General features: G+C 66.6%; 93 protein-coding genes, 1 tRNA gene, 4 pseudogenes and 1 riboswitch (2 of these 99 cut by a window edge). Of the genes and pseudogenes, 39 read left to right on the top strand and 59 right to left on the bottom strand.

The annotated features are described in order from the left end of the window. The 5 genes from coaE to ACX9NE_RS14340 form a co-directional block, all read right to left on the bottom strand. Window positions 1-524, bottom strand: the 5' end (the start) of a protein-coding gene (coaE, locus tag ACX9NE_RS14320; RefSeq protein WP_459363800.1) for a dephospho-CoA kinase. The gene continues 691 nt to the left of window position 1, outside the view; only the first 524 of its 1,215 coding nucleotides appear in the window; it begins with the start codon at window positions 522-524; its stop codon lies beyond the left edge, outside the window. A gap of 10 nt (window positions 525-534) precedes the next feature. Then, complete coding sequence (gene rpsA / locus ACX9NE_RS14325) at window positions 535-1,980, bottom strand: 30S ribosomal protein S1 (protein WP_459363801.1); 1,446 nt, start codon at window positions 1,978-1,980, stop codon at window positions 535-537. A 111-nt stretch (window positions 1,981-2,091) separates the two neighbouring features. Continuing rightward, the gene (locus ACX9NE_RS14330) at window positions 2,092-3,045 is read right to left on the bottom strand and encodes a lysophospholipid acyltransferase family protein (protein ID WP_459363802.1); all 954 of its coding nucleotides are present in this window, start codon (window positions 3,043-3,045) and stop codon (window positions 2,092-2,094) included. 28 nt (window positions 3,046-3,073) lie between these two features. Next, complete coding sequence (polA, locus tag ACX9NE_RS14335; protein ID WP_459363825.1) at window positions 3,074-5,740, bottom strand: DNA polymerase I; 2,667 nt, start codon at window positions 5,738-5,740, stop codon at window positions 3,074-3,076. A gap of 97 nt (window positions 5,741-5,837) precedes the next feature. After that, complete coding sequence (locus ACX9NE_RS14340) at window positions 5,838-6,200, bottom strand: putative quinol monooxygenase (RefSeq protein ID WP_459363803.1); 363 nt, start codon at window positions 6,198-6,200, stop codon at window positions 5,838-5,840. 76 nt (window positions 6,201-6,276) lie between these two features. Between ACX9NE_RS14340 and ACX9NE_RS14345 the strand changes: the two genes are divergently transcribed. Together ACX9NE_RS14345 and ACX9NE_RS14350 are read left to right on the top strand one after the other, a co-directional pair. Continuing rightward, the gene (locus ACX9NE_RS14345) at window positions 6,277-6,732 is read left to right on the top strand and encodes a Zn-ribbon domain-containing OB-fold protein (RefSeq protein WP_459363804.1); all 456 of its coding nucleotides are present in this window, start codon (window positions 6,277-6,279) and stop codon (window positions 6,730-6,732) included. Beyond that, on the top strand, window positions 6,729-7,931 hold the full coding sequence (locus ACX9NE_RS14350) for a lipid-transfer protein (protein ID WP_459363805.1): 1,203 nt from the start codon (window positions 6,729-6,731) through the stop codon (window positions 7,929-7,931). Before ACX9NE_RS14345 ends, ACX9NE_RS14350 begins: the two co-directional genes overlap by 4 nt. A gap of 9 nt (window positions 7,932-7,940) precedes the next feature. Here ACX9NE_RS14350 and ACX9NE_RS14355 read toward each other — a convergent pair whose 3' ends face one another. Both ACX9NE_RS14355 and ACX9NE_RS14360 read right to left on the bottom strand, forming a co-directional pair. Next, window positions 7,941-9,584 carry a serine/threonine-protein kinase PknH/PknJ gene (locus ACX9NE_RS14355; protein WP_459363806.1) on the bottom strand — a complete coding sequence of 548 codons (1,644 nt, stop codon included), beginning with the start codon at window positions 9,582-9,584 and terminating at the stop codon, window positions 7,941-7,943. 112 nt (window positions 9,585-9,696) lie between these two features. Beyond that, a complete protein-coding gene (locus tag ACX9NE_RS14360; RefSeq protein WP_459363807.1) occupies window positions 9,697-10,317 on the bottom strand; it encodes an ANTAR domain-containing response regulator in 621 nt (206 codons plus the stop codon). Window positions 10,318-10,386: 69 nt separating this feature from the next. On the opposite strand from ACX9NE_RS14360, the gene ACX9NE_RS14365 reads away from it, so the two are divergent. Then, window positions 10,387-10,463 (top strand) — tRNA-Leu (locus ACX9NE_RS14365). Window positions 10,464-10,518: 55 nt separating this feature from the next. On the opposite strand, the gene ACX9NE_RS14370 is transcribed toward ACX9NE_RS14365, so the two are convergent. The 3 genes from ACX9NE_RS14370 to ACX9NE_RS14380 form a co-directional block, all read right to left on the bottom strand. Beyond that, the gene (locus ACX9NE_RS14370; RefSeq protein ID WP_459363826.1) at window positions 10,519-10,725 is read right to left on the bottom strand and encodes a tyrosine-type recombinase/integrase; all 207 of its coding nucleotides are present in this window, start codon (window positions 10,723-10,725) and stop codon (window positions 10,519-10,521) included. A gap of 108 nt (window positions 10,726-10,833) precedes the next feature. Then, window positions 10,834-10,977 carry a hypothetical protein gene (locus ACX9NE_RS14375; protein ID WP_459363808.1) on the bottom strand — a complete coding sequence of 48 codons (144 nt, stop codon included), beginning with the start codon at window positions 10,975-10,977 and terminating at the stop codon, window positions 10,834-10,836. A gap of 86 nt (window positions 10,978-11,063) precedes the next feature. Beyond that, a complete protein-coding gene (locus ACX9NE_RS14380) occupies window positions 11,064-11,660 on the bottom strand; it encodes a hypothetical protein (protein WP_459363809.1) in 597 nt (198 codons plus the stop codon). Window positions 11,661-11,759: 99 nt separating this feature from the next. On the opposite strand from ACX9NE_RS14380, the gene ACX9NE_RS14385 reads away from it, so the two are divergent. The 8 genes and pseudogenes from ACX9NE_RS14385 to cydC form a co-directional block, all read left to right on the top strand. After that, window positions 11,760-12,317, top strand: coding sequence for a hypothetical protein (locus ACX9NE_RS14385; RefSeq protein ID WP_459363810.1), 558 nt, complete (start codon window positions 11,760-11,762; stop codon window positions 12,315-12,317). Next, window positions 12,314-12,631 carry a hypothetical protein gene (locus tag ACX9NE_RS14390; RefSeq protein WP_459363811.1) on the top strand — a complete coding sequence of 106 codons (318 nt, stop codon included), beginning with the start codon at window positions 12,314-12,316 and terminating at the stop codon, window positions 12,629-12,631. Before ACX9NE_RS14385 ends, ACX9NE_RS14390 begins: the two co-directional genes overlap by 4 nt. Window positions 12,632-13,066: 435 nt before the next feature. Further along, a complete protein-coding gene (locus ACX9NE_RS14395; protein ID WP_459363812.1) occupies window positions 13,067-14,398 on the top strand; it encodes an adenylate/guanylate cyclase domain-containing protein in 1,332 nt (443 codons plus the stop codon). Between the two features lie 30 nt (window positions 14,399-14,428). After that, on the top strand, window positions 14,429-15,016 hold the full coding sequence (locus ACX9NE_RS14400) for an HdeD family acid-resistance protein (RefSeq protein ID WP_459363813.1): 588 nt from the start codon (window positions 14,429-14,431) through the stop codon (window positions 15,014-15,016). Window positions 15,017-15,111: 95 nt separating this feature from the next. After that, complete coding sequence (locus ACX9NE_RS14405; RefSeq protein ID WP_459363814.1) at window positions 15,112-16,581, top strand: cytochrome ubiquinol oxidase subunit I; 1,470 nt, start codon at window positions 15,112-15,114, stop codon at window positions 16,579-16,581. Between the two features lie 24 nt (window positions 16,582-16,605). Further along, window positions 16,606-17,646 carry a cytochrome d ubiquinol oxidase subunit II gene (gene cydB, locus ACX9NE_RS14410; RefSeq protein WP_459363815.1) on the top strand — a complete coding sequence of 347 codons (1,041 nt, stop codon included), beginning with the start codon at window positions 16,606-16,608 and terminating at the stop codon, window positions 17,644-17,646. 56 nt (window positions 17,647-17,702) lie between these two features. After that, window positions 17,703-19,316 carry a thiol reductant ABC exporter subunit CydD gene (cydD, locus tag ACX9NE_RS14415; RefSeq protein ID WP_459363827.1) on the top strand — a complete coding sequence of 538 codons (1,614 nt, stop codon included), beginning with the start codon at window positions 17,703-17,705 and terminating at the stop codon, window positions 19,314-19,316. Then, window positions 19,303-20,919: pseudogene (gene cydC / locus ACX9NE_RS14420) on the top strand (thiol reductant ABC exporter subunit CydC); the annotation flags it as partial. The gene cydD and the pseudogene cydC, both read left to right, overlap by 14 nt. 4 nt (window positions 20,920-20,923) lie before the next feature. Here the strand turns inward: cydC and ACX9NE_RS14425 are convergent. From ACX9NE_RS14425 to ACX9NE_RS14480, 12 genes and pseudogenes are all read right to left on the bottom strand, one after another. Next, window positions 20,924-22,318, bottom strand: a complete 1,395-nt coding sequence (locus ACX9NE_RS14425; protein WP_459363816.1) for a bifunctional lysylphosphatidylglycerol flippase/synthetase MprF — start codon at window positions 22,316-22,318, stop codon at window positions 20,924-20,926. 110 nt (window positions 22,319-22,428) lie between these two features. Then, entirely contained in the window at window positions 22,429-22,650 is a 222-nt protein-coding gene (locus ACX9NE_RS14430; RefSeq protein ID WP_459363817.1) for a hypothetical protein, read from the bottom strand. Between the two features lie 60 nt (window positions 22,651-22,710). Beyond that, complete coding sequence (locus ACX9NE_RS14435; protein WP_459363818.1) at window positions 22,711-23,574, bottom strand: acyl-CoA thioesterase domain-containing protein; 864 nt, start codon at window positions 23,572-23,574, stop codon at window positions 22,711-22,713. Next, window positions 23,575-24,993, bottom strand: a complete 1,419-nt coding sequence (gene pyk, locus ACX9NE_RS14440; RefSeq protein ID WP_459363819.1) for a pyruvate kinase — start codon at window positions 24,991-24,993, stop codon at window positions 23,575-23,577. It lies immediately after the preceding gene. A 153-nt stretch (window positions 24,994-25,146) separates the two neighbouring features. Next, a complete protein-coding gene (locus ACX9NE_RS14445) occupies window positions 25,147-25,518 on the bottom strand; it encodes a DUF2752 domain-containing protein (protein ID WP_459363820.1) in 372 nt (123 codons plus the stop codon). A gap of 40 nt (window positions 25,519-25,558) precedes the next feature. Next, a pseudogene (locus ACX9NE_RS14450) lies at window positions 25,559-25,962 on the bottom strand (NINE protein). Between the two features lie 182 nt (window positions 25,963-26,144). After that, entirely contained in the window at window positions 26,145-27,827 is a 1,683-nt protein-coding gene (gene lgt / locus ACX9NE_RS14455) for a prolipoprotein diacylglyceryl transferase (protein ID WP_459370729.1), read from the bottom strand. Next, window positions 27,824-28,633, bottom strand: a complete 810-nt coding sequence (gene trpA, locus ACX9NE_RS14460) for a tryptophan synthase subunit alpha (RefSeq protein WP_459362786.1) — start codon at window positions 28,631-28,633, stop codon at window positions 27,824-27,826. The genes lgt and trpA overlap by 4 nt, the downstream gene beginning before the upstream one ends. Continuing rightward, window positions 28,630-29,886, bottom strand: a complete 1,257-nt coding sequence (gene trpB, locus ACX9NE_RS14465) for a tryptophan synthase subunit beta (RefSeq protein ID WP_459362787.1) — start codon at window positions 29,884-29,886, stop codon at window positions 28,630-28,632. Before trpB ends, trpA begins: the two co-directional genes overlap by 4 nt. A 35-nt stretch (window positions 29,887-29,921) precedes the next feature. Next, the gene (trpC, locus tag ACX9NE_RS14470; protein WP_459362788.1) at window positions 29,922-30,740 is read right to left on the bottom strand and encodes an indole-3-glycerol phosphate synthase TrpC; all 819 of its coding nucleotides are present in this window, start codon (window positions 30,738-30,740) and stop codon (window positions 29,922-29,924) included. A gap of 109 nt (window positions 30,741-30,849) precedes the next feature. Beyond that, complete coding sequence (locus ACX9NE_RS14475) at window positions 30,850-31,527, bottom strand: TIGR02234 family membrane protein (RefSeq protein WP_459362789.1); 678 nt, start codon at window positions 31,525-31,527, stop codon at window positions 30,850-30,852. Continuing rightward, on the bottom strand, window positions 31,520-33,055 hold the full coding sequence (locus ACX9NE_RS14480) for an anthranilate synthase component I (RefSeq protein ID WP_459362790.1): 1,536 nt from the start codon (window positions 33,053-33,055) through the stop codon (window positions 31,520-31,522). Before ACX9NE_RS14480 ends, ACX9NE_RS14475 begins: the two co-directional genes overlap by 8 nt. A 50-nt stretch (window positions 33,056-33,105) precedes the next feature. Here ACX9NE_RS14480 and ACX9NE_RS14485 point away from each other — a divergent pair, with 50 nt between their 5' ends. Beyond that, window positions 33,106-33,561 carry a peroxiredoxin gene (locus ACX9NE_RS14485; RefSeq protein WP_459362791.1) on the top strand — a complete coding sequence of 152 codons (456 nt, stop codon included), beginning with the start codon at window positions 33,106-33,108 and terminating at the stop codon, window positions 33,559-33,561. 89 nt (window positions 33,562-33,650) lie between these two features. Here the strand turns inward: ACX9NE_RS14485 and ACX9NE_RS14490 are convergent, their stop codons facing one another. Next, window positions 33,651-34,733 carry a calcium:cation antiporter gene (locus ACX9NE_RS14490; RefSeq protein WP_459362792.1) on the bottom strand — a complete coding sequence of 361 codons (1,083 nt, stop codon included), beginning with the start codon at window positions 34,731-34,733 and terminating at the stop codon, window positions 33,651-33,653. 294 nt (window positions 34,734-35,027) lie between these two features. On the opposite strand from ACX9NE_RS14490, the gene ACX9NE_RS14495 reads away from it, so the two are divergent. Continuing rightward, a complete protein-coding gene (locus ACX9NE_RS14495; RefSeq protein ID WP_459362793.1) occupies window positions 35,028-36,542 on the top strand; it encodes a serine/threonine-protein kinase in 1,515 nt (504 codons plus the stop codon). A gap of 562 nt (window positions 36,543-37,104) precedes the next feature. On the opposite strand, the gene hisI is transcribed toward ACX9NE_RS14495, so the two are convergent. Genes hisI through hisD form a run of 8 tightly spaced genes read right to left on the bottom strand, consistent with a single transcriptional unit; the run spans window position 37,105 to window position 43,700 of the window. Next, window positions 37,105-37,473 (bottom strand): phosphoribosyl-AMP cyclohydrolase, encoded by a 369-nt coding sequence (gene hisI / locus ACX9NE_RS14500; RefSeq protein WP_459362794.1) that lies wholly within the window; start codon window positions 37,471-37,473, stop codon window positions 37,105-37,107. Further along, on the bottom strand, window positions 37,470-38,273 hold the full coding sequence (hisF, locus tag ACX9NE_RS14505; RefSeq protein ID WP_459362795.1) for an imidazole glycerol phosphate synthase subunit HisF: 804 nt from the start codon (window positions 38,271-38,273) through the stop codon (window positions 37,470-37,472). The genes hisI and hisF overlap by 4 nt, the downstream gene beginning before the upstream one ends. A 1-nt stretch (window position 38,274) precedes the next feature. Next, window positions 38,275-39,075 (bottom strand): inositol monophosphatase family protein, encoded by an 801-nt coding sequence (locus ACX9NE_RS14510; RefSeq protein WP_459362796.1) that lies wholly within the window; start codon window positions 39,073-39,075, stop codon window positions 38,275-38,277. Window positions 39,076-39,080: 5 nt separating this feature from the next. Next, window positions 39,081-39,827, bottom strand: coding sequence for a bifunctional 1-(5-phosphoribosyl)-5-((5-phosphoribosylamino)methylideneamino)imidazole-4-carboxamide isomerase/phosphoribosylanthranilate isomerase PriA (gene priA / locus ACX9NE_RS14515; RefSeq protein WP_459362797.1), 747 nt, complete (start codon window positions 39,825-39,827; stop codon window positions 39,081-39,083). 3 nt (window positions 39,828-39,830) lie between these two features. Then, window positions 39,831-40,451 (bottom strand): imidazole glycerol phosphate synthase subunit HisH, encoded by a 621-nt coding sequence (gene hisH, locus ACX9NE_RS14520; protein WP_459362798.1) that lies wholly within the window; start codon window positions 40,449-40,451, stop codon window positions 39,831-39,833. After that, window positions 40,448-41,065, bottom strand: a complete 618-nt coding sequence (gene hisB, locus ACX9NE_RS14525) for an imidazoleglycerol-phosphate dehydratase HisB (protein ID WP_459362799.1) — start codon at window positions 41,063-41,065, stop codon at window positions 40,448-40,450. Before hisB ends, hisH begins: the two co-directional genes overlap by 4 nt. Next, entirely contained in the window at window positions 41,062-42,303 is a 1,242-nt protein-coding gene (locus ACX9NE_RS14530; RefSeq protein WP_459362800.1) for a histidinol-phosphate transaminase, read from the bottom strand. The genes hisB and ACX9NE_RS14530 overlap by 4 nt, the downstream gene beginning before the upstream one ends. Continuing rightward, on the bottom strand, window positions 42,300-43,700 hold the full coding sequence (gene hisD, locus ACX9NE_RS14535; protein ID WP_459362801.1) for a histidinol dehydrogenase: 1,401 nt from the start codon (window positions 43,698-43,700) through the stop codon (window positions 42,300-42,302). Before hisD ends, ACX9NE_RS14530 begins: the two co-directional genes overlap by 4 nt. A 63-nt stretch (window positions 43,701-43,763) precedes the next feature. On the opposite strand from hisD, the gene ACX9NE_RS14540 reads away from it, so the two are divergent. After that, window positions 43,764-44,186: a nitroreductase family deazaflavin-dependent oxidoreductase gene (locus tag ACX9NE_RS14540; protein ID WP_459362802.1), complete on the top strand. Its 423-nt coding sequence runs from the start codon at window positions 43,764-43,766 to the stop codon at window positions 44,184-44,186. A gap of 102 nt (window positions 44,187-44,288) precedes the next feature. Here the strand turns inward: ACX9NE_RS14540 and ACX9NE_RS14545 are convergent, their stop codons facing one another. Further along, window positions 44,289-45,317: an alcohol dehydrogenase catalytic domain-containing protein gene (locus ACX9NE_RS14545; protein WP_459362803.1), complete on the bottom strand. Its 1,029-nt coding sequence runs from the start codon at window positions 45,315-45,317 to the stop codon at window positions 44,289-44,291. A 40-nt stretch (window positions 45,318-45,357) separates the two neighbouring features. On the opposite strand from ACX9NE_RS14545, the gene ACX9NE_RS14550 reads away from it, so the two are divergent. Continuing rightward, window positions 45,358-45,924 (top strand): TetR/AcrR family transcriptional regulator, encoded by a 567-nt coding sequence (locus ACX9NE_RS14550; RefSeq protein ID WP_459362804.1) that lies wholly within the window; start codon window positions 45,358-45,360, stop codon window positions 45,922-45,924. A 48-nt stretch (window positions 45,925-45,972) separates the two neighbouring features. Here the strand turns inward: ACX9NE_RS14550 and nadC are convergent, their stop codons facing one another. The 3 genes from nadC to nadA are packed head-to-tail and all read right to left on the bottom strand — an operon-like array spanning window position 45,973 to window position 49,453. Further along, the gene (gene nadC, locus ACX9NE_RS14555) at window positions 45,973-46,830 is read right to left on the bottom strand and encodes a carboxylating nicotinate-nucleotide diphosphorylase (protein WP_459362805.1); all 858 of its coding nucleotides are present in this window, start codon (window positions 46,828-46,830) and stop codon (window positions 45,973-45,975) included. Beyond that, on the bottom strand, window positions 46,830-48,407 hold the full coding sequence (locus ACX9NE_RS14560) for an L-aspartate oxidase (RefSeq protein ID WP_459362807.1): 1,578 nt from the start codon (window positions 48,405-48,407) through the stop codon (window positions 46,830-46,832). The genes nadC and ACX9NE_RS14560 overlap by 1 nt, the downstream gene beginning before the upstream one ends. Further along, window positions 48,404-49,453 (bottom strand): quinolinate synthase NadA, encoded by a 1,050-nt coding sequence (gene nadA / locus ACX9NE_RS14565; RefSeq protein ID WP_459362808.1) that lies wholly within the window; start codon window positions 49,451-49,453, stop codon window positions 48,404-48,406. Before nadA ends, ACX9NE_RS14560 begins: the two co-directional genes overlap by 4 nt. A gap of 47 nt (window positions 49,454-49,500) precedes the next feature. Here nadA and ACX9NE_RS14570 point away from each other — a divergent pair, with 47 nt between their 5' ends. Together ACX9NE_RS14570 and ACX9NE_RS14575 are read left to right on the top strand one after the other, a co-directional pair. Further along, window positions 49,501-50,205, top strand: a complete 705-nt coding sequence (locus tag ACX9NE_RS14570) for an NUDIX hydrolase (protein ID WP_459362809.1) — start codon at window positions 49,501-49,503, stop codon at window positions 50,203-50,205. Between the two features lie 214 nt (window positions 50,206-50,419). Continuing rightward, the gene (locus ACX9NE_RS14575) at window positions 50,420-51,769 is read left to right on the top strand and encodes a lipase family protein (protein ID WP_459362810.1); all 1,350 of its coding nucleotides are present in this window, start codon (window positions 50,420-50,422) and stop codon (window positions 51,767-51,769) included. Here ACX9NE_RS14575 and ACX9NE_RS14580 read toward each other — a convergent pair. From ACX9NE_RS14580 to bioB, 3 genes are read right to left on the bottom strand one after another with little or no spacing between them, the layout of a single operon-like run. After that, entirely contained in the window at window positions 51,766-52,431 is a 666-nt protein-coding gene (locus ACX9NE_RS14580; protein WP_459362811.1) for a DUF2567 domain-containing protein, read from the bottom strand. The two genes, ACX9NE_RS14575 and ACX9NE_RS14580, sit on opposite strands and share 4 nt — an antisense overlap. Further along, on the bottom strand, window positions 52,428-52,655 hold the full coding sequence (gene bsaP / locus ACX9NE_RS14585; protein WP_459362812.1) for a biotin synthase auxiliary protein BsaP: 228 nt from the start codon (window positions 52,653-52,655) through the stop codon (window positions 52,428-52,430). The genes ACX9NE_RS14580 and bsaP overlap by 4 nt, the downstream gene beginning before the upstream one ends. Window positions 52,656-52,665: 10 nt before the next feature. Continuing rightward, on the bottom strand, window positions 52,666-53,718 hold the full coding sequence (gene bioB, locus ACX9NE_RS14590; RefSeq protein ID WP_459362813.1) for a biotin synthase BioB: 1,053 nt from the start codon (window positions 53,716-53,718) through the stop codon (window positions 52,666-52,668). A gap of 172 nt (window positions 53,719-53,890) precedes the next feature. Between bioB and ACX9NE_RS14595 the strand changes: the two genes are divergently transcribed. From ACX9NE_RS14595 to ACX9NE_RS14615, 5 genes are all read left to right on the top strand, one after another. Continuing rightward, on the top strand, window positions 53,891-54,034 hold the full coding sequence (locus tag ACX9NE_RS14595) for a hypothetical protein (protein ID WP_459362814.1): 144 nt from the start codon (window positions 53,891-53,893) through the stop codon (window positions 54,032-54,034). A gap of 120 nt (window positions 54,035-54,154) precedes the next feature. Then, entirely contained in the window at window positions 54,155-55,936 is a 1,782-nt protein-coding gene (locus ACX9NE_RS14600) for a hypothetical protein (RefSeq protein ID WP_459362879.1), read from the top strand. Window positions 55,937-55,940: 4 nt separating this feature from the next. After that, a complete protein-coding gene (locus ACX9NE_RS14605; protein WP_459362815.1) occupies window positions 55,941-56,327 on the top strand; it encodes a hypothetical protein in 387 nt (128 codons plus the stop codon). Then, window positions 56,324-57,685: a hypothetical protein gene (locus tag ACX9NE_RS14610; RefSeq protein ID WP_459362816.1), complete on the top strand. Its 1,362-nt coding sequence runs from the start codon at window positions 56,324-56,326 to the stop codon at window positions 57,683-57,685. Before ACX9NE_RS14605 ends, ACX9NE_RS14610 begins: the two co-directional genes overlap by 4 nt. Before the next feature lie 136 nt (window positions 57,686-57,821). Then, a complete protein-coding gene (locus ACX9NE_RS14615) occupies window positions 57,822-59,516 on the top strand; it encodes a PE family protein (RefSeq protein ID WP_459362817.1) in 1,695 nt (564 codons plus the stop codon). 2 nt (window positions 59,517-59,518) lie between these two features. On the opposite strand, the gene ACX9NE_RS14620 is transcribed toward ACX9NE_RS14615, so the two are convergent. From ACX9NE_RS14620 to ACX9NE_RS14635, 4 genes are read right to left on the bottom strand one after another with little or no spacing between them, the layout of a single operon-like run. Further along, complete coding sequence (locus tag ACX9NE_RS14620) at window positions 59,519-60,031, bottom strand: 2'-5' RNA ligase family protein (RefSeq protein WP_459362818.1); 513 nt, start codon at window positions 60,029-60,031, stop codon at window positions 59,519-59,521. Further along, window positions 60,031-60,705, bottom strand: a complete 675-nt coding sequence (gene bioD / locus ACX9NE_RS14625) for a dethiobiotin synthase (RefSeq protein ID WP_459362819.1) — start codon at window positions 60,703-60,705, stop codon at window positions 60,031-60,033. Before bioD ends, ACX9NE_RS14620 begins: the two co-directional genes overlap by 1 nt. Beyond that, window positions 60,702-61,847, bottom strand: a complete 1,146-nt coding sequence (locus ACX9NE_RS14630) for an 8-amino-7-oxononanoate synthase (protein ID WP_459362820.1) — start codon at window positions 61,845-61,847, stop codon at window positions 60,702-60,704. The genes bioD and ACX9NE_RS14630 overlap by 4 nt, the downstream gene beginning before the upstream one ends. Before the next feature lie 6 nt (window positions 61,848-61,853). Then, complete coding sequence (locus ACX9NE_RS14635) at window positions 61,854-63,167, bottom strand: adenosylmethionine--8-amino-7-oxononanoate transaminase (protein ID WP_459362821.1); 1,314 nt, start codon at window positions 63,165-63,167, stop codon at window positions 61,854-61,856. Window positions 63,168-63,228: 61 nt separating this feature from the next. Here ACX9NE_RS14635 and ACX9NE_RS14640 point away from each other — a divergent pair, with 61 nt between their 5' ends. The 6 genes from ACX9NE_RS14640 (at window position 63,229) to treZ (ending at window position 73,245) form a co-directional block, all read left to right on the top strand. Then, window positions 63,229-63,630 carry a hypothetical protein gene (locus tag ACX9NE_RS14640; RefSeq protein ID WP_459362822.1) on the top strand — a complete coding sequence of 134 codons (402 nt, stop codon included), beginning with the start codon at window positions 63,229-63,231 and terminating at the stop codon, window positions 63,628-63,630. A gap of 324 nt (window positions 63,631-63,954) precedes the next feature. Next, window positions 63,955-64,767 (top strand): NlpC/P60 family peptidoglycan-binding protein RipD, encoded by an 813-nt coding sequence (gene ripD / locus ACX9NE_RS14645; RefSeq protein ID WP_459370730.1) that lies wholly within the window; start codon window positions 63,955-63,957, stop codon window positions 64,765-64,767. A gap of 77 nt (window positions 64,768-64,844) precedes the next feature. Then, on the top strand, window positions 64,845-66,986 hold the full coding sequence (locus ACX9NE_RS14650) for an acyltransferase family protein (protein WP_459362880.1): 2,142 nt from the start codon (window positions 64,845-64,847) through the stop codon (window positions 66,984-66,986). A 39-nt stretch (window positions 66,987-67,025) separates the two neighbouring features. Beyond that, window positions 67,026-69,221: a glycogen debranching protein GlgX gene (gene glgX, locus ACX9NE_RS14655; RefSeq protein WP_459362824.1), complete on the top strand. Its 2,196-nt coding sequence runs from the start codon at window positions 67,026-67,028 to the stop codon at window positions 69,219-69,221. 3 nt (window positions 69,222-69,224) lie between these two features. Then, window positions 69,225-71,525, top strand: a complete 2,301-nt coding sequence (gene treY / locus ACX9NE_RS14660; protein WP_459362825.1) for a malto-oligosyltrehalose synthase — start codon at window positions 69,225-69,227, stop codon at window positions 71,523-71,525. Continuing rightward, the gene (gene treZ, locus ACX9NE_RS14665) at window positions 71,518-73,245 is read left to right on the top strand and encodes a malto-oligosyltrehalose trehalohydrolase (RefSeq protein ID WP_459362826.1); all 1,728 of its coding nucleotides are present in this window, start codon (window positions 71,518-71,520) and stop codon (window positions 73,243-73,245) included. Before treY ends, treZ begins: the two co-directional genes overlap by 8 nt. A gap of 30 nt (window positions 73,246-73,275) precedes the next feature. Here treZ and yaaA read toward each other — a convergent pair whose 3' ends face one another. Then, window positions 73,276-74,067: a peroxide stress protein YaaA gene (yaaA, locus tag ACX9NE_RS14670; protein ID WP_459362881.1), complete on the bottom strand. Its 792-nt coding sequence runs from the start codon at window positions 74,065-74,067 to the stop codon at window positions 73,276-73,278. A gap of 169 nt (window positions 74,068-74,236) precedes the next feature. On the opposite strand from yaaA, the gene ACX9NE_RS14675 reads away from it, so the two are divergent. Next, window positions 74,237-74,533, top strand: a complete 297-nt coding sequence (locus ACX9NE_RS14675) for a DUF4190 domain-containing protein (RefSeq protein ID WP_459362827.1) — start codon at window positions 74,237-74,239, stop codon at window positions 74,531-74,533. Window position 74,534: 1 nt separating this feature from the next. On the opposite strand, the gene ACX9NE_RS14680 is transcribed toward ACX9NE_RS14675, so the two are convergent. After that, entirely contained in the window at window positions 74,535-75,863 is a 1,329-nt protein-coding gene (locus tag ACX9NE_RS14680) for an aminotransferase class I/II-fold pyridoxal phosphate-dependent enzyme (RefSeq protein WP_459362828.1), read from the bottom strand. A 40-nt stretch (window positions 75,864-75,903) separates the two neighbouring features. Between ACX9NE_RS14680 and ACX9NE_RS14685 the strand changes: the two genes are divergently transcribed. Then, window positions 75,904-76,548, top strand: coding sequence for a pyridoxamine 5'-phosphate oxidase family protein (locus ACX9NE_RS14685; protein WP_459362829.1), 645 nt, complete (start codon window positions 75,904-75,906; stop codon window positions 76,546-76,548). A gap of 220 nt (window positions 76,549-76,768) precedes the next feature. Here the strand turns inward: ACX9NE_RS14685 and ilvA are convergent, their stop codons facing one another. From ilvA to ACX9NE_RS14715, 6 genes are all read right to left on the bottom strand, one after another. Further along, window positions 76,769-78,052 (bottom strand): threonine ammonia-lyase, encoded by a 1,284-nt coding sequence (ilvA, locus tag ACX9NE_RS14690; protein ID WP_459362830.1) that lies wholly within the window; start codon window positions 78,050-78,052, stop codon window positions 76,769-76,771. Window positions 78,053-78,236: 184 nt separating this feature from the next. Next, complete coding sequence (locus ACX9NE_RS14695; RefSeq protein WP_459370731.1) at window positions 78,237-78,527, bottom strand: hypothetical protein; 291 nt, start codon at window positions 78,525-78,527, stop codon at window positions 78,237-78,239. Between the two features lie 465 nt (window positions 78,528-78,992). Further along, window positions 78,993-80,885, bottom strand: coding sequence for a lysophospholipid acyltransferase (locus tag ACX9NE_RS14700; protein WP_459362831.1), 1,893 nt, complete (start codon window positions 80,883-80,885; stop codon window positions 78,993-78,995). A gap of 13 nt (window positions 80,886-80,898) precedes the next feature. Next, the gene (gene fadD11, locus ACX9NE_RS14705; protein ID WP_459362882.1) at window positions 80,899-82,722 is read right to left on the bottom strand and encodes a fatty acid--CoA ligase FadD11; all 1,824 of its coding nucleotides are present in this window, start codon (window positions 82,720-82,722) and stop codon (window positions 80,899-80,901) included. 313 nt (window positions 82,723-83,035) lie between these two features. Further along, window positions 83,036-86,602, bottom strand: a complete 3,567-nt coding sequence (gene dnaE / locus ACX9NE_RS14710) for a DNA polymerase III subunit alpha (protein ID WP_459362832.1) — start codon at window positions 86,600-86,602, stop codon at window positions 83,036-83,038. Window positions 86,603-86,670: 68 nt separating this feature from the next. Beyond that, on the bottom strand, window positions 86,671-87,102 hold the full coding sequence (locus ACX9NE_RS14715; protein WP_459362833.1) for a type II toxin-antitoxin system Rv0910 family toxin: 432 nt from the start codon (window positions 87,100-87,102) through the stop codon (window positions 86,671-86,673). A gap of 89 nt (window positions 87,103-87,191) precedes the next feature. Between ACX9NE_RS14715 and ACX9NE_RS14720 the strand changes: the two genes are divergently transcribed. Genes ACX9NE_RS14720 through ACX9NE_RS14730 form a run of 3 tightly spaced genes read left to right on the top strand, consistent with a single transcriptional unit; the run spans window position 87,192 to window position 92,610 of the window. Beyond that, entirely contained in the window at window positions 87,192-89,057 is a 1,866-nt protein-coding gene (locus ACX9NE_RS14720; RefSeq protein ID WP_459362834.1) for a serine/threonine-protein kinase, read from the top strand. A gap of 48 nt (window positions 89,058-89,105) precedes the next feature. After that, window positions 89,106-90,977, top strand: a complete 1,872-nt coding sequence (locus tag ACX9NE_RS14725; protein WP_459362835.1) for a serine/threonine-protein kinase — start codon at window positions 89,106-89,108, stop codon at window positions 90,975-90,977. Further along, the gene (locus tag ACX9NE_RS14730) at window positions 90,970-92,610 is read left to right on the top strand and encodes a hypothetical protein (protein ID WP_459362836.1); all 1,641 of its coding nucleotides are present in this window, start codon (window positions 90,970-90,972) and stop codon (window positions 92,608-92,610) included. Before ACX9NE_RS14725 ends, ACX9NE_RS14730 begins: the two co-directional genes overlap by 8 nt. A gap of 31 nt (window positions 92,611-92,641) precedes the next feature. On the opposite strand, the pseudogene ACX9NE_RS14735 reads toward ACX9NE_RS14730, so the two are convergent. Both ACX9NE_RS14735 and ACX9NE_RS14740 read right to left on the bottom strand, forming a co-directional pair. Continuing rightward, window positions 92,642-93,092: pseudogene (locus ACX9NE_RS14735) on the bottom strand (SDR family NAD(P)-dependent oxidoreductase); the annotation flags it as partial. A gap of 4 nt (window positions 93,093-93,096) precedes the next feature. Next, a complete protein-coding gene (locus ACX9NE_RS14740; protein WP_459362837.1) occupies window positions 93,097-94,113 on the bottom strand; it encodes an SDR family NAD(P)-dependent oxidoreductase in 1,017 nt (338 codons plus the stop codon). 278 nt (window positions 94,114-94,391) lie between these two features. Between ACX9NE_RS14740 and ACX9NE_RS14745 the strand changes: the two are divergent. Continuing rightward, window positions 94,392-94,671 (top strand): annotated as a pseudogene (locus tag ACX9NE_RS14745) (globin family protein); the annotation flags it as partial. A 9-nt stretch (window positions 94,672-94,680) separates the two neighbouring features. After that, window positions 94,681-95,319 (top strand): MliC family protein, encoded by a 639-nt coding sequence (locus ACX9NE_RS14750; RefSeq protein WP_459362838.1) that lies wholly within the window; start codon window positions 94,681-94,683, stop codon window positions 95,317-95,319. A 263-nt stretch (window positions 95,320-95,582) separates the two neighbouring features. Here ACX9NE_RS14750 and ACX9NE_RS14755 read toward each other — a convergent pair whose 3' ends face one another. Beyond that, window positions 95,583-96,509 carry an RluA family pseudouridine synthase gene (locus ACX9NE_RS14755; protein ID WP_459362839.1) on the bottom strand — a complete coding sequence of 309 codons (927 nt, stop codon included), beginning with the start codon at window positions 96,507-96,509 and terminating at the stop codon, window positions 95,583-95,585. Further along, on the bottom strand, window positions 96,502-97,092 hold the full coding sequence (gene lspA, locus ACX9NE_RS14760) for a signal peptidase II (RefSeq protein ID WP_459362840.1): 591 nt from the start codon (window positions 97,090-97,092) through the stop codon (window positions 96,502-96,504). Before lspA ends, ACX9NE_RS14755 begins: the two co-directional genes overlap by 8 nt. Before the next feature lie 75 nt (window positions 97,093-97,167). Between lspA and ACX9NE_RS14765 the strand changes: the two genes are divergently transcribed. Further along, the gene (locus ACX9NE_RS14765) at window positions 97,168-98,106 is read left to right on the top strand and encodes an asparaginase (protein ID WP_459362841.1); all 939 of its coding nucleotides are present in this window, start codon (window positions 97,168-97,170) and stop codon (window positions 98,104-98,106) included. On the opposite strand, the gene ACX9NE_RS14770 is transcribed toward ACX9NE_RS14765, so the two are convergent. After that, window positions 98,071-99,486, bottom strand: a complete 1,416-nt coding sequence (locus ACX9NE_RS14770) for a DNA polymerase IV (RefSeq protein ID WP_459362883.1) — start codon at window positions 99,484-99,486, stop codon at window positions 98,071-98,073. The two genes, ACX9NE_RS14765 and ACX9NE_RS14770, sit on opposite strands and share 36 nt — an antisense overlap. 277 nt (window positions 99,487-99,763) lie before the next feature. Here ACX9NE_RS14770 and ACX9NE_RS14775 point away from each other — a divergent pair, with 277 nt between their 5' ends. Then, window positions 99,764-101,239, top strand: coding sequence for a PE family protein (locus ACX9NE_RS14775; protein WP_459362842.1), 1,476 nt, complete (start codon window positions 99,764-99,766; stop codon window positions 101,237-101,239). Window positions 101,240-101,344: 105 nt separating this feature from the next. Here ACX9NE_RS14775 and ileS read toward each other — a convergent pair whose 3' ends face one another. The 4 genes from ileS to ACX9NE_RS14795 all read right to left on the bottom strand — a co-directional run bounded on the left by ileS (window position 101,345) and on the right by ACX9NE_RS14795 (window position 107,575). Further along, the gene (gene ileS / locus ACX9NE_RS14780; RefSeq protein WP_459362843.1) at window positions 101,345-104,488 is read right to left on the bottom strand and encodes an isoleucine--tRNA ligase; all 3,144 of its coding nucleotides are present in this window, start codon (window positions 104,486-104,488) and stop codon (window positions 101,345-101,347) included. Window positions 104,489-105,016: 528 nt separating this feature from the next. Further along, complete coding sequence (locus ACX9NE_RS14785; protein ID WP_459362844.1) at window positions 105,017-105,247, bottom strand: Rv1535 family protein; 231 nt, start codon at window positions 105,245-105,247, stop codon at window positions 105,017-105,019. 273 nt (window positions 105,248-105,520) lie between these two features. After that, window positions 105,521-105,692: riboswitch (M-box (ykoK) riboswitch) on the bottom strand. Window positions 105,693-105,867: 175 nt separating this feature from the next. Beyond that, on the bottom strand, window positions 105,868-106,986 hold the full coding sequence (locus tag ACX9NE_RS14790; RefSeq protein WP_459362845.1) for an NAD(P)H-dependent flavin oxidoreductase: 1,119 nt from the start codon (window positions 106,984-106,986) through the stop codon (window positions 105,868-105,870). A 10-nt stretch (window positions 106,987-106,996) separates the two neighbouring features. After that, window positions 106,997-107,575, bottom strand: coding sequence for a carboxymuconolactone decarboxylase family protein (locus ACX9NE_RS14795; protein WP_459362846.1), 579 nt, complete (start codon window positions 107,573-107,575; stop codon window positions 106,997-106,999). A gap of 218 nt (window positions 107,576-107,793) precedes the next feature. Between ACX9NE_RS14795 and pks2 the strand changes: the two genes are divergently transcribed. Together pks2 and ACX9NE_RS14805 are read left to right on the top strand one after the other, a co-directional pair. Continuing rightward, window positions 107,794-114,018: a sulfolipid-1 biosynthesis phthioceranic/hydroxyphthioceranic acid synthase gene (pks2, locus tag ACX9NE_RS14800; RefSeq protein ID WP_459362847.1), complete on the top strand. Its 6,225-nt coding sequence runs from the start codon at window positions 107,794-107,796 to the stop codon at window positions 114,016-114,018. Window positions 114,019-114,088: 70 nt separating this feature from the next. Beyond that, on the top strand, window positions 114,089-115,343 hold the 5' portion of the coding sequence (locus tag ACX9NE_RS14805; RefSeq protein ID WP_459362884.1) for a condensation domain-containing protein. It continues 215 nt past the right edge of the window; 1,255 of the gene's 1,470 nt are visible here — the first part of the coding sequence; the start codon lies at window positions 114,089-114,091; the stop codon falls past the right edge of the window.

The raw sequence follows: 115,343 nt of genomic DNA on the forward strand, positions 1-115,343 counted from the left end.
TTGTCCAGCCAGATGTCCGCGACGGCGCGGCGCTGCTCGTCGTTGGCCTGCGCGGCGATCCGTGCGCGGGCGTCGTCCTCAGTCATGCCGCGTTGTTCCACCAGGCGCCGCACCCGCAGTTCGACGTCGGCGTGCACGATGACGACGAGCGGAAACAGCGGCGCCATACCCGACTCCACCAGCAACGGGATATCTTCCACGACAACGGAATCCCCCGAAACGGCTTCGATGATCTCCGCGCGGCGTTTGGCGACCAGCGGATGCACGATGCCGTTGAGCTTTTTGCGCTCCTCCTCATCGGCAAAAGCCTTGGCCGCCAAGGCCGCCCGATCCAGGGCACCGTCGGGACGGAGAATGTCTTCGCCGAAGGCGTCTACCAGCGACGCCAGTCCTTCGGTCCCTGGTTCGACCACCTCACGTGCGATGACATCCCCGTCCACGATGATTCCACCGCAGTCCGAGAAGGTCTTCGACAGCGCCGACTTCCCGGCACCGATGCCACCGGTGAGCCCGATGCGCAGCATCCGCGCGTATTTACGCGCTGCCGGCGAGCTTTTCCCGCAGAGCCGCCAGTTGGGCGTCGCTGGCCAGCGACCCACCCGCAGACTTCTCCGAGGAGCTGCTACTCGACGACGACTGACCACCGCCACCGTGATCCGCTGCTTCGGCCGCAGCAAACTTCTCCATCTGGGTGGTGTGCATCTTGTGCCGGCGCTCGGCCTCGGCGTAACGGGCTTCCCACTCGTTGCGCTGGGCGTCGAAACCTTCCATCCACTCGTTGGTTTCGGCGTCGAAGCCTTCGGGGAAGATGTAGTTCCCCTGCTCGTCGTAGCTGTCGGCCATGCCGTACTTCGCCGGGTCGAACTCTTCGGTGTAGTCCTCGTTGGCCTGCTTGAGCGACAACGAGATCCGGCGCCGCTCCAGGTCGATGTCGATGACCTTGACCAACGCGTCGTCGCCGACGGCAACCACCTGGTCGGGCACCTCGACGTGACGCTCGGCCAGCTCGGAGATGTGCACCAGACCCTCGATGCCCTCCTCGACGCGGACGAACGCACCGAACGGCACCAGCTTGGTGACCTTGCCCGGCACGATCTGCCCGATCGCGTGGGTGCGGGCGAAGTGGCGCCAGGGATCTTCCTGAGTTGCCTTGAGCGACAACGAAACCCGCTCCCGGTCCATGTCGACGTCGAGCACCTCGACGGTGACTTCGTCGCCCACCTGCACCACCTCGGACGGGTGGTCGATGTGCTTCCAGGACAGCTCGGAGACGTGCACCAGGCCGTCCACCCCGCCCAGGTCGACGAAGGCGCCGAAGTTGACGATGGAGGAGACGACACCCTTGCGGATGGTGCCCTTCTGCAGCTGGTTCAAGAATTCGCTGCGAACTTCCGATTGCGTCTGCTCGAGCCAGGCGCGCCGGGAGAGGACTACGTTATTGCGGTTCTTGTCCAGCTCAATGATCTTGGCTTCGATTTCCTTGCCGATGTACGGCTGCAGGTCGCGAACGCGGCGCATCTCGACCAGCGAGGCGGGCAGGAAGCCGCGCAGCCCGATGTCGAGGATCAGGCCGCCCTTGACGACCTCGATGACGGTGCCCTTGACGGCCTCGTCCTTCTCCTTGAGCTCCTCAATGGTGCCCCAGGCGCGCTCGTACTGCGCACGCTTCTTGGAAAGGATGAGCCGGCCCTCTTTGTCCTCCTTCGTGAGAACAAGGGCCTCTACCTCGTCACCGACGGAAACGACCTCGTTGGGGTCGACGTCGTGCTTGATGGAGAGCTCGCGGGCGGGGATGACCCCTTCGGTCTTGTAGCCGATGTCGAGGAGCACCTCGTCCCGGTCCACTTTGACGATGGTTCCCTCGACGATGTCCCCATCGTTGAAGTACTTGATCGTTTTGTCTATTGCGGCTAGAAAATCCTCGCTGGTGCCGATGTCGTTGACGGCTACTTGCGGCGAGGTGACGGTGGGACTCGGCATATTGTTAGGTTGCTCCGGACAGGGTTCATCGAAGGGACATTTGGGTTTACCCATTGAGGCTACTCGACGTGGCACGAGCTGGACAAACCCGCCCCCACCTGTGCCGGGGCATTACCGGCGGCGGCCCACCGAATCCGACACCAGTCCGCCCGGCATCAGCCACTGCTCGGGCTCGCGCTGGATGAACTGCGCGAGTGCGTCGGCGATGCGCTGCGAGGTCACCTGCACGGCTTCTTTGACGTCCCCGTCGTCTTCTCCCAGCGGATCGAAGGCGGAGATCGGCTCGGAAAAAACCGGTTCACGCTGGTGTTTTCGCTGGAAGACGGCACCGGGCACGATCAACGCGCCGGTGCGAAGCGCCAGCAGCGCAGGACCAGGGCCGACCGGCCGCTTGATGCCGGCCAGATCGACCGCGACGCCCACTCCGCCACCTTCCCGTGCGCGGAAATAGTCGCCCGCGACTGCGACCAATCGGCCGCGCCGCAGGGCGTCCGACATCGCCGCGGTGATGCTCACTCCGCCGGTGCGGTCGACGGTGATGAGTTCCAGCTGGGCCTTCTGGGCACCCCGGGCGACCACCCACTGCATCAGGGCGCGCTGACGGTTGGCGACCACGGTGGTGGGCAGCCCGTTGAGCGCCAGCACAATCGGAAGCGCAGCGTAGGAACCCAGATGCGGGAACGCGACGATGGCGCCCACGCCGGCGGGCCGGCCCGCCTCGAGAGCGGCATGCAGGGGTGACGGATCGGCGATCCGAAAGCGCCGTCGCGCAGCGCCATTCGTCGTGGCGAGGAACCACACGGCGTCGTTGGCGTTACGGACCAGCGCTCGGTACATCGCCTGGACCGGCCGCCACTTTCGGGTGGAGAACTGCGCTGTCGGGTCCACATTGTCGCGAAAGTCCTGTAGCACGTTCAGATGCTGCGCACGCCCGCGCCAGTACACCAGCCGGGCCACCACGGCCAGGAACGCGTCGGCGACCGGAGCCGGCAGCAGAGCGAACACTTTCGACGCCACCATCAGCGGGAACCTCAAGAGCGGTCCCCGCTCGGCGATATCCGACATCACAGCAGTCTAAGTTCGCCAATCCCCCTCAATGGGCGGCGGCGTCCCAGCTACGTCCGTAGCCCACCGACACCTCCAGCGGCACATCAAGCGGATACGCCCCACCCATCTTGTCGCGGACTAACGCATCGAGCTGATCGCGTTCGCCGGGCGCGACCTCGAACAGCAACTCGTCGTGGACCTGCAGCAGCATCCGCGACGCCAGCCCGCTGGCCTTGATCGCCTTGTCCACCTCGATCATCGCCACTTTGATGATGTCGGCGGCGCTGCCCTGGATCGGGGCATTGAGCGCCGCCCGCTCGGCGGCTTCCCGCACCTGGCGGTTGCTGCTGTCCAACTCGGGCAGATAGCGTCGCCGGCCTAGCACCGTCGAGGTGTATCCGTCCTTGCGGGCCTGTTCGACGACGGCCATCAGGTAGTCGCGCACCCCGCCAAACCGGGCGAAGTACTGGTCCATTTGCTCCTTGGCTTCCTCGGTGGAGATCTTGAGCTGCGCCGACAACCCGTAGGCGCTCAACCCGTAGGCCAGGCCGTAGGACATCGCCTTCACCCGGCGCCGCAACTCGGCGGTGACCTCCTCGATCGGCACCCCGAAGGCCCGTGAGGCGACGAACGAGTGCAGGTCCTCTCCGGTGTTGAACGCTTCAATCAGGCCCTCATCGCGGGACAGGTGCGCCATGATCCGCATTTCGATCTGGCTGTAGTCGGCGGTCATCAACTCGGTGTAGTCGCCCTTGCCGACCACGAATGCGTCACGGATCTGCCGTCCGGCGTCCGTGCGGATCGGGATGTTCTGCAGATTGGGCTCGGTGGAGGAGAGCCGGCCGGTCGCGGCGATGGTCTGGTTGAAGGTGGTATGAATCCGGCCATCAGGGCCGACCGCCTGTAGCAACCCGTCGACGGTGACCTTGAGCCGCGTGACGTCGCGGTGCGTCAGCAGGTGCTGCAGGAACGGGTGGCCGGTCTTGTCGAAAAGCGACTGCAGGGCGTCGGCATCGGTGGTGTAGCCGGTCTTGGTGCGTTTGGTCTTGGGCATACCCAGCTCGTCGAACAGCACCACCTGCAGCTGTTTGGGCGAGCCAAGATTGATCTGCTTGCCGATCACGGCGTAGGCGGCCTCGGCGGCGTCGCGAATCTGGTCGCCGAAATGGCTCTGCAATTGGCCCAGCATGTCCAGGTCGACGGCGATGCCGACGCTTTCCATGCCGGCCAGCACCCGCTGCACCGGAAGCTCCATTTCGCCCAGCAGGGCGGTGGAGTCGATCCGGGCCAGTTCGGCGTCGAGCGCGTCGGCCAGGTCTGCGACGGCCCGGGCCCGCAGGATCGCTGTCTGCACCGCCTGGTCGTCGGTGCCGTCGGTGTCGTCAAGCAGCGAAAGTTGTTGTTGTTCAGCCGTTTCCGCGCGCAACTCACGACGCAGATAGCGCAGCGAGAGGTCGTCGAGGGTGAAGCTGCGCTGCCCGGGGCGCACCAGGTAGGCTGCCAGCGCGGTGTCGGAAGTGACTCCCGCCAGCGTCCAGCCGCGGCCTCTGAGGTCGTGGATGGCCAGTTTGGCCTCGTGCAGGGCCTTGGGCTTGTCGGGATCGCTCAGCCAGGCTGCCAGTGCGGCGTCGTCCTCAGGCGTCAGGGTCGCAGTCTCGATGTAGGCGCCGTCCCCGTCGGCAGCGGCGATGGCCAGCGCGGTGGCGTCTCCACCGTGCGGCAGGTGGGTGCCCACGACCGTCAGGCCGGACCGACAACCGTCGCCGGCGTGATCGGCAAGCCACTGCCCGACGGCGCCCGGTTGCAGCGCGCCGCCACGCACGTCGAAGCCCTCGTCGACCTCGGGCTCGACGGCGGCCAGCGTGTCGAACAGCCGGTCCCGCAGCACGCGGAACTCGAGGTCGTCGAACAGGCGGTGAATGTGGTCGCGGTCCCAGGGTTGCAGCCGCAGTGTGTCCGGGGTCTGTGCCAGCGGCACGTCTTTGACCAACTCGGTGAGTTCCCGGTTGAGGACGACGTTGGCCACGTGCGCTCGGAGGGCGTCGCCGACCTTTCCGCGCACCGACTCGACGTTGTCAACGAGACCCTGCAGCGAGCCGTACTCGATGATCCACTTCGAGGCCGTCTTCTCCCCCACCCCGGGAATGCCGGGCAGGTTGTCGCTGGGGTCGCCGCGCAGCGCGGCGAAGTCCGGGTACTGCAGAGGGGTCAATCCGTATTTCTCGACGACGGCGTCCGGGGTGAAGCGGGTGAGTTCGCTGACGCCTTTGCGTGGGTAGAGCACCGTGACGTCGTCGCTAACCAGCTGCAGCGAGTCCCGGTCACCGGTCACCACCAGCACGCGGTAGCCCTCGTGCTCAGCTTGAGTGGCCAGCGTGGCGATGATGTCGTCGGCTTCGAATCCGGCCTCGGCCAGGACCGTGATACCCAATGCGCCAAGCACCTCTTTGGTGATATCGATCTGGCCGTGGAACTCGTCGGGCGTCGAGGACCGGTTCGCTTTGTACTCGGGGTAGCGCTCGGAGCGGAACGTCTGCCGCGACACGTCGAACGCCGCGGCGATGTGCGTCGGAGCCTCGTCGCGCAGCAGGTTGATCAGCATGGCGGTGAAACCGTAGACCGCGTTGGTGGTCAATCCGCCGCGGGTCTTGAAGTTTTCCGCCGGCAGCGCGTAGAACGCCCGGAACGCCAGCGAATTGCCGTCCAGCAGCATCAGCGTGGGCTTGTCATTGGCGGTGTTTGAGGGATTCGCCGTGCCGGAGGCGGTCCTTGCTGGGCTCACGGGCCTACTCTAGGCACCGCCGCTGACATCACAGCAGCCGCCGTTGCGCGGCAGCGTTGTAGTCGAAGTCGTACTCGTACACCGAGCCGGTAACTATGACGTCTTGTGGCTCGTCACCGGGACCGCTGCCACGCAACGCGTCGACCGCCGCCCGCGACTCCCACCGCTCGAAGATGTCCACGCGGCCCGAATCGAGCGGATCCGCACTGATCGTGAAGTCGAGACAGGCCGGTGTGCGGCGGGCCCGTCGGACGACTTCTGCGTAACTGGCCAGGTAGCTGTCCCGTCGCAGTGGGTCGATGATGATGAATCCCGCGACGATCACCATCAAATCCTCTTCCTTGTGCACGATCGATTTGTTGGTCAGACCGCCTGCGCCCGCCGATCTCATCGCGTGATCATCGCGCCCCGGCAGGCGAACTGGAACACGTTTCAGTTTTCCGGCCGTCGTTGAGTAATCTGGTTTGGTGCCAGAGGTCACCAGCCAAGAACCGGCGATCGACGGGTGGTTCGCCACCGATGACGCCGGAAATCCCCATTTGATCGGTAGCAGGTGCCCCGCGTGCGGCACCTACGTTTTCCCGCCCGCCTTGTTTGGAGGCGAGAACAACTGCCCGAACCCGGGCTGCGACAGCGACTCCTTGGAGTCCGTCGCCCTGTCGCGCCGCGGGACGCTGTGGAGCTACACCGAGAACCGCTACCCGCCACCGGCGCCCTATCCTGCCGCGGATCCGTTCGAGCCGTTCGCCATCGCCGCCGTCGAACTGGCTGACGAGGGAATCATCGTGCTGGGCAAGGTGGTTGAGGGCACGCTGGCGGCTGACCTGAAGGTCGGCATGGAGATGGAGCTGGCCACCATGGCCCTCTATACCGACGACGCCGGTGTCGAGCGCATCGTGTACGCGTGGAAGGTTTCCTCATGAGTGCCCCCGAACCGCTCTACATCCTCGGCGCGGGCATGCACCCGTGGGGTAAATGGGGACGTGATTTCACCGAGTACGGCGTAGTCGCCGCCCGCGCCGCCCTGGCCGAGGCCGGGCTGGACTGGCGGCAGATCCAGTTGGTCGCCGGTGCGGACACGATCCGCAACGGCTACCCGGGATTCATCGCCGGGTCGACGTTCGCGCAGAAGCTCGGCTGGAACGGGGTGCCGGTCAGTTCCAGCTACGCGGCATGCGCCAGCGGCTCGCAAGCGCTGCAGAGTGCCCGCGCGCACATCCTGGCCGGCTTCTGCGACGTCGCGCTGGTCATCGGCGCAGACACCACCCCCAAAGGCGCCTTCGCGCCTGTGGGCGGCGAACGCAAGAACGACCCGGACTGGCAGCGCTTCCATCTGATCGGCGCGATGAACCCGGTGTACTTCGCGCTGCTCGCGCGACGCCGCATGGACCTGTACGGTGCGACGTCCGAGGATTTCGCGCAGGTCAAGGTCAAGAACTCTCAGCATGGACTGCAGAACCCGAATGCCCGCTACCGCAAGGAATCCTCGGTGGAGGACGTCCTGGCCAGCCCCGTCGTCTCCGACCCGCTGCGTCAGCTCGACATTTGCGCCACCTCCGACGGTGCGGCCGCGCTGATCGTGGCCGGCGCGGAGTTCGCCCGCAAGCACCTGGGCTCGCTTGAGGGTGTGCCGTCGGTACGCGCAGTCAGCACGGTGACTCCGCAGTACCCGCAGCACCTGCCCGAATTACCGGATATCGCAACGGATTCCACCGCCGTGGTGCCGGCGCCCGAGCGGGTGTTCAAGGACCAGATCCTCGATGCCGCCTACACCGAGGCCGGTATCGGCCCGGAGGACGTGAGCCTGGCCGAGGTGTACGACTTGTCCACCGCGCTGGAACTCGACTGGTACGAGCATCTGGGTCTGTGCCCCAAGGGCGAGGCGGAGGCGCTGTTGCGCAGCGGCGCAACCGCTCTGGGCGGCAAGGTTCCGGTCAACCCCTCGGGCGGGCTGGCGTGCTTCGGCGAGGCGATTCCGGCCCAGGCGATCGCGCAGGTCTGCGAGCTGACCTGGCAGTTGCGTGGCCAGGCAACGGGTCGTCAGGTGGAGAATGCCAAGGTAGGCGTCACCGCGAACCAGGGCCTGTTCGGCCACGGGTCGTCGGTGATCGTCGCCCGGTGACGGGCCGGTTCAGCCCCGCACCTTGGCGGCCAGTGCGTCGGCGAGCCTGCTGCCGACCGTTCGGTCGATGTTGCCGCACGCTTCGGTCTTGATCAGGTAGCTTTGCACGGTCGAGACGACGTCTTGACACGACGCCGTGTTGCGCCGCTGACTGACGGCCAGGGCCGTGGTTCGGCCGCTGGTGATGTCCAGCGGATTCAGCTTGTACGCGGAGTTCGCGTCGGCACCCTTGTAGACCTTGCCCTCGCACTGCCGCCATGCCCCTGTGATGCGGCTCAGCAGGGCCGTTGCCATTTCGGGCGAGGGCAGCTCGATCACGCCCTGGCCGAGCAGGCCGTCAGCGTTGCCGCTACTGAATTTGTAAGTGGCGGAGAGCAACTGGACGTACGAGGATCCGGTAACCAGCGATTCCACCAGAAAGCTGTAGACGGGTCCACACTCCGGTGGATCGGTTGGGTAACCGCTGCTTGGTTTGTTTTTCGGAGGGTTCGGCTTCAGGTCCGAGATGCCGGTGGCCGCAGTGATTTCCGAGTTCGTCAGCAGCAGTGCGTCAATCGGCCGGGCCGCGATGCCGGTCGTCGGCAGCGCGCTTGACGTTCGGCCGGGCAACGCCGTTTTCTCGTTTCTGTTGGCGAAGGCCGATATTGAGACGACGACGGCGACGGACATCAGAACGGCCGCGGCGGCGGCGAGTAACGCCTTCCGCCGTCGTTTCGCGAACGCTGGCTCGGAATCGTTGTGGCGCAACGGTTTCGGCCGCAGAGTGCCCGGCGCTGGCGGTGGGACCGGGACAGCTTCGGTGGACAGCGTTGAGGTCGGCTGCGCCGAGACGGAACCCTGTGCAGCTAAGACGTCGTACGCTGCCTGCGCCAACTCCGCGCCTGTCTGATAACGCTCGTCAGGATCTTTGGCCATACCTTTGGCGACAACCGCGTCGAAGCCGAGGGGCAGTTCAGGACTTACGGCCGACGGTCGCGGCGGCGGCGCCGTCAGGTGCGCCATCATCTGCTGCTCGGCGTTTTCGCCCGGGAAAGGGCGCTGGCCGGTCAGACACTGATGCAACACCGCGGCCAGGGCGTAGACGTCGGACCGTGGATCGATGGAGTCCCCGCGGAAGCGTTCCGGGGCCATGTAGGCGAGCGTGCCGACCGCCATCCCGGTGCTGGTCAAGGCCGATTGATCGACCGCTCGCGCGATGCCGAAGTCGATGAGGTAGGCGAATTCGTCGTCAGTAACCAGAATGTTCGATGGTTTGACGTCGCGGTGCACCAGGCCGACGCGATGGGCCGCGCCCAAAGCGGCGGCCACTTGCCGCACGATACCGACCGCCTGCCGCGGCAGCAGTGCTCCTGCCTGCAGCACCGCGTCCAGATCCTTGCCCTCGATGAGCCGCATGTCGACGTAGAGTCGGCCGTTAATGTCGCCGAACCGGTGGATCGGTACGACGTGTGGTTCGTTCAAGCCGGCCGCTGCCAGGGCCTCCCGGCGGAAACGCTGCTGAAAGTTGTCGTCCGCGGCCAGATGCTCAGCCAAAACTTTCAGCGCGACCATTCGTTCAGTGGTGGTGTCGAACGCGCGGTACACCTCGCCCATACCTCCGCGGCCGATCAGCTCGATCAACCGGTAGTCACCAAACTGTTCCTCGGTCAGCATTCACCTACCCCGCCGCAAAACCATGGTGCGCATATTGCCGCAGATCATTGCCGAGCAGTCGCAAAATCGCATTCTCGAGGCAGGCGAAGTGCGACTTTGTGTCTGCTCGCGGTCAGGTGTCCTTGGACGTGTCCAGGGTTTCGAGCACTACCTCGGCGACGCGCTTCATCGACGTCCGCCGGTCCATGGCGGCGCGCTGAATCCACTTGAAGGCTTCCGGCTCAGTCATCCCTTGCTTGACCTGCAGCAGGCCCTTGGCTCGCTCGACGAGTTTGCGGGTCTCCAGACGGTCGCCCAGGGTGGCCACTTCCCGCTCCAGCGCGGTGAGCTCACTGAACCGGCTGACCGCCAACTCGATGGCCGGAATTAGATCGCTGGCGGTGAACGGCTTGACCAGGTACGCCATCGCCCCGGCATCGCGGGCGCGTTCCACCAAGTCGCGCTGGCTGAATGCGGTCAGCACGACGATCGGCGCAATACGTTTACTGGCAATCTCAGCCGCCGCGTCGATGCCGTCGCGACGCGGCATCTTTACGTCCATGATCACCAGGTCGGGCTTGTGCTGTTCGGCCAACTCGACGGCTTCCTGACCGTCGCCGGCCTCGCCGACGATGTCGTACCCCTCCTCTCGCAGCATCTCAGCCAGGTCCATACGGATGAGCGCTTCGTCTTCCGCAATCAGGACCCGGCGCGGCGGCGCGGCGGCGTCGGGGTTGGTGGTGGGGCCGGTCATGACGGACATTGTGTCGTGAGACTCTGCAAGGGAACTCGCGGGGTCCTTTAAGGTAGGACACCGACACCAGCCCTCGTATCCCAACTGGCAGAGGAAACGGATTCAAAACCCGTCCAGTGTGAGTTCGAATCTCACCGAGGGCACCACGGCTTGATGTTGAGCGGCGCTGGTAGAGGCCGTGTTTGAGTTAGTCAGGCACCGCTACTGGGCCGCCGTGCCCACATTTTGCCCACTTTTTCGTCTAACTTCTGCGCAACTCCACTCAAGTTCGTCGTCGAAAAGATCGGCGTAAATGTCCAGCGTCATGGCCGCTGACGCGTGCCCGAGCATTCGCTGGACGACCTTGGCGTTGGCAACGCATGAGATTTCTAGCGAGGCCGCCGTGTGCCGCAGCGCGTGCGCGGTGATTAGTGGAAACGTCTCGTCAGCGACCCGGCATCGATTTACAGCACCGGATAGCCACGACTTGTTCGACGCAGGTAGCCCTAGGGTATCCGCCGTCGTGGGCTGGCCAGATCAAATCGTCCCGCGCTTGCCCTCACACGTCGCGGCCGGTTCCTCGACGACGAACGGCACGAGCGCCACCGCGCGGCTGTGGCCCGACTTGAGCTTGCCCACGTGCGTGCGGCGGCAGACCGTGACCGCGTTGCGGTGCAGCACGACGCACGACGCACCGCAACAAGAAGTCAATATCGGCGCTGACGGGTTTCTTGGCAGAACCATTCACGCTGGCGGCGGGGCCGCATTCAATCACCAGCGGTATCGGTTTTACCTGGCCAGCCGCACTCAACGGAACGCGCTGTCGCGAGGTCGTACCGGCACTTGCGCCGACCGAGACCTCGGCGCGGCAGTCGCGCCCAGGACGCTTCGAGCACCGGCTTCGGCAGCGATGTGTCAGGACTGCTCATCACAATCACGTCGACCGATTCGCCCGGTACCAACGCGCTGAGCTTGTCGCTCCACATCGGCCACCCGAGCGCTGGCGGAATGGCTTCGGGCGGGTGAACCGTGCCGTCTTCGTCGATCGGCGTGTACATCTGTTGGTTTCCCATATCGGCCAACCACACCCGCGGTCGGCAATAACTGCCCGACAATCGGATATCGAATGCGGTGCCGTCGCCGTAGTTGGTCAGGCGCACCACGCCGCGCTGATCCCAATGCGGTCTGAATCTCGCGGTATCGCCGTCAGTCTGGGCGCGGTACATCCGCTCGGCGAGTTCGATCGTGTGGCCAATCGACGCCATCCGCAGATCAGCCCGCGGCCGGGTCAGCCACATGTTGAGCACGAACGTCACCAGCGCCGCGACACTGCCGCCCGTGACCACTGCCGACCAATCGAACACACCGGCACGATAACGGCGGCGCTGGCCAGCTTCGGGGAGGCACGCCAGTGCCTGATCGCTCTGTCGGTCCGTCCACCGCTCCCCCTAGACTTTCGATCCATGGAGCGCCTGAGGAGTCCACAGGAACCGGACAATCCTCCGTCCTCGGCACACGCGAGCGCTATAGAGAGCCTGAATTGGTCAGCCGCAATAGGATCGGCGTCGCCAACCGTTGAGGCGCAGGTTCTTCCGAAGCCGAAGTCTCGAAAAGGCATCATCGCCATTCGCATGTCACTGTGGGCGACCTTCGGCGTGGTCTTCGGGCTCGGACCTGTGATCGCGAACTCCATCAAAAGCGGCATGTCGGCCCACGGTCTCGATCTCACCGAGGTACTCGGGCGCGGTGAACTGTTCATCGTTGGCACCGTGATTGCTGGCGGCGCACTAGGCGAGTTGATCGCCGCGTTCGTGGCACAGGATTTCAGTGCAAAAGCTACTAGCTTGAAGCTGGGAGCAATCTTGGCTGGCTTCGGTGCACTACTGGGAATGTTCGCAAACACCGTTGGCTACATGACCCAGCAGGCAGAACCAGAGACGGTTCGCGACGCTTCTATGTGGTTTTTCTTCCTTACGCTTCTTCCTTGCGGCGCAATCATCGGAATGGTGGCAGCTCCGTGAATACTTTTGATTTGGCGACGTGGCTTGCAATCGCTGGCGCAGTCTTCGCAGCGTTAGGCGTGTTCACTGCATCTCTCACCTATCGGAGCGCTCGAAGTCTGCGGAAGAAGGTGCCCGACTCTGAGTTTGAGACAGCCATCCACGTCGTGATCGTGGTGCCGGATGAAGAACGCCGATACTTCCTCAGCGTGCCGCCCGGACTGGGAAGCTGGGAGGTTGTGGACAGGGTCGCAAAAGCGCTCGCTGACGCCGAGACGGAGAAGGTGGACATAGAGATGAAGCGACCTTCGGCCCAGTCGGACGGGCCGTCTTAGTTTGCTGTCTACATCGTAGGTGAGACAACCACTGGATTAACCGACCGAGATACATGACGACTTTCCGGAGTGCGCTCGCGCTCGGCCTGGTAGTACCAACGTTCTGCCTACATTTTGCCCACAGTTTCACTAACATTCACTAACGTCGACTAACGCGAATGCGCTGGTAGACGCGTTTTCGACCCCTTTACCAGGGCCTGAAATACAGATCGAATCTCACCGAGGGCACCACGAACCGCAGGTCACGAAAGCGGTCCTCCTGTGAGGCAGCAGCTTTGACTGCACAAGTTTTCAGTAATGTTGCGAATGCCGTGGACGGCCGGCCCTCCCGGCACTGCCAGGCCGGAATGCCGACGCCGGTTGTGTTGTTGCCACCGGCACAGGACCGAGCGGCTAGATCGCTCGTTTGTTGAGGTCAACAGTTAGGCTCTATTCGTGGCCGCTAAAGCATGCGGTGCCCGATCAGCTGGCGAGGACGGCTCGCAACGCCGCCCGGACTGCGTCGCCGCCGTCCGCTCACCCGAGCGGGATCTCCGGCAGCACTATGCCGCCAGCGCCGCCCGACGGGCGCGCATCCTCAACATCGCCGCCTGGATGTCAGTCGTCGTCAGCGCCAGCTTCATCACCGTGCAATTCTTCACGGGCGCATGGCTCTGGGAGGTCCTGTGGATCAACATCGCCGGCGCCCTGATCTTCGCGATCGTTCCCATGCTGCACCGCTTCGGAGAGCTGGTGGCCCCGGTGACGTTCATTCTGACGGCCTACATCACGGTGTACGCGAGCTGCTGGGAAGTGGGCACCGGTTCGGGTGCGGAGCTCTTCTTTCTGGTGGGCGCCTGTCTGGTGGTGCTGGTGCTGGGCATCGAGCACATCATGCTGGCGGGCTTTCTGGCGGCGGTGTCCGCGGCTCTGGTCATCACCGCCGAGCTGGTGATTCCTCGCGACACCGGCCTGCAGCCACCGTGGGCCCAGACAACGGGCTTCGTGATCACCACGCTGTCCGCGTGCGCCGTGGTGGTAGTGACGGTCTGGTTCGCGCTGCGCGATACCGCGCGCGCCGAAGCGGCGATGGAGGACCAGTACGAGCGCTCCGAGGCACTGCTGGCCAACATGTTGCCGGCCAGTATCGCCGAACGTCTCAAAGGGCCGGAGCGGCGCGTCATCGCCGACAAGTACGAGGAAGCCTCCGTGCTGTTCGCCGACATCGTCGGTTTCACCGAGCGCGCCAGCAGCACGCCGCCGGCCGATCTCGTCCGCTTCCTGGACCGTCTGTACAGCGCCTTCGACGAACTGGTGGACAAGCACGGGCTGGAGAAGATCAAGGTCAGCGGCGACTCCTACATGGTCGTCAGCGGAGTTCCGCGACCCCGGCCGGACCACGTCCAGGCACTGGCCGACTTTGCCCTGGACATGGCGAACGTCGCGGCTGAACTGAAAGATCCGCACGGCCGGGCGGTTCCGCTGCGGGTCGGTCTGGCGACGGGGCCGGTGGTGGCCGGCGTCGTGGGCTCGCGACGCTTCTTCTACGACGTCTGGGGTGACGCGGTCAACGTCGCGTCACGCATGGAATCCACCGACTCCGTCGGCCAGATCCAAGTGCCCGACGAGGTCTACGAGCGCTTGAAGAACGAGTTTGTGCTGCGGGAACGGGGCCACATCGCTGTCAAGGGCAAAGGCGTGATGCGCACCTGGTACCTGGTCGGACGCAAAATGCCCGAGGACACCGGAGAGGTTCCGGCCGAGGACGCGCGCGCCGCCCACGTCTGAGGTCAAAAGCCCCTATGCCAGGACCACCACATGCGCCACACTGGTGCCATGGAAAACAGTTCCGCGACGTTGCCTGCCCCGAGCTTGTTGCCACATCTCTGGAAGACCACGCTGATATCGGGCGTTTTGTCACTGGTAGTAGGCGCCGTCATCGTGGCCTGGCCGGGTATGTCGGTTCTGGTCGCCGCGATCGCGTTCGGCGTGTACCTCCTCATCACCGGTGCCGCGCAAGTGGCCTTCGCCTTCGCCCTGCATGTGTCGGCGGGTAGCCGCATCCTGCTGTTCATCAGCGGCGCGGCGTCTCTGATTCTGGCCGTGCTGGCGTTCCGGCACTTCGGCAACGCGGTGCTGTTACTGGCCATCTGGATCGGCGTCGGCTTCATTTTTCGTGGGGTTGCCACCACCGTGTCGGCCCTCAGCGATCCGGCGCTGCCCGGTCGCGGCTGGCAGATCTTCATCGGCGTGATCAGCTTGCTCGCGGGCATCGTGGTGATGGCTTCCCCGTTTGAGTCGATCATCACCCTGGCACTGGTGGTCGGGATTTGGTGCATCGTCATCGGCGTGTTCGAGGTCGTGTCCTCATTCGGTATCCGCAAAGCGTCACAAGGGCTCCGCTAAACCCTGCGTGATCGATAGATGTCTGGCGATGGCCTACCACAACTACTACACTGCGTCGTAGCTGTTTGACTGTCCGCAGCCCCGGGAGCTAACAGATGAATGTCGTCGACATATCGCGGTGGCAGTTCGGTATCACTACCGTCTACCACTTCCTCTTCGTGCCCCTCACCATCGGCCTGGCTCCCCTGCTGGCGATCATGCAGACAGCCTGGGTGGCCACCGGCAACGTCGCCTGGTACCGGCTGACCAAGTTCTTCGGCAAGTTGTTCCTGATCAACTTCGCCATCGGCGTGGCCACCGGGATCGTGCAGGAGTTCCAGTTCGGGATGAACTGGAGTGAGTACTCGCGGTTCGTCGGCGATGTGTTCGGTGCGCCGCTGGCCATGGAAGGGCTGCTCGCCTTCTTCTTCGAATCCACCTTCCTCGGGCTGTGGATCTTCGGCTGGAGCCGGTTGCCGCGACTGGTGCACCTGGCCTGCATCTGGATCGTCGCGATCTCGGTGAACGTGTCCGCGTACTTCATCATCACGGCAAACTCGTTCATGCAGCACCCCGTCGGCGTGCACTACAACCCGCAGACCAAACGGGCCGAGTTGAATGACATCCTGGCGCTGCTCACCAACAACACGGGGCTGACTGCGTTCAGCCACACCGTCGCCGGCGCACTGCTGACCGCCGGAACCTTCGTCGCCGCCGTCAGCGCCTGGTGGCTGGTCCGGTCTCAGACCACCACCGTGGACCCCGGCACCCGAGCGATGTACCGGCCCGCCACCGCCCTGGGCTGCTGGGTGGTGCTGCTGGCCACCGTCGGACTGTTCTTCACCGGCGACCACCAGGGCAAGCTGATGTTCCAGCAGCAGCCGATGAAGATGGCGTCTGCGGAATCGTTGTGCGACACCCAGACCGACCCGGACTTCTCCATCCTGACGGTCGGCCGGCAGAACAACTGCGACGCCCTGACCCGTGTCATCGAGGTGCCCTACGTGCTGCCGTTCCTCGCCGAGGGCAAGATCGAGGGCGTCAAATTGCAGGGCGTGCGCGACATCCAGAAGGACTACGAACAGCGTTTCGGCCCCAATGACTACCGGCCCAACCTGTTTGTCACGTACTGGTCGTTCCGCGCGATGATCGGATTCCTGGCGATCCCGGTGCTGTTCGCCCTGCTGGCGCTCTGGCTCACCCGTGGCGGACGAATCCCCGATCAGCGCTGGTTCTCCCGATTTGCGTTGCTGACCATTCCGACACCGTTCCTGGCCAACATCGCCGGGTGGGTGTTCACCGAAATGGGGCGTCAACCGTGGATCGTGGCTCCCAATCCCACCGGCGACCAGAACGTTCACCTGACCGTCGCATCCGGTGTCTCGCAACACACGCCGGGCATGGTGATCACGTCGCTGGCTACCTTCACCTTGGTCTATGCCGTTCTCGCGGTCATCTGGTTCTGGCTGCTCAAGCGCTACATCGCCGAAGGGCCGCAGGAGCACGACGCCGAACCCGCGGCGCCGCCGCCACAGGACCAGGACTCCGATCAAGAGCAGGTCAAAACGCTGTCGTTCGCCTACTAGCAGTGGCCGGAAAGGAGCTGACACATGAACCTTCAGGAGTTGTGGTTCGGCCTCATCGCGGCGCTGTTCCTCGGGTTCTTCATCCTCGAAGGCTTCGACTTCGGGGTGGGCATGTTGATGGAGCCGTTCGCGCGGGTCAGTAAGGGCGACCGTGAAGCACACCGGCGTGCGGCGCTCAACACCATCGGCCCGGTATGGGACGGGAACGAGGTCTGGCTGATTACTGGCGGCGCGGCGATGTTCGCCGCGTTCCCCGGGTGGTACGCCACCGTGTTCTCGACGCTGTACCTGCCATTGCTGGCCATCCTGTTCGGGATGATCTTGCGTGTCGTGGCCATCGAATGGCGAGGCAAGGTTGACGACACGAAATGGCGCGGCTGGGCCGACTTCGGCATCGCGATCGGGTCGTGGCTACCCGCAATCCTGTGGGGCACGGCGTTCGCAATTCTGGTGCGCGGCCTGCCGGTGAAAGCCAACGGTCAAGTCAACTTGTCGATCACCGACGTGCTGAACCCCTATACGCTGCTCGGTGGCGTGGCTACCGCCGCGTTGTTCCTGTTCTACGGCGCTTTGTTCGTGGCTCTGAAGACCGCCGGCGACATCCGTGACGATGCTCATCGGTTCGCCCGCTGGTTCTCGCTGCCTGCCACGGCTTTGGTTGCGGGGTTCGGGATGTGGACCCAACTGGCCTACGGCAAGGACTGGACCTGGGCGGTATTGGGCGTGGCCGTTGTGGCCCAGCTGACCGCGGTGTTGCTGGCCTGGCGTCAGATTTCTGACGGGTGGGCGTTCGTGTGCGCCCTGTTGGTGGTGGCGAGCGTGGTGGTGTTGTTGTTCGGCGCACTGTTCCCCAATCTGGTCCCATCGACACTGGACAGCCAGTGGAACGTGACGATCTACAACGCCTCGTCGACTCCGTACACCCTCAAGATCATGACCTGGGTGGCCGCGATCATGACGCCGTTGACGGTGGTTTATCAAGCATGGACCTATTGGGTTTTCCGGCAACGGATCTCGGCTGACGGAATACCGCCGTCGATCGGTTTGACCAGGCGTCCGTCCTGACCCGGAAAGACTCGCGCGCACCGCTGGACCCACGGCTCTGGCGGGCCTCGGGCTCGCTGCGCCGCTACCTGCTAGCCGAGGTGGCCTGCGGAGTCCTGATCACCGGCTGCGCGATCGGCTCAGCGATCGTGCTGGCGCGCGTCGTCGCGCGCGTGGCGACGGATCCAGGCTCCAGGCACCTGCACAGCTGGGCGGGTCCTCTGTCAATTCTTCTGGCATTGTGGGCTTTTCGGGCCGTTGTCCACTGGCTGCAGGCACGCCTGGGACAGCACGGAGCCAGCGCGGTGATCGCCGACCTCAGTGGGCAGGTGCTGACCGCCGTGACCGCTCGCGCGCCCAGCGAGTTGGCGGCACAGCGGGACGCCGCCGCGGTCGTGGTCACCCGCGGCCTGGATGGTCTGCGTCCCTACTTCACCGGATATCTGCCGACCCTGCTGCTGGCCGTCGTCCTGACTCCGGCCACCGTCGCGGTGATCGCCTGGTACGACTTGAAATCCACGCTGATCGTGGTGATCACGCTACCCCTGATACCGATCTTCATGGTGCTGATCGGACTCGCCACCGCCCAACGATCGGCGGCCTCGCTGGCCGCCATGACCACGTTGCAATCCCGGCTGCTGGATCTGATCGCCGGCATCCCCACGCTGCGCGCCCTGGGACGCGCAGCCGGTCCCGAGCACCGCATCGCCGACCTCGCTGCCGCACATCGCCGTTCGACTATGGCAACCCTGCGGATTGCCTTCCTCTCCGCACTGGTGCTCGAATTGCTGGCCACTCTGGGGGTAGCCCTGGTCGCGGTCGGCATCGGCCTGCGCCTCGTGTTCGGCGAGATGAGTCTCACGGTAGGTCTGACCGTGCTCCTGCTGGCACCCGACGTGTACTGGCCGCTGCGACGTATCGGGGTGGAATTCCATGCCGCACAGGACGGCAGGGCCGCGGCCGACAGAGCCTTCGCTCTGATCGGCGAAGCGCCGCCTGCGGCGACGGGCCAGCAGACGGTGGTCGCGCAGGGGGCACAGATCCGCATCGAAAACCTCAGCGTTGCCGCGCGGGACGGTTGCTCGCCACGGGACCTCAACGCAACCATCGAGCCGGGTGAGGTGACCGTACTGACCGGACGCAACGGCGCCGGCAAGAGCACCACGCTGCAGGTGATCGCCGCGCTCACTGCGCCGTCGTCGGGCCGAGTCACCGTGGCCGGGATCGATCTCGGTCACCTTGCACCGGCGCAATGGTGGCGCCAACTGTCCTGGCTGCCGCAACGCCCGGTATTGATCCCGGGCACCGTGCGGGAGAACCTGTCGCTTTACGGCCCGCTCGATGATCTTGAAAGTGCATGTGCCGCAGCTGGGTTCGACGCCGTGCTGGCTGAGCTTCCAAACGGGATGGACACCGAGCTCGGCCGCGGCGGCGTGGGGCTGTCACTCGGGCAACGGCAGCGGCTGGGTCTGGTTCGGGCCCTGGGGTCACCGGCACCGGTCTTGTTGCTCGACGAACCCACCGCACACCTGGATACCGGTACCGAGCAGCGGGTGCTGGCGGCCATCGTCGCGCGTGCCCGGGGCGGTGCGACGGTGGTGGTCGTCGGGCACCGCGAGCAGGTGGTGGCCATCGGTGACCGGGTCGTCGAGGTAGTCGCCGGGAGTGAGGCGTGCTATGCGCCGGTCTGATTTCCTGCTGACTAGCGCGGATCTGTTGCGGCCCCGGCTCCCCCGTCTCGTTGCCGCGGTGGCGCTCGGGGTGCTGGCGCTGGGTAGCGCGCTGGCGTTGGCTGGCGTCTCGGCGTGGCTGATCACGCGGGCATCGCAGATGCCACCCGTGCTCGATCTGTCCGTCGCCGTCGTCGCGGTGCGCACCTTCGCCATCTCACGCGGCGTACTGCGCTACTGCGAGCGGTTGGTCACCCACGACACGGCATTACGCGCGGCCGGCACCGCGCGGGCCCAGATCTACCACCGGCTGGCCACCGGCCCGGCCGCGGGCGCGGTCCGGCTGCACAGCGGAGAGCTGGTGGCCCGCGTCGGCGCCGACGTCGATGCGCTGGCCGACGTGCTGGTGCGCGCCCTGGTGCCGATCGGGGTCGCGACCGTGCTGTCGCTGGCGGCCGTCGTGGTCGTCGGGGCCATCTCGGTGCCGGCGGCACTGGTGCTGGCCGGGTGTCTGGGCCTCGCCGGTGTGGTGGCACCCTGGCTGGCAGGACGGGCCGCCGCCACCCAAGAGGCGATCGCCCGGCGGCATCATTCCGGGCGTGACACGGCGGCGATGCTCGCGCTGGAGCACGGGCCTGAACTTCGGGTCGCGGGTGCGTTGCCGGGGATCATCGCCCAATCACAGCGACAGCAACGAGATTGGGGCACCGCGCTGGACGCGGCGGCCAGGCCCGCAGCGTTCGCCGAGGCACTACCGACCGCCGCGACCGGAGTCAGCGTGATCGGCGCGGTGGCCGCCGCGCTGGGGATGGCACCGACCGCCGCACCGACGACGCTGGCGGTGCTGATGCTCCTACCGCTGTCGGCTTTCGAGGCCACCGCAGCCCTGCCGGCTGCTGCGGTTCAGCTGACGAGATCCCGGATCGCGGCGCGTCGCCTGCTGGACCTGGCACCACCCGTCGACGAGGACACCGGCACCGAAACGGTGACGCCGGCACGTCCGGGAGGACGGTTGTCTGCACACATGGTGTCCGGACACGCCATCGGACGCGGCGTCAGCGTCACAATCGATCTCTGCCCGGGTGCGCGCCTCGCTGTGACCGGCCCGAGCGGTTCCGGCAAAACGACCCTGCTCATGACCCTGGCCGGGTTGCTGCAGCCGCTGCAGGGTCAGGTAACTCTGGACGGGGTTGACCTGCACCGGATCCGGGAGGACGAATTGCGGCGCGCGGTCAGCTTTTTCGCCGAAGACGCGCATGTCTTCGCCACTACGGTGCGAGACAACCTGCTGGTCGCCCGGGGAGACTGCGACGACGACGAACTGAGCGCGGCCCTGGCTGCGGTGGGACTGGGCGGCTGGCTGTCCGGCCTACCTGAGGGACTGTCGACCGTGCTGACCGCCGGGGCCCAGGCGGTCTCGGCAGGCCAGCGCAGAAGGTTGTTACTGGCGCGGGCGGTGCTCTCACCCGCGTCGATCGTGCTGCTGGACGAACCCACCGAACACCTCGACGCCGCCGATTCCGACCGCATCCTGCGCGCGCTGTTAGCCGGCGATTCCAAACTCATGCCGGCCACTCGAACTGTCGTTGTGGCGACTCACCACCTTCCCGGTGATATCGATTGCGCGGTCACAGCTGTCGCCGGCGCGGCATGAATTCCAGCGACAGCAACACGACCGCCAGCGGCACGATCTGCGTCAGCGATACCAGCGCATATCGACGCGCGTCCATGGCATGAAACTTGCTGAGGTAACGGAATAAGGACTCGAGGGCGATCAACGGATCCAATATATGGATCAACACGTAACACCAGCGTTTCAGCCAGCCGTCAAGATCCCCTTCGAACAGTTCGGGGAATGCGGCAAAAGCCAAGGATACCCGTTGCGCTCCTTGATCTTTGGCCGCCGCGATCATGTCGATGCTGAGCCGCTCGTCGATCCCGTTCGGAGCCCCACGACGCCGCCAGGGCACGTCGAGGGAGACATCGCTGCCCCCGCCCGCGGTCGCATATCGATGGAATCCCTGCACGACTCCCTGTGCATCCCTGGCGATGATCAACTGCGTACCGGGATAACGTCCCTGCAGCACACCGTCGAGATTCATGCAAAATCCACGGTCGGTGCGAGCCCCTTTCGCGGAAGCCCGCAGCACCGCCGTCAGCTCCGCGCACAGGTCGGAATCGAGTTCCTGCTCAGCCACGATCTCCGTTGTCAGGCCGGCGTTATGGGTGCGGTTCACCGCCTGCCGGAGGTTACGGAACCTGCGGCCGACGAGCGCGAAGCCTTCCACGTCGACGACGACGTCGCGGCCAATCGGTATGGCACGCAATGACTGTCCGATCACCTCCGCACTCCACAAGTCGAGCCGGCGTTCCCCACAACCCAGCACCACCATCCGCCAGCCGTGGGTGTGACACACGGCGGCGAAATCGGCTATCAGGCTTGGGAATTGCGTTTCGTCGCCGATCGGGTCTCCACTCACCACCGCAAAGCCGAGGCGGGTCCGGTAGGCCAGCGCCGCGGTGGCCTGGTCGTTGAAGTGGTAACACTTGCCGGTCTGCATCGCGAACGGGGCCAGCGGGTCACGTTGGGTCGCATTGACAAGTCGCCACACCCGGGGCAGGTCCTCGGGCCGAGCCCGCGCGGCCATCGGCCACATCAGGGCCAGTCCTGAACCGGCGATCAAGAACTGGCCGAGTAGATCGAACGAGAGCACGCGCGCGCCAAGACCGCCGACGAGCATCGCGCAAGCAGCCAGCCCGTGCCTGGCCGTGACCGGCCGGCCGAGGAAGATGCCGCGTGCGATCAGGGCCACTGCGGCCAAGATCGTCAGCGACCAGACCAGCCGCCCGGCGTCGTGCCAGTCTTCGTGCCGACGGTCGCGGGTGAACACCGCGATCAGCCAGCACGCCGCGACCAGGACCCCCAGCGCGCCGAGGCACCGGGCCGCCGGCGAATCGACATGGACCACAACACGTTCGTGCCGCTGCCGTCTCGGCAGCAAACCCACTAACGGTTGTTTCATCCGCACCTCCGAAGATGAGCTGCGTCTAGCGCCAACGTTACTCCTGATCCCTGCAGAATTAGTATCGCAGCGTGCCAGCGGAATGTTTCACCGCAAGGGATAGCCCGCGATCACAAGGCGCCGCCCTCGATGCCGGGAGCGGCGGGGATCGGCCGAATCGCCCGCATGTCGCCGCCGGGCGCGATACCGGCCGGCATCGTCAGCGCCGTTGAGTTCAACTGCAACGCGGCGGCCTGGTCGAGCTGGAGCAGAGCGTGCTGACGCGGTGCGGCCGCGATCGAGGCCATCAGCGTCAGCACCGCCAGCCCGGGCCCGCAGCCGGTTATCCTCAAGAAGAGGTCGCAATACTCAATTCGATTACGCAACAATGCATTTCGCGCCAGTAGCGCGAATTATCTGCTGCGGGGGGGAAAGTACTTCAACACGCCCTCCTGCACAACCGTGGCGATGACCTGTCCCGAGCGGTCAAAGAAATGGCCGGTGCCCAGACCGCGCGAATCGGCGGCGACTGGCGAGGACGTGGAGTAGAGCACCCAGTCGTTGAAGCTGACTTGCCGGTGGAACCAGACCGAGTGATTCGCGGATGCCGCGAAAATGCGGTCGTAGCCCCAGGACAAACCGTGGGTGGTGATCACCGAGTCCAGCACTGTGGTGTCCGAGGAGTACAACATCGTGGCGGTGTGTAGCACGGGATCGTCGGGCAGGGCGCCCCGTGCTTTGAGCCAAACTCGGTTGTAGGCAAGGGTTTCGCCCTTGTCTCGCATTATCCATGCCGGGTCGTTGGTGTACCGCCAGTGGACGGGCTGCAGCGCGTTGACGAAATGCGGGACGGTCTGCTCGTAGCCGCGCAGCAGCTCACCTATCGCGGGTACGGTCTCTGGCGCGGCGACCTGCGGCGGGTTGACGCCGTGTTCGAGGCCACGTCCGCCGGACATGTAGGAGATCATCGCCGAGGACAACAGCGTTCCGTCCTGAATCGCGTCGACGCGCCGGTTGGCGAATCTGCGCTCGTCGCGCAACCGGACGACGTGGTACTCGATGTCCTTGGCGGTGTCACCGCCGTTGATGAAATGCACCGACACGGCGGCCGGCGGCAGATCGCGCTTGAGCGTGCGAGTGCCCGCGACGAACGATTGCGCCACAAGCAGGCCGCCGAAGGTCCGCATCGGGTTTTTGCTGGGGTGCGAGCCGACGAACCGGTCATCGGCGACCCGGCTGAGGTCCAGTACCGCCACCAGTTCCTCGAAGTCGGTCAACTAGACGTCATCCTCGCCGATCCGGTGCACGTGGATCAGATTGGTCGAGCCCACCGTGCCGGGAGGCGCGCCCGCGACGATCACCACCAGATCACCGCGCTTGTAGCGGCCCAGTTCGAGCAGCGACTTGTCCACCTCACGGATCATGCCGTCGGTCGACTTCATGTGTGGAACGATGAACGTCTCGGTGCCCCAGGTCATGGCCAGCTGGCTGCGTACCTCCGGCAGGTCGGTGAACGCCAGCAACGGCAGCGGGGTGTGCAAGCGGGCCAGGCGCCGGACCGTGTCGCCGGATTGGGTGAACGCCACCAGGGCCTTGGCGTCCAGCCGCTCGCCGATGTCGCGCGCGGCATAGGAGATCACTCCCCGCTTGGTGCGCGGCACATGGGTCAGCGGCGGCGCGGCCGTCGAATTCTCCTCGACCGCACACACGATGCGCGACATCGTCTTGACCGCCAGCAGCGGATACTTGCCGACGGAGGTCTCGCCGGACAACATCAGCGCGTCGGCGCCGTCCAGCACGGCATTGGCGACGTCGGACGCCTCGGCCCGGGTGGGTCGGGAATTCTCGATCATCGAGTCCAGCATCTGCGTCGCCACGATGACCGGCTTGGCGTTCTCGCGGGCCATCTGGATCGCCCGCTTCTGCACCAGCGGTACTTCTTCCAATGGCAGCTCGACGCCGAGGTCACCGCGGGCCACCATCACCGCATCGAACGCCAGCACGATGGCCTCGAGGTTGTCGATGGCTTCGGGCTTCTCCAGCTTGGCGATTACCGGTACCCGTCGCCCTACCCGGTCCATCACCTCGTGGACCAGTTCGACGTCGGAGGGCAAGCGCACGAACGACAGCGCCACCATGTCGACACCCAGCTTGAGCGCGAACGTCAGGTCCTGGATGTCCTTTTCGGACAGAGCCGGGGCGGACACGTTCATCCCCGGCAGCGAGATGCCCTTGTTGTTGCTGACCGGTCCGCCCTCGATGACCTTGCACACCACGTCGTCACCCTCGACGCGGTCGACAATGAGTCCGACCTTGCCGTCGTCGACCAGCACCCGGTCACCAGGTGTCGCGTCTTGCGCGAGCCGCTTGTAGGTGGTGGATACCCGGTCGTGGCTGCCTTCACAGTGAGCGACAGTGATCCGCACGGTTTCGCCGTCGGCCCAGTAGGTGGGCCCGTTCACGAAGCGTCCGAGCCTGAGTTTGGGGCCTTGCAGGTCGCACAGGATGCCGACGGCACGGCCGGTGGCGTTCGAAGCGGCGCGGACGCGGTTGTAAGCGGCTTCATGATCCGCATAATCGCCGTGGCTGAAGTTCATTCGGGCGACGTCCATTCCGGCTTCAACCAGTTCACGGACTAACTCGTCGGTGGGGGTGGCCGGCCCGAGGGTGCAGACGATCTTTCCGCGTCTAGTCACGACGACAAAGCATAGTCGCGCCGTCTGGCATCACGGCGACTGGAACATCCGACGCGCGGGGACCCGCGCGACGCCGAGCGTGCGACCAGCTTCACGTTCGACGCCGAGCGTGCGAGCAGCTTCACGTTCGCGGCCGTGCGCGCCGCGCGTGGATCAACCGCTGAGAACGGTCGGCATTAGAGGAAAGCCTGGCAGGTTGCGCACGACGGTCCAGGCCGTGGCCGCTAACACCAAGGTGACCGTCGTGGGTATCGGGAGCCATGATCGGCCACTGAACCGGCGCACCGCGATCCAAGCCGCAAGAAGCGGGATAAGCACTAGCAGGAAGACATTGTCGTAGACGCTTGCCATCAGGTGGCCGTGCAGCAGATCGTGCGTCATCCGAAGCCCACCGCAGGCCGGACAGTTCAAGCCGGTAACCCACTTGAACGGGCATTGCGGGTAGACCGATTGCGGGTTGTGTGGGTCGGCGGTCCCGATGTACGCCAGGGCACCCGCCAACACCGCCGCGGTTCCTCCAGCCACATATCGCCCCGTCGGGGACGCCGGGAAGGGTGGGTCAGGTTCAATCACGGAGTGGTCGGCCCTGCGGATCGGTGACTTTGTCGGTGAGGATCAGCACCGCGTCGATGACGCCCCAAATGACCGCCCCGAGACCACACGTCACCCAGCCGACCACCATTTGCGCGATGCCTAACCCGATGTGCCCGGCGTATATACGTCCGATGCCGACCAGACCGAATAGCCCCAGCAGTTGCAGTAGGCCCGCGACCGTCTTGGACTTGTCCGAATACGGCTGGCCCGTAACAGGATGCCGGCCGAACGGCGCCGACGGGTCGTAGCCGGGCCCGTATTGCGGATGCGGCTGGTAGGGCGGCGGAAACGGAGGCGGCGGATATCCCGGGTCCTGCTGCGGGTAGCCCGGGTCTGGTGCGCCGGACCACGACTGATCGGTCACGGATTCAGCATGCCAGATAGTGCTGGGCGCTGCCCGGCGCCTCGACGGTTCACCGGGAGGACCGTCAGTCACCTCATTCGTACTGCTGACGAGGCGGTGACCTGCTCGCGATCTCTGTGACATCGGCGGTATCACGCGGGTCGCCGACCGAAACTAATTGGGGCACAATGCAATCAGCGCCCAGCGAGTAGCGTTAAGAACGCTGCCGCCTGAGCCGCAATCGCCAACGCGGCCGCGCCGCGCCGATGTCGCCCGAGGTAGCAGCTGCATTCGTAGGCGCCTTGACGCCATCGCCCTCCGGCTCGACGGCCTCGGCCTCGGCTGGCGGCGAGTCGGCCAGTTGCCCGGCTGCACCTTCATCAGCGCCGCCGTCATTACCCGACTCGCCCTTTGCAGGCTCACCCTCGATCGCCGCGGGCTGCTCGGACTCCCCGGCGTCAGGCGCGTCACCGATTCCGGTGTCGGGGTCGGCATCCTCGACGACCGCGTTGATCGAGTCGGCGTCCTGAGGCTTCGGCGCCGGTCCGTCAATCTCGACTTCTGCAGCGGAGTCCACCGCCGCCGGCTCCTCAACGACCTCGGACCCAGCCTCACCGTCGCCAACCTCCCCCAGCTCAGCCTCGGCCCCCACCTCAACCGGCTCCGCAGCTACCGCCTGCTCAATCTCCGCCGCCGGCTCCTCAACGACCTCGGACCCAGCCTCACCGTCGCCAACCTCCACCGGCTCAGCCTCGGCCCCCGCCTCAACCGACTCCGCAGCTACCGCCTGCTCAATCTCCGCCGCCGGCTCCTCAACCACGTCAGACTCAGCCTCACCGTCGCCAACCTCCGCCACCTCAGCCTCGGCAGCAGACCGCTCGGTTTCCGGCTCTCCGACCGCACCGGCTTCATCACCGCCTCCCGCTGCCGAAGCGGCAGCCGCCGAAGCTGCCGATGCCGCCGCAACTGTCGCCAGTTCCTTGTCCTGGTCCGCTTCCGGTTCGGGGACCCTTTCAAGGTCCGGAGCCCCACGGCCACGCAACAACTCTGGATCCGCCCGGTCCTTGGGCGCCAGGATGATGTAGACCACCGCGCCGATGAAGACGAACGTCGACGTGAACGTATTGATCCGAATGCCCGCGATATGTGTCGCGGTGTCGTCTCGCAACAACTCGACGCCGAAGCGCCCGATGCAGTAGAGCGCGACATAAGACGCGAAGAGCCGACCATGGCTCAGCGTGAATCGCCGATCCAGATAGATCAACGTGACGAATACCAAGACATTCCAGATCAATTCGTAGAGGAACGTCGGCTGCACGACGAGTGCCACCTGCCCCGTCGAGACACCGTCGAGCGAATGAACGTCGACATATCCGGCCGGGTCCCGCCGGTAAAAGATTTCCAGGCCCCACGGCAGCGTGGTTTCCCGCCCGTAAAGCTCTTGGTTGAAATAGTTTCCGAGCCGTCCGATCGCCTGCGCGAGCACCACTCCGGGAGCCACCGCGTCGAGGAAGGCCGACACCGGAATACCGCGACGTCTGCAACCGATCCAGGCACCAACCGCACCCAGCGCCACCGCACCCCAAATACCCAAGCCGCCGTCCCAGATCCGCACCGCCGCAGCCAAACCGGCACCACCGGGACCCCAGTAAGTCTGCCAGTCCGTTGCCAGGTGATAGAGACGGCCCCCGATCAACCCGAACGGCACTGTCCACAGCGCGATGTCGTAAACGACGCCCCGTTGACCGCCCCGGGCCGCCCAGCGCCGGTCCCCTATCACCAGGGCGACCAGTATGCCGGTGATGATGAAGAACGCGTAGGCGCGAATGGGTAGCGGCCCCAAGTGCCAAACGCCGCGCGGCGGGCTGGGAATGTAGGCGAGGTAGGTAGTCGTCATGCGGACTGCCCGCGACGTACCCCTGCGGCGAGTTCCTCGGTCAGCGCACGCAGTGCGGGCAAACCCTCGCCCAGCGCAGACACCAGCGCCGATCCGACGATCACGCCATCGGCATAGCCGCCGATCTGCGCGGCCTGCTCGCCCGACCGCACGCCAAGGCCGACGCCCACCGGTATGTCAGCCACCGCCTTCACCCTCCTCACGAGTTCAGGTGCGGCCGTCGACACCGCATCACGCGCGCCCGTCACACCCATCGTCGAAGCCGCGTAGACGAATCCGCGCGACGCCTCGACGGTAGCCACCAGCCGTTCGGGCGTCGAAGACGGGGCCACCAGGAAGATGCGATCCAACGCGTACTCGTCGGACGCCGCGATCCATTGACCCGCCTCGTCGGGAATCAGGTCCGGAGTGATCAGACCCTGACCTCCCGCCGCTGCCAGGTCGCGGGCAAAAGCATCAATCCCGTAGCGCAGCACCGGGTTCCAGTAGGTCATCACCACCGCACGGCCGCCGGCGGCGCTGATCTCCTCGACCGCTCGCAACGTGTCACGTACCCGAACTCCCCCGCTCAGCGCCTGCTCGGTAGCCCGCTGAATCGTCGGACCGTCCATTCCCGGGTCGGAATACGGCACGCCGACTTCGATGATGTCGCAACCGGATTCGACCAGGGTGGTCATCGCCTGCAACGACGTCGGCACGTCCGGGTAGCCGGTGGGCAGGTAGCCGATCAATGCCGCCCGGTCTTCGGCGTGGCACGAATCGAACGTCGGCCCCAGTCTGCTGGTCTGGCTCTGCTGAACGGTCATGACTCGTCCATCAGACCGAACCACCTGGCGGCGGTCTCCACATCTTTATCGCCGCGGCCCGACAGATTCACCACGATCACCGCGCCCTTTCCCAATTCAGCGCCCAATTTCAGCGCTCCGGCCACCGCGTGCGCGGATTCGATAGCCGGGATGATGCCCTCCGATCGGGACAGCAGGCCGAAGGCGTCCATTGCCTCCGTGTCGGTGATCGGCTCGTACTGGACGCGTCCCGAGTCCTTGAGCCAGGCGTGTTCCGGCCCTACCCCGGGGTAGTCCAAACCCGCCGAGATGGAGTGCGATTCGACGGTCTGTCCGTCTTCGTCCTGTAGCAGGTAGGAGAACGAACCCTGGAACGCGCCGCGCGATCCGCCGGTGAATGTCGCCGCGTGGCGGCCCGTCTCGACGCCGTCGCCGGCGGCTTCATACCCCACCAGCCGCACGCCGGGGTCGTCGAGAAAGGCGTGGAAGATACCGATCGCGTTTGATCCGCCACCGACGCAGGCGACCACCGCGTCGGGCAACCTTGCGGCCTGAGCCTGGATTTGGACGCGCGTCTCCATGCCGATGATGCGTTGGAAGTCGCGCACCATCGTCGGGAAGGGATGCGGCCCGGCGGCGGTGCCGAAGCAGTAGTAGGTGTTGTCGGCGTTGGTGACCCAGTCGCGGAATGCCTCGTTGATGGCGTCCTTGAGGGTTCTGGATCCCGTCTGTACCGACACGACCTGCGCACCGAGCAACCGCATCCGGGCCACGTTGAGGGCTTGGCGTGCGGTGTCGACGGCGCCCATGTAGATGATGCAGTCCAATCCCATGAGTGCGCATGCGGTGGCCGTGGCGACGCCGTGCTGGCCGGCGCCCGTTTCGGCGATCACCCGTGTCTTTCCCATCCGGCGCGCCAGCAACGCCTGACCCAACACGTTATTGATCTTGTGAGAACCGGTGTGATTCAAGTCTTCTCGTTTGAGAAAGATCCGCGCCGAACCTGCATGCTCAGCGAGCCGGGTCGTCTCGTACAACGGAGACGGCCGCCCGGCGTAGTGCGTCTGCAACTTGTCCAGGGTGTCCAGGAAATCCTGGTTGACGCGTTCCTTTTCGTAAGCGGCGGTGACTTCTTCGATGACAGCCATCAACGCCTCGGGCACATAGCGCCCGCCGTAAACGCCGAAATGGCCGCCCGCGTCCGGGTCGTAGCGGGTGCGTTCGACGATGGCGGCACTAGTGCGCGGAATGTCCGGGTTCGACAGGTCTGCCATCAGAAGGACTCAGGGCGTGCGCAGCACATCAACGGCTAGCGAGCCGGTTTCGGACAGGACGGATGGGTTCCCGCGGTGACCAGGTCGGCGACCGCGGCACGGGGATCGCCACTCTTGACCAGCCCTTCGCCGACGAGCACGGCATCAGCGCCCGCGCCGGCATAAGCCAACAGGTCGCCGGTGTGGCGAACACCGGATTCGGCGATCCTGATCACCTTGCTGGGCAGCCCCGGAGCGATCCGCGCGAAGCAGTCCCGGTCGACCTCCAGCGTGGTGAGATCGCGGGCATTGACCCCGATTACGTTGGCACCGGCCTTCAGTGCGCGATCGGCTTCTTCTTCGGTGTGTACCTCCACCAACGCCGTCATGCCGAGCGACTCGGTGCGGTCGAGCATCGACACCAACGCCGACTGGTCCAGCGCGGCGACGATGAGCAGCAACATGTCGGCGCCGTGCGCGCGCGCCTCGTGGATCTGGTAGGGCTGCACCACAAAGTCTTTGCGCAACACCGGAATCGACACCGCCGCGCGCACAGCGTCAAGATCATCGAGCGAGCCGTGGAAACGTCGTTCCTCGGTCAGCACACTGATGATCCGGGCGCCGCCGTCCTCGTAGGCGCGCGCCAGCTTCGCCGGGTCGGCGATCCTGGCCAGTGGACCCTTCGACGGACTGGCGCGCTTGACTTCGGCGATCACGCCGATACCGGGCTCGCGCAGCGCGGCCATCACGTCAAGAGGCGGCGGAGCGGCGGCCGCGGCGGCCTTGATTTCGGAAAGACTTACGCGGGCTTCGCGCGCGGCAACATCGGCCCGGACTCCCTCAAGAATGGAGTCAAGCACGTTGGCCGGACTCATACCTGCGGTTCCTTCCTTCTGTAACCCACTGTGACTCTGGGTCACCCCACGCTCGCCAACCGATTTCGACGGCGTGAAAGAAGGGTAGCGACCGTCACGACGGGGTCCGTCACCGCCCCTCGGTGTCGGTGTCGCGCGGCCGATCAGTAGGGTCGCGGCCCTCGTCCAGAGCGTCCCAAATCATGCGCTCCGACAGCTGTGCCCGCCCGTCCTGCTGGTCTCTTTCATCGGGTTCCTGGGCCGCCAGATCCCGCGCTGCGGAGCGTCGAGCCCCGGGCGCCAGGTATTTCGTGCCATCCGAACGGGCAGCGCCGCCTGCCGACGCCGCGCGCACCAACAGGGCCGCGGCAACCAGCGTGCACACCCCCGCCAACACGGTCACCGTCGCCCCGGAGTACTGACGGGCGCTACCAACCAGCGTCGCCACCGGGACGTGCGCGAGATCAGCGCCGCGCGCCGCCACATCCGGCACCGCCCACAGGCTGATGCCGAGGTAGCCGATCGCAAAGCTGACGACCGCCAGCAGCGCCGCCAGCGCGCGCAACTGCCAGCCCCGGACCGCCAGCGCCGCGACGGCGGCGGCCAGGTTCACTATCGCCAGGGGTACGAGCGCGGTCGACCAGGATGCCCCCGACAGCGTGATCTCCTTCGGTGGTCCCAGCCCGTCAAAGGACCGGATGATCACCCACGAAAACCGCGACGCCGCCCACAACGCGCCTGCTGCGGCTACCAGCAGTAACTGGGCGAGTCCAAAAGTGAGCCGGCCGCGGCGCGGGGCGTCAGCCACCGGGCGCGCCCGGGACGGTCAGTGTTTCGGCCGCGGCGATCGCGTTGAGCACCGCCCTAGCCTTATTTCGTGACTCGTTGTACTCGTAGGGCCCGTTGGAGTCGGCTACGACGCCGCCGCCCGCTTGTACGTAGGCAGTGCCATCGCGCATGAGTGCGGTACGAATGGCTATCGCGAAGTCGGCGTTACCGGCGAAGTCGAGGTAACCCACCACACCGCCGTACAGGCCCCGCCGGGTCTTCTCGACCTCCTCGATGAGTTCCATTGCGCGCACTTTCGGCGCACCCGAGAGGGTGCCGGCCGGAAAACAAGCCGTCACCGCATCCAGGGCGGTCTTACCCTCCGCGAGCAACCCCGTCACCGTCGATACCAGGTGCATCACGTGGCTGTAGCGCTCGATGTGGCTGTAGTCCTCGACGCGGACGGTGCCCGGCGTACAGACCCGGCCCAGGTCGTTGCGGCCGAGGTCAACCAGCATCAGGTGCTCGGCGAGTTCTTTCTGGTCGGCCAGCAGTTCCTTTTCCAGCAGCACGTCTTCTTCTTCGGTCTGCCCGCGCCACCGTGTTCCGGCGATGGGGTGCGTCGTCGCCCGCCCGTCCTGCACCGTGACCAGCGCCTCGGGGCTCGACCCGACGATGGAGAAATCAACCGCGCCTTCGCTATCGGGAATCTGCAGCAGGTACATGTAGGGGCTGGGGTTACTCACCCGCAGCATCCGGTACACGTCGATCGGGTCGACGTCGGTGTCCATCTCAAAGCGCTGGGACGGCACTACCTGAAAGGCTTCCCCCGCGGCGATCTGTTCCACCAGGTAATCGACGATCGCGCCGTACTCTTCGACGGTGCGCTGGGCGCGATGCACCGGTTCGGGTTTGCTGAAGGTGGAGACTGTGGACGGTAGCGGCTGGCCGAGGGCGGCGGTCATCACGTCGAGCCGCGCGACCGCGTCGTCATATGCCCAGTCCACCCGCTCGTCGGTGCCGTTCCAGTTCACGGCATTGGCAATGAGCGTGATGGTGCCCTCGTGGTGGTCGACCGCGGCCACGTCGGTGGCCAGCAGCAGGAGCATGTCCGGCAGCTTCAGGTCGTCGACGGCGAGCTCGGGCAGCCGCTCCAGGCGCCGCACCATGTCGTAGGCGAAGTAGCCGACCATGCCGCCGGACAGGGGCGGCAGCCCCGGCAGTCCTGCGGTGGCCAGCACCTGCAGGGTCGCACGCAACGCCTCTAGTGGGTCGCCACCGGCGGGAGCATCCTTGGGCACCGCGCCCAACCACACCGCCTGCCCGTCCCGCACGCTCAATGCCGTCGGGGCCCCGGCGCCGATGAAGGACCAGCGCGACCACGACCGACCGTTCTCTGCCGACTCCAGCAGGAACGTCCCTGGGCGACTGGCGGCAAGCTTGCGATACGCCGACAGCGGAGTTTCGCTGTCGGCCAGCACCTTGCGGGTGACCGGGACCACCCGGTGCTCGGCCGCCAGCACGCGGAAATCCTCCCGCGTCGTCGTGGCTGCGAGGTTGGCGTGCACCGGACCATCCAACCAGATCGCGGGATGCCCGCCGGCGTAGCGTGACCGCCATGAAAACTGGTGAAACCGTGGCCGACTTCGAGCTTCCCGATCAGACGGGCACGCTTCGCAAGCTGAGCGAGCTGCTGACCAGCGGTCCCGTGGTGCTGTTTTTCTATCCGGCAGCCATGACTCCGGGATGCACCAAGGAGGCCTGTCACTTTCGCGACCTGGCCTCCGAGTTCGCCGCGGTGGGCGCCAACCGGGTCGGTATCAGCACCGATCCCGTGCAGAAGCAGGCCAAGTTTGCCGATACGCAGCACTTCGACTACCCGCTGCTCTCCGATACCGAAGGCAAGGTGGCCACGCAGTTCGGCGTCAAGCGCGGCCTGCTCGGCAAGCTGATGCCGGTCAAGCGCACCACATTCGTTATCGACACCGACCGCACGGTGCTCAATGTGATTTCCAGCGAGATCAGCATGGACACGCACGCCGACAAGGCGCTGGAGACGCTGCGCGGCCGCTGAGCGGGCGCTGTCAGCGTGACACCCTCGGCGCCAACGTGAAGCTGGCTTCACGCTCGGCCCGCGTGAATCGACGCGGCCGCTGAACCCGGCTACGGGCTGATCGCCAGGAACAACCAGGCGGCCAGCACCACCAGGTGCACCTCACCCTGCAGCCGGGTGGCCCGGCCGGGCACCACGGTAAGCACGCTGACCACCACCGTCAGCGCCAGCAGCACCAGCTGAGTCGATCCCAGCCCGAGCAGTAACGGCCCTCGGATCCAGACCGAGGCCAGCGCGATAGTTGGGATGGTGAGCCCGATGCTTGCTATCGCGGAGCCGTATGCCAGGTTCAGGCTGATCTGCACGCGGCCCTGGTGCGCCGCCCGCGCAGCCGCCAGGGTTTCTGGCATCAATACCACCAAAGCGATCACCACGCCGACGAACGAATGCGGAAAGCCGGCGGCCGCCACCATGCGCTCGATGATCGGCGACTCCACTTTGGCAAGTCCGACCACGGCAACCAGCGCGACAAGCAACATTCCAAGACTGACCAGCGCCGATTTCGTCGTCGGCGGTTCCTCGTGATCGTCGTCCTCGACCGCGTCCTGCTGCGCCACCGGCAGGAAGACGTCGCGATTCCGAACTGTCTGGGTGAAAACGAACATCAGGTAGAGAGCCAGCGAGGCCACGGCCGCGAAAGCGAGCTGGCCGGGAGAAAACTGCGGACCCGGATGACTGGTAGTGAAGGTCGGCAGCACCAGCCCCAACGTCGCGAGCGTGGCAACAGTGGCCAGCGCCGAACCGCTGCCGTGCGCGTTGAACTGCGTCACGTTGAAACGACGGGAACCAATCAGCAGCGACACGCCGATGATCCCATTCGTGCTGATCATGACCGCGGCGAAGACCGTGTCGCGCGCCAGGGTGGCCGCCTTGTCACCTCCGGAAGTCATCAGCGTGACGATCAGAGCCACCTCGATGATGGTCACCGCTACGGCCAGCACCAGCGACCCGTACGGTTCACCGACGCGGTGCGCAACCACCTCTGCGTGATGGACCGCGGCAAGAACGGCACCGCCGAGCAGAACCGCGGCCACCGCACCCACCACTGGTCCGATCTGTTGCCCCCAGGTGAACACCAGCGCGACGACGGCGATCAGTGGCGCCAGCACGTCCCAGGGCACCCGTTTGACCACCGATCGCTCCCTCCTCGTCGTCACCAAACCGATTGCCGCATAACGCAATCACATCATGGACAGCCGATATACGGCATCGGACCCACTGGCGTACAGGCACGCCAGTCACCACACCCATCCGGGCGCAGTCGGCCTCAAATCGCTGAAACAGATTGCGATGCAACAGAATTCGCTTGCAAAGCGGCACTGCGGGCACCAGGACTGCGGCGGATCGCTGACTGGTGTGAAATACACCGCTCCCCCGATTGTACCAGCGCTTGGTCCTGCCCTTTTGTGCCTCAGTAGCATGCTCACATGCCGACCAGCGCTGACCGAAACCCCGCCCAGGGCCTACAGGAAGGCGAGCGATTCGCCGGTTACACCATCGTGCGCCGGCTCGGAGCCGGCGGCATGGGCGAGGTGTATCTGGCGCAGCACCCGCGCCTGCCGCGACGGGATGCCCTGAAGATCCTACCTGCCGAGTTCACCTCGAACCTGGAATTTCGTGCGCGGTTCAACCGCGAGGCCGAGTTGGCCGGGAGTCTGTACAACGAGCACATCGTCGGCATCCACGACCGCGGTGAGTACGAGGGTCAGCTCTGGCTGTCGATGGACTACGTGGAAGGTACCGACGCCGCTCAACTGCTGCGCGACCGATACCCGTCGGGCATGCCTCTGCAGGATGTCGTTGACATCATATCCGCGGTGGCGGATGCACTCGACTACGCGCATTCTCAAGGTTTGCTGCACCGCGACGTCAAACCCGCCAACATCCTGTTGGGCAACCCCACGCCACGACGCCGGATCCTGCTGGCTGATTTCGGCATCGCCCGTGAACTTGGTGCCAGCAGCGGCCTGACGGCTACCAACATGACGATGGGCACCACCGCGTATTGCCCACCGGAGCAATTGCAGGGCGCGGACCTGGACGGGCGCGCCGACCAATACGCGCTGGGGTGCACCGCTTACCAGTTGCTGACCGGCAGAGCCCCATTTCAAGATCCCAACCCTGCAGTGGTCATCAGCCAGCACCTGTCGGCGCCGCCACCCGTACTCAGCGAGCGGCGCCCGGATCTCGCCCACCTGAATCCCGCCATCGCCAGGGCACTCGCAAAGGACCGCTCCGCGCGGTTCGCGTCCTGCGCGGATTTCGCCGCCGCGCTGGCGGCTCCGGCGGGCACCGCCGACGCTTTCAACCCCACCGTGGCCGTCGAGATGCCGACACAGGTGATCGGCGCAGCCAAGCCCGCCGACGCCGGCGGGCGCCGAGCGCGTCACGCCACGGTGATCGCGGCGGTGGTGGCCGTCGCACTGGTCACCGTGGCCGCGGTCCTTGCACTGACAGTGATGCGCAGCCACCCCGGCGCGCGGGACGGCGCGAGCCCCGCGAATCCGTCGGTAGGCACCAATTCTCCGGCGCCGCCGACTGCTGCTCCCCTGCCACTGAAACTGGCCGACCTCGTCACCGACGAGGCACACGTGCTGGGTCCAGGTGAGCACATCATGGTCGATCGGGCCGTTCGGAGGCTCTACGACGAGCGCGGCACGCGGCTGTGGGTCGTGTACGTCACCGACTTCGGCGGCCTCAAATCTGCCAGATGGGCCGAAAACGTGATGCGCGCCAACGGTTTCACTGACAGTGACGCTCTGCTGGCGATCACCACCGACCGACCTGCGTTCGTTTTCCACGTGCCGGATGCGGTGACCGTCGGTAGGCCTATCGACGTCGAACAGATTCGCCGGGACCGCATCAAACCCGACGTCGATCGGCGCGAATGGACCCGCGCCGCGCTGGCGGCGGCCAACGGTCTGGACGTGGCTCCGCGCTGAGAGTGGGTCCGCAGTGCAAGCCCGTGCCTTGCTGCGTGACGCCGGATCCTGCCGCCCGATAGCGGAAGGCTGGAATTTGATCGTGACCCGGCGGATAGCAGAATCGGTTGACAATCCTGCGACTTACCGTGACTGACGGTTATCTCGCTACCCACGAAAGACGGTGGATGCCATCTACTGCCCTGCCAAATCAATGAACTGAGTCAGCATTGGACTATCCAGCCCGGCGGCAAGGTCGCGAATTCGCTCGGTTCCTGCCTCAGGATTTCATGCGGCGTAGCAAGTCCCGGTGCCCGCGTTGTCGGTTTGAATTGCGGGTTCAGTGGCGCCGACCATGAGTGGGATACCGTTTCCTGATCGGAATGGGACATATCCGGATGCCCGCTCGGCGGGTCGGTCCCAGCGGAGGAAACCGCGAGCGTTTCCGCGGCTCCTTCAATGACGGCGGTCTGTCGGCAGATCACATCCGGCTGGCTCAGAGTCCGGGAGAAGCGACAGGCGCAGGCTTGTCGGTGACGTCGAGAGCCGAACCCGCCTGTGCGGCATGCCTGGCCCCACTTGACTACGAAACCTCGGTCTCGCTTCTGGCATCGGGCTCCAGCAACACGGCGGCATCGAAGCAGCTGTGATCGCCAGTGTGGCAGGCTCCCCCGGCCTGATCGACGGTCAGCAACACGGTGTCGCCGTCACAGTCCATTCGCACGGAGTGCACGTACTGCGTGTGCCCCGACGTCAACCCTTTGATCCACTGCTCGCCACGGGATCGCGAAAAGTAGGTGGCCTCACGGGTTTCCAGTGTGCGCGCCAGCGCATCGTCATCCATCCAGGCGACCATCAGCACATCACCACTGCTACGCTCCTGCACCACGGCGGTGAACAATCCGTCGGCGTTGCGCTTCAATCGCGCCGCGATCTTCGGGTCCAGGCTCATGGTGAGGTCATCCGGACCGTGATGTCTTGCGCGGCCATCGCGGCCTTCACCTGCCCGATCGTCAGCTCCCGGAAGTGAAACACGCTGGCCGCCAACACCGCATCGGCACCTGCGGTTACCGCGGGCGCAAAATGCTCTGCGGCTCCTGCGCCACCGCTGGCGATCACCGGCACGGTGACCGCCGCGCGCACTGCACGCAGCATGGCCAGGTCGAAGCCTGCCTTGGTGCCGTCGGCGTCCATCGAATTGAGCAGGATCTCGCCCACACCAAGTTCTGCGCCACGGGCGGCCCACTGCACCGCGTCGATCCCGGTGCCGCGCCGGCCGCCGTGCGTGGTGACCTCCCAGCCCGACGGCGTGGGCGGCGAACCGTCGGGCACGCTCCGCGCGTCAACGGACAACACGATGCACTGTGAGCCGAATTGCCTTGCCAATTCCGCTAACAGATCCGGGCGTGCGATGGCGGCGGTGTTGACCGATACCTTGTCCGCTCCCGCGCGTAACAAGGTATCGACATCGGCCACGGTGCGCACCCCACCGCCCACCGTCAGTGGGATGAATACCTGCTCGGCGGTGCGGCGCACCACATCGAGCATGGTGGACCGACCGGAGGAGGACGCGGTGACGTCGAGGAACGTCAGTTCGTCCGCGCCCTCGGCGTCGTATGCCGCCGCCAGTTCGACGGGATCACCAGCGTCCCTGAGGTTCTCGAAGTTGATTCCCTTGACCACGCGTCCGTCGTCGACGTCCAGGCACGGGATCACCCGCACTGCCAGGCCGTCACCGGAGTGATGCTGCATCTCAGTAATCCTCCGGTTGCCCTGTGCTGCGCAGGATTTCGAGTATCTCCGCATGCACTCCCGGCGCCGCGGCCAGCGCGGAGCGCGACGCCGGGGTCCATTGCTCGCCGGCCAGGTCGGTCACGATGCCACCCGCGGACCGAACCAACGCCACGCCCGCGGCGTGGTCCCACACGTGGCTGCCGAAACTTATAGCACCACCCAGGATTCCGTCCGCGACATAGGCGAGGTCCAGTCCGGTGGAGCCGTGCATGCGCAAGCGAGACGACAGCCGGCTGAGGTTCTCCAGCACCGCGACTCGGTAGCGGCCGGGGAACCGGCCCCGGGAGTCGGCGCTGAAAGAGCCGGCGCCGACGAGCGCGTCCGCCAGCTCGGCGTGCGCCAGCTTCGGCTGTGGCTCACCGTTTTTGATCAACGGGCCGCCGGCCACAGCGGTGTAGCGCTGGCCCGTGAACGGCAGCCACGTCAGGCCGGCCACCGGCTCGCCATCGCGCAGCAGACCCAGCAGGATCCCCGCCATGGGTGATCCGGCTGCATAGTTGAAGGTGCCGTCGACCGGGTCCAAAACCCACACCCACGGGGAGTCGACGTCGGCACCGCCGAATTCTTCGCCGTGCACCTCGATACCGGTTTCGGCGATCAATGCGTCGACGACCTGGCGCTCGATGGCCAGATCGACCTCGGTGGCGAAGTCGTTGCCCTTCTTGCTGATCGCCGACTCGGCCCGGTGGCCGGCCAAGAACGGCTCGACGGCGTCGTCCAGGATGTCCGATGCTTGTCGAACCAGCGCATCCAGATCCATGGGGCCTACTCCCGCACCGCGGCCAGCGCCTGCGGCAGCGTGAACCTGCCGGCATAGAGGGCTTTGCCCACGATTGCTCCCTCGATCCCGCGGTTGGTCAGTGTCGCGATGGCGCGCAGATCGTCCAGGCTGGACACGCCGCCGGAGGCGATCACCGGCGCGTGCGTCCGCTCGGCAACCGCGGCCAGCAGCTCCAGGTTGGGTCCGGCCAGAGTGCCGTCCTTGGTGACGTCGGTGACCACGTAGCGCGAACATCCCTCGGCGTTGAGACGATCCAGCACCTCCCACAAGTCGCCGCCGTCGGTCTCCCACCCGCGACCACGCAATCGGTGTGCGCCGCCTGACACTCCTTGCAGGATCTGCACATCCAGCCCGACGGCGACCTTGTCGCCGTGCTCAGCGATCGCCCGGGCACACCACTGCGGGTTCTCCAGCGCGGCGGTGCCCACGTTGACCCGGGCGCACCCGGTGGCCAACGCGGCGGCCAGCGAATCGTCGTCGCGGATGCCCCCGGACAACTCCACCTGCACGTCGAGTTTACCTACCACCTCGGCCATCAGTTCGCGATTGGAACCGCGGCCGAATGCCGCGTCCAGGTCCACCAGGTGAATCCAGTCGGTGCCGTCACGCTGCCAGCCCAACGCCGCGTCCAGGGCTGAACCGTACTCAGTTTCGCTTCCGGCCTTGCCCTGTACCAGTCGAACCGCGCGACCCTCGACCACGTCAACAGCGGGCAACAAGATCAGCGACATCGGCTACAGCCCCTCGACCCAATTGTGCAGCACGGCCGCACCGGCGTCCCCGCTCTTCTCCGGGTGGAACTGCGTTGCGGACAACGGCCCATCCTCGACCGCTGCCAGAAACGGGACCTGGTGTGTCGCCCACGTCAACATCGCTTCGGCTGAACCTTCCCACCGCTGAGCGGCGTAGGAGTGTACGAAATAGAACCGGGTGTCGGCGCTCATGCCCCGGAACAGAACGCTGCCGGGGTCGGCGTTGACCACATTCCAGCCCATGTGCGGGATCACCGGCGCATCCAGCCGCGTCACCGCACCGGGCCATTGACCGCATCCCGTTGTCTCCACGCCGAACTCGACACCGCGAGCGAACAGGATCTGCATGCCGACGCACACGCCCAGCACCGCACGACCGGCGGCGACCCGCTCGGCGATGATCCGGTCGCCGCCGATTTTGCGCAGGCCCGTCATGCAAGCCTCGAAAGCGCCGACGCCGGGCACCACGAGTCCATCGGCTGACAGCGCCTTTTCAGCGTCCGCGGTGACTTCGACGCCAGCGCCCACCCGCTCCAGCGCGCGCTGCGCCGAGCGCAAATTGCCGGAGCCGTAGTCCAGGACGACGACGGATTTCCCAGTCACAGAACGCCTTTGGTGGACGGCACACCCGACACGCGCGGGTCGGGTTCGACTGCGTGGCGCAGCGCGCGGGCCACGGCCTTATATTGCGCTTCGGTGATGTGGTGCGGGTCGCGACCGTAGAGCACCCGCACGTGGAGTGCGATGCGGGCATTGGCGGCCAACGACTCGAACACGTGCCGGTTGATGACGGTGTGGTATGGCACCGAGCTACCGGCAATGGTGGTGTGCTGCAGGTGATCCGGCTCCCCGCTGTGTACGCAGTACGGACGGCCGGAGACGTCGACGGCGGCGTGTGCCAGAGTCTCGTCCATCGGAATGAACGCATCGCCGAACCGGCGAATGCCCTTCTTGTCGCCGAGAGCCTGCCCCAGCGCCTGGCCCAACGCGATCGCGGTGTCCTCGATGGTGTGATGCGCCTCGATCTCCACGTCGCCTTTGGTGCGCACCATCAGGTCGAAGCTGGCGTGCGAGCCCAACGCCGTAAGCATGTGGTCGTAGAACGGGACGCCCGTGTCGATATCCACCTCGCCGGTGCCGTCGAGGTCGAGTTCGATGACGATGTCGGATTCGCGGGTGCGACGCTCGATGCGGGCGCGACGGTTTTCGGTGGTCACAGTTCTCCTAATTCCTGGTCGCGACCCGCATCACCCGGCTGCGCCGCCCTCGCGATCGCTCCCAAATCATGGTCGCGACCCGCATCACCCGGCTGCGCCGCCCTCGCGATCGCTCCGGAGCAATGGGCTAGATCGGTGGCGGCTATCTGGGCACTCACTCTCAAGAAAGCGTCGTTCTCTTCTGCGAGCCCGATGGTGGTGCGCAAATAGCCGGGGATACCCACGTCGCGGATCAGGACGCCGGCTTCCAGATAATGCTGCCAGGCGACCGGCGCGTCGGCGAATTCACCGAACAACACAAAGTTGGCGTCACTGGGAATGACCCGAAATCCCATGTTAGTCAACGCCGTTGATACCCGCTCACGCGCGGCGATCAGGGTGGCGACACTGCCCAGGGTGTCGTCGGCGTGCCGCAGCGCCGCCCGGGCGGCAGCCTGGGTCACCGAGGACAGGTGATACGGCAACCGGACCAGCAGCATGGCCTGTACCAGGGCGGGCGTGGCAACCAGGTAGCCCAGTCTCCCCCCAGCGAACGCGAACGCCTTGCTCATGGTGCGGGTGACGACCAGCTTGCTCGGATACTCCTCGACCAGCGTGACGGCGCTGGGCTGCGACGAGAACTCGCCGTAGGCCTCGTCAACGATCACGATCCCCGGCGCCGCATCCAGCAGCCGGCGCAGCTCTTCCAGCGAAACACTCTGTCCCGAGGGGTTATTGGGGCTGGCGAGGAACACCACGTCCGGCCGGCGCTCGATGATTGCGGCGACCGCGCGGTCGATGTCGAGGCTGAAGTCATCGGCGCGGGAGGTTTCCAGCCATTCGGTGCGGGTCGCGCCTGAGATGATGGGGTGCATCGAATACGACGGGACGAATCCGATCGCGCTGCGGCCGGGGCCGCCGAAGGCTTGCAACAGCTGTTGCAGGATTTCGTTGGAACCGTTTGCGGCCCAAACGCTTTCGACACCGACTGAGATCCCGGTCTGAGCAGTGAGATAGGCGGCCAGGTCGGTGCGCAGGGCAACGGCGTCGCGGTCGGGGTAGCGGTGCAGATCAGCGGCCGCCTGGCGAACCGAGCGCACCACGTCGTCGACCAGTGCCTGAGTCGGCGGGTGCGGGTTCTCGTTGGTGTTCAGCCGCACCGGGACTTCCAGTTGCGGCGCGCCGTAGGGCGACTTGCCGCGCAGGTCATCGCGCAATGGCAGATCGTCGAGCGTCGGGCGGGTCCTCAATGAGTTCACCGTTCGAACCTCCGGCGTACCGCCTCGCCGTGCGACGGAAGATCTTCGGCCTTAGCCAGCGTGACCAGGTGGCCGGAGACGTCTTTGAGGGCGGCCTCGGTGTAGTCGACGACGTGGATGCCGCGCAGGAAGGTCTGCACCGACAGTCCGCTGGAGTGGCGTGCGCTGCCCGCGGTGGGCAACACGTGGTTGGAACCGGCGCAGTAGTCGCCAAGGCTCACCGGTGCGTACGGCCCGACGAAAATTGCTCCTGCGGAACGAATTCGAGTGGCGACCTGCGCGGCGTCAGCGGTCTGGATCTCCAAGTGCTCCGCGGCGTAGGCGTTGACCACCTTGACGGCCGCGTCGAGGTCGTCGGTCAGGATGATCTTCGATTGCGGTCCGGAAAGCGCCGCCGTGACGCGCTCGCGGTGCACGGTCGTCTGCAGTTGCGCGGCGAGTTCGGCGTCGGTGGCATCAGCCAGCTCCGCGCTGGGGGTGACCAGGACACTGGCGGCCATCTCGTCGTGTTCGGCCTGGCTGATCAGGTCGGCGGCCACATGTGCCGGATCGGCGGTGTGGTCGGCGAGAATTGCGATCTCGGTAGGACCCGCTTCGGCGTCGATACCCACCTGCGAGCGGCACAGGCGTTTGGCGGCCGTGACGTAGATATTGCCGGGCCCGGTGATCATGTCGACCGGCACGAGCTCGGCGCCTTCGCCCGGCGACGATGCGGACCGCGTGCGGTCCGAGGAGAAGCCGGGCCATTCGACACCCGTATCGGTACCGCCATACGCCAGCAAAGCCACCGCCTGGGCCCCGCCGACCGCCCACACCTCGTCGACCCCCAGCAACTGAGCCGCGGCGAGAATCGTCGGATGCGGCCATCCACCGAAAGCGGCCTGTGGTGGACTGGCGACCACCAGGGAACCGACACCGGCTTCCTGCGCCGGCACCACGTTCATCACCACGCTGGATGGGTAGACGGCGTTGCCGCCGGGAACGTACAGTCCGACCCGCTCGACGGGAACCCAGCGTTCGGTGACGGTGGCGCCCGGACCGAGAGTGGTCGTGGTGTCCGCGCGCCGCTGGTCGGCGTGTACGGCGCGGGTCCGCTCGATCATCACCAGCAGTGCCTCGCGCACGTCCTCGTTCAGACCGAGCGCGGCGGCCTCGAGCGCACCGCCGGGGACCCGTACGGCGGCGGGGCGCACCCCGTCGAACTCCTCGCCATAGTTCAGCGCGGCCACCGCTCCACGCTCTGCGACGGCCGCGACGATGGGCCGCACCCTGGGTAACACCGATTCCACGTCGACGCCACCGCGCGGCAACTCGGCCCGCAGCCGGGCAGCCGTCAACTCCACACCCCGTAAGTCGATACGGGCCAGAGGCGAGGGCGATGTGGTCACGTTGACCATTGTCCCAGAGCAGCTCAAGTCGATATTCGACCGGTACAGTGCGCGGAGGAAAAGGAGCCAGCCATGTCTGCACGAGATCAGCACCCCAACAACGCCCCCGGCGTCCCGATGATCTTCCCGGTGTGGTTTGAGAACATCCAGGTCAAGTACCTCAACCCGATGCTCAAACCGATCGCCCGCTTCCTGCCCGGCACCGCGACCATCGAACACCGCGGCCGCAAGTCCGGTAAGCAGTACCAGACCATCGTGACGACATACCGCAGGGGCAATGTCCTGGCGATCGCACTGGGCCACGGCAAGACCGACTGGGTGAAGAACGTCATTGCCGCCGGCGAGGCCGACGTCCACTACGCCCGCCGTGCGGTGCACATCACCAATGCAAGGATCCTGCCGGCCGGCACCTCCGGCCCGGAGGCCGACGGCCTGCCCAAGATTGCCCGCACCCAGTTGCGCCGGATGGCGGTCTTCGTCGGCGATATCGCCTGAGCTGCATCGTTGAGTGTGCAGTGACCGTTTTGGGTGTGCAACGACCGCGGAAAAATTGCGATTTGCGCGCGGTAGCCGCACACGCGAAGCCGCACCAACCCCCTAGCTTCTGATGAAGACGGTCTTGCCGGTCATCTCCGGCCAGGCCGACGGCGCGTCCTCCCACGGCACCACGCGGTCGACGGCCGGCGACGGGTCGCAACCGTTGGCCAGCAGCGCCAGAACCTGCGGGATGGCGGCGCGGGCGTTGACCCGGCCGGTGACGAACCGCACGCCGCAGGTGTACAGGGGCAGCAGCGCCAACTCGACGGTCGGCTGATAGTAAATGCCGGTGTCGGTGCACACGCCGTCGGGCCAGGTCGCACGCAGTGTGGCAGCCAGCAGCACCGGGTCGGCCGATGTGTTGACTGTGACGGGATACGGATCCCACTCCTTGGCGGGCTTTACCCGGTCGTGCACGGTCGCGCCCAACTTCGCGGCGGCCGACAACCGGTGCGGGTCGGTGTCGACGTAGTCGACGTGGGCTCCCAGGGCGGCCGCGAAAGCCGCCGAGTACAACCCGATCGACGCCCGGCCGACCACCAGCACACGCCGATCGGCCTCGTCGAGCGCCGCTAACTCGTCCGTGAACGGCCCAATCGTGCGCCAACCATCGGGAATGTTGTCCGACAAGGAGGCGATCGCCACCGGATCGACGCCGTGCGGAACCGGGATCAGCATCGCGTCGGCGTAGGGCACCAACACCAGATCCGACATGAAGCCGCCGCCGTCCAGGCCGGCGATCGGGCCCATGCCGTACATCGCCAGCAATGGCAGCGCACCGCACGATCCCATGACGCCGCGGCGACATTCGCGGCAAATTCCACAGTTGATCTGAAACGGCACCACCACCCGGTCGCCCACCCGCACGTTGGTGACGTCGTCGCCGACCGCGACGACCTCGGCGAGCCCCTCGTGGCCGACGGCATATCCCGGTGACAACGGTAGCCGGCCGGCGCAGACGGCGACATCGAGGTCGCAGCACGCGACCGCCAGTGGCCGAACCAGTGCCTGCCCGGGCGCAGAAATCACCGGATCGGCGACGTCCTGCCAGGTGTAGCTCCCGACGTCTGCGTGCATTAGCTGCCTCATTGCACCATTGTTGAGTGATCATTCAAGTAATGTCAAGGATATGCCGAGACCCGACCGCAGCCGCGCCGCGCTTATCCACACCGCAGCCACCCTGTTCCGCCGCCAGGGATACGCGGCGACCGGGCTGAACCAGATCCTCGAGGAGGCGGGTGTCAAACCCGGCTCGCTGTATCACCACTTCCCGCAGGGCAAACAGCAGCTGGCCGCGGCGGTGGTCGACACCGTAGGGACAGCCATCGAACAACTGTTGCGCCGGCTCCTCGCCACTGACGACGCGGTGGCCGACATCGTCGATCGCTGGATCGACGTGCTGGCGGCCGGGCTGGCCGTCGACGCCCGCGACGGCTGCCCTGTCGAGCCGCTGGCCACCGAAGCGGTTCACGGCAGTCAGGCGGTGCGCGACGGCGCCGCGCGCGCATTCCGGGGTTGGCGCGCGGCGATCGAGGACCGGCTGCGCCGGGACGGTTGGTCCGCAGCCCGCTCCGAACAGGCTGGGCTTGCGGTGATCTCGCTGATCGAAGGAGCACTGATCCTGTCGCGCACCAGCGGAGACACGGCCGCACTCAACGCGGCCAAGGCCGCGGCACGCCTGGTCCTGACGGTTTAACGTGCCGGCGGGGCGGGTCATGGACCGGCCCGCGCGTTTGGCGCGCTGCTACATGTCCAACCCGATGTCGAGGACGCGCACCGAGTGAGTCAGCGCGCCCACCGCAAGATAGTCGACCCCGGTTTCCGCATAGGTCTTGGCGGTTTCCAGGCTGAGCCCGCCGGACGATTCGAGCAACACGCTGGGCGCACGGGCGTCGCGGCGCTGCACCGCGATCTGCGTCTGCCATGCCGGGAAGTTGTCCAGCAGAATCAGCTCCGGCTTCTCGGGCAGTACCGCGTCAAGCTGCTCGAGACAGTCCACCTCGACCTCGCAGGACAAATGCGGCGCCCGTTCGCGCACCGCACGCAACGCCTCGACCACCGAACCCGCGGCAGCGACATGGTTGTCCTTGATCAGTGCCGCGTCGCCCAGGCCGAGCCGGTGGTTGACGCCGCCGCCGATCCGCACCGCGTACTTCTGCAGCGCGCGCAGGCCCGGGAGCGTCTTGCGGGTGTCGCGAATCTGGGCCTTGGTGCCGTGCACGGCCGCCACCCAGGCCGCCGTCACGGTGGCGATGCCGGACATGTGGCAAACCAGATTGAGCATGGTCCGCTCGGCGGTCAGCAGGCCACGCGTTTCGGCGCGCACGGTCAGCACCGGCTCGCCCGGCCCCAGTCGCGTACCGTCCTCGACCCGGTGCAGCACCTGGTAGCCGTCGCCGCCAATCACCTCGTCAAGCGTCAACAACGCCACATCCACCCCGGCGATCACCCCGGACTCGCGCGGCACCATCGACGCCGTGGCCACCGCGTCGGCGGGCACCGTCGCCAATGTTGTGGCATCGGGTCCGTACCGCAGATCCTCGTCCAGGCCGCGCCGGATCGTCGCCAGCGCATCAGCCCGTTCGGCACCGTCCAACGTCATCAGCCCACCGCCACCAACGTCTCCACCTGCACGGAGCTGCCGTCGGCGCCGAGTCGCACCACCGAGCTGCGGCCCTGATCGAAGCCGGTTGAGGGATACTCAGCGCGGTGATGGCATCCGCGGCTCTCCGTGCGTGCCAGCGCGGCGGCGGTCACGACGCGGGCGGCCAGCGTCAACGCGACATCCTCGGCATCTCGACGGCACGTCACGCTACGGGCCGAGGCCTCGTCGAGCAGGTCCGTCAACCGGTGCAGCCCGACCGCGTCGCGCACCACCGAGGCATCCCGGCTCATCGCCGATTGCAGGTCGCCGCGCGGCACAGCGGTGTGCATCATCGGCTCGGGCGGCTCAGCGTTCTGACGGCCGGCCGCCGCCGCGTGTGCGGCGGCTCCCAGTCCGGCGCGGCCGCCGATGACCAGACCTTCCAGCAAGCTGTTGGAGGCCAGCCGGTTGGCGCCGTGCATTCCGGTGCGGGCCACCTCACCCGCGGCATAAAGCCCCGGTAGCTCGGTCTGGCCTTGCACATCGGTGACCACGCCGCCGCAGCTGTAATGCGCCCCCGGAACGATCGGGATGGGTTGCCGGACCGGGTCGATACCCGCCGACCGGCATGCGGCGGTAACCGTCGGGAACCGCGTGGGGACGCCGGCGATGCCGCGTGCGTCGAGGTAGGCGCACGGGTCGCCGGTAGCCTTCAGCCGCGCGTCGATCGCCGCAGCGACCACGTCGCGCGGGGCCAGGTCGCCCATCGGGTGCACGCCCGCGGTAATCGAATTGCCTTGACTGTCAAGCAGGATCGCCCCCTCGCCGCGGATCGCCTCGGTGATCAGCGGACGCCGGCCGGGTGCCCCCGGGACGAACAGCATGGTCGGGTGGAACTGGATGAACTCCAGATCGCTGATTGCCAGACCTGCCCACAGTGCAAGGGCAATGCCGTCCCCGGTGGATCCGCTCGGGTTGGTGGTCGCGCTGTAGAGGTGTCCGAGACCACCGGTGGCCAGAATCACCGACGGCGCGCTGATGATGCCGGCCCCGTCCGGGCGGGCGATGAACACCCCGGTCACGCCTGCGTCGTCGTGCAGGACGCGCAGTGCCACATGGCTGCTGCGGATGTCCAGGGTGCGGGCGGCGTGGTCGAGCGTGCGCTGCACCTCAGCCCCGGTGGCGTCGCCGCCGGCGTGTACCACCCGCCGCCGCGAATGGCCGCCTTCGCGCGTCACATCCCAGGTGCCTGGCACCGCTTCGTCGAATCGCGCTCCGTCGCTTACCAATTCGCTGACCGCGCGGTAGCCGTCGGCGACGATCGAATAGACCGCGTCGGGATCGCACAGGCCCGCGCCCGCCGTCAGCGTGTCGCTCACGTGGGCGTCGATGGAATCGTCGTTGTCGGGCAGCACCACGGCGATGCCGCCCTGGGCATAGTGGGTCGCCGTGACCGCTCGCAGCTGCGCCGCCTTGTTGAGGACGACGACACGGGAACCCGCGCGGTGGGCCGCCAGCGCCGCGGCCAGACCGGCGACGCCCATCCCGATGACGACGACGTCGGCGCTGTCACGCCACACCGGGCCGCTGCTCATTCGCCACCGCCGGGCTGGCCGATCGCGATCATCCGCTGCACACTGCGCCGGCCCGCCGCGGCGACATCCGGATCGACGTGGACTTCGTCCGCGCCTTCCACCAGGCAGCGCAGCAGTGCCGCGGGGGTGATCATCTTCATGTACTTGCAGGACGCGCGGTCGTTCACCGCCTGGAAGTCGACTTGCGGTGCCGCCCTGCGCAATTGATGCAGCATCCCGACCTCGGTGGCGACCAGTACCTTCTGGGCGCGGGTCTGGTGCGCGGCGTCGAGCATGCCGCCGGTGGACAGGATCCTCACCCGATCGGCCGGGAAGGCGCCCTCCCCGGCCAGATACAGAGCCGATGTGGCACAACCACATTCGGGGTGCACGTACAGCTCGGCATCAGGGTTGGCGCGGGCCCGTTCGGCGAGCTCGTCGCCGTTGATCCCGGCGTGCACGTGGCATTCGCCGGCCCACACGTGCAGGTTCTCGCGTCCGGTCACCCGGCGCACGTGCGCGCCGAGAAACTGGTCGGGGCAGAACAGCACCTCGCGGTCGGGGTCGATGGATGCGACGACGTCGACGGCGTTCGACGACGTGCAGCAGATGTCGGTGAGCGCCTTGACCTCGGCTGTGGTGTTGACGTAGGAGACGACGACGGCGTCGGGGTGCTCAGCCTTCCAGGCGCGCAGGTCGTCGGGAGTGATGGAGTCCGCCAGCGAGCAGCCGGCGCGCTGATCCGGGATCAGCACGGTCTTGTTCGGGCTCAGGATCTTGGCGGTCTCGGCCATGAAGTGCACGCCGCAGAACACGATGGTGTCCTCCGGCGCCTCCGCGGCGATCCGCGACAGCGCCAACGAATCGCCCACGTGGTCGGCGACGTCCTGAATCGCCGGAAGCTGGTAGTTGTGCGCCAGCACGGTGGCGCCGCGCAGCTGTGCCAATCGGCGGATCTCGGCTGCCCACTGCGCGTCACCTTCGACCCCGGTATAGCCGGTGGGCGTGCTGATGATGCGGGCCGCGAGCTCATCGGCGAGCGTGTCCATGCGATGCAAGATCGTCACGGCGGCTCCTTTCGCACTCAGGAGGTTTTCGACTTACAATCGAAAACATGCCCCATGGTAGCACCGCCCATGAAGTGCTCGCCGTCGTGTTCCAGGTTCGGATGGTTACCGAAGGACCTCTTTACGGGAAACCGCAGTTGAACGTGCTGTTATGGCAACGCGCCAGGGAACCGCAGAAGGGCGCGTGGTCGTTGCCCGGCGGCCGGCTGCGTAACGACGAGGACATGATCACCTCGGTGCGCCGCCAACTCGCCGAGAAGGTCGATCTGCGCGAGCTCGCCCATCTGGAACAGCTCGCGGTGTTCTCCGATCCGCAGCGAGTGCCTGACATGCGGATGATCGCTTCCACCTTCCTTGGCCTGGTCCCTTCCCCCGCCACGCCCGAACTGCCTTCGGACACGCGCTGGCATCCGGTGAGCGCGCTGCCGCCGATGGCATTCGACCACGGGCCGATGGTGACGCACGCACGCACCCGCCTGATCGCCAAGATGTCATACACGAATATCGGGTTTGCTCTGGCGCCAAAAGAATTCGCGCTATCGACGCTGCGGGACATCTACGGAGCGGCGCTGGGTTACCAGGTCGATGCGACCAATCTGCAGCGCGTGCTGGCCCGCCGCAAGGTCATCACTCAGACCGGCACCATCGCCCAGTCCGGCCGCAGCGGCGGGCGCCCGGCCGCGCTGTACAAATTCACCGACTCCCAGCTCCGGGTCACCGATGAATTTGCCGCTCTCCGGCCCCCGGGATAGGGCGCACAATGAGATGTGATGAGTGGCATGCGGCGTGGTATTAGGCGTGTCGACGGTTTGTACAGTAACTTGCATAAGAGATGAATAAGGCCTAATAAGAATCCAGTAAGAGGCGCTGGCCGCTAAGAGCAGCCGGCGCCGCATTGTGACCAGCCTGACCGCAGCCTCCGATTCGAGATCGCGGGGCGCGACGAGGGCGGTGAAGGGAGCCTTGATGGTGGAGCTCGCGAAGCTGGGAGGCGAAACCGGCCCGGACGGGCTGCGTTGGATCGGGCGACCCCCGCACGAGGATCTGCAGCGCAGGGTCAAGCCCCTGCTGCCCCTCGACGACCCTTTCTACCAGCCGCCGGCGGGTTTCCAGCATGCCGCGCCCGGCACCGTGCTGCGCTCTCGCGACGTCGAACTCGCGTTCATGGGCCTGATCCCCCAGTCCATCACCGCCACGCAGTTGCTGTACCGGACGACGGACATGAACGGCAAACCCGAGGCGACCGTGACGACGGTGCTGCTTCCGAAGGAAGTCGCACCCGGCAAGACCATGCCGCTGTTGTCCTACCAGTGCGCGATCGATGCGATCTCTTCCCGGTGTTTCCCGTCCTATGCGCTGCGGCGCCGCGCCAAGGCCGTCGGCTCACTGGCGCAGCTGGAGCTGCTGCTGATCAGCGCCGCGGTCGCCGAGGGCTGGGCGGTGTCGGTTCCCGACCACGAGGGCCCGCGCGGATTGTGGGGCACCCCATATGAACCCGGCTACCGGGTGCTGGACGGGCTGCGGGCCGTGCTGAGTTCGGAACGCCTCGGCGTGCCCGCATCGGCGCCGATCGGGCTGTGGGGATACTCCGGCGGCGGGTTGGCCAGCGCCTGGGCCGCGGAAATGTGCGGCGAATACGCCCCCGAGCTCGACATCGTCGGTGCGGTACTGGGATCACCCGTGGGCAACCTGGGAAACACCTTCAAGCGACTCAACGGCAGCCTGCTCGCCGGGCTACCCGCGATGGTCGTCGCGGCGCTCACCCACGCCTATCCCGACCTGGATGCGGTGATCAAGGAACACGCCAACGAAGACGGCTTGGCCATGCTCGACAGCATCGAGCGCATGACCACCGCAGCAGCTGTCATCTCCATGGCTAAAAAGAACATGGGCGACTACCTCGACGAGCCGCTAGAGGACATTCTGGCCACCCCGGCGGTGGCGCACGTATTCGACACCACCACCCTCGGAGCCGCCGTGCCGGTACCGCCGGTGCTGATCGTGCAAGCCGTGCACGATTACCTGATCTGCGTCGACGACATCGACGCGCTGGCCGACTCCTATTCCGCCGGCGGCGCTGATGTCACCTATCACCGCGACGCCTTCAACGAACACATGCTGCTGCACCCGCTGTCGTCGCCGATGGCGCTGCGTTGGCTCATCGACCGGTTCGCCGGCCGACCCATCACCGACCACCTCATCCGGACCACTTGGCCCACCATGTTCAACCCGATGACCTACGCCGGCATGGCACGTCTGGCCGTGATCGCGGCCAAGGTGATCACCGGCAGGAAGATCCACCGCCGCCCGCTTTAGGGCGCGCTCACCCGGTCCGGAGCATCCGGCGGCAGCGCGACAGGTCGCGGCTCGACGGGCGGGTAGCCGCCCAGATCGTCACGGACCGCCCCGGTCGCTGCGAAGGCATAGATCAGCGCCGCGGTGGCCGTCGGGGACAGCAGCGTGGCGGCGATCTGGAGCGGCAGGTGGCCGAAGAACACCGGCGGCGCCTGACTGACGTAGGTCACGTTGTGGTCGCCGGACGCCAGCGCCACGGTGTCGAAATTCAGTGCACCGTAACGCATCAGTACCAGGAGGGCGCCCACCCCGGTAGCGGCCGCCGCCGCTGCGATCAGCCCGATTGTCAACGCGACAACCATCTGCGGACCGCGGTGATCGCGCCATTGCCATACCGCGACCGCAGCCACCACCGCCACCACGCCCAGCAAACCGAGCAGCAGGAACGGCGCCACGAAGAAGTTCTGCGATTCGCTGCCCAGGTAGTCGTGTACCCGCTCACCTTTGCGGCTGATCGCAATGACGGCGCGGATAGGCGGGGCGATCCACGCCCAGAGGACCCCGACCAGGATGCCGGCGGCCGTCAGAGCGAGGATCACGGTGAGCAGCGCGCGGTTCCGCGACGTACGCGGACCAGGCGGGGGCTCCACAGGCTGCGGAACCTGCGTTACGGCCTCCGTCATCGCTGCACCTCCAGGTCCGCGGAGTCAACCTGTCCGTGCCGCGAGCACCGTGCCCACCAGCCGTCGGGGCGAACCTGCACGATCATCCGGCGTCCGCATTCGGCGCAGAACCGGGGCGGTTCCAGACCCAACTGAGCTGCCGTGGGCGTGGCCGTACCCGCCGGCTCCCCGGTGTAGACGTTGAAGACACCAGCTCCGACCGGAGCGCCCAGGTTTCTCGCCACGCTTCTCTTTCTACAAGCTCGCGTTGAGCGCCTTGAGCGGCATCTGCAGGTCGTCGAGCAATTTCAGATCGGCTTCGGCGGGTCGGCCGAGCGTGGTCAGGTAGTTGCCGACGATCACGGCATTGATCCCGCCCAGGATCCCCTGTTTGGCGCCCAGGTCGCCGAGTGTGATCTCGCGGCCACCGGCGAACCGCAGCATCGTCCGCGGCAGTGCCAGCCGGAACGCGCCCACCGCTTTGAGGGCCTCGCCGGCCGGCAACACCTCCAGGTCGCCGAAGGGTGTCCCGGGGCGCGGGTTGAGGAAGTTCAGCGGCACCTCGTGCGGGTCCAGTTCGGCCAGCTCGGCCGCAAATTCCGCGCGCTGTTCCAGCGTCTCGCCCATGCCCAGGATTCCGCCGCAGCACACCTCCATACCCGCGTCGCGCACCATCGACAGCGTCTGCCAGCGTTCTTCCCAGGTGTGCGTGGTCACCACATTGGTGAAGAACGAGCGAGCCGTCTCCAGGTTGTGGTTGTAGCGGTGTACACCCATCGCCGCGAGCCGCTCGACCTGCTGAGCGTCGAGCATCCCCAGCGAGCATGCGATGTGGATCTCCACCTCGTTGCGGATCGCCTCGATTCCGGCCGCAACCTGGGCGAGCAGCCGCTCGTCGGGCCCGCGCACTGCCGCCACGATGCAGAACTCGGTCGCTCCTGACTTGGCCGTCTGCTTGGCCGCCTCGACGAGGCTGGGAACGTCCAGCCAGGCGCTGCGCACCGGGGACTGGAACAGACCCGACTGCGAACAGAAGTGGCAGTCCTCCGGGCAGCCGCCCGTCTTGAGGCTGATGATGCCTTCGACCTCGACCTCCGGCCCGCACCAGCGCATCCGCACCTCGTGGGCCAGGGCGAGCAGTTCTTCCAGCCGTTCGCCGGGCAACTGCAGAACCTGCAGCACCTGGTCCTTGCTCAGTCCCACACCACGGCCGAGCACCTGTTCGCGGGCAACCGCAAGGATGTCGTCGTTGCGGCTGCTGCCGTCCTGGCCGGTATCGCTGGTCGGTCGAGTCGGCGCTTGAGTCACCGGGTACTCCCCTGCTTGTTGATCGCATCTGGCCGTGGCCGGACGGTGTCCGGGCCGCGTCGTGATGGCGGTCCGGAGGAAAAGGTGTTCAGGTTAGGGTAGCGGGCGCCTTGTCGACGGATACCGAGCGGTTGTCGGGATACGACCGGGCACGGGAGGGTATGGCAGCACCGTGAGCGATCCGCCCGTCACCTATCTGGCCGACCACGCTATCTGGCTGGCCATACCGGCGTTTCTGCCGGCGCTGATTGTCGCCGGAGTGGTGCTCTACGTCGCGATGCGCAACCGGCGGAGCTCCGGCAAAAAGCAGGATTGACCAGCCCCGCATTTGGGCATTACAGGTTCGTCCAAGTCGGCATCGGCGGTGCGCAAACGGGAGGCGATCGCGGTGGAATTGACAGTTGTTGCGGAGGCACCCGCGGCTCGCGGAGCCGCACTGAATCAGGTAATCGGGCTCTCGGTCGCCGCGCTGGTCATCACACTGGTCATGCTGGCTATCGGCTACGCGCACCGCACCCGTCGAATCATGTGGCTGGAGCGCTTCGCCGACTGGCTCGGAGTCAAATTCAAGCGCCCGTCCTGGGTGGCGCTGCCGGTGCTGGTCTACACCTCGTCGATCATCTGTGCGCTGTTCGGTTTCATCTGGGACGTCAGTTGGCACATCGGCGAAGGACGCGACCCCGGCCCGCTGGCCAATCCGGCCCACTACTTCATCATCATCGGCCTGTTCGGGATCTTCCTGGCCGGCATGATCGCCATCGTGCTGCCGTTCGACGAACCGGGTCCGGCGCCGGTGCGGATCACCGACGACTGGCACGCGCCCGTCGGCGGCATCTTGATGGCCGGCTGCGGAATGTACGCCCTGTTCGGGTTTCCGCTCGATGACATCTGGCACCGCATCTTCGGTCAGGACGTCACCCTGTGGGGGCCAACGCACCTGATGATGATCGGCGGTGCCGGTCTTTCGCTGTTCTCGGTCCTCATGCTGGAGTACGAAGGCGGCCGCGCGCTGCCCGATGCGCCGCCCGAGAAGCCGTTCGTCAGATTCCTGCGCTACCTGTCCTGCGGCGGACTGCTGATCGGCTTGTCGGTCTACCAGATCGAATACGACTTCGGTGTCCAGCAGTTCCGCCTGGCGTTCCATCCCATGATGATCGCCGGCGTCGCGGCACTCGCACTGGTCGTGGCCCGCATGACCCTGGGCAAGGGCGCGGCGATCATCGCGGCTCTGTTCGCCATCGCGCTCCGGGGAGCAGTTGCGTTCATCGTCGGCCCGGTCCTGGGCGCACCGGTCAACTGGTTCCCGCTGTACCTCGGGCCGGCGGTGGTGGTCGAGCTGCTTGCCCTCACTCCCCTGTTCAAGCGCCCCATCGCGTTCGGCGCCGTCGCCGGTCTGCTGGTCGGGACCGTCGGACTCTGGCTGAGTTCGCTGTGGGTAGGGGCGGTCTACCACTACCCGTGGCCCACCAGCATGTGGGGTGAGGGCCTAGCCATGGCCGTGCCCGTCGCGGTGATGATGGGACTTTGCGGGGCACTGACCGGGATGGTCCTCACCGGACAAACCCTGCCGCGCCGTGCTATCGGCATCGCCATCGTCGTGGCGACCGTCGTCGTGATCGGCGGCGCGGTGGCCAACGGCCTGCACATCGTCATCCCCAGCAAGAACACCGCGACCATCAAGTTGACCGAGCTGCCCAGCGAGCCCGGGAAACGGATGGTGTCCGCGGACGTGCAGATCAACCCGCCCGACCTCCTCAAGGACGATCCCGACTGGGTGTCGATCACGTCCTGGCAGGGAAAGATGGAGAACAACCGTGGTCTGGTGATCGACCGGCTGCAGCGCGTCGGCCCCGGGCACTACCGCAGCACCCAACCCATCCCCGTGTGGGGATCGTGGAAGACCCTGCTGCGCGTCCAGGACGGCTACACGATGACCGCGGTGCCGATCTACGCTCCCGCCGACGAAGCCATCCCGGCTCCCGAGATCCCGGCCCAGCCCGTGATCACCCGGCCGTTCGTCCTGGAGAACACCATCCTGCAACGCGAACGCGACCCGAACGCGCCCGAGTGGCTCTTTACCGCCGGCTCGATACTGGTGCTGATCTTCACGCTGATGGTGATCGCCGGCCTGACCTGGGGCGCCGGCCGGATCAACGGCGAAACGACCAAACCCAAACGAGCGGAGGAGGAACAGCACCCCCTCCCCCGGGCGGCGTGAGTCGATGACGGCACGCATCCTCGCCGCCGTCTGGGCGGCCGCGTTGACCTGCGCACTGGTCGGCTGCGGTGGGAGTAAGCCGGGTAATTCGGCCGGTAGCGCGGCGAGCAGCTCGACGGCACCCGGCCTGACGATCGAGGTCACCATCGCCAACGGCCAGGTGACCCCGACGAACGCCGCGCTGCAGGCCAAGGTGAAAGAACAGATCGCGTTAAGGATCACCAGCGACGTCGCCGACGAGCTTCATGTGCATTCGGTGCCCGATCACAAGCTCGAGATTGCCGCGGCGCCCAACCAGACATTCCAGTTCACCGTTGACGTTCCCGGCAGAGTCGACGTCGAACTGCATCACCTCAAGCGCACGATCGCCACCATCCAAATTCAGCCGTGACCACGGCTGGCCTGGTCCTGGCGCATGGCCTCGGCGGGTCCAACGACCTTCCTGTCCCCTACACGTTCGCGCTGATCGGCGCGGCGTGGGCCCTGACGTTCACATTCGCGTTGGTCGCCCTGGCGTGGAAGAAGCCGCGGTTCGATCCGGCCAAGCCGGGACACCCGCTGCCAGACCTGGTGACGACGCTGGTCGATGCCCGCGCCACCCGTGCGGCGGTGGCGGGCCTGGCGTTGCTTTTCACGATGTGGGTGCTGCTTGCGGGGGTGTTCGGCCCACAGACGCAGGCCAATGGCTTGCTCGGCGCGTTTTACGTCCTGCTCTGGGTTGGGTTGGTCGCTCTCTCCTTGATTTTCGGGCCGGTGTGGCGCGTCGTCTCACCGGTCCGCACGGTGTACGTCGTGCTGCGGCGATGCCTGCCGGGCCGGCGGCGACGCGCCCGGTTGTCCTACCCCGAGAGCTGGGGTTACCGTCCCGCCGCGCTGGGTTTGTTCGCCTTCGTCTGGATGGAATTGGCCAGTCCCGACTCGGCCTCGATGTTCGCCGTGAAGATCTGGCTGCTGACCTACAGCCTCGTCCTGCTCGTCGGGGCATGGCTGTACGGCCAGCGCTGGCTGGCCCGGGTCGACCCGTTCGGCGTCTACAGCATGGCGGTGTCCCGGCTGTCACCGTTCCGGCGCCATCCTGAGAGCGGCAAGATCGTCATCGGCAACCCGTTCGACCACCTACCGTCGCTCCCCGTGCGCCCCGGCGTGGTGGCGGCGCTGGCGGTACTGCTGGGCTCCACCGCGTTCGACAGCTTCTCCGCATCGCCGACCTGGCGCAACTTCTCCGACGGGGTCGCCCGCGCGACGCACGGGGTGCCGGAGACGCTCACGTCCTCGGCACTGCGCACCGTCGGCTTGATCGTGTTCATTTCCGTTGTGGCACTGACATTTTGGTTCGCCGCACGAGCCACCGGCGGAGTGGATGCCGAGCAACGCCGAGCGTTGCCCGGCCAGATGGCGCACTCGCTGATCCCGATCGTGGTCGGCTATATCTTCGCGCACTACCTCACGTACCTGGTGGAGCGCGGCCAGCACGCCGTCATCGCGCTCGCCGATCCGCTGGGCCGCGGCTGGGATCTGTTCGGGCTGGCCCACCAGCAGGTGGCGTACGTGTTGTCGATGCACCCCGCGGTGCTGTCCACCATCAAGGTGACCTGCGTGGTCACCGGGCACATCGTCGCGGTCATCGCCGCACACGACAAAGCCCTGCGGTTGCTGCCGCCGGCACATCAACTCACCGGGCAGCTCACCATGATGCTGGTGATGGTGGGCTACACCTTCATCGGCCTGTATTTGCTTTTTGGCGGGTGACCGCGAGTGGCCGGCCTCCCATTCACATTTGACTTTTCTATGAATAGTTCGGTGAGCCCCCGAAAATCTTGCGTCATTCCACAGGCGTCTACTACTGAGTTGCGTCTGCCGTTGCAATTCGCGTAGGAGGGTCGCCGTGTCTTTTGTTCTCAGTGCGCCAGGCGCAATCGAAGCCGCGGCGTCAGACTTCTCGGTAACTCTTGCGAATCTTTACGCTGCCAATGCCGCCGCAGCCACACGAACCACGGGGTTGCTGGATGCGGCGTCCGACGAAGTTTCGGCCGCGATCACACGCGCGTTTCGCGCGCACGCGCAGCAGTATCAAACCGTAAGCGCGCGTGCGACGGCGTTCCATGACCAGTTCGTACGGGCTTTGACCTCCAGCGGGAACTTGTACGTCACGGCCGAGGCCGCAAACGCCTCGCCACTTCAGGCGGCGCTGGACCTGTTCAACGCGCCAGCTCGGGCGGTGTTGGGGCGCCCGCTCATCGGCGATGGCGCCAACGGCGCGGCGCCCGGCCAGGCGGGCGAAGCCGGCGGACTGCTATTCGGCAACGGAGGGAACGGCGCGCCGGGCGCCGCCGGCCAGCGCGGCGGCAACGGTGGTGCTGCCGGACTACTCGGCAACGGCGGCGCCGCGGGCGCCGGCGGGAGCGGCGCGCCCGGCGGTACCGGCGGCAACGGTGGTTTGTGGTACGGCAACGGTGGCGCCGGAGGCATGGGCGGAGCCGCAACGACGCCCGGCGGAAACGGCGGAAACGGCGGAGCCGGCGGCAGCGGCGGGTTGCTGTTCGGCAATGGTGGGGCAGGCGGGGCAGGCGGCCATGGCGCGACCGGCACCAGCGGCAACCCGGGACCCGCCACACCTGTCAGTCCGGCGGCTGATGGAGGCAACGGCACCAATAACGATGGCGGCACCAGCACAAATGGCCAGTCCGGCGCACCCGGTGCCGTCACCGGTCAGCAAGGAGGCAAGGGCGGCACGGGCGGCGTCAGCGGGTCAGCAGGCCTCGCGGCAGAGCGTCTGAACAGTGGCGATGGCGGCGCAGGGGGAAGCGGGGGCATCGGGGCCGCCGGTGGCGATGGCGGCAAGGGCGGCATAGCTCAGGGCGGCAGCAATGATCAGGCCTTCGGAGGCAACGGCGGCAACGGCGGGCCCGGCGGCGAAGGCGCACCGGGCGGCAAGGGAGGCAATGGTGGGGAGGGCTCCATTCAAGGTGCTCCGGGCTCCGCAGTTGGCGTCGGCGGCGATGGCGGTAGTGGCGGAACAGGCGGCGTTGGCGCCGCTGGGGGGGACGGAGGAGATGGTGCCTACGGCCTCACATTTGGCGGTAGCGGAGGCAATGGTGGCACCGGGGGTGTCGGTGCCGCCGGCGGAACTGGCGGAGCGGGGGGCCACGGCGGCGCCGGCGGCCGTGGCGGCCTGGTATTTGGAAACGGCGGAAGCGGCGGCGTCGGCGGCCTTGCGGGCGACGGTGGCGCCGGTTCTGTTGGTGGACAGGGCGGAAAGGGTGGCAGCGGTGGCGGCGGATCGTTGCCCACCATAGCTGCCGGCAATGGTGGTGACGGAGGCAGCGGGGGGGCTGGGGGCGACGGCGGCGACGGCGGCGACGGGGGGAACGGCGGTGCGGGCGGCGCCGGTGGGCTGTTCGGAAATTGGGGCAACGCCGGGCTCGGCGGTAGTGCGGGCACCGGCGGCGCCGGAGGTAGCGGCGGCGCCGCAGGCGCAGGTGGATCGTCGGGCGGAAAATTGGCCGTGGCGGGCACACCGGGTCAGATCGGTGGCAACGGCACCGCCGGTTCGGAGGGCCGCCCCGGCCAACCCGGCTGAGGCTAACCCAGCGGGTACTCGACGCGCTGGTCGCCGTCCCAGCGACGCAGACCCGCAAAGCGCCCGTCGAACTGCGCCGGCCGTCCGGTGATCTTCAGCGCTGTCCCGAGATCTGCGCCATCCATCCGGCGAGCGAGCGTGACGTGTGCCGTCCACTGGCCGGGCAGGCTGTTGGCCATCGGTTCGGGCAGCAGGTGCGGCCCGCACAGCCGATGTACCTCGGCATGCAGATCCAGCAGTTCGCGCGACGGCACCACCAACCGGGTGAGCACGATGTTGGCCCGGCCGAAGAGCACCGGGGCGCCGATGACGCAGCGCTGTGGCAACTCGCGTGTCACCGGAACCAGCAACTCGTCGACGGCGGGATCGATCCGTTGGGCCACCGCCACTGTCACATGGGGACGGCCGGGCGGAATCCGGACACCCACCTTTTTCAACGCGGCCAGGTCGTCCCACATCCGCCGCAGGACGACCTCGGTCTCGGGGTCGAAGAGCAGCTCGATGGAGTGCGCCATCAGGACACCAGCGACCGCACCCAGTCGCCATCGAAGGCCGCCGCACTCATCGCCGCGAAATCGGCGGCAGCAGCAGAACCCTCCGGCAGCGCGGCGCGCACCGGTGCCAGTCGATTCAACTCCGCCCGGTTCGACCACTCGACCAGTCCGGGCTGCGCCGGCCAACTGCCGATCACCAACCCGGCGCATGAAACATGCCGTGTTGCAAGGGCTTCCAACGTCAGCGCGGTGTGGTTGAGGGTACCCAGGCCGGCTCTGGTCACCACCAGCACGGCCGCCTCCATATCACCGGCCAGATCACGCAGGGTGGTACCACCCCCGGCGAGTTGGACCAAGAGCCCACCGGCGCCCTCGACCAGGGTCAGCCGTCCCGGCCGGTCGACCCCACGAATCACGCGCAGCACCTCGTCACGGCTGGGCAGAGACATCCCCGCCTGCCCGGCCGCGGCCGCCGGGCACATGGGCAACGGGTAGCGCGCCAACCCGGCGAGTTCCGTGACCCCGGACAGCCGCCCCACTTCGGCCAGATCGTCGTCGCCGTCGGCGGTGCCGGTCTGGGCAGGCTTGCACACCGCGACGTCGATGCCGAGTTGGCGCGCGCAGGACGCCAGCGCCGCGGTGGCGATCGTCTTGCCGACACCTGTGTCGGTGCCGGTGACGACCATTACCGTCAAGGGCGGGCGCCGGCCAGCACGTCGGTGAGCACGCGCCGGGCCAGGTCGAGTTCGTCGGCGCTCAGTGATGCGCGTGCGGTCAACCGAAGCCGGGAGGTCCCAGCCGGCACGGTCGGCGGCCGGAAGCAGCCCACCTTGACGCCCGCATCCAAGCAGGCAGTCGCCGCGGCCAGCGCGATCTCGGGTTCGCCCAGGATCACCGAAACCACCGCCGACTGCGGAACCTCGGCGACGCCACACACCTCGGCCAGCGCGGCGGCATGGCCCAGTACTGCCGCCGGCCGCCATGGCTGGGACTTGAGCAGGCGCAGCGCGGCCAGCGCGGCTCCCACTGCGGCGGGCGCGAGGCCGGTGTCGAAGATGAAGGGCCGCGCCGCATCGATCAGATGGGCCCGGACCTCGGCGGCGCCAAGCACCACCCCACCCTGGCTACCGAGCGCCTTGGACAACGTCGTGGTGACCACCACGTCGGGCGCACCGGCCAATCCGACCTCATACAACAGGCCGCGCCCGCCACCACGTACGCCGAGGCCGTGGGCCTCGTCGACGATCAGCAGCGCACGATGCCGCCGGCACACGTCGTGCAGATCGCGCAACGGCGCCAGCGCGCCGTCGGCGCTGAACACCGAATCGGTGACGACGACGGCGCGCTCCTCGGCACGCGAGGCCAATGCCGACTCCACGGCGCTGACATCCCGATTGGGCGTCACCACCACGCGGGCCCGGGACAACCGGCAGGCATCGACCAGGGATGCGTGCGAATACGTGTCGGACACCAACAACGAACCCGGGCCGGACAGACTGACGACCGCACCGAGGTTGGCGGTGTAGCCCGAGGAGAACACCAGCCCCGCGGCGGCGCCCACGTACTCGGCGAGCTCGGACTCGAACTGCGCGTGCAGTTCGGTGTCACCGGTGACCAGGCGAGAACCGGTGGCACCGGCGCCCCACACGCGCAGCGCCTGGACGCCCCCTTCGATGACGTCGGGATGCTGGGACAGGCCCAGGTAGTCGTTGGAGGCCAGGTCGAGTTCGGTGCTCACCGGCGCACGCGGCCGCAGGGATCGGCGCAGCCCGGCCGCGCGGCGCTGGATCTCCACGGCTTCCAGCCAGGCCAGCGGGGACGTCTCGGTTGACTTCATCGCTGATCAGACTACGAGCCGGGCAACCTGCACCATCGCCGAGGTGATCTGAGCGATCTCGCCGGACGTACAGACGTAAGGCGGCATCGCGTAGACCAGGTTGCGAAACGGCCGCAACCACACACCGCAGTCCAGCGCCGCGGGCGTCGCCATCGCCAGATCGACCGCTTGCTGACACTCGATGACACCGATGCCGCCGCACACCCGCACGTCGGTGACCCCCGGCAGCGTGCGGGCCGGTTCCAGTCCGGCGCTCAGCGCGGCAGCGATCTCGGCGACGCGGGATCGCCAGTCTTGGGCCAGCAGCACGTCGACACTGGCCACCGACACCGCGCACGCCAGCGGATTGGCCATGAACGTCGGCCCGTGCATCAGGGCGCCGGCGCTACCGCCGCTGATGGCGTGGGCGATGTCGGTGGTGCACAGGGTGGCGGCCAGGCTGAGGTATCCGCCGGTAAGTGCCTTTCCGAGGCACATGATGTCCGGGCTGACACCGGCGTGGTCAGCGGCGAACAGCTCACCAGTGCGTCCGAAACCAGTGGCGATCTCGTCGAAGATCAGCAGCACCCGGTGGCGACGGCAGATCTCGCGCAGGTCGGTCAAATACCGCGGGTCGTGGAATCGCATCCCGCCCGCACCCTGCACCACCGGCTCGACGATGACGGCCGCCAGTTCGGCCGCGTGCCCGGCCAGTTGGGCCTCGAATGCCGCACTGTAGCCAGGGTCGTAATCACGCGGCACCTGCGGGGCGAACACCTGGGGAACCAGCACGTCGGCCCACAGCGAGTGCATGCCGCCCTCGGGGTCGCAGACGCTCATCGGCGTGAAGGTGTCGCCGTGGTAGCCGCCGCGCCAGGTCATCAGGCGATGCTTGCCAGGTTGGTCCAGGCTGCGCCAGTACTGCAGCGCCATCTTGACCGCGACCTCCACCGACACCGATCCGGAGTCGCTGAAGAACACCGTGTCCAGGCCCGCCGGGGTGATCTGCACCAGCAGTTGGGCCAACCGGGCTGCGGGCTCGTGAGTCAGACCGCCGAACATGACGTGGTTCATCGTGCCCAGCTGGCCGATCATGGCCGCGTCGAGCACGGGGTGTCCGTGGCCGTGAATGGCAGTCCACCAGGAGCTCATCGCGTCCAGTACCTCGACCCGGTGACCGTCGCGAACCAGGGTCAGCCAGGCACCGCGGGCAGCGACGGCCACCACCGGAGGTATCGCTTCGCTGCCGATCGTGCTGTACGGGTGCCACAGATGCGCGGCGTCGATCGCGCTGACCTGCTCGGGCGTCAATCCGGGTTCCGGTTCTCCCGCCGCTTCCACGAAAGCCGACATTAGTCGGTTGAGGTCGCACAAAACCCGATCATCGGGAAGCATGCAGGGCATGGCCGCACCCGAACAACTCCGCGACGCCGATAGTGAAAGACCGCGGGTCATCCGACTGCGCCTCGTGCCGTGGGACGTCATCACCATGTTCGTGCTGCTGGGACTGCTCGTTGCCGCGGCCACGATGACGAGTTGGCCGACCCGGCTGTTCGCCTTCACCGACAACGTCTGTCAGGGCGACGACTGCCCAATGGTGCCGTTCGGCGTCAACTTCTACATCTACCCACTGGTGTGGGGTGGCATCGGGGCGGCCGGAACCGCTGCCCTACTGGGACCGTTCGTTTCGCTGGTGAAGGGCTGGTTCATGTCGTTCTGGCCGATCGTCGCGGTCGGAGTACTGAGCCTGGCCTCGGTGCTGGGCCGCGCGCTAACGGATTTCAGCAACACGTTCGGCCGCTAACCGGTCCGCGCAGCATCACGCGGCAGCAACGTATTGCGACCGAAATCACAACTGCCGTCACAAGATTGACCCTCTCAATCACTGTCCGGTCACGTTCGTACAAATAATGTTTTGCGCCTCTGGCGGACACATATCTCTGTTGTCAAAGTGTCTGTAGTGACTGGTGTGAATTCACCTCGGTTAACCGAGGTGGAGCATGCCATCAGGTCCAGCGGCGCTCGGCCCCGAAGAGGCGGCCATCGCTCCTGAACGCCGGCGGATGCGCGCGGTCACCGCGCTGATGCACAGAGGGGCCCACCGGGCCTCAGGAAACGAGGGAACGAAATGAAACGCGTCTACGCCTTCGCGATCGGGCTGCTGATGTTCGCGGCACCAATGGTGACTGCCGTCGGGATAGCGTCCGCAGATCCCTACACCCGGTCCAACGACTACCAGCAGGTCGCCGACACGGTGATCGCGCGCGGGCTCTCACAGCGCGGAGTCCCGTTCTCGTGGGCCGGCGGTGGTGTCACCGGCCCCACCCGCGGCACCGGTTCAGGCATCAACACCGTCGGCTTCGACGCGTCGGGCCTGATCCAGTACGCCTACGCCGGCGCCGGACTCAAGTTGCCACGTTCCTCGGGTCAGATGTACCGCGTCGGCGAAAAGGTCCTACCCCAGCAGGCCCGCAAAGCTGACCTGATCTTTTACGGCCCCGAAGGGACCCAGAGCGTCGCGATGTACCTCGGCAACGGTCAAATGCTCGAGGTCGGTGATGTCGTACAGGTCTCGCCGGTGCGCAGCAGTAACATGGCGCCGTACCTGGTCCGGATCCTGGGGACCAACTCGTTACAGACGGCTCCGGCCGCACCGCCCCAGCAAGCACCGGCCCAGCAGGTCCCCGGTCAGCAGGCCCCGGCCCAGCAGATCCCCGGCCAACAAGCCCCGGCCCAGCAGATCCCCGGCCAACAAGCCCCGGCCCAGCAGATCCCCGGCCAACAAGCCCCGGCCCAGCAGGCGCCGCTGCAACAGCAGGCAGCGCAGCCACCGCTGCAGCAGGTGATCCCCCAGCCGGCGGCTCCCCTGGTGCCGACGCCGCAACCGCCGTTGCAGCTGGTGCCCGTACCACCCGCGCCGGCCGCTGCCACTCCGCGGTAACCCACTCCCCGAATCCTGATCGCCGCCACTCGCTCGGCAAGGAGCGGGTGGCGGTTTTCGGTAAGTTAGCGGTGACCATGCAGACCCTGTCACCGCCTCCAGCCCCGGCCGCCCAGGCGAAGTCCGGAGGGATGGGCACGCGTTCGTCGGGGTTCTACCGGCACGATCTCGACGGTCTGCGCGGTATCGCGATCGCCCTGGTCGCGGTGTTCCACATCTGGTTCGGACGGGTGTCGGGCGGTGTTGACGTATTCCTGGCCTTGTCCGGGTTCTTCTTCGGCGGCAAGGTGCTGCGTTCGGCACTCGGTGGGTCACTGTCCCCGGGAACCGAGGTAGTCCGGCTGATCCGCCGGTTGGTGCCGGCGCTGGTCGTCGTGCTGGCGGGTTGCGCATTACTCACCGTCCTGATCCAGCCCCAGACTCGTTGGGAAGCGTTCGCCGATCAGAGCCTGGCCAGCCTGGGGTACTACCAGAACTGGGAACTGGCCAACTCCGCGGCGGATTACCTGCGCGCCGGTGAGGCGGTCAGCCCGTTGCAGCACATCTGGTCCATGTCGGTGCAGGGCCAGTTCTATCTAGCGTTCCTGCTGGTGATAGCCACCGTCGCCTACCTCGGCCGCCCGCTCGGCAAGCATCTGCGCATGGTCTTCGTGGTACTGCTCACTGCGCTGACGGTGACGTCATTCGTCTACGCGATCATCGCCCACCAGGCCTATCAGGCAACCGCCTACTACAACAGTTTCGCCCGGGCCTGGGAACTGTTGCTGGGCGCGCTGGTCGGCGCTGTTGTCCCCCACATCCGCTGGCCGATGTGGCTGCGCACCGTGGTCGCCGCGGTGTCACTGGCGGCAATCCTGTCCTGCGGAGCCTTGATCGACGGCGTCAAGGAATTTCCCGGTCCGTGGGCGCTGGTGCCGGTGGGAGCCGCGATGTTGATGATCATGGTCGGCGCCAACGTTGCGGCCGATCCGGCCACCCACGGCCGAATGCCGCTGCCCAGCCGGATGCTGGCATGGGGACCCCTGGTAACCCTGGGCGCGATGGCCTATGCCCTGTACCTGTGGCACTGGCCCCTGTTGATCTTCTGGCTGGCTTACACCGGCCACCCGCGCGTGAACTTCATCGAGGGCGCTGGCGTGCTGCTGGTGTCCGGGGTTTTGGCGTACCTGACCTACCGGCACGTCGAAGACCCGCTGCGTTACCGGGCAACCTCAGTGCCGGCGGCGCCGGTGGCGTGGCGGCTCCGCCTACGACGACCCACCATCGCACTGGGATCGGTGGTGGTGCTGCTGGGTGTCACCCTGACCGCGACGTCGTTCACCTGGCGCGAGCACCTCGTCGCCGAACGCGCCGGCGGAAAGGACCTCAGCGGACTGAGCGCAGCCGACTACCCCGGCGCGCGGGCACTGGTCAATCACGTGCGGGTGCCGAAGCTCCGGATGCGGCCCACCGTGCTGGAAGTCAAAGAAGATCTTCCCGCGTCCACCCGGGACGGATGCATCAGCGACTTCGTCAACCCGGCGGTGGTGAACTGCACTTACGGTGACACCGAAGCGCCGCGGACCATTGCACTGGCCGGTGGGTCGCACGCCGAACACTGGCTGACCGCGTTGGACCTGCTGGGTCGGCTGCATCACTTCAAGGTGGTGACCTACCTCAAGATGGGTTGCGCCCTGTCCACCGAACAGGTCCCGCTGATCATGGGTAACAACGCGCCCTATCCGCAGTGCCGGCAATGGGTGGAGACGACGATGGCCAAACTAGTCACCGACCGGCCCGACTACGTGTTCACCACCTCGACGCGACCGTGGAACATCAAAGCCGGCGACGTGATGCCCGCCACCTATATCGGGATTTGGCAAACGTTGTCGGACAACAACATTCCCATTCTCGGTGTCCGGGACACCCCATGGCTGGTCAAGGACGGCCAACCATACAACCCGGCGGATTGTCTGGCCAAGGCCGGCAATCCGGAGTCCTGCGCGGTTAAGCGATCCGACCTGCTCTCCGATCGGAACGGCACGCTGGATTTCGTCGCGCAGTTCCCGTTGTTGAAGCCACTCGATCTGTCCGACGCCATCTGCCGACCGGACAGCTGTCGTCCGGTCGAGGGAAACGTCCTGATCTACCGCGATCCCCATCACCTGACGCCGGCCTATATGCGGACGTTGGCGCCCGAACTCGGCAGGCAGATCGCGGCGATCACGGGTTGGTGGTGACGGGGGACTCGAGGCAGCGGACATGGATAAGGTCTAGTGATGTCGTCGACGGAGCGCGGAACGGAAAGTGTCAATGACGGCGCGGATGGCTCACCCGAACTGGCGACGGTTTGGCCTGGGGCGCCGTTTCCACTCGGAGCAACCTACGACGGTGCCGGTACCAACTTTTCGCTGTTCTCCGAAATCGCCGAGAGGGTCGAGTTGTGCCTGATCGCGCGCAACGGCCGGGAAACCCGAATCAATCTCGACGAAGTCGACGGCTACATCTGGCACTGCTACCTGCCTAACGTTACGCCCGGTCAGCGCTACGGATTTCGGGTGCACGGGCCGTTCGATCCGTCGGCCGGTCACCGGTGTGATCCGAGCAAGCTGCTGCTGGACCCTTACGGTAAATCGTTCGTCGGCGACTTCAAATTCACCCAGGCGCTGTTCTCCTACGACCTGGAGGTGGCCGCCGAAGACCCATCCGAAACCGGCATTCCCCCGATGGTCGACTCGCTCGGCCACACCATGACCAGTGTGGTGATCAACCCGTTTTTCGACTGGGCATCAGACCGGGCACCATGCACGCCCTATAACGAGACCATCATCTACGAGGCGCACGTCAAGGGGATGACGCAGACCCATCCGGGCATCCCGCATGAACTGCGCGGCACCTACGCCGGACTGGCGCATCCGGTGATCATCGACCACCTCAAGTCGCTGAACATCACCGCCATCGAGCTGATGCCGGTTCACCAGTTCATGCACGACCATCGGCTGATAGATCTGGGACTGCGAAACTACTGGGGCTACAACACATTCGGGTTCCTGGCCCCGCATTATCAGTACGCGGCCACCCGCAAACCGGGTGGGGCGGTTGCCGAGTTCAAGTCAATGGTGCGCACCTTCCACGAGGCGGGCATCGAGGTCATCCTCGACGTGGTCTACAACCACACGGCCGAGGGCAACCACCTCGGGCCGACCATCAACTTCCGCGGCATCGACAACGCCGCCTACTACCGACTGGTCGACGGTGACCTGCGCCACTACAAAGATTTCACCGGTACCGGCAACAGCCTTAATGTGCGCCACCCGCACACCTTGCAGCTGATCATGGACTCGCTGCGCTACTGGGTGCTCGAGATGCACGTTGACGGATTTCGGTTCGACCTCGCGGCCACCCTGGCCCGAGAGTTCTACGACGTCGACCGGCTGTCAGCGTTTTTCGACCTGGTACAGCAGGATCCGGTGGTAAGCCAGGTCAAGTTGATCGCGGAGCCGTGGGATATCGGCGAAGGTGGTTACCAGGTCGGCAATTTCCCAGGTTTGTGGACCGAGTGGAACGGGAAATACCGCGACACTGTGCGCGAATACTGGCGGGGCGAGCCCGCAACCCTGGGCGAGTTCGCTTCCCGGCTGACCGGGTCGTCGGACCTGTACGAAGCGACCGGCCGCCGGCCCGGCGCCAGCATCAATTTCGTCACCGCCCACGACGGATTCACCATGCAGGACCTGGTGTCCTACAACGAGAAACACAACATGGCCAACGGTGAGGACAACCGCGACGGAGAAAGCCACAACAGGTCGTGGAACTGCGGCGTGGAAGGCCCCACCGACGACCCGGACGTAATCTCTCTACGCTGCCAGCAGATGCGCAACTTCTGGGCAACGCTGATGGTCAGCCAGGGCACCCCGATGATCTCCCACGGCGACGAGATCGGGCGGACCCAGCTGGGCAACAACAACGTCTACTGCCAGGACTCCGAGTTGTCCTGGATGGATTGGTCGTTGCTCGAAAAGAATGCGGATCACCTGGCCTTTGCGCGCAAGGTCACGTGGCTGCGCAAAAAGCATCCGGTATTCCGCCGGCGCCGCTTTCTCAGGGGACGCCCGATCCGCAGCGGCGAAGCCGATGTTCACGACATCGCCTGGCTGACACCTTCTGGTCAGGAGATGACCGATCAGGACTGGGACAACGACTTCGGTAAGAGCATCGCGGTGTTTCTCAATGGCCAGGCCCTGCGTGAACCGAATCGCCGTGGCGAACGCATCGTCGATGACTCGTTCCTGCTGTGCTTCAACGCCCACGATCAGGACGTCACTTTTGTTATGCCCCGCGGCAACTATGCGCAGCAATGGACGGTGGAGCTGGACACCACCAGCCCAACCGGCGTCGCCGAACGGGTGGCCGCCGAAGGCGACGAGGTAGCGCTACCCGGACGCTCCGTGCTCATCCTACGTAAGACGTTGTGACAGATGGCTTCTCAGATATCGGCAACCTACCGGTTGCAGCTTCGCGGTGCGTCCAGCGGTTTCGCATTCACCTTGCACGACGCTGAGAAGCTACTCGACTACCTTGACGAACTCGGGGTGTCCCACGTATACCTTTCGCCAGTCCTGACCGCGACCACCGGTTCGTCGCACGGTTACGACGTCACCGATCCGACAACGGTTTCGCCTGAGCTCGGCGGCGCGGAGGGGTTGGCCCGGTTGTCCGAGGCCGCGCGGGCCCGCGGTATGGGCCTGGTGATCGATGTGGTGCCCAACCATGTGGGGATCGACCAGCCTCAACAGAACGCCTGGTGGTGGAATGTGCTGCGGCACGGGCGGGACTCGGAATATGCCGGGTTTTTCGACATCGACTGGACGTTGGACGACGCGGGTCGAATCGTGTTGCCGTTATTGGGTTCTGACGAAGATGCGGCCGATCTTACCGTTGACGGCGACCTGCTGCGGCTGGGCGATCTGGCGCTTCCGATCGCCCCGGGCACCGGCGACGGCCCCGGCCCGCAGGTGCACGAGCGCCAGCACTACCGGCTGGTGGGCTGGCGCAATGGGGTGGTCGGATACCGCCGGTTCTTCTCGATCACCTCGCTGGCCGGGCTGCGCCAGGAGGACCGCAGCGTCTTCGACGCCAGCCACGCCGAAGTCGCTCGTTGGTTCAGCGAGGGCATCGTCGACGGCGTGCGCATCGACCATCCCGACGGATTAGCGGATCCGGCGACCTATTTGACCTGGCTGCGCGAGTTGGTCGGACCCGACGCCTGGATTGTGATCGAGAAGATTCTCGGCGTCGACGAGGCCCTGGAACCCACACTGCCGGTCGGGGGCACCACCGGCTACGACGTGCTGCGGCAGGTGGGCGGTCTCTTTGTCGACCCGCAGGGTCAAGCCGCGCTCACCGAGCTCGTCGAATCCGCGGGCGTGCGCTACAGCGCGATGCCCGAGATGTTGGCGGAATTGAAGCTCCGCGCCGCCACCGACACCCTCGGCAGTGAGCTGGCCCGGCTACGGCGCAGCATCGTCGTGACCGCGGGTGCCGACGATCCGCGGCTGCCCGATGCGGTGGCCGCCCTGCTGACCCACATCGACGTTTACCGGTGCGACTACCAGTCGCTGTCGGCGATCCTATCCACCGCCCTGGCGAAAACCGAAGCCGCGCAACCGGATCTCGGACCCGCGCTGGCCGTGCTGGCCGCGGCGCTGGCCCATGGCGGTGAACCGGCCACCCGCCTGCAGCAACTGTGCGGCGCGGTGACGGCCAAGGCGGTCGAAGACTGCCTGTTCTACCGTGACGCCCGGTTGGTGTCGCTGAACGAGGTCGGTGGTGAGCCGCACCGGTTCGGAGTCGGAGTCGCTGAGTTCCACCAGAGTTCGGCCACCCGGGCACGGCTGTGGCCGGCAGCGATGACGACGCTGACCACGCACGACACCAAACGCGGCGAGGACGTCCGGGCCCGCATCGGCGTCCTCTCGCAGGTGCCGTCTTTGTGGACAGAATTCGTGCGGCGATGGGAGAAGCATGCCCCCTCCCCCGATCCCGCAACCGGACAGTTCTTGTGGCAAAACATCTTCGGCGTCTGGCCGGTAAGCGGCGAGGTCACCGCGGAGCTACACGACCGACTGCATTCCTACGCCGAGAAGGCGATTCGGGAGGCGGCCTGGCACACGTCGTGGAACGACCCGAACGGCGATTTCGAGGGCGCCGTACACAGCTGGCTGGACACCGTGCTGGACGGGCCGGTAGCCGGCGAGCTGACCAAACTCGTCGGCCAGCTCAACCCGCATGCCGCCAGTGATGCGCTGGGGCAGAAGCTGCTCGCACTGACCGTGCCCGGCATTCCGGACGTGTATCAGGGCACCGAGTTGTGGGATGACAGCCTGGTCGACCCGGACAACCGTCGTGAGGTCGATTACTTGACCCGGCGCAAGGCGTTGAAAGACCTGCAGCATCCCAAGCTTCGCGTGGTCACCACGGCGCTTCGGTTGCGGCGCTCGCGGCCGGACTGCTTCGTGGATGGCGACTACGTACCGGTGCTCGCCGCAGGCCGGGCCGGCGACCACATCGTGGCGTTTCGCCGCGGTCCCGGCATTCTGGTGGCGGTTACCCGCTGGACGGTGGCGCTGGCCGACACCGGCTGGGGGGACACGGTATTGCCGCTGCCCGACGGATCATGGACCGACCGGCTGACCGGCGCGATGGTCAGCGGGCCGACGTCGGCCATCCGATTGTTCGGTGAGTTGCCCGTGGTGCTGCTGGAGCGTCTTGATGACTGAGTTCAAAGTATGGGCACCAAGACCCGAGCTGGTGCGGCTGGATGTCGACGGCGCGGTGCATGACATGGTCCGCTCCGACGACGGGTGGTGGCATGCCGATGTCGAAACAAGACCGGATGCCCGCTACGGCTTCCTGCTCGACGACGACCCCACCGTGCTGCCCGACCCGCGTTCACCCCGCCAGCCCGACGGGGTACATGAACGCTCCCAGCTCTGGGACCCGTCGGGTGCGGGTTGGACCGACAACGAATGGGCAGGCCGGTCCGTCGAGGGCGCGGTCATCTACGAACTACAAATCGGCACCTTCACGCCCGACGGCACGTTCGAATCCGCGATCGGAAAACTGGACTATCTTGTCGATCTCGGCGTTGACTTCGTCGAACTGATGCCGGTCAACTCTTTTGCGGGGACGCACGGCTGGGGCTACGACGGAGTGCTGTGGTACAGCGTGCACGAACCCTACGGCGGACCCGACGGTCTGGTCCGGCTCATCGATGCCTGCCACGTCCGCGGGCTGGGGGTGCTGATCGACGCGGTGTTCAACCACCTCGGCCCCTCGGGCAATTACCTGCCGAAGTTCGGACCGTATCTGTCGTCGGCCAGTAATCCATGGGGCGAGGGGATCAATATCGCCGGCGCCGACTCCGACGAGGTGCGCCGTTACATCATCGGCTGCGCGTTGCGGTGGCTGCGTGACTTCCACGCCGACGGCCTGCGACTGGACGCGGTCCATGCGTTGGTGGACCTCACCGCGGTACACCTGCTCGAGGAGCTCGCCACCGAGACCGGTTGGCTGTCAAGGCAATTGGGCCGTCCCCTGAGCCTGGTCGCGGAGAGCGACCTGAACGATCCGCGATTGATCACCCCGCGCGAGCGGGGCGGATACGGACTGACCGCGCAGTGGGCTGACGACATCCACCACGCCATCCACACCGCGGTATCCGGCGAACGGCAAGGCTATTACGGCGATTTCGGATCCGTCGCCACGCTGGCGCAGACACTGCGCCACGGCTTCTTCCACGCCGGCACCTACTCGTCGTTCCGGCGGCGCCGGCACGGGCGGCCACTGGACACCAGCCAGGAAACCGGCATTCCGGCGACCAGGCTGCTGGCCTACACGTGTACCCACGACCAGGTCGGCAACCGCGCCCTCGGAGACCGCCCCTCGCAGAACCTGACCCCGGGCCAGCTGGCCGTCAAGGCCGCTCTGGTACTGGCGTCGCCCTATACCGCAATGCTTTTCATGGGCGAGGAATGGGGAGCGTCGACGCCGTTCCAATTCTTCAGCTCGCATCCCGAACCGGAGCTGGCCGAAGCCACCCGGAAGGGCCGCAAGGCGGAGTTCGCCGAACACGGCTGGGACGCCGACAAGATCCCCGACCCCCAGGACCCGGAGACGTTTCAGCGCTCCAAGTTGAACTGGGCTGAGCTCGCATCGGGTGAACACACCCGCCTACTCGCGCTCTACCGCGACCTGATCAACTTGCGGCACAGCGAGCCTGACTTCGCCGACCCGTGGCTGGATCACCTCGTCATCGACTACGACGAGGATCAGCGCTGGATCGTGCTGCGGCGCGGGGAGCTGGCGATCGCGTGCAATCTCGGCACCGAGGCGGCATCCGTGCCGGTCAGCGGTGAACTGGTGCTGGCCTGGGACGCGCCGCAGATCGGCAAGGACTCCACTCGGGTCCCGGGGCACTCCGTCGCCATCCTGCGGTAACTTCCTAGCGCGAGCAGACGCGAACTCGCACTATTCCGGCCCGTTTTGGCTGATTTTGCGTCTGCTCGCCCGTTGGTCCGGTCCCGCCGGAACGACAAGGGTCACATCATTCCCGCTGCGCTCCACCCGCAGGCCGGCTCTGCGGGCCACCGCGGCGACCGCGGCCGCATCATCGGGCTCGGCGCGAGTGACAGCCAGAGCACGGGCCAGCCGTCCCTTGTGCGCCTTGTTGAAATGCGTGACCACCGCCCGCCGGCCATCCGGGTACTCGGCCAGCACATGCACGCGGACGGCTTCGGGTGCCCTGCCCAACGCGACATACGACCCCGAGCGGAGATCGATGATCAAGTGGTTGTCGGCCAACTTCGCGAGTAGCGGTTCCAGCACGGGCCGCCACCGGGCGGCCAGCGTAGGTTTGCCGGGCAGTTTCGACGTTGCGGACAGGCGATACGCGGGCACCTGGTCGTCAGCGCGAAGCAGGCCGAACAACGCCGAGACGATGAACAAGCGGGCAGATGCGCGCTTGGCGCCAGCGCCGCGCAGCGAGTCTATGTCCAGCGCGTCGTAGAGGACCCCGGTGTAGCGACGGATGGCCGGCAGTGTCGGTGCTACGCGGAGGGCCGCGTTGCGCTCGATCTCGGCGACCTGCGACACCGAGACGCCCAACGCCGATCTACTCGCCGCCGGGTCTGACGCCAGATCGACGAGCTCTCCCAACAGCGCCGACCGCAAGGGATTCTGCTGCGGATAGCCCAGGCTGCCGAGTTGCAAGGGTAGGCCGTCGCCCCCCGCCCGCTTGGTCTCCGACGGCGGTAGCAGCATGATCACGAGTGCAGACGCTAGCCTGCGCCCACAGCGCCCTCCTGGCGAGCGGACACAAAATCGCATAGGAGCGCACGCTCCAGCGCGATTTTGTGTCTGCTCGGCATACGGCATTCGGCATACGAAGGCTCCAAGAATCCTTCCAGCGCGATACGTCACGCTCTTGGACATGACGACGTTCGCGCCCGAGTTGGTCGCCCTATCCCCCGCCCCGGCAGTCAAGCGCTCCACGGTCACCAAGATCAGCGGTCTCGCCGTGATGAGCCTGGCCTTGGGCGCCTTGCAGTACGTCGTTCTCTTCATCCCATGTTGGCTGGTCACGATCCCGTTCGGCATCCACGCGCTACGCCAGACCGACAAGGACACCGCCACCAGTCGCGGGGTGGCGATCGCCGGCCTGGCGCTGTCGGTCATCCACTTCGCCGTCTACACGTTCGTGTTCATCTGGCTGCTCACCACCGCCTAGCTCACACGCTTGCACGTCCGGTGCCATGAATAGCCTCGGCAATGGCATCAGCCAGCGGTTCGATCTCTGCGTCTTTCAGGTCGGCGATCGTGATGCGCATGCCCGGCGGCGTCTCCATCCGAAATCGCGTCCCAGGCGCGGCCGCCCAACCCGCGTTAAGCAGCCGGGTGATGACGACCGTCTCGTCGGGCACGGGAATCCAGACGTTGAGGCCAGATCGGCCCTGTGCCGCCACGTCCCGCGCGGCCAGCGCTTCACACAGCGCTTGGCGGTTGGCGGTGTACCGTTCCCGGGCCGCATGGACCAACTTCGCCGCCTCGTCGTCGGACCACAGTCCTACGGCGAGATCCTGCAGCAGACGACTCACCCATCCCGGTCCCAGCCGCAGGCGTCCATGCACTCGCTCGATGGTGCGGCGGTCTCCGGCCAGTACGGCCAACCGCAGGTCGGGACCGTATGCCTTGGACATCGAGCGGACGAAAGCCCAACGCCGGGTCGCCCCGGCCAGAGCGTGCAGCGGCACGCCAGAGATTCTGGCGCAGTGGTCATCTTCGATGACCAGCACGTCGCTGGTCTTGGCTGCCAACAGACTGCGCAGCGCCTTGGCGCGTTCCGCGGACAGTGCCGCGCCGGTCGGGTTTTGCGCACGGGTGGTGACGATGACGGCCTTCACACCACGGCGCAGGGCCCGCGCCATGCTCAGCACCACCGGCCCTTCATCGTCAACCCGGACCGGTTCGGGGGAAAGCCCGAGTGCTGCAACGAGATCCAACATGTTTGCCCAACCGGGATCCTCGACCGCCACCCGGTCACCTGGACGCAAATGGGCGTTGAGCACCCGCTCGATTCCGTCGAGGGCACCACTGGTCGCGGCAAGGTGCTCGGCGGGCACCCCGTCGCCGCTCAGATCCGCACAGGCGCGCTCGACCAGGTCAGCCGACATCGCGGACTGCCCGTACAACAACGGCCTTTCCCGCTTCCCCAGCGCCAACTCAGCGGTGGCGATAGGCAACAGCGCGGGGTTCGGATTACCGGTCGAGAGGTCACGTGCGCCATCGGGAACAGCGAGTCCGAGCAGCGATCGCGGCGTGGTCGCCGGCCGGGCCCGCACCCGGGTGCCCCGCCGGCCCGCGGTCTCGACCGCCCCGCGATCACGCAACAGCCGGTATGCGGCGGCAACGGTATTGGCGTTCACCCCAAGTCGGGCGGCCACCTCCCGGATTGACGGCAGGGCATCACCCGGCGCGTAGGCGCCCTGCGAGATGCCCTCCTCGATGCTGGCAGCGATCGACTCGGCACCCGTCCCGCCTATCGTGTATCGTACTGGCACAGTCAAGAGTATGTACTAGAACAATGATGAGGTCAAGTGGATGGACACCACCTATCAACCCACCCCACGCACCACGCCGACCCGCTACCGGGAACGGGCTCGCTATGACCGCGAGACCGTGCATCAAATCCTCGATGAGTCGCTGATCTGCCACTTGGCTTATGTCAAGGACGGGATGCCGGTAGTCTTGCCGACGATTCATACCCGCATCGACGACATCCTGTACATCCACGGCTCGTCGGGCAGCGGACCGATGCTGGCGACCCGGTTGTCCGGCATACCGGTCTGCGTCACCGTTACCCTGGTCGACGGACTCGTTTTGGCCCGTGCAGCCATGCACCACTCGATGAACTACCGCTCGGTCGTCGCGGTCGGGACCGCGCGCATCGTCGCTGACCCAGATGAAAAGAAGCGTGCGCTGCATGCCGTGCTGAACCACATCCGGCCCGGACGCGCCGACGACTGCCGGCCGCCGAACGCGCGCGAACTCGCCGCGACCGCAGTGCTTGCTTTGGAACTCGACGAGGTCTCGGCCAAAGTGCGCGAAGGCGGCGTGGCCGACGACGACGAGGATCTGGCGCTGCCGTACTGGGCCGGCGTGGTGCCGGTGCGGTTGACGGCCGAACCGCCGGTTCCCGACGGCCATCTGCACCCCGCTACCCCCCTGCCGTCATATCTACTGTGACGCGGGGCTTTGACTGGTTCCGCGCGGCTTTCACAGCCGGGGGAACCTTCCGTCGGCAGGGTTGTCGGGGACGCACGAGCGGGCGGACCGTAATCGCGTGAGACCTTCCGGCTTCGGGGTCGTCGGATATTTTGGGGGATCGGCGCAGCGGTGAGGTCGGTGCGTCACCACGTTGACGATGCTCAGCGCCTCGTCATGGCCGGATCTAGAACAGCCGGATCTAGAACAGCAGGTACCGATACGCCGGCGAACCGGGCTGCAGCGTCTCGACATGAATCTCCGTAGCCCGCATCCGCGCCAACAGACCGTCCAGATCCGCCGCTGATCCCAGCTGAATTCCGACCAGTGCCTCACCGGTCTCTCGGTTGTTGCGCTTGACGTACTCGAACAGGGTGATGTCGTCGTTGGGGCCGAGCACCTCGTCGAGGAACCGCCGCAACGCGCCAGGCTCCTGCGGGAAATCGACCAGGAAGTAGTGCTTGAGGCCCAGATGGATCAGCGATCGCTCCAGCACTTCGCCGTAGCGAGAGACGTCGTTGTTGCCCCCGGAGATCAGACACACCACGGTGGAGCCGGGTTCGACCTCGGCTTCCAACAGCCCGGCCACCGACAGCGCCCCCGCAGGCTCGGCGATGATCCCCTCGTTCTGATAGAGGTCCAGCATCGCGGTGCACACCGCACCCTCGTCAACCGTCGTGATCGACACCATGTCCCCGGCGGCCGCCAGGGCGGCGTAGGTCAGCGTCCCCGCGCGGGCGACGGCGGCACCGTCGACAAACTGGTCGACCTGATCCAGGGTCACTGGCGCACCGGCTGCCAGTGCCGCCATCATCGCCGCGGCCCCGGCCGGCTCGATACCCAACACCGCAGTGTTCGACGTCCGTTCGGCCAGGTAGGCGGTGATACCGGCGATGCAGCCGCCGCCACCGACGGGCACGACCACCAGATCAGGCTCGTCATCGAGGGCATCAAGAATTTCCAGCGCGATAGTCCCCTGGCCGGCCATGGTGCGCAGGTCGTCATAAGGCGGCACCAGCGTGGCGCCGGTGCGTGCGACATCCTCGCGGGCGGCCGCGGCCGCCAGGTCGTACGTCGAGCCGCCCACGATCAGTTCGATGAACTCGCGGCCGTGATACCGGATCCGGTCCCGCTTCTGCTTGGGGGTTTTAGCCGGCACGTAGACACGGCCGTGCACACCCAGCGAGCGGCATGCATAGGCAAACCCCTGCGCGTGATTGCCGGCCGAGGAGCACACCACTCCGGCGGCGAGTTCCGCCTCGGAGAGCTGGACCAGCAGGTTGTAGGCGCCGCGCAGCTTGTAGGAGCGCACCACCTGCAAGTCTTCGCGCTTGAGGTACACGGTGGCGCCAGTGATCTCGGACAACCGGTCGCTGTACTGCAGGGGCGTCGGCGTGACCACCGGAGAAATGCGCTTGGCCGCCGCGTCGATATCAGCCGCGCACAGCGGCAGGTCGCGAGGGGTCTGGCTCAGTTCGGCGGACACCGGTTAATGGTGCCATGCCCTGATCAGGCGCAGCGCCTCATGTGCGACCGAATGCGTGTCGCCCCGTCACTCACCGGATGCCCCGACACGCATGAGCGCGAGGTGATCGGCCGATCGCGTAGTCAGCCAGGTAGACCCGCTACGCCGGCCTCGCCGGTGACACCCGGCTGCCCCGGCCCGCCGGCTAGGCACGTCCACGCCCAGTCCCTTGCCGCCCGCGCCGCCGCTCCCGGCACTTTCCCCCGGCCCCACCGGCACCCGCGGCGCCACCCGTCCCAGACAGTCCCAACTGGCCGAACAGCCCACCGGCGCCGCCAGGTCCGCCATTGCCGCCGTCTCCGCCGTCACCGCCCGAGCCGCCATTGCCGCCAACCCCACCGGCGCCGCCCTTGCCGCCGATGGCACCACTGTCGCCGTAGCCGCCATTGGCGGCGTTGCCGCCGTTGCCGCCACTGCCACCGTTGCCGAACAGCAAGCCCCCACGGCCACCGGCACCGCCGGCTCCGCCGCTGCCGCCCGCCGCTCCGATGCCGCCAGTACCACCGGTACCGCCGATGGCGACGCCGGTTTCGCCGGCGCCCCCGTCGCCGCCGGGGGCGCCGTCTCCCCAGGAACCTCCCGTGCCGCCAGCGCCTCCGAGCCCGGTGGTGACGGAAAAAATCGTTGGACTGGTCCTAACTCTGTGCGTCTTCGCCTATTGGACTTTCGCTCAGCTCTTTTCGGCGACGCCTGCATTCGCAGCCGACGCTGCCTTAACGAGTTGCAATGGCAGACGCGAGCTGTGTTTTGGTGTGCCGGACACAGCTTGAGCTAGAACTTCGCGCCACGAAAATAAATGCAAATTAGTTCCGCCACCGGGCCGACAAACTGTTCGGTCCGCGCCGGCTTACGGTGCCGCTTCGCTTGCGATCCTTCGGACAACAGCCGATAGCACCGGTCCTTAAGTCACCGCGGGACTGACCATCTTTCGGGCCATTTCGGCGATCACATTGACGCGCCGGCACGCCGTCGCGATCTCGTCGGCGAACTCTCGACGCTGCTTGGCGATATCGGCCTGATCGGCTCCGTCAACCAGCTCGCGGTGGCGGGCCAGCCGCACTGCGGTCTTGAACAGCTCCATGGAACGCGATTCGGCGTTTGCGATCCGGCGCTGCAGCTCCCACTGCTTACCCACCTCGAGGCACTCGGTGAAGAACGCATCTTCGTCCAGCGCCTCGTCCTCGAGCGCGGCCAACCGGTCCGCGACGATGTGGTAGGCGTCCAGGAACGGGCGCAACACCAGGTGGGCCAGCAGCAGATCGGCCGATTCCAACAGCCGCCGCACGTCGGCCGCGATGACTTCCTTAGATGTGTCCTCCACCGGCCCGATGAGCTTGACTTCGTCGGCGAGCTCGACCTCGAACTGCGCACGCGCCGAGAACAGGAACTCGAACTTGAGCAACTCCCGCAGGCCGAGCGCCTCGTCGCGGACCGCCGCCGGCGACACGAATCCGTCACCGGAGTTCTCAGCGCTTTCCGATGCGGCGAGCAACGCCAACTCCGCGATCGCACGATCGACCAGGATATGGATGGCGGTGTTGCGGTAAAACGCCGCGACCAGGTGCTGATCGGCGCCGATCCCCCACACCGCTTCGGTTCCGGCGTCGTACACGCTCACTACCCCGGAGTCGACCATCTGGTGCAGCGTCCAGCGGATTGTCGAGCGATTCGTCAGGTCCGCGGCGCCGGCCACCGCCCAGTTGCGGGCGTTGATGTAACTGGCCAATGGGCGCACCGTGGCGAGGACCTCGCTGATCGACAGCGACCGGTCGGCACCCAGCAACGCCAGACTCACCACCGCGGTCGGCGTCACCGGAGTGGCGCGGTTGATCCGGTGCTCCACGTCCAAGGCGATGCGCTCGACCACCGTCTCGGTTCCGGACGGATCCGCGCGCAGCTCCTCCAGACGCTTGCGCAGCGGCAGCGGCTCGCCGAAATCGAGGTAGGCGCGCCCCAGCCGCTCCCCTTGCTGGCGCGACAGCCGGACCAGGAACCGGAAGTCCTCCGGACGCTTGGTGGCGCCGTAGGCCTCGGTGGTCATCGCCTCCACCTCGTGCAGCTGGTCATACACGATCGACGTGGGCACCAAATACACTTCCGGACCGTCGATTTCGTCGACGGCGTCGGTGAGGTAGCGCAGGATGCCGAACACCGGGGGTCGCAGCTTGCCGGTCCGGGTACGCCCGCCTTCGATCGACCAGGTGAGGTTTGTGTGGTTCTGCACCAACTGCGCGGTGTACGCCCGCAGCACGAAGCGGTAGACCGGTATGTCCTTGGTCTGACGCCGGATGAAGATCGTCCCGGTGCGCTTGGCGAAGCCGCCCATCGGGAAGAAGTTCAGGTTGGCCCCGCCGAAGGTGAAGGCAGGCGAGAGGCGATTGGCGGCGATCTCCTCGGGCAGCAGCATGCCGTCCAGATAGGACCGGTGCGAGAACGCGAACGCCAACGTCGCCTTGCGGTCCAGCGAACGCAACTGCGCGATCTGGTCCTCATCGACGAGCACGTCGTAGGCCCGCATCAGCCATCGGCTGAAACCGCGCCATGCCTGCACCGCGCGCTCGTCCAACGAAGCCGCGAGCTCGCGCAGGTATCCGGCAGCCTCCACCCGCACGCTCTCGGGATCGCGACCCAGTTCCACGGCGAGCGCCTCGAGCCGCTCACCGAACCAGTCGGCGTCCAGCAGCTGGGTGACCGCTTCCGGATCGGTACCCAACGCCGTCGTCGACTCGTCGACAAAACCGGTGCGCTGCAGCAGCTTTCGCACTCCGCTGCGACTGACGTCCCGTGCCGTCATCACCCCTCCCCCGTCACACCGGCTGCGTCGCCGAGGCGGCGCGAGGCTCGTGGATGTGTGGTCCGGGTTCACTCATGTAGAGCTCCTCTATCTCAGCGGAGTATTTGGCGTGAATCGGCTTGCGCTTGAGCTTCATGGTCAGCGTGATCTCGTCGCCACCGGGTTCCCACAACGTCGGCAGGATGCGGAAACGCTTGATCTGCTCAACTCGAGACAGTTTGTCGTTGCCCTCGGCGACGCCTGCGGCAACCTCGGCGATCACGTCAGGGTGGGCGGCCAGGACTTCCGGAAAGGGATCGAGGCCACGCTGAGCCGCATACGGTCCGACAGAGTCCGCGTCGAACACCATCAGCGCGGTGTTATACGGCCGCCCGTCCCCGATCGCGATCATCACACCGATCATGCGGCATGCGGCGACAATCGTGTTCTCGATGTTGGCCGGAGACATGTTCTTTCCGGCGGCATTGATGATCAGCTCCTTCTTGCGGTCCACCACCTTCAGGTAACCCTCGTCATCGACATCGAAAATGTCCCCGGTGTGCAGCCAGCCCTCCTCGTCGACCGCCTCGGCGGTCTTGGCCGGTTCTCCGCGGTAGCCCTTCATCACCAGCGGTCCGCGCACCAGGTACTCGCCGTCGTCTGCAATCCTGCCCTCCAGGCCGGGCAGCAGTTTCCCCACGGTGCCCAGCTTGACGTCGCGCGGATGGCACGCGGTGGCAACGCAGCTCAGCTCGGACATCCCCCATACCTCGGTGAGCGGGACGCCGATGCCCATGAAGAAGGCCAACGTCTCCCGGGGAATCGGCGCAGCACCCGAGACCGCCCACCGCAATTCGCCAAAGCCGATCCGCTCGCGCAGCTTGGACAGCACCAGCTCGTCTGCCGTAGCCCATTCGGCCGCCAACTCGGCCGGCATCTGCTGACCGGCCAACTCCGCCGCCGCACGCTTGGCCGCCACCGACATGGCCCACTGCAGTGCCTGCCGCTTGGCCTGATCGGTCTCCTGGCTGACCGCGAACTCGATTCCGGCTCTGAGCTTCTCCCATACCCGCGGCACCGCGCCCCAGACCGTGGGCCGAACATCCGGCAGCACTTGGGCGATGCTGCGCACGTCCGAAACGACGGTGACCTGGGTGCCGAACATCTCCTGTGAGTAGACACCGGTCATCCGGTCAGCAATGTGAGCTGACGGCAGAAATGAGGTAATCCGCTCTCCGCGTTGGATTCCCAGCACCTGATCCAGCGCGTACCCCTCAAACAGCAGGTTGGTGTGGGTCATCTCCACACCCTTGGGGTTTCCCGTGGTCCCGGAGGTATAGATGAGGGTGACGACGTCGTCGGGCTGCACGGCCCGCCACGTCGATTCGAAGTCGAAGTCTGCGGGCGCGGCAGCGTAAAGGTCTTCGACGGAGAGCGTGCCTCCGGGTTTGCCATCGATGCACACGATGTGCTCGATCGATGCGCCGCTGGCGCGGATCCGGTCGAGGTACTGCGCCTCGCACAGCACCACCTTGGTGCCGGCGTTGCCGAACACATAGGCAAGCTGTTCGGCGGGCAACGTGTTATACACCGAAAACGACGTGGCGCCAACGTGTTGTGCTCCCACCTCCAGCGGGTAGAACTCGACGCGGTTGGCCATCATCAGCGACACGGTGTCGCCGCGGCGCACACCGAGACCGGTCAGGCCCCCAGCAACCCTGCGGACCTGTTCGTGGTAGTCGCGCCACGTCAATTCCTCGGTACCCCCGGGAGTCCGCACGGCCACGGCATCCGGGTCGACTATCGCGTTGCGCTGGAAGGCCTCGCACAGGGTGCGCGGACGTTCGGTCACGGCGATCCTCCGTCCTCGCTGGCCCACTCGGCACTCATCGCTGAGCCTACGTCCGATTCGGCGGACCACGGAATACGGGACCGCGCTCATGGAACACGAAGCCGGCGTCGACGTCAGCAACCTCCACGCGGGAAGCCACACGTTGGGACGGTTCCACGCGACCGCGGCGTCTGGACTGACAGCGCCATCGTCCGGGTGGATCTCTAGCCCGAGCCGACCGTGAAGCTGGCTTCACGCTCGAGGCCCAACGTGAAGCTGGCTTCACGCTCGAGGCCCAACGTGAAGCTGGGCTCACGCTCGCCGCGCCCACCGAGCCCGCTTAGCTGCCCAGGCAGCCCGGGCCGAGCAGTTCCTTGAGGTCGCCCATCAGCGCCGGCGACGGCGTCACCCGCAGCGACTGATCGAGTTCCAGTGTGGTTATCCGGTCCCCGCTGATCAGCCGCAGATGTACCTGCGATGTGCCGGGGTGCCGCGCCAGCACTTGCTTGAGGGCGGTGACCTTGTCGATGGTGCATTGCCGGGTGGGCAGGCTGACGGCCAGCGGCCGGTTCGGCTGAGCGTTGGAAAAGTCCGGCACCACAAGCTCGTTGGCGATCAAGCTGATGCGGTCGTCGCGGATGGCGACCTTGGCGTTGACCAGCACCACCACGTCGTCGGCGATCTCGGCGCCGTAGTTGGAATAGGTGTGCGGGAAGAACATCACCTCAATGCCACCGGTCAAGTCTTCCAGTTGCGCTGAGGCCCAGGGCATTCCGTTCTTGTTTACCCGACGGTTGACCGAAGCCAGGATGCCGCCGACCCGCACCTGGGTGTCGTTGGCGATGTCGCCGTCCAGGATCGCCGGGATGGCGGTGTCGACCTGGGTCGCCAGCAGGTGAGCCACGCCGTTGAGCGGATGCCCGGACACATACAGCCCCAGCATCTCGCGTTCGAGGGCCAGTTTGTGTTTGTCTTCCCACTCGTCCTCGGGAACCTTGATGGTGAACACGGACTCGGCACCCGCATCGCTGCCACCGAACAAGTCGAACTGCCCCATCGCTTCGGCTTTCTTGGTGCCCAGCACGGAGTCAACGGCGTCGGTGTGGACGAGGAACAGGCCCTTGCGCGCGTGGCCCAGCGAGTCGAACGCACCCGCTTTGACCAACGACTCGGTGACCTTCTTGTTGCAGGCCGAGATGTCGATCTTGTTCAGGTAATCCGAGAAGTCGGTGAACTTCCCTTTCTCGCTGCGGGTCTTGATCAATGAACCCACCACGTTCGCGCCGACGTTGCGCACCGCACCCAGCCCGAACCGGATGTCCTTGCCGACCGACGCGAAGTTCACCAGGGACTCGTTCACGTCCGGCGGCAATACGGTGATGCCGAGCTTGCGGCAGTCGGCCAGGTAAACCGCGGCCTTGTCCTTGTCGTCACCGACCGAGGTCAACAGCCCCGCCATGTACTCGGCCGGATAGTTGGCCTTCAGGTACGCCGTCCAGTACGAAACCAGACCGTACCCGGCGGCATGCGACTTGTTGAACGCATAGCCGGCGAACGGAAGAATGGTGTCCCACAACGCCTTCACCGCTTGTTCGGAGAAGCCGTTAGCGGTCATACCCTCGTAGAAACCCTTGTACTCGGCTTCGAGCACCTCGAGCTTCTTCTTACCCATCGCCTTGCGTAGCGCGTCGGCCTTGCCCATCGTGTAGGAGGCGACCTTCTGGGCGATGAACATGATCTGCTCTTGGTAGACGATCAGCCCGTAGGTCTCGGCGAGGATCTCCCGCAGCGGTTCCTCGAGCTGAGGGTGGATCGGCGTGACGGCCTGGCGACCGTTCTTGCGGTCGGCGTAATCGTTGTGGGCGTTCATGCCCATCGGCCCGGGCCGGTACAACGCCAGCACGGCGACGATGTCGTTGAACTCGGTGGGCTGCATGCGCCGCAGCAGATCGCGCATCGGACCACCGTCGAGCTGGAACACCCCCAGGGTGTCGCCGCGCCCCAGCAGTTCGTAGGTGGCCTTGTCGTCCAGCGGCACCGATTCCAGGTCGAGGTCGATCCCCCTGTTGGCCTTGATGTTGTCCAGCGCGTCGCCGATGATCGTCAGGTTCCGCAGGCCGAGGAAGTCCATCTTCAGCAGGCCGATGGCCTCACAGGACGGATAATCCCAGCCGGTGATGATGGCGCCGTCCTGCGGCCGCTTCCACAGCGGGATGGCCTCGGTCAGCGGCTCGCTGCTCATGATCACCGCGCACGCGTGCACACCGGCGTTGCGGATGAGGCCTTCCAGACCCCGCGCCGTCTGATAGATGGTGCGTACGTCGGGGTCGGTTTCGATCAGGCCGCGAACTTCGGCGGCCTCCTTGTAGCGTTCATGGGCCGGATCGGTGATGCCGGACAACGAGATGTCCTTGGCCATGATCGGCGGCGGCAGCGCTTTGGTGATCCGGTCGGCGATCGCGAAGCCGGGCTGGCCGTAGTGGATGCGCGCCGAATCCTTCAGCGCCGCTTTCGTTTTGATCGTGCCGAAGGTGATGACCTGGGCCACCCGGTCCTGCCCCCACTTGTCGGCGGCGTAGCGCACCATCTCCCCGCGGCGACGATCGTCGAAGTCGATGTCGATGTCGGGGGCCGACGGGCGCTCCGGGTTGAGAAAGCGCTCGAACAGCAGGCCGTGCGGAATGGGATCGATATTGGTGATGCCCATCGCGTAGGCCACCAGAGACCCGGCGGCCGAACCGCGCCCCGGCCCCACCCGGATATCGACCGAGCGGGCGTAGTTGATCAGGTCGGCGACGATCAGGAAGTACGACGGGAAGCCCTTGTCACAGATGACCTTGATCTCGTACTCGGCGCGGGCGATGTAGTCCTGCCCGACACCGGCCGGGAAGCGCCGGTGCAGACCTGCCATCACCTCGTGATGCAGCCACGACGCGGTGTCGTGGCCCTCGGGAACCGGGAAGATCGGCATCCGGTCGCGTGGCGTCCACACGTCGGCGTAGGACTGCACCCGCTCGGCGATCAGCAGGGTGGAGTCGCAGGCGCCGGGTACCTGGCCGTCCCACAGCTGACGCATCTCGGCGGCCGACTTGAGGTAGTAGCCGTCGCCGTCGAACTTGAACCGGTTGGGGTCTGAAAGCGTCTTGCCGGTCTGTACGCACAACAACGCCTCGTGGTTGTGAGAGGCGTCGCGGGTGACGTAGTGGCAGTCATTGGTGGCCAGCGGCGGGATGTTCAGCTTGCGCCCGATGTCCAGCAGGCCTTCGCGGACCCGGTGTTCGATCGAGATGCCGTGGTCCATCAGCTCGAGGAAGAAGTTCTCCGGGCCGAAAATCTCCCGCCATTTGGCCGCGGACTCCAGCGCTTCGCGCTCATGGCCGAGCCTGAGCCGGGTCTGAACCTCGCCGGACGGGCAGCCGGTGGTGGCAATGATGCCTTCGGCGTGTTCCGCGATCAGCTCGGCGTCCATCCGCGACCACTTGCCGAGCTGTCCTTCGAAGGACGCCAGCGACGACAGCTTGAACAGGTTGCGCAGGCCCGTCGCATTCTCGGCCATCATCGTCATGTGGGTGTAGGAGCCGCTGCCGGAGACGTCGTCGGATTTCTGGCCGGGATCACCCCAGGTGATGCGCCGGGTGTCGAACCGGGAACCGGGAGCAACATACGCCTCGACCCCGATAATCGGCTTGATGCCGACCTTGGTGGCCGAGTTGTAGAACTCGCTGGCGCCGAACATGTTTCCGTGGTCGGTCATGCCGATCGCCGGCATCTCCAGCCGCTGCGCCTCGGCCAGCATCGGCGAGATCTTGGCGGCGCCGTCGAGCATCGAATACTCGGTGTGGTTGTGCAGATGCACAAACGAGGACTCGCGACGAATGCTTGCGCCAGGAGCAGACGGACCGGTCATAAGGTCGCCAGTCTATGACTGGGCACTGACGTCTTTCGGGCGTGTCGCCAAGTGTGTCTTGCGCGTGTTCAGGCGTACCGCTCGACAAACAGTTGCAGCGACTTTTCTACATCCCCTTTGACCGCGCGCGCCGCGGCGGAGCCGACCGGTCCGAACAGTGCGCGGCCGCCCAGCTCAAGGCGCAGACCCATGGTGGACCCGTCCTCGTTGGGCGTCACCGTGACGGTCACACCGTACTTTGCTCCGCCTTTGCCAGAGCCTGACATCGCGACCTCGTGGGGCGGATCCCACTTGGTGATCGTCCATGTCACCCGGTTGCGCAACCCCTTCGATCGCGCCACGCCGATGATCTCGGTGCCCACGGTGATCTCGTCGGGGAGGTCGCTGCGCCAGCCTTCGTGCATGACGAGCCACTCGCCCAGTTCCGAAAGGTCGGACACCCGATCCCACATGTCCTGCGGGCTCATCGGGACGTCGGAGCTCAACTCAACGGAAGCCATCGAGTGAGCCTAGCGGCGCGGGGGACTCGGCCGCGATCTCGCGCAATAGGTTTCGGCGTGCCGTTACGCTCAGAAGCGAGGAGGGGCTGGTGGTCGAGGATCGGGAGGGTTCGCAGTTCGGGCCGTATCGGTTGGTCCGGCTGTTGGGCAGCGGCGGCTTCGGTGAGGTGTACGAAGCCGAAGACACCGCCATGCACCGCACCGTCGCGTTGAAGCTGCTGAGCACTACCTTCTCCCAGGACCCGGTATTTCGCGAGCGTCTGTTCCGGGAGGCCCACACCGCCGGGCGGCTACGCGAACCGCACGTGGTGCCGATCCACAGCTGCGGTGAGATCGGCGGTCAGGTCTACATCGACATGCGATTGGTGCGCGGCGTGGACCTTGAGACGGTGCTGGAGCGGGACGGGCCGCTAGACCCCGCGCGTGCGGTCGACCTCATACGCCAGATGGCGGCGGCACTCGATGCCGCGCACGCCGAACGGGTGATCCACCGCGACGTCAAGCCCGCCAACATCCTGCTGTCCGGCGACGATTTCGCCAGCCTGGTCGACTTCGGGCTGGCCAACGCCGCCGGCGACACCCGGCTCACCAAAACCGGCAAAGCCGTCGGCACCTTCGATTACGTTGCCCCGGAACGGCTTTCGGATGGCCCCGTGGACTACCGCTGCGACGTGTACGCGCTCGCCTGTGTGCTGTACGAGCTGCTTACCGGCAAGCCGCCGTACCACGAGCACCGCGATCTTTCGGCGTTGATGACCGCGCACCTGAGCGCGCCTGTTCCTCGGGCCAGCCGGCTGCGCCCCGGCATCCCGGCCGCGCTGGACAACGTCATCGCCCGGGGGATGGCCAAGGATCCCGATGCTCGCTATCGCAGCGCCGGCGAACTGGCCGCAGCCGCCCAATCGGCATTGAATCCGGCCGCGCCGACCCGCGAATGGGCCGTTGACCCGGCCCCACCCCCACCTATGGCGCCTGCACCTGCGCCCCGCCCCGGTCCGCCGCCGGCATGGGCCCAACCCCCGGCCCGGAGACGCCGCCGGCGTACCGTGATCGCCCTCGGCGCCGTCGCTGTCATCGTGATCGCGGCGGGCGTCGCCGGCGTGGTGATCTTCCACCGCCCGAGCCCGTCCGGGCCCGCTGCCCCCAGCGTGGCCCGCCCCCCCTCGACCGTCCCGACGGTGCTGAAGTTTCCCGATCTTGTTCAGGCCCGTGGTGTGGCCGTAGGCAAGGACGGCACCACCTACGTCACGGAATTGAACAGAGGCGGTTTTGGAGGGTTGGTACTCAAATTGCCGCCCGGCAAATCCACGCCCGTCGAGCTGCCGTTCGGCGAGCTCAACGCCGAGGGAGTCGCGGTGGACGGGGCCGGCAACGTGTACGTCGCCGACCACCACGGTCCTGCCCTGTGGAAGCTGACGCCCGGCGCCCGCGGCCCCACCCTGATGCCGTTCGGGCATCTGAGCAGGCCGATCGCCGTCGCCGTGGGCGCGGACGGCAGCATCTACGTCGTGGACGAGTTCTTGAATCAGGTCCTTAAGCTGCCGGCCGGGGCGTCGAGCGCCACCCAGGTGATGCCCACTACCGCTCTCAACGCCCCGGCGGGCGTGGCGGTGGATAAGGACGGCAATCTCTATGTCGTCGACCGCGGCGACCGTCATGTACTGAAGCTGGCCGCCGGCGCAACGACCGCCACCGAGTTGCCGTTCGTCGGCCTTCAACAGCCCTACGGTGTGGCGGTGGACAAGAACGGCAACCTCTATGTCTCCGACATCGACAAGCGTCGAGTGCTGAAGTTGGCTGCCGGCGCAGCGACGGCCACCGAGGTGGCGTTCCCCGGGCTCAACAATCCGGTCGGGGTGGCCGTGAACGACGACGGGGACCTCTTCGTCGTCGACTGCCACCGCAGCGACGACTGCGCGACCGGCAAGGTACTGGCGCTGGGTGTCGGGCAGTGAGCGGGTGGAACGCGACGACGCGAAAAGGTGCGCGCCAAGGTGGTGGGCATGACCGGTGATCCGACGGTGGACCACACCTCGGGCTCGCGGGTGGGAAGACGGTTCGGGCCGTATCTGCTGCGCCGTCTGCTGGGCACCGGCGGGTTCGGCGAGGTGTACGAGGCCGAGGACACCGTCATGCACCGCGTGGTGGCGCTGAAGCTGCTGTCCAGCAGCTACTCGCACAACCCGGCCTTCCGGGAACGGCTGTTCCGGGAAGCACGCACCGCCGGCCGACTGCACGACCCGCACGTGGTACCGATCCACGGCTGCGGTGAGATCGACGGACAGCTCTACATCGACATGCGGCTGATCGACGGCACCGATTTGCAGAGCACCCTCGAGCGCGGCGGCGCGATGTCCCCGGCGCGGGCGGTCGCCATCGTGCGCCAGATCGCCGCCGCGCTGGACGCCGCGCACGCCGAGACGGTGATCCATCGCGACGTCAAACCGGCGAACGTCCTGCTCGGCAAGGACGACTTCGCGTGCCTGGTCGACTTCGGGCTGGCCAACGCCGCCACCGACACCAAGCTCACCAGCGAAGGGACCACGATCGGTTCTTTCGCCTACCTTGCTCCGGAGCGACTGGCATCCGGCGAGGTGACACCCGGCGCCGACATCTACGCGCTGGCGTGCGTGCTCTACGAGTGCTTGACCGGGCAAGCGCCCTACGAGGGCCGCTCGGAGATCCCCGCGCTGGTCGCCGCCCACCTGACCGCACCGCCACCGCAACCCAGTCGGCAACGGCCCGGGATACCGGTCGGCTTCGACGAGGTCATTGCGCGCGGCATGGCCAAGGAACCCGCGCAGCGCTACCGCACCGCCGGTGAATTCGGTGCCGCCGCGGCGCGAGCCCTGAACACGCCGGTGCACTCATGGGCGCCGGCACCACCTGCCGCGATGACCCGGTCGTGGACCCCGCCGCGGCCGGGTCCTGCACCGCCGGGCCGGCCAGCGCGGCGTCCGCGTCGGCGCCGGCTGGCTCTCACCGTCGCTGCGATCGCGGTCGTCGCCGCCGGCGCCACCCTGGTCGTGCTCCTGGGTTCACCGGGATCGAGCAAGCAGGCCGTCAACGGCCCCGCCCAGTCCACCGCCTCTTCCCTGCCGTCCTCCGGAGCAGCGGCGCCGCTAAACGCGACGCGTCTGCCGGTCATCGGCCGGGGCGAGCTGCTGGGTGTCAGCGTCAGCACGTCCGGGGACGTCTATGTGGTCGACTCCGGCACCTCGATGGTGTATCGACTCGCCGTTGACGCAACCGCCCCGACGGAAGTGCCACCGCGTGGGCTGCGCGCACCCAGGCGGGTGGCCGTGGACGGGACCGGCGCCGTCTATGTCACCGATTGGCCTCAGGGCGGCCCGGATCACGTGTGGAAACTCGCGCCCGGCGCGCCGGCCCCCATCGACCTTCCGCTGGGCCGGATCATCCCGCGCGGCGTCGCGGCCGACGCCGCCGGCAATGTCTTCGTGGCCGACCGCGAACAAGTGCTCCAGCTGGCCCCCGGCGCTGCCACGCCCACGGTGTTGCCATTCGGCAACGGCGCGTTCGAGGACGTGGCCGTCGACAGTGTCGGGGCTGTCTATGCGTTGCAGCGGGGGCGGGTGCTCAAACTGGACGCCGGCTCGGCCACTCCCACTCAGCTGCCGTTCGGGCAGCTCGGAGCAGCACAAGGGGTGGCCGTCGATGGCAGAGGCGACGTCTTTGTCATCGACAATGCCGACGGGATGGGACGACTGCTCAAATTGGCGGCGGGCGCCACTTCCTCTACCGCGCTGGCCGCACCGGAGAACAAGCCCTTTGGTGACGTGGCCGTCGACGCGGCGGGCACCATCTATCTGACCCAGACCACCCGACTGCTCAAGCTCGCGGCCGGCTATGCCTGAGCAACGCAGCGTCCTTGCGGCCATCCTCGCGCAGGACGGACCCCTCGACCCCGCACGCGCGGTCAACGTCGTCCGGCAGATCGCCGCGGCAATCGACGACGCGCACGGCGAACAGGCAATTCATCGCGATGTCAGGCCCACCACCATCGTGCTGACCAGGGCGCCGTCCGGGGAAGAGTCCGCGTACCTGGTCGATGCGACGCCGTCAACCGAGACGACCCGCGCGCTCGTCACCAACACCGAGGCCACGCGTCGCGCGGACATCATCGCACTGACGGCGGTGCTGTATGAGTGCCTGACTGGGCACCCGCCCAGCCCACTTGCACAGGACGCACCGGTCCCGCGGCCGAGTAAGGAGCGAACGGACCTCCCCTCCGGGTTCGACGACGTCGTTGTGCGCGGCCTGTCCAGCGATCCCGGCCGGGGCTACCGCACCGCCGCCGAACTCGCGGCAGCCGCCGAGCGCGCCCTGAGCGCGACACCCGGCCGGCCCGCGAGCCCTTCGCAGGCGCAGACACGTGTCATCGATCTACCCGCCAGACCCAGCCCGCCGCCGTCGGGACCCTGGTACGCACAGTCCCCCACGGTGTCCTTTCCACACTCGCGGCCGGTCCCACTGCCTCCCCCACCGCCGACCCGCCGCCGCTACCTCGCGCCGATCATCGCCACGATCGCCATCGCCGTCGCCGTCGCCGCCGGCGCCATCGCCATTCCCCGGCTGGTTCATCACCCTGCGGCACCCGCAAGCACCACTCCCACGCCCGCGCACACCCGGCACAGCTACACCGCACAGCCCGCCGTACTGCCTTTCCCCGGTTTGCAACTGCCGGACAGGGTCGATCTGGACAGCGCCGGCAACGTGTATCTGCTGGGGTCGACTATCGAAACCGACTCCGACCCGTTCGACCCCGGTCGTCCAAAATTGTTGAAGCTGGCCGCCGGGTCGAACGGCACGACGACGATCGACTTCCCCGGCGTGGATTTCCGGTCGGCGAACGACATGGTGGTCGACGCGGCCGGCAACGTCTACCTCAGCGACGGCTGGCGCGTGTGGGAGCTTCCGGTCGGCGCACAGTACCCGCTTCGTCTTCCGTTCCAGGGCTTCGTCACGATCTCTGCGATCACGATCGACGCAGCGGGCAACGCGTACGCCGCCGGTCCGCTCGCCGGCGACGAAGCCCTGCGGTACGGCGTGAAGAAGCTTGTCCCCGGCGACACCAGGCCGACGGACCTGTCGTTCCCCGATCTGTACATGCCCCGCGGAATCGCCGTCGACAAACACGGCGACGTGTACGTCGCCGCCGGCAACAGGAGCTCAGGCAAAGGCCGTGTCCTCAGGCTTGCGGCCGGCACCACGACGCCCACCGAGGTCTTCACCACCGGCCTCATCGAGCCGCGACACACCGCGTTCGACTCAGCCGGAAACGTGTTCATCACAGACGGGTACAAGGCCCGGATGTCCGAGCTGCCGGCCGGATCGACGAACCCGATCTCCATCCCGTTGCCCGCGCGGTCCTACAGCGTGGCGTTCGATCCCGCGGACAACCTCTACGCCGCCACCCTTCCCGAACTGGACAAGAACGACCGCGTCGTCAATCCGGGCCACGTGCTCAAGATCGCGCCGAGCAACTAGGGTCAGCGTTCAGTGGCTGGGGCCGCCGCGCAGCTTGAAAAGGCATCGGCTGGAAACCGGCTATCGAGGCGATGTTGAGCACGGCACCGCCACCGCGTTCCACCATGCCCGGCAGCACGGCCCGGGTGAGCTCCAGCAACACCAGGGCGTTGAGGGTGACCTGTTCGCTGTCGCGTTCGGCCGGCAGCTCGTAGAAGCGACCGCTGGTCCCGAAGCCAGCGCTGTTGCACAGTCCGGCGATCGGATCGGTGCTCAACCGATCGGCGAGCTTGGCCCGAAAGGTCCAGAGGCAAGACCTCGACGTCGACCCCGTCGCTCTCCCGTAGTTGCCCGGCAAGCTCGTCGAGACGTTTACGGCGCCGGGCGACCAGCATGAGCGGAAAGCCCCGGCGCGCCAAGCCCTTCGCCAACTCGGTTCCGATTCCGGACGAGGCACCGGTGATGACCACGGTGGTCTGCTTGCCCGGCTTAGGAAGGCTCACGGCGTCACCAATGGATCCCTCTGGTCGCCTGCAGGAAGGTTTCGCTCCGCTTGTCGAGATCTGTTGACCCGCTGGTCTTTTCGCTGCCTTTGGCGGCTGAGGAGTCATCGAACATGCCGAAGGCCCGGTTGCGCACCCGGTCCATGACCGCCGGGTTGACGGCGTCTGCGAGTGCGGCGAACTGTCCGAACGGCGAACTCGCCCGCCGCGGCCGGTGAATCAAGGCGTCGGTGATCACGCCGGCCGCCTGATCTGGTGTCAGGGTCGGGAAGCTGTCGTACATGGTGGTCGGGCTGATCATCGGGGTTCGCACCAGGGCCATGTGCACGGTGGTGAATCGAACGTTGTCGCTGACAGTTTCGGCTTGCAGGGCGTCACACAAGCTGTCCAGCGCGGCCTTGCTGGCGATGTAGGCCCCGAAGCGTGGCGCGCGCGTCTGGACGCCCACCGACGAGACGTTGACGATGTGCCCGAAGCCACGCTCGCGCATGCCGGGGATGAATTTCAGGATGAGCTGGACCGCACCCAGATAATTCAGCTGAATGGTGCGTTGATAGTCATGGATGCGGTCGTAGGACAGCGCGAGTGAGCGCCGGATCGAGCGTCCGGCGTTGTTGATCAGGATGTCGACGCCACCCAGATCCTTCAGTACCTGGTCGGCCATCTCCGCGATCGCGTCCAGGTCGGAAAGGTCGCACGGATAAACGTGCGCGGTGCCGCCTTTGGCGCGTATGTCGTCGGCGACCTTTTCCAGGTTCTCCAGGGTGCGCGCCACCAGCACCACGGTGCCCCCGGCCTCGGCGATTTTGTGCGCGGCTGCCTCACCGATGCCCGACGATCCGCCAGTGATGAGGACAGTTTTTCCGTTGACCGCGTCGCTGAGCTTGCGGCCCTGTACCGCGTCGAGCAAGTTCCTCAGATAAAACGGCCGGTACCGCCCCGCCGAGTTCGGGGTGTTGATGATGCTCGACACTGCCGCCAAGGGCTTTTCGACCAGGTTTGTAAGGTCACCAAGATTCATCGGCAGTTGCTCCTGATGGCGGTGTGGACGATGTGACAGTGAGCCATGAAGCCAACCTAGGACATCAACGGGTGAATAGATATACGGATTGGCTGTTCAGATCATTCGGGGGCGCCCGCCACCCGGCGCCAGGTGTTGCCACACAATGCAACCCGCGCCGTGTCACGCTCTCACGGCCCAGCAATTCGGTCCTGATGGTCGTGCAATTCGGCGGTGGACGCATGATTACATGAACTGCCGTCACGTTTTCGCAAGCGCGAGCCGGTGAACAACCCTCGGAATTCACCGGTGCCGCCCTGGATTGTCCGGAGCCCTCAACCGGCACACCGATCAGGCAGGTGCCCGAGGAGCGGAGCCGCCATGAATCACTTCGGCCTGGTCGCAGGGCATTTGGGTGACGCGCTGACCGCAGCGGGTGTCCTCGGCGACGCTGTACCTGAGATCTTGGGCGCGATCGCGGGACCGGCCGCCGACCGCGTCCGGCCAAAGCTGCTCGGCGAAAGTCTGACCGGCCTCCGACGGCGTGTCGCAGGGGCGCTCATCCCTGTGACCCGGTAGTCAGCAGGTATGAGAATGGTGGTCGTTATCCTGTCCGTGCTGTTCGTCAGTGCCTGCGACGGCGGGTCAGGAGGATCCCGGGCGGTGCCGTCCAGCGCCTCTGCATCGACCACAACAGCTGCGCCGGCCGCGCCGGCAATGACATTCGACTGCGCCAAACCGGCGAACAAGGCGCAGCAGTTGGTCTGCGACGACCCGCAGCTGACCGGACTGGACCGTCGGCTACAGGCCGCCTATCAGCAGGCGCTGACCCGGCCAGGTGCCGACCAGGCCACCCTGAGCACCGCGCAGAACGCGTTCGCGACGACCCGCGATGGCTGCGCCGATTTCACCGAGGCCCGGACTTGCGTGCTGGAGGCCTATCAGACACGGCTGGTCGAGTTGGCTATCGCTGACCCTGCCACGGTGGCGCCACCGGTCGTCAGCTTCAACTGCCCCGCCGACGCCGGCACGCTGACCGCGCAGTTTTACAATCAGCTCGACCCGAAGACCGCGGTACTGGACTGGAAGGGTGTGCGCGTCATCCTGTTTATCCAGCCGTCGGGCAGCGGCGCCCGGTACGGCCGGCAGGGATCGGAGTATTGGGAGCATCAGGGCGAGGTCACTCTGGACCTCAGCGGCACCAAGTTCGTCTGTCACACCCAGTGAGGGATCGGTCGAAGACTTGCATGATCCCGTCGCGAGCCGAAAATCGAACGGGCGCAGCAGAAGCCGCGGGACGGGGACTTGGTCGCGGCGGGCTCGCCGCAGCGACGACGCTGACCAAGCGCCGGTCCCAGGAGCTGGTCGGTGAGCTTTGCGGTGCACGCTGATCTGGACGTTGCCGGATTTGACCGCCGAACCGTATTGATCGCTGCTGCGCGAACTGCATGACCCGATCGCGGCTGCCGGCGGCCCGTAAGGCCGGGCCGTCAGCCCTCAGCGCGTAGCACGTCCAGGGCGTGTTGCAGATCGGCCGGGTAGGGACTGACGATCTCTATCCGCCGGCCGTCGGCCGGATGCGCGAAGGCCAGCGATCGTGCGTGCAGCCACTGGCGTTCCAGGCCAAGCCTTTTCGCGAGCTTGGGGTCGGCGCCGTAGACGAGGTCGCCGCAGCAGGGATGGTGGAGCGCGGAGAAGTGCACCCGAATCTGATGGGTGCGGCCGGTTTCCAGGTGCACGTCGAGCAGGCTGGCGGCGACGAACGCTTCCATGGTGTCGTAGTGCGTGATGCTGTGCCGGCCGTCCCTGGTGACCGCGAACTTCCATTCCGGGCCGGGGTGGCGGCCGATCGGCGCGTCGATGGTTCCGCTGGACGGGTCCGGATGGCCTTGCACCAATGCGTGATAGCGCTTTTCCACCGTGCGCTGTTTGAACGCCCGCTTGAGCACGGTGTAGGCGCGTTCGGAGATCGCTACCACCATCACCCCAGAGGTGCCCACGTCCAGGCGGTGCACGATCCCCTGACGCTCGTGCACACCGGACGTGGTGATCCGGTAGCCCGCCGCCGCCAGGCCGCCGAGCACCGTGGGCCCGGTCCAGCCGACCGAGGCGTGGGCAGCCACGGCCGCGGGCTTGTCGACCGCGACGATGTCGTCGTCGGAATAGAGAATCGTCATGCCCTCGATATCGACCGGCGTGTTCTCCGGCGGCTTCGGCGGTTCCGGCAGCCGCACCTGCAACCATGCGCCGGCGTTCAGGCGGTCCGATTTGCCTGCGGTCACACCGTCTAGTTCGACACCGCCGTCTTCGGCGATGGCCGCCGCGGCACTGCGGGACAGTCCGAGCAGGCGGGCCAGACCGGCGTCGACGCGCATGCCCGCCAACCCGTCCGGGACGGTCATCGAGCGGTCAGTCAATTGCGTCTTGGTCCTCGTTGGCCCCGTTGGACTTTCGCCGACCCACCTTGTCGAAATCGAAGCCGAAGATGGAGAGTACGACGAGCAGAATGGCGCCGCCTACCACCGACGGGTCGGCGACGTTGAACACCGGCCACCATCCGACCGACAGGAAGTCGACCACGTGGCCGCGCAGCGGCCCGGGCGCCCGGAAGAAGCGATCGACCAGGTTGCCCATCGCGCCGCCAAGGATCATGCCCAGGCCCAGCGCCCACCACGGCGAGACCAGCCGCCGTCCCATCCAGAAGATGCCGACGACGACGCCGGTCGCGATGAGGGTCAGCACCCAGGTGTATCCGGTCGCCATCGAGAATGCGGCGCCGGAGTTGCGTACCAGGGTCCAGGTGACGGTGTCGCCGATGATGGACACCGGCTGACCGGGCGGCAGCAGTTTAACCGCCAGAACCTTGGTGATGATGTCCAGCGCGAGCACGACACCTGCCACCGACAGGAGCAGACGCAGGCGCCGCGGCGGCCCCGGCGGTGTGGTGGCCTCAACGGGTGAAGTGACCGGATCGGCGGATCCTGTTGGTTCGTCGGGCACCCCACCATCATCCACTAGTGGGCGTAGTTCGCCCGCACGCGGAGGGGGCTGCCCCGCGTGCGGGATGATCCACTCATGGCCCGCATCACCGTCATCACCACCGGAGGCACGATCTCGACCGCCACGGGCGCCGACGGCGTCCGCCGGCCCGTTCACCGCGGGGCGCGGCTCACCAGCGGTCTCGGTCAGGCATTCGAGGTCGACGTCGTCGACCTGATGGCGGTCGACAGCTCCGAACTGGTCACGACCGACTGGGACCGGATCCGCGCGGCGGTGCTCACCGCGATCGACGACGGCGCCGCGGGAATTGTCATCACCCACGGCACCGACACCATCGAGGAAACCGCGCTGTGGTTGGAGCTGGGGTACGACGGAGCGGCCCCGGTCGTGCTGACCGGAGCGATGCGCAGCGCCGACGCTCCCGACGCGGATGGACCGGCAAACCTGCGCGACGCGCTCACCCTGGCGGCCAGCCGGGAAGCCCGAGGCCTTGGGGTGGTGGTCTGTTTCGCCGGTCGGGTTTTGCAGCCGCTGGGTCTGCGGAAGGCGGCGACCCAGGACCTGAGCGGTTTCGCCGGGCATCTGCTGGGGACAGCGGCCGGAGGCGTCAGCCTGGCCGGGCCCAAGGTGCGTCCGTTCCTCGGCGAGTTGAGCGCCGCGACGGCACCGCGGGTCGACATCGCCGCGGCCTACCTGGGCAGTGACGCGGTGGCGCTGGACGCCTTCGCGGTGGCAGGTGCGCGAGGGGTGGTCCTTGAAGCATTGGGATCGGGCAACACCGGGGCCGCGGTGGTCGAGGGGGTTCGTCGCCTCTGCCGCGACGGCGTAGTGGTCGCGGTCTCTACGCGGGTGCCCAGCGGCCGGGTCAGTGCGGGGTACGGCCCCGGGTATGACCTGGTGGAAGCGGGCGCGGTGATGGTGCCCCAGCTGGCACCGTCGCAGGCTCGGGTCCTGGTGATGGCGGCGCTGACGGTCGGGCTACCCGTTGACGACGTCCTCCGCCGCTGGGGTTGACGGCGGCGCCACCGTGTCCGGTTCGTGCTTAGCGAGTTCACCGAGGTAGTCGGGCCAGTCCAGGCTGTCGACCGGGTTGGCCGCTGTGAGTTCGGCGTCGGCGACGGGAAAGGTGCGCGCCGGTCCCGGTCCCGAACTGCGGGTCTCGAACCGGACGGTGACCACGCCGTGGCCCGCGCCCTGCACCCAGCCGTGTCCGAATTCGCGGTGCGCGACGTCGTCGCCGATCCGCCACGACGAGACGTCCGGTCCGGTGAGCGGTGCGGCGCGCATCGTCTCGAAATCCTGGTGGGCCTCCGCCTCGGGTGACAGATCCAGCTCGGGAAACAACGATTCCTGCCGCACATCGCTGAGACCTGAAAATCCAACGCCCAGAAGGCGAATGGGGCCGATCTGTAGCGGATCCAGCAACAGCCTGCGAGCCACCGCCACCAGGGCGCTGGCTTCGGCCGTCGCGTAGGGCAGCGTCGCCGAGCGGGTCAGCGTGCTCATGTCGGACTTCTTCAGCTTCACCGTCACCGTGCGCGCGCCGCGACCGTCTTTGACCAGCCGCCGGTGTGCGTGCTCGGCAATCGGTTCGATCGCCTCGCGCAACTGGTCCAGGGTGGTCAGGTCGGCGGCGAAAGTGGACTCGGCGCTGATCTGTTTGGCTTCGCCGCGTTCGGCGACCGGGCGGTCGTCGATGCCGCGGGCCAGCCGGTGCAGCGCCGGTCCGATGGTCGCGCCCAGAATGTTGGCCACCTCCGCGTCGGTCAGCGAGGCCAGCTGCCCGATGGTCTCAATGCCGAGTCGGTGCAGCTTCTCCTCGGCAACCGGGCCGATCCCCCACAGCCGCCGCACCGGCAGACCCTCGAGTAGTAGCCGCTCGTCGGCGCGGCGGACCACCCGGATACCGTCGGGCTTGGCCAGGCCGGAGGCGATCTTGGCGATCTGTTTGCCCGAACCTGCGCCCACCGAGGCAACCAGACCCGTCTCTTCGCGGACCCGCCGCCGCAGCCGTTCGCAGAATTCCTCCGCGTCGGCAGCCGACGCCCCGGCAAGTTGCGACGGCTCCCCGAATGCCTCGTCGAACGACAGTTGCTCGACGACGGGGACCAGGCTGCGCACGGTGTCGAAGACGCGCCGGCTCGCGACGCCGTAGACCACCCCGCGCGGCGGCAACACCACCGCGCTCACCCCCACAAGTCGGCGGGCCTGGTGCATCGGCATCGCCGAACGGGCTCCGAACACCCGCGATTCGTAGCTGGCCCCCGCCACCACCCCACGTCCACCCAAGCCGCCCACCAGGACCGGACGCCCTCGCAGGGTCGGCCGGGTGAGTTGTTCCACGGATGCGAAAAACGCGTCCATGTCCAGGTGCAGCACCCAACGGGACTCCACGGTCATCGATGCTATTGCGGGGGTTTATCGCTACGCACTGCGGCCACGCCGTCTCGGCACCGCTTCTACCGGTTCATTCACCGTGAAAAAGGCCGATGCCGCGGGTCATTCGTCAACAGAATCACGCGCGTCGAGAATGCGACACCGAGTGCCGGGAAACGGACCGGCGTCACAAAACAAACGCATTAGCATTTACGCATGTTTAATAACGGCAAACTCGGCGATCCCCCGCGTTACCGAAATACCGCGTAATCGCACCAGGGTCGGGGAGATGACTATGTCAGTTGTCATTACGCCGGAGTGGGTACAGGTCGCAGCCGAGGATCTCGCGGGCTTACGCGCCGCAATATCTGACGCGTCCCATTCCGTTGCCGGATTCACCACCAATATCGCACCGGCGGCCGCAGACGAAGTGTCGAACGCCATCGCCGCGCTGTTCGACGATCTGGGAGCGGAATATCAGGCGATCAGTGCACGGACGCAGGCCTTCCATGCGGAGTTCGCCCGGGCCCTCGGCGCCGGCGCGGGGGCATATCTGGGTTCCGAAGCCGCGATAGCCGAACTGCTCCTGGCGAACGCGGCAACTGCCGCCCCTGCGGCCTCGATCCTGGACGGGCTCACCGGCGGATTAGGCAATCCCGGCGGTCCGTTGGGCGCTGTCGGTGGATTGGTCAGCGGCGGCGGACTGTTGGGGGGTCTCGGTCTGCCCTCCCTGCCGTCGCTGCTGCCCGGCATATTCGCGCCGGCGCCCGGCGCCACTCCCCCGAGCCTGGCCGCTATCACCGGCCCCTACGAGGCACTCTTCACCAACACCATCAACAATCTGCAAAGTCTCGGTAATGGCTTGGCCGCCAACCCATTCCCGTTCTTGCGCCAATTCATCACCAACCAGGCCGGTTACGGAAACATCATCGCCACGTCACTGGCGACCGCGGGCCAACACTTGAGCGCCGGATTCGGTGCCGGCCAAATCCTGACCGACCTCGCACCCATCGCCGCGATACCGGGCCGAATCGGACAAAACGCGTTCAACGTCTTCGCGACGCTGACCGATTTCTCATACTCGATCGGCGCGAACCTCGACCCGCTGCAAGTCGGTGCCGCATTCTTCGGCTTGCCGATCGCGCTGGGCATTGACGCCATCGGGTCACCCATCACCACAGGTAGTGCGCTTGCCTCGGTCGCGTCGGCTTTCAGTAGCGCGGTACAACGCGGCGACGCCTTCGGAGCTGCCGTTGCGGTACTCACCGCGCCTGCTGTCGTTACGAATGGTTTTCTGAACGGGCAGGTCATGCTGAGCCTGGGGCTGCCGGGGGTCAATTTGCCCCTTGTTGGCAACGTCGGTTCGATCACCGTGCCGGTGACGGCGAGTATCCCGGTCGGCGGGATTCTCACCCCGTTGTCGGTGAACACCCTGATGGTCAATCCGCTGTTGACCACGCCGCCGCTGGTGTCCGTCCCGCTCGGCGGTACGCCGACCGGCGGGATATTGCCCGGGCTGCTGCTCTATGCGCCTCAGCGACTGGCAGAGGCGATCGGCGCAGCGCCACTGCCCAATCCCCTCCTTCCCACGCCCCAGGTAGTGCTGCCCGGGCTGCCTGTGGTGCCTGGTCTGCCGTCGGTGGGAGACTTGCTGCCCGGGCTGCCGGCGTTGCCGGACCTGGGGTCGGTGCTGGCCGGGCTCGGCGGGCTGGGCTTGCCGACCCTGCCGAGTCTGCCGGCGTTGCCGGGCCTACCCCCGCTGTTGCCCTGACCGACCGTGCCGGGGTCGCCGACGACGCCGCCTCTACTGGCGGCCTGCTGTAGCGCTGAGATCCCCATACGGCTCTCGGGGCGGCACGACCCTGGCCGCCGCCCCCTAACGCGCGGCGCGCGACATCGCCACCCGCACACCGTCGCCGATGTCGACACCGTCCACGGGTTCGCCGAATTCGAAGCTGGTCGCCAGGATCTCGCCGGCGATCAGGTCACGATGCGTGATCGCCCACTCGGCTCGCTGCTCGGGCACCGACATCACCACGGCGATGCGATCGGACACCTCCAGCCCGGTTGCCTTGCGCAGCTCCTGCAGTTCACGGATGCGGTCCTTCGCCCAGCCCTCGGCCTCCAGTTCCGGGGTAACGGTACCGTCAAGCACCACAAGCCCCGCGCCGCCGGGGAGCGCTGCGGTGAATTCCGGGTCCGCCGCCACCAATCGCGAGCTGTACTCCTCGGGTTGCAGTACCGCGGGCCCGGCCGTCAGGGTGCCGTCCGGGTTCAGCACACCTTGCCCCGCCTTCACCGCTTTGATGGCCGCCTGCACGTCCTTGCCCAGCCGCGGGCCGGCGACCCGCGCGTTGACCGTGAGCTCAAACCGGCCGTACGTGTCGATCGCGTCGGTCAGCTCAACCTGCTTGACGTTGAGCTCGTCGCCGATCAGCTCGGTGAACGGCTGCAACTGCGCCGGATTCTCCACGGCCACAATCAGTTTCGGCAGCGGTAACCGCACCCTCAGCTTCTTGGCCTTCCGCAGCGACGACGCCGCCGAGCACACCTCGCGGACCTGGTCCATCGCGGCAACCAGGCCGGGGTCGGCGGGCAGTTCACCCGCCCGCGGCCAGTCCGTCAGGTGCACCGAACGCCCGCCGGTCAGCCCACGCCAGATCATCTCCGTGGTCAGCGGCAGCAGCGGCGCGGCCAGCCGCGCGGTCACCTCCAGCACCGTGTGCAGCGTGTCGATGGCGTCGGCGTCTTCCACCCAGAACCGTGAACGTGACCGTCGCACATACCAGTTCGTCAGCGCCTCGGTGAACTGCCGCAGCTGCTCGCAGGCACCGGAGATGTCGCAGACGTCTAGCGACGCGGTCAGGTCGTCGCGCAGCACCGCGAGCTTTGCCAGGATGTAGCGGTCCAGCACATGGGTCGAATCAGCGCGCCAAACACCGACTTTCGGTGCGTACAGGGCCAGAAAAGTGTAGGCGTTCCAGAACGGCAACAACACTTGCCGCACGCCATCGCGGATGCCCTGTTCGGTGACGATCAGGTTGCCGCCGCGCAGGATCGGCGAGGCCATCAGGAACCAGCGCATGGCGTCCGAGCCGTCGCGGTCGAACACCTCGGTCACATCGGGGTAGTTGCGCAGCGACTTGCTCATCTTCTGGCCGTCCGACCCCAGCACGATGCCGTGTGCCACACAGGTTTTGAACGAAGGCCGGTCGAACAACGCGGTGGCCAGCACATGCAGCGTGTAGAACCAGCCGCGGGTCTGGCCGATGTATTCGACGATGAAGTCGCCCGGATAGTGGCCGTCGAACCAGTCCCGGTTCTCGAACGGGTAGTGCACCTGGGCGTACGGCATGGAGCCGGAATCGAACCACACGTCGAGTACATCCGGGATCCGGCGCATGGTACTGGCCCCGGTCGGATCGTCGGGGTTGGACCGCGTGAGCTCGTCGATGTAGGGGCGGTGCAGATTGTCCGGCCGCACACCGAAGTCGCGTTCCAGTTCGTCGATGCTGCCGTACACGTCGATCCGAGGGTAGTCGGGGTTGTCAGATTTCCACACCGGAATCGGCGTGCCCCAGTAGCGGTTTCGTGAGATCGACCAATCACGGGCACCTTGCAACCACTTACCGAACTGACCGTCCTTCACGTGTTCGGGATACCAGGTGATTTGCTGGTTGAGTTCCACCATGCGGTCACGGAACTGGGTGACCCGCACGAACCACGATGAGACCGCTCGGTAGATCAGCGGGTTGCGGCAGCGCCAGCAGTGCGGATACGGGTGTTCATACGTCTCGTGGCGCAGCAACACCGCCCCGTTCACCGCGGCCGGGCCGTTCCGGCTTTTCAGGTCGCGGATGATCTTCGGGTTGGCGTCAAAGACGTGCTGTCCCTGATAGTCCGGGACCGTCGCGTCGAAGCGGCCCTTGGCGTCGACCGGTGTGACCGGCACGATGCCGACGGGGTCGGTGGTCGCCATGTCGTCTTCGCCGTAGGCGGGTGCCATGTGCACCAGCCCGGTGCCGTCCTCGGTGGTGACGAAGTCGGCGGACAACACCTGAAAAGCCTTGGGCGAGTCCATGAAGTAGGCGAACGGCGGCAGGTACCGAGTGCCCAACAGGTCGGTACCACGGTACGTTCCGAGTACCTCGGGGTCCTCCCCGAGTTCGCGGGCATATGCGGCCAGCCGCGCCTCGGCCAGTACGAAACGCCGATCACCGGATTGCACCTGGACATAGTTCACTTCCGGATTCACCGCCACGGCCAGGTTTGACGGCAGTGTCCAGGGCGTCGTGGTCCAGACCAGCAGATAAGCGCCGTCGAGATCGCCGCCCACGACCTTGAGGCCGACGGTGAGAGCCGGATCCTGGCGGCTCTGGTAGACGTCGTCGTCCATCCGCAGTTCGTGATTGGACAGCGGTGTCTCGTCGCGCCAGCAGTACGGGAGCACCCGGTAGCCCTCATAGGCCAAACCCTTGTCCCACAGCTGTTTGAACGCCCAGATCACCGACTCCATGTAGCTGAGGTCAAGCGTCTTGTAGTCGTGGTCGAAGTCGACCCAGCGTGCCTGGCGGGTCACATATTGCTGCCATTCGTCGGTGTAACGCAGCACCGAGGCACGGCACGCGTCGTTGAAGGCGGCAATGCCCATCGAGTCGATCTGAGATTTGTCGGTGATACCCAGCTGGCGCTCGACCTCCAGCTCGGCGGGCAAACCGTGTGTGTCCCAACCGAATCGGCGCTCTACCTTGTCGCCTCGCATGGTGCGGTAACGCGGCACGATGTCTTTGACATAGCCGGTCAGCAGATGCCCGTAGTGCGGCAGTCCGTTGGCGAACGGAGGCCCGTCGTAGAACACGTACTCCGGCGCCCCCTCCCGACGGGCGATGCTGGCCCGGAACGTGTCGTCGCGGAACCAGTAGTCGAGCACCTCAAGCTCGAGCACCGGGAAATCGGGTGCCCCGCCAGCCAGTTTCGGGTAGGCCGTGCGTTCGGCGTCGCGTTCAGCGTGGTTGGTCACGTGCGCAGTCTCCGGTGCCTCAACAGTCCAGGCACGGGGACGACGGATGCGCTGGTTGCGCGAACGCCGCGGTACCACCCCGCTTGCCACGCTGACGCGTGACCACTCGCAAAGGCTGTGACGGGCCTGCCCGTTCGGTTCTACTGGGCCGGTGTGGCTGTTCTTCCGAAAGCTCCTCGGTGATGGCCGGATCGACGCTGGTGGATTTGATTCTAGTTGCGATCGCAAACCCGGCGCAGCCGGGTGCAGCGGGTCGCAACCCTTGGACCCCGGTTGCGATCGCAAACCCGGCGCAGCCGGGTGCAGCGGGTCGCAACCCTTGGACCCCGGTTGCGATCGCAAACCCGGCACAGCCGGGTGCTGCGGGTGCGATCGCAAACCCGGCGCAGCCGGGTGCTGCGGGTCGCAACCCTTGCGGGGGACGGCCGCATCTCTTGCGACCGAGCACTCCCAGGGGCTGGCCCGCCGCAGGCGCACCTGCGGTCGGCTAACCCCTGGGAGTGCCGGGTAACGCGCTTTCCATGGGCGTCAGGCGTGGACTTCGAGCACACCGATGCGCCACAGCGCGGCATACATGTGCCGGATCGGAATGTTCAGCAAGCGGGCAGCACCGGCCACCAGCGGGTCACCGCCGGCCGCGAGTACCTCTTCGGTGCGGCGGGCCTTCTTGGGCGCCGGGGCCGTCGGGACGTCACGCACCAGGTGCAGCTTGGGCGCAGCGGTAACGGTAACTACTTCGTCGTACAGTGCAGCGGTCATGATCGCCTCCTCGGATGAAACGTTGACAGGTGGACCTCAAAAGAATCTTGGGAAGTCCCGTCCCACAACGGTTCCGACGTGGAGTCTGGGCTGGGGATCAGCCGAGAATGTCGCGCCGAAGATCGGTCAGGGACGAAACTGCGCCCGGATATCGACCCGGACTGCCACTGGAACTCATGCGTCCCTCACCTCCTCTCGGTCACGACCCACGCGGGTATTCGCGTGATCTGATGCGCGCACAAGGAGAACAGAATGCCGGCGGTCCGCCGGAAATCCGCACCCCTCTCGTCAGAGCTTTGGCACTACCCGACGTGTCCGGTCGAACCGGAAGCCACCTGGGCCCAACCCTTAAGCCGGGAAGAGCTGTCCTGACCCGGGGCGTCTTTCGACGTTCGGGGTCAGTGGCCTGTGTTCGGTGTAGCCGCCTCACCTAACGAGGTGCTTGCCAGACCGATAATGCACGACTCGTGACCCCCGGTCAACGCGGCACCCCTCACTTTCGGCATCTTTATGCTTTCGCTACGCACGCCCACAGCTGTTGCTCAGCAATAGCGCGTCTGACCTGCGAAAACGCGCAGCACCCCGAGCCGATCGCCAGGTTACGTTCTGCTGTGTGTTTCCTATGTCATATCGCTGAGGCGGCCGATCGTGTCGATGTACTCCTCAACCATGTCGAGGACCACCGCGCGCGTCGGCCGGACCCGGTCCAGCGAGCCGACCACCTGACCGACGAAGTAGGTCGCCAACTCACGCGCCTTGGCACCAGGGTGGGCGGCAGCCTGATTGATGCGCACCTGGGAGTCGGTGACCAGTGCCGTCTGCAGCGGCATCCCGAGCGGGTTCGGCGTGTCGGGGCGGTCCCATTCATCGGTCCAGGCGGTGCGCAGCATGCGGGCCGGCTTGCCGGTCAAGGATCGTGACCGCACCGTGTCCGACGACGTCGCGGCCAGGAATTTGTCCTTCACCACCGGCGCGGTCTCTGCCTCCTCGGTCGTCAGCCACACCGATCCGCACCACACTCCCTCAGCGCCCAGGGCCAGCGCTGCGGCAATCTGGCGTCCCCGCGCGATCCCGCCCGCAGCCAGCACTGGCGTCGGCGCGACAGCATCCACCACTTCAGGAACCAGCACCATCGTCGCGACCTCGCCGGTATGTCCACCTGCCTCGGTTCCCTGCGCGACGATCAGGTCCACCCCGGCCGCCGCGTGCCGCCGGGCGTGGGCGGTCGTGCCGGCCAGCGCTGCCACCAGCACGTCATGGCCGTGCGCCCGTTCGACCAGGTCGTGCGGTGGCGGTCCGAGCGCGCTGGCGATCAATCGGATGTTGTGGGCGAAGGCCACCTCCAACAGCGGTTCGTAGCTCTTGGGCGAGATATTGAGGCCGCCTCTGACCGCCCGCTCCGACTCGGCGTGCGGAGCCACGCCGTAGCGGGTCAAAATCTCGTCGACGAACGCGCGATGTTCTTCGGGCAGCAGGCCCTGGGCCTGCCCGGCACTGACGCCACCGGTTTCGGCGCCGACGTATTTGGGCGGCAGCAGCAGATCCACCCCGTAGGGTTTGCCGTGGGTCTGCTCTTCGATCCAGGTCAGTTCGCTCTCCAGCCGCTTGGGGCTGTGAGCGGTGGCCCCGAGCACCCCGAAGCCCCCCGCATTGGTCACCGCGGCGACGACGTCACGACAGTGGCTGAATGCGCAGATCGGAAACTCAACGCCGAGCATCTCGGCAACTCTGGTTCGCATTTCGCCGACGCTACGCCGTTGCGGGCGCCGTGCCGTCCGGCGGCCAGGGCGAAACCCCTTCCTCCAGTGGGACCTGGAGACTCTGCAGAATCGAGGCGACCATCCGCCATGCTCCGATCGCCGTGACGAGCTCGATGAGAACCGTTCTGTCGCCACCCAATTCGCGCTGGCAGGCGGCCCAGCTCGTGGCGCTGACCACACCGTCGCGCACAACGTCGTCGGTCGCCGCCAACACCGCTCGCTCGATGGCCCCAAACCCGTTGTGGCCCGCCCAATCTCGTACGCCGAGTAAATCCTCGTCGGACACCCCCAGGCCCGAGGCGACCCGCCAGTGCTGAGTCCACTCGTAGGTGCAGCGCGTGAGCCAACCGATCCGCATGATCACCAATTCGCGCAATCTACGGTCCAGCGCGCCGTGCCAAAGCATGGTGGCGAGCAGGTCGTTGAAAACCCCCGCCAATCGCGGGTGATGCAGCAGCACCTGAAAGATGCTGAGTTCGGCCATGTAGTCGGGGACGCCGGCCTCGTCGGCGGCGGCCCTGGCCTCGTCAACGGGCAGCGGCGGGATCCGGGCGGGCTGTTCGGTCATGCGGACCGCTCAGAAACGCATCGGGATCGATGAGCCAACCACAGCTCCGAACATTACTCGGCCAGGCGCGGCTCAGCTGGTATGTATGGCCGAAGTCGGGCCGCGCCGTCCCGATATCCGAAACCGTCGGCGCGTTGCTCCCCGATCACAGGTTGTCGGACAGGCAGGATGGCGTCGAACCCGGCCAATGACGATCGAGCGATCGAGGTGAGGCGACGGTGGATCAGCAAAAGGTCACCGCGGTGGCCGTTGTCGGCATGGCATGCCGCCTGCCCGGCGGCATCGATTGCCCGGACGCGTTGTGGGACGCGCTGCTGCACGGAGATGACCTTGTCACCGAAATTCCAGAGGGCCGTTGGGACGCCGGCGAGTACTACGACCCCGAACCGGGCGTGCCGGGCCGGTCGGTGTCGCGTTGGGGTGGTTTCCTGACCGACGTCGCCGGTTTCGATCCGGAGTTCTTCGGCATCGGTGAGCGCGAAGCGACGGCTATCGACCCGCAGCATCGCCTGTTGATGCAGGTCTCGTGGGAAGCCGTCGAACACGCCGGCATGCCGCCGCATTCCCTCGACAACTCGCTGACCGGTGTTTTCGTCGGCATGTGCCATGACGACTACGCCCACGTCACCGACGCGGCGGGCGCCCTGGGCGACCCCTACGGCTTCACCGGGACCGCGTTGAGCATGGCCTCCGGGCGGGTGTCGTATGCGCTGGGGCTGCGCGGTCCGTCGCTCACGGTGGACACCGCGTGCTCGTCAAGCCTGGTAGCCGTACACCTGGCCTGCCGCAGTCTGCACGAGCGGGAGAGTGACCTGGCCCTGGCAGGCGGCTGCATGGTGATGCTGGAACCGCAGATGTTCGCATCGGCGTCCGGACAGGGCATGCTGTCCCCCACCGGGCGTTGCCGCACGTTCGACGCGGAGGCCGACGGGTTCGTCCGGTCCGAGGCCTGCGCGGTGGTGGTCTTGAAGCGGCTGCCGGACGCGCTGCGCGACGGTGACCGCGTTCTGGCGGTGCTGCGGGGTACCGCGATCAATCAGGATGGACACACCGGCACCATCACGGCCCCTTCGGGGGCGGCACAGGCGGCGGCCTACAGGTCGGCGTTGGCGGCAGCCGGAATCGAGCCCGACAGCGTCGGCCTGATCGAGGCCCACGGCACCGGCACGCCGGTGGGTGATCCGGTTGAATTCCGCAGCTTGGCAAGTGTTTACGGCGCCAATGGGAATGCCTGCGCGGTCGGTTCGGTCAAGAGCAATCTCGGCCACACCGAGGCGGCCGCCGGTGTGGTCGGCATCATCAAAGCGATTCTGTCGCTGCGGCACGGCGTGATACCACCGATGGCCCACTTCACGCGGCTCCCCGACGCACTCGCCGACATCAATACCGGGCTCTTTGTTCCGCAGCAGGTGACGCCGTGGCCGAGCCGTGCCGGTTCGGTGCCGCGCCGCGCAGCGGTGTCGTCGTACGGCATGTCGGGGACCAACGCGCACGCCATCCTCGAACAGGCGCCGCCCTGCCCGGCGCCGCCACCCCACGACGAGTCATCCGCGCGGCTGTTCGCACTCTCGGCGACCTCCGCCGGAGCATTGCGGCAGACAGCGCACCGGCTGGCGCACTGGCTAGCCGAAACACAGACAGCGACAACGGATTTGGCGTATACCCTGGCGCGCCGGCGCGGCCACCGGCCGGTGCGCAAGGCGTTGATCGCCCAGGACCACGCCGACCTGTTGCGGGCTTTGCGGGACTTCGCCGCCGGCGACGACCCGGCGCACCCCGCGGTCGGCCTCGACGACCGCGGCCCGGTGTGGGTGTTCTCCGGGCAGGGTTCACAGTGGGCGGCGATGGGTGCCGACCTGCTGGCCGGTGAACCCGTCTTCGCCGCCACCGTAGCCGCGGCAGAGCCTCTGATCGCAGCCGAATCCGGATTCTCGGTGACGCGAGCCCTCACGGCGCCCCAGACGGTGACCGGCATCGACCGGGTGCAGCCGACCCTGTTCGTCATGCAAGTCGCGCTGGCCGCGGCGATGGAGTCGCACGGGGTGCGGCCCGGCGCGGTGATCGGGCATTCTCTGGGCGAAGTGTCGGCCGCCGTCGTGGCCGGAGCGCTGTCGCTCCAAGACGGCGTCCGGGTGATTTGCCGGCGCTCCCGGTTGTGCGTACGGCTCGCCGGTGCGGGCGCGATGGCGGCGGTGGAACTGCCCGCTCAACTAGTCCGGGAGGAACTGGCCCGCCGCGGCATCAAAGACGTGGTGATCGCCGTCGTCGCCGCACCACGATCCACCGTGGTCGGCGGCTCCACCGCCACCGTGCGCGAACTCGTCGCGGCGTGGGAAGAGCGCGACGTGCTGGCCCGGGAGGTCGCCGTCGACGTCGCCTCACACAGCCCGCAGGTCGATTCTGTTCTGGACGATCTGGCCGAGGCGCTGGCCGAGCTGACGCCTGGCACGCCGCGGGTGCCGTACTACTCGGCGACGCTGTTCGATCCGCGGGAGCCACCGCGATGCGACGCCAGCTATTGGGTGGACAACCTGCGCCACGCGGTGCGCTTCTCCGCCTCGGTCAAGGCGGCACTGGAGGACGGTTACCGGGTGTTCTGCGAACTGGCGCCGCACCCGCTTCTGACCCACGCGGTCGAGCAGACCGCCGCCGGCATGGATGTGCCGGTGGCGGCGATCGCCGCGATGCGACGTGGGCAACGCGAACCACACGGCCTGCTTGCTGTGGTGGCCGATCTGCATTGTGCTGGTGCCACAACAGATTTCGCCGAGCTGGCTCCGCACGGCAACCTGGTGGATGCACCGCTGCCCGCGTGGACCAACCGGCCGTTGCTGCTTACTGCCGACGATGTCGCTGGCCGACCGGAAACTGCTGCGGCACAACACCTTTTAGGTGTGAACGTACGACTCATGGAGGAACCGGAGCGGCACGTGTGGCAGAGCGCGGTCGGTATCAGGGGGCTGCCATGGCTGGGCGATCACAGAGTCAACGGCGTGGCGGCGTTTCCAGGCGCCGCCTACTGCGAAATGGCCCTGGCCGCCGCCAAAATCGTGCTGGGCGAGCGGGCCGAGGTCCGCGACCTCCACTTCGAGGAGATGCTGCTGCTCGACGATGAGATTTCGGTCGGCGCCGCGGCAACGCTGGAAGCCAATGGCGCCGCCACCTTCGCCGTGCACACCGACGTGGCCGGAGAGCGGGTGCGACGGGCCGTCGCGATGCTACATCCGGCCGACGCACGCCAACCGGCCGGACGCGACATCGACGTCCTGATGGCCGCACACCCGAGCCGCATCCAGGGCGACCAATTGCGGGATTGGTTCGACGCCCGAGGGGTGCAGTTCGGCCCGGCCTTCACCGGTCTGATCGCGGCGCGGGTCGCGGAAGGCGCGGTCAGCACCGTACTGGCCGAAGTCGGTCTGCCGCGCGCAATCCGCACGCAGCACGCCGCATACGTGATCCACCCGGCGTTGCTCGACGCCTGTTTCCAGTCGGTGGCCGCCCATCCCGCTGTGGACGCCGTGCGCAACGGGCGCCTGCTGGTGCCGCTGCGCGTAGGGCGCTTGCGTGCCTACACCGGCAATGCGCGGGCGGCCCGCTACTGCCACACCACGGTGACCGCCTGCGCTAGCAACGTCGAGGCCGACATCGACGTGATGGACGAGCACGGCATCGTGCTGCTCACGGTCCAAGGACTGCTCATGGGCACGGGTCTTTCCGAAGACGCCGATCGCCACAAACTGCTGAGCGAGCGTCTGCTGAGCATCCAATGGCTGGATCGCGAGCCGCCCCGGCCCGCCACAGCACCCGGGAAATGGCTGCTGATCGGGGCCGACGGGGCGTCGACGTCGCAGCTGGCCGAGGCGCTGGGTTCGCGCGGCGCCGACTGCAGCATCATGACCTGGCGGCATGACTCCGCGATCCTGCGCAACGTGCTGGCCGCGGAGGAATTCAACAACGTGGTCGTCATCGCCGGACCCGGCGCAGGCGACCCCGTCGCCCCCGGCTGCGTGCGTGACCTGGTGCAGATTGCCCGCGAACTGCCCGATGTCCCTGGTCCGGCACCCCGGCTGTACGTGCTGACCATGAACGCACAGCCGGTTCTGCCAGGCGACACGATCAACCTCGCGCACGCAGGCGTGCGGGGCCTGCTGCGGTCAATCGGCGCCGAACACCCCTATCTGCACCCCACTCACATCGACATCGACGAGCTCAGCGCAGCGGCCAACGTCGCAGATCAACTCCTGGCAGGCTCGACCGAGGACGAGACGGCCTGGCGTGACAACAGGTGGCTGACCGCGCGTCTGTGCCCGGCACCGCTGCGTGCCGACGAGCGGGTGAGCGCGCCGGTCGACCTGAGGCACGGTGGCATGCGGCTGCACATCCGGACACCCGGTGACCTGCAGACGATGGAGTTCGTCAAAGCAGGGCGCATCCCGCCGGGGCCGGGACAGATCGAGGTCGCGGTACGGGCCGCCAGCGTCAACTTCGCCGATGTGCTGGCCGCTTTCGGTCGCTACCCGTCCTTCGACGGACAGCAGCCGCACCTCGGGCTGGATTTCGCCGGGGTGGTTAGCGCGGTAGGGCCCGATGTGACGTGTCATCGGATCGGTGACCGCGTCGGCGGCATTTCACCGAATGGCTGCTGGGCGACCTTCGTTCTTGGTGACGCGGCACTGGCCGTACCACTTCCGCCGGAGCTCAGCGACGGTGACGCCGCGGCGATCACCACCGCGTCCGTCACCGCCTGGTACGGCCTGAACCATCTGGCCCGCATCCAAGCGGGCGACAAGGTGCTGATCCACTCCGCCACCGGTGGCGTGGGCCAGGCCGCGATCGCCGTCGCACGCGCTCTCGGCGCCGAGATCTTCGCCTCGGCCGGCAGCCCGCAACGCCGGGAAATGCTGCGCAGCATGGGAATCGAGCATGTCTACGACTCTCGCAGCACCGCGTTTGCCGAACAGATCCGCCGCGACACCGCCGGTTACGGCGTCGACGTGGTGCTGAACTCACTAACCGGAGCCGCCCAGCGAGCAGGGCTCGACCTGTTGGCTTGCGGGGGGCGGTTCGTCGAGATCGGCAAGCGCGACATCTACGGCGACACCAGGCTGAGCCTATTCCCGTTCCGCCGTAATCTGTCCCTGTATGCCGTCGACATCGCGCTGATGGCCACCACCCATCCACACCGTTTACAGGAGATATTGCGCGACGTCTACCGGCTCACCGGTGCCGGCGAGCTACCGCGACCGCAACGCATTCACTACCCGGTTGCCGACGCGGCCAACGCAATCCGGGCCGTGAGTGCTGCCGAGCACACCGGAAAGGTCGTCCTCGACATGCCGCCCGCCGCAAGCGGAATCGTAGTGGTCCCGCCCGATCAGGTTCCGGTGTTTCGCGCGGACGGTTCCTACCTCGTAACCGGCGGACTCGGCGGTCTCGGTCTGTTTCTTGCCGAACACCTTGCCGCGGCCGGTGCGGGCCGGATCGTCCTGTGCTCCCGCACGGCACCGAGCCGAAAGGCTCTGGAGACAATCGAACTCGTCCGCGCCACCGGCTCCGACGTGGTGGTCGAATGCGGCGACGTCGCAGCGCCGGACACCGCGGTGAAGCTGGTCGCCACGGCGGTCGCCACCGGACTTCCGCTACGCGGTGTGCTGCATGCGGCCGGCGTGGTCGAGGACGCGACCTTGCCGAACATCACCGGCGAGTTGATCGAGCGGGACTGGGTACCGAAGGCCCGCGGCGCATGGAATCTCCATCGGGCCACCGCATCCGCCACACTGGACTGGTTCTGCATGTTCTCCTCCGCGGCCGCGCTGTTGGGCTCGCCGGGACAGGGCGCCTACGCAGCGGCCAACAGCTGGCTGGACGGGTTCGCCCATTGGCGACGCGCACAGGGCCATCCTGCCACGTCGATCGCATGGGGCGCCTGGGCTGACATCGGACGCGGCGCCGCCCTGGCAGATGCCGTCGGCACCACCATGATCACTCCCGATGAGGGCGCCTACGCGTTCGAAACCCTGCTGCGCCATACCCGCTGCTACTCCGGCTACACCCCGACCGCGGGATCGCCCTGGCTTGCCGGCTTGACCCAGCGTTCGGCATTCGCAGAAATGTTCGCCGCTGCGGGGCCTAACTCTCGGCGGCGCAATGACATCGACCGGTTTCGGGCCGGTCTGCTGGCGCTGACTGCCGACGAAAGACCAAGCCGATTACGATGTTTGGTGTCCGAGCAGGTCAGCCTGATCCTGCGGCGCAGAGTCGATCCGGATCGACCGTTGTCGGAGTGCGGTCTGGATTCCCTGGGAAATCTCGAGTTGCGGACCAGGATCGAGACGGAAACCGGGATCCGCCTCAGCTCCACCGATATCACCACGGTGCGCGAGCTGGCGAACCACCTGTGCAGGAAACTCACACCCGCATACGACGCTCCGGTGTCAATGTGACGGTCAGCGTTCGTGGCGAAATACCCTAAGCTGTCACCGCTTCAACTTTCGAGGAGCGACCTTGGTCGACATGGGCCACCTGGGGCTCGGGACAGTCCGTGACTGGTCGCCGCCTCCCGGTGTGGTCTGGACCTGGAGCGCTACTCCTGGTGCGCTGACCACGGCGCGACAAGCACCGACCAGTGCTGTCCCGCCCAGCTATATTCAGGCCCGGCATCTGCGTGGTTTTCACGAGCAGCGCAACCGCGGCCTGGACATGTCGCGGTTGTTGGTGGTCGCCTTCGACATTGCCGGGGAGTGCGACATCCGTGCGATGACCTACGTCTTCAATGCGCATCTGCGTCGCCACGACACCTACCGCAGCTGGTTCGAGTTCACCGATGCCGACTGCATCGTCCGACACACCATCGCCGATCGGGCCGACATCGAACTCGTGGCAACCCGGCGGGGAGCCATGACAGCACTGCAGTGGCAGGACCACGTGCTGGGCACGCCGAGCCCGTTGGAATGGGATTGCTTCAGGTTCGCGATTATTCAGCGCGACGACCACTTCACCGTCTGCATCTGCGTCGACCATCTGCACGTCGACCCCATGTTCATCGGCGACGTCTTCCGGGAGATCCGTGGTATGTACAACGCGCTGATGGACGGTGAAGGGCCCTTGGCACTTCCGCCTGCGGGCAGCTACACCGACTACTGCCTGCGTGAGCGCGCATATACCTCCGCGCTGACGCCGCAATCGCCGGAGATACGGCAATGGGTCGAGTTCTTCGAGCACAACGACGGATCGCTGCCCGCCTTCCCGCTGCCGCTCGGCGACACCTCGCTGCCGACTTGCGGGGAATTGTTGTCCGTACGTTTGATGGACGCCCGCCAGACGGCGCGTTTCGAAGCGGCGTGCACGGCGGCCGGCGCGCGTTTCAGCGGCGGCGTCTTCGCGTGCGCGGCCCACACCGAGTACGAACTGATCGGTTCGCGGACGTACCACGCCGTCACCCCGATCGGAACCCGCAGCACCCCAGCGGATTTCGTGACAACCGGGTGGTTCATCGGCCATGTCCCGTTTGTGGTACCGATCGGCGGTTCGTTCGGGGAAACCGCGCTCGACGCGCAGACCGCCTTTGACTGCAGCACCCACCTGGCGCGGGTGCCGTTCGAGCGCGTCCTCGAGCTGGCGCCCCGGCTCAGCGCGCCCGCCCCGCAAGGCGGCTTTCCCATGATGTCGTTCTTGGACGGAGGTGTACCGCCGCTGTCCGCGGTCATCTCGACACAGCTCGACCGGATGAATACCAGGGCCTTCAGTGACGGCCGGATCGCCGCACGGG

This window comes from Mycobacterium sp. ML4, from assembly GCF_054515735.1.

Bases quoted from the DNA above. Each gene is read 5' to 3' on its own strand.
- rpsA (WP_459363801.1), bottom strand. From the start codon at position 1,980: ATGCCGAGTCCCACCGTCACCTCGCCGCAAGTAGCCGTCAACGACATC.
- ACX9NE_RS14495 (WP_459362793.1), top strand. From the start codon at position 35,028: ATGCCGACCAGCGCTGACCGAAACCCCGCCCAGGGCCTACAGGAAGGC.
- ACX9NE_RS14750 (WP_459362838.1), top strand. From the start codon at position 94,681: ATGAGAATGGTGGTCGTTATCCTGTCCGTGCTGTTCGTCAGTGCCTGC.
- ACX9NE_RS14630 (WP_459362820.1), bottom strand. From the start codon at position 61,847: ATGAAGTCAACCGAGACGTCCCCGCTGGCCTGGCTGGAAGCCGTGGAG.
- ACX9NE_RS14330 (WP_459363802.1), bottom strand. From the start codon at position 3,045: ATGTCGGATATCGCCGAGCGGGGACCGCTCTTGAGGTTCCCGCTGATG.
- ACX9NE_RS14685 (WP_459362829.1), top strand. From the start codon at position 75,904: ATGGACACCACCTATCAACCCACCCCACGCACCACGCCGACCCGCTAC.
- ACX9NE_RS14400 (WP_459363813.1), top strand. From the start codon at position 14,429: ATGCGCCACACTGGTGCCATGGAAAACAGTTCCGCGACGTTGCCTGCC.
- ACX9NE_RS14640 (WP_459362822.1), top strand. From the start codon at position 63,229: ATGGCCGCACCCGAACAACTCCGCGACGCCGATAGTGAAAGACCGCGG.
- ACX9NE_RS14550 (WP_459362804.1), top strand. From the start codon at position 45,358: ATGCCGAGACCCGACCGCAGCCGCGCCGCGCTTATCCACACCGCAGCC.
- ACX9NE_RS14545 (WP_459362803.1), bottom strand. From the start codon at position 45,317: ATGAGGCAGCTAATGCACGCAGACGTCGGGAGCTACACCTGGCAGGAC.
- ripD (WP_459370730.1), top strand. From the start codon at position 63,955: ATGAAACGCGTCTACGCCTTCGCGATCGGGCTGCTGATGTTCGCGGCA.
- treZ (WP_459362826.1), top strand. From the start codon at position 71,518: ATGACTGAGTTCAAAGTATGGGCACCAAGACCCGAGCTGGTGCGGCTG.
- dnaE (WP_459362832.1), bottom strand. From the start codon at position 86,602: ATGACCGGTCCGTCTGCTCCTGGCGCAAGCATTCGTCGCGAGTCCTCG.
- ACX9NE_RS14385 (WP_459363810.1), top strand. From the start codon at position 11,760: ATGGAGCGCCTGAGGAGTCCACAGGAACCGGACAATCCTCCGTCCTCG.
- ACX9NE_RS14560 (WP_459362807.1), bottom strand. From the start codon at position 48,407: ATGAGCAGCGGCCCGGTGTGGCGTGACAGCGCCGACGTCGTCGTCATC.
- trpC (WP_459362788.1), bottom strand. From the start codon at position 30,740: ATGAGTCCGGCCAACGTGCTTGACTCCATTCTTGAGGGAGTCCGGGCC.
- ACX9NE_RS14570 (WP_459362809.1), top strand. From the start codon at position 49,501: ATGCCCCATGGTAGCACCGCCCATGAAGTGCTCGCCGTCGTGTTCCAG.
- polA (WP_459363825.1), bottom strand. From the start codon at position 5,740: ATGCTGCTGGACGGCAATTCGCTGGCGTTCCGGGCGTTCTACGCGCTG.
- ACX9NE_RS14405 (WP_459363814.1), top strand. From the start codon at position 15,112: ATGAATGTCGTCGACATATCGCGGTGGCAGTTCGGTATCACTACCGTC.
- ACX9NE_RS14540 (WP_459362802.1), top strand. From the start codon at position 43,764: ATGTCTGCACGAGATCAGCACCCCAACAACGCCCCCGGCGTCCCGATG.
- hisF (WP_459362795.1), bottom strand. From the start codon at position 38,273: ATGCAGCATCACTCCGGTGACGGCCTGGCAGTGCGGGTGATCCCGTGC.
- ACX9NE_RS14765 (WP_459362841.1), top strand. From the start codon at position 97,168: ATGGCCCGCATCACCGTCATCACCACCGGAGGCACGATCTCGACCGCC.
- glgX (WP_459362824.1), top strand. From the start codon at position 67,026: ATGTCGTCGACGGAGCGCGGAACGGAAAGTGTCAATGACGGCGCGGAT.
- ACX9NE_RS14700 (WP_459362831.1), bottom strand. From the start codon at position 80,885: ATGACGGCACGGGACGTCAGTCGCAGCGGAGTGCGAAAGCTGCTGCAG.
- hisD (WP_459362801.1), bottom strand. From the start codon at position 43,700: ATGGTCAACGTGACCACATCGCCCTCGCCTCTGGCCCGTATCGACTTA.
- cydB (WP_459363815.1), top strand. From the start codon at position 16,606: ATGAACCTTCAGGAGTTGTGGTTCGGCCTCATCGCGGCGCTGTTCCTC.
- priA (WP_459362797.1), bottom strand. From the start codon at position 39,827: ATGTCGCTGATCTTGTTGCCCGCTGTTGACGTGGTCGAGGGTCGCGCG.
- lgt (WP_459370729.1), bottom strand. From the start codon at position 27,827: ATGACGACTACCTACCTCGCCTACATTCCCAGCCCGCCGCGCGGCGTT.
- ACX9NE_RS14725 (WP_459362835.1), top strand. From the start codon at position 89,106: ATGACCGGTGATCCGACGGTGGACCACACCTCGGGCTCGCGGGTGGGA.
- ACX9NE_RS14715 (WP_459362833.1), bottom strand. From the start codon at position 87,102: ATGGCTTCCGTTGAGTTGAGCTCCGACGTCCCGATGAGCCCGCAGGAC.
- ACX9NE_RS14340 (WP_459363803.1), bottom strand. From the start codon at position 6,200: ATGAGATCGGCGGGCGCAGGCGGTCTGACCAACAAATCGATCGTGCAC.
- trpB (WP_459362787.1), bottom strand. From the start codon at position 29,886: ATGGCAGACCTGTCGAACCCGGACATTCCGCGCACTAGTGCCGCCATC.
- yaaA (WP_459362881.1), bottom strand. From the start codon at position 74,067: ATGCTGCTACCGCCGTCGGAGACCAAGCGGGCGGGGGGCGACGGCCTA.
- ACX9NE_RS14775 (WP_459362842.1), top strand. From the start codon at position 99,764: ATGTCAGTTGTCATTACGCCGGAGTGGGTACAGGTCGCAGCCGAGGAT.
- ACX9NE_RS14360 (WP_459363807.1), bottom strand. From the start codon at position 10,317: ATGACCGGCCCCACCACCAACCCCGACGCCGCCGCGCCGCCGCGCCGG.
- ACX9NE_RS14790 (WP_459362845.1), bottom strand. From the start codon at position 106,986: ATGCGAACCAGAGTTGCCGAGATGCTCGGCGTTGAGTTTCCGATCTGC.
- ACX9NE_RS14580 (WP_459362811.1), bottom strand. From the start codon at position 52,431: ATGACGGAGGCCGTAACGCAGGTTCCGCAGCCTGTGGAGCCCCCGCCT.
- ACX9NE_RS14485 (WP_459362791.1), top strand. From the start codon at position 33,106: ATGAAAACTGGTGAAACCGTGGCCGACTTCGAGCTTCCCGATCAGACG.
- ACX9NE_RS14605 (WP_459362815.1), top strand. From the start codon at position 55,941: ATGACGGCACGCATCCTCGCCGCCGTCTGGGCGGCCGCGTTGACCTGC.
- ACX9NE_RS14785 (WP_459362844.1), bottom strand. From the start codon at position 105,247: ATGACCGCTGCACTGTACGACGAAGTAGTTACCGTTACCGCTGCGCCC.
- hisI (WP_459362794.1), bottom strand. From the start codon at position 37,473: ATGAGCCTGGACCCGAAGATCGCGGCGCGATTGAAGCGCAACGCCGAC.
- ACX9NE_RS14350 (WP_459363805.1), top strand. From the start codon at position 6,729: ATGAGTGCCCCCGAACCGCTCTACATCCTCGGCGCGGGCATGCACCCG.
- treY (WP_459362825.1), top strand. From the start codon at position 69,225: ATGGCTTCTCAGATATCGGCAACCTACCGGTTGCAGCTTCGCGGTGCG.
- ACX9NE_RS14620 (WP_459362818.1), bottom strand. From the start codon at position 60,031: ATGGCGCACTCCATCGAGCTGCTCTTCGACCCCGAGACCGAGGTCGTC.
- nadC (WP_459362805.1), bottom strand. From the start codon at position 46,830: ATGACGTTGGACGGTGCCGAACGGGCTGATGCGCTGGCGACGATCCGG.
- ACX9NE_RS14740 (WP_459362837.1), bottom strand. From the start codon at position 94,113: ATGAATCTTGGTGACCTTACAAACCTGGTCGAAAAGCCCTTGGCGGCA.
- ACX9NE_RS14355 (WP_459363806.1), bottom strand. From the start codon at position 9,584: ATGCTGACCGAGGAACAGTTTGGTGACTACCGGTTGATCGAGCTGATC.
- ACX9NE_RS14730 (WP_459362836.1), top strand. From the start codon at position 90,970: ATGCCTGAGCAACGCAGCGTCCTTGCGGCCATCCTCGCGCAGGACGGA.
- ACX9NE_RS14795 (WP_459362846.1), bottom strand. From the start codon at position 107,575: ATGACCGAACAGCCCGCCCGGATCCCGCCGCTGCCCGTTGACGAGGCC.
- trpA (WP_459362786.1), bottom strand. From the start codon at position 28,633: ATGACCGTTCAGCAGAGCCAGACCAGCAGACTGGGGCCGACGTTCGAT.
- ACX9NE_RS14675 (WP_459362827.1), top strand. From the start codon at position 74,237: ATGACGACGTTCGCGCCCGAGTTGGTCGCCCTATCCCCCGCCCCGGCA.
- ACX9NE_RS14650 (WP_459362880.1), top strand. From the start codon at position 64,845: ATGCAGACCCTGTCACCGCCTCCAGCCCCGGCCGCCCAGGCGAAGTCC.
- ACX9NE_RS14510 (WP_459362796.1), bottom strand. From the start codon at position 39,075: ATGGATCTGGATGCGCTGGTTCGACAAGCATCGGACATCCTGGACGAC.
- ACX9NE_RS14425 (WP_459363816.1), bottom strand. From the start codon at position 22,318: ATGAAACAACCGTTAGTGGGTTTGCTGCCGAGACGGCAGCGGCACGAA.
- ACX9NE_RS14575 (WP_459362810.1), top strand. From the start codon at position 50,420: ATGGTGGAGCTCGCGAAGCTGGGAGGCGAAACCGGCCCGGACGGGCTG.